Genomic DNA, 93,920 nt, shown 5'->3' with positions numbered 1-93,920 from the left:
CCTCGGTCCAGCGGGTCACCGACATCATGGCCGAGATTGCCGCCGCTTCGCAGGAGCAGTCCGCCGGCATCGAACAGGTCAACCAGACCATCACCCAGATGGACGAGACCACCCAGCAGAACGCGGCGGTGGTGGAAGAGGTGGCGGCCACGGCTGGCGATCTGCGGCAGCAGGCGCAGGGGCTGGAACAGGCGGTGTCGGTGTTCCGCCTGGCCGGCTCCGCCGATGAAGAGGTACGCCGTTGGGTTACCGAGGCCGGCCGGCGCGTACTCGCGCCCTGATTGGCTGCGACGCTTCCCGCGTTTGCCGCATCCCGGGAAAGGTGGGTCGGACAGAAGGTCCGGCCCGCCTCTTTCTTCGCCCCTGTTTCAACCCTCCGCGCGCACGCGGCATCGAAACAGGACGTCGCCCGCCGGATGCGGAGCGCAAAAAAGGACCGGAAGCGCATGAAAACCCTGCCGTTGCTGTTCGCCGCCCTGATGAACCTGTGGCAGATATCGACCGGTTCATTGCAGTTGCCGGCCACCGGCGGCGGTGGCGACAGGCCGGCCAGTGCCGCGGCTCCGGCGCAGGCGCCGGCCGGGCTCGACGACTACCTGCGGACGAAAATGCAGAACCGGCGCATCCCCGGCATGCAGGTGGCGGTGATCCGCGACGGTCGCATCGTTTTTTCCCGCAGCTACGGCAAGGCCAACCTGCAGGACGACGTGGCGGTGACGCCGGACACGGTGTTCTCGATCAACTCGGCCACCAAGACCTTCACCGGCGTGGCGATCCTGCAACTGGCGCAGGCCGGCAAGCTGTCGCTGGACGATCCGGTGCCGCGCCACCTGGCGGATCTGCCGCGCGAGTGGCAGGCGATCACGGTGCGGCAACTGCTCAACCACACGTCCGGCCTGCCCGACATCCTGGTGCCGCCGCGCGCGCAGGGTACCGGCTCGCTGGTGGGCGAAGGCGGCGAGGAATCGGCCTGGGAGACGGTACGCACACTGCCGATGGCATTCCCCACCGGCAGCGCCTATCGCTACAACCAGACCAACTATGTCCTGCTGGGCCGGATCATCGATTCGCTGGGCGGTGTTCCGTTCACCCGCTTCATCGCCGAACGCCAGTTCGCGCCGGCCGGCATGCGCCACGCCGGCTTCGGCGACTCGCGCGACGTCACGCCGCGTCGCGCGCAGCCCTACCGTTATCCGGGCGGCGCCACCTCGCCGGCCGCCGGCGCGTTGCAGCATGCGTTCGACGAGTTCCCGGCCATGCTGCGCACCGGTGCCGGCATCAACGCCAGCGCCGAGGACGTCGCGCATTGGCTGATCGCCCTGCAGGACGGCCGCCTGCTCGACCGCGAACACCTGCGTGAGCTGTGGGCGCCGGGCCGGTTCAACGATGGCCGGCTCACGTCGTGGGCATCGGGCTGGCCGCTGATCGACCGCGAGGACCATCCGGCGGTGGCGGGCATCGGTGGCCGCCGGTCGGCGTTCTTCGTCTATCCGCGGGATGGGCTGTCGGTGGTGGTGCTGACCAATCTGGCCGGGGCCAACCCGGAGGAATTCATCGACGAGATCGCCGGGTTCTACCTGCCGGATTTCAGCGTGGCCAACGGCGGCGGACTGCCGCGCAACGTCAAGGCGCTGCGGCGTGGCCTGATCGCGCGCGGCTGGGACCAGGGCGTCTCCATCGTCGCCGGGCTCAAGCGGCAGGATCCGGACTTCGAACTGCGCGAGGACGATCTCAATGCCTGGGGCTACCGGCTGGTGACCGACGGTCAGCGCAGGGAAGGCATCGAGGTGCTGAAACTCAACACCGTGCTGTACCCGAAAAGCGGCAACACCTTCGATTCGCTGGCCGAGGCCTATGCGATCACCGGCGATCGCGAGGCGGCGATCCGCAACTACCGCCTTTCGCTGGAACGCGATCCGGCCAACCGCAACGCGGTGGAGCAACTGCGCGCGCTGGGCGCGCCGCCGCCGGCCGGGACGCGCGCCACGCACTGAATCCGCTTGCCCGGCGGTGCGGACTGATATCCAATCGGTCCCTTGACCACGGGGAGCGATGCAGATGCGCGAAGGTGCTGCCGGCCGGATGGGCCGGCGTGGTTTCCTGGTGGCCGCTTCGGCCTGCGCGGCGATGGCGGCACTGCGATCGCCTCCGCTGCGCGCGGCGGACGCGGCCCGTTACGACCATCCGTGGATTCCCTCCGATGCCTTCCTCGCCGATCTGCCCGAATGGATGCGCGCGTTCGGCGTGCCCGGCGTGGGCATCGCGGTGGTCGAGGAGGGCGAGTTGGTCTGGCACCGCGCGTTCGGCGTGGCCGATGTGGACAGCGGCACCGCGGTGGACGCGGACAGCGTGTTCGAATGCGCCTCGCTGAGCAAACCGGTATTTGCCTACGTGGCGCTGCAATTGGTCGATGCGGGCGTGCTGCAACTCGACCGGACCCTGGCGCATTACCATCGCCCCGACTACCTGGCCAAGGATGATTCGCGCCTGGATCGGATCACCGTGCGCGACGTCCTGCGCCACAGCAGCGGCCTGCCGAACTGGCGCGAACATCCGGATCGCGAACCGTTGCGCACGCTGGCCGAACCCGGCAAGGGCGTGAACTATTCGGGCGAGGCCTTCTTCTGGCTGCAACGGGTGGCCGAGACGGTGACCGGCGAAAGCCTGGACCGGCTGGCGCGGCGCCACCTGTTCGAACCGGCCGGCATGCGCGACAGCACCTATACCTGGAACGCGCATGCGGCGCGGCACTCGGTGATGGGCCAGCCAGCGCCTGGCGCGACACCGGTCGTGCAGACCTTCCGTAGCCAATGGTCGCTGCTGCAACCCATCGCCGAAGCGCAGGGCAAGCCGTTGCCCGAATGGGTCTGGGACGATGCGGTGCGCGCGTTGCCGCGGGCGCAGGCCGCCGCGCCCACGGGCATGTTCATCTGGCCCGGCGATCTGCTCGCCAACGCCGCCGCCAGCCTGCGTGGGCCGGTGCAGGACTATGCGCGTTTCATCGCCCATGTGATGCGTCCGGATGCGGGCCCGCCGCGTGCAATCACTGAAACCACGCGGCAGGCGATGCTGGCGCCGCAGATGCCGCTGCGCGCCGGCTGGCTGGACAAGGGACTGGGCTGGAATCTGGAACGCATCGACGGCGATGCCCGTTGGTTCTTCCACGGCGGCGCCAACGCGGGTCGCTACAAGACCTTCACCGTCGGAGATCCGCAGCGACGGCGCGGACTGGTGGTGATGACGAATGGCGGCGGCGGCACGGGCGTCTACCAGCGCATCGTGCGCGCGGCCACCGGGCGGGACATGCTCGCCTTCGATCTGTGATCGCCGGAGCGATGCGCCGGAACCGCGCCGGATCATCGCTTTGACGCGGTTCCGTCATCCAGGCCGCGTACTCTGCCGCCCGCTCAGGGGGCAGTCTCACGATGAAATCACGCGGTTACCGAATCCTTCCCGTTCTGTTGGCGCTCGGCGCCTGCCAGCCCACGCCGCCCGTGGCCGCGCCCGATGCCCAGGCATCGGCGATCGTGCCCACGGCCGCGCAGCCGGCGGTGTCGCCGGACGGCGTCATCGACAACAGCGAACTGCAGCGCCTGGCCAGCCAGGCGCTACAGGCGAACCGCCTGTACGCGCCGGCCGGCGACAACGCGGTGGAGTTCTACCTGGCGGCGCGCGTGCGGCGTCCCGATGACGCCGCCATCCTTGCCGCGCTGACCGAAATCCAGCCGTACCTGCTGATCGCCACCGAACAGGCGTTGGAGCGTCGCGACGGCGCCGAGGCCGCGCGCCTGTTCGAACTGTTGCGCCGGCTGGATCCGCAGGCGCCGGCCTTGCCGCGTCTGCAGGCCGGCTTGACGGCGCTGCCGGCGGCGCCGGAACCCGCGCAGGCCACCGCGGACACGCAAGCGCGCCTCCCGCCGCAGGACGTCTCGCCGCAGGCCGGCCGATCGCAGGGCCCTGCGCCGACCTCCGCGCCCGTCGCGTCCGCACCGGCGCAGGTGCCTCGCCCGACCGCATCGGAAACCCCCAACGCCGCGATGGCTTCGCCGCCGCCGGCGCCGGCGCTTCCCCCGCCGGAGCCCGCGCGCGCGGTGGTGGCGAGCCCGGTAGCCGCGCCCGCGCGCATGGCCACAACCTCCTCCTCGCCGCGCCTGCTGCAGGACGCGCAGCCGCGTTATCCGTTGCCGGCACTGCGCAATCGCGTGGAGGGCGAGGTGGAACTGGCGTTCGTGATCCGTCCCGACGGCAGCGTCGGCGACGTGCGCCTGACCGCGGCACGGCCGCAGGGCGTGTTCGACGCGGCCGCCGTCGCGGTGGCCTCGCGCTGGCGTTTCGAGGCGACAGGACGCACGCAGTCGTGGCAGCGCACCGTGCGGTTCCGCCTGCCGCCGCAGTAACCGGCGCTGGCACCCGTCGTTCGCTGCGGCGACAATGACGGCATGAACGACACCACCACCGAACTGCTGGAAACCGTCGAACAGGAAACCGGCGCCGCGCCGGCCTGGTCCGTGCTGTGGCTGCATGGCCTGGGCGCCGATGGCCATGATTTCGCGCCGCTCGTGCCGGAACTGGTACGCCCGGGTTGGCCCGCGCTGCGCTTCGTGTTCCCGCACGCGCCGGTGCGCGCGGTGACCATCAACAACGGCGTGCGCATGCGCGCCTGGTACGACATCGTCGGCATGGACTTCGCCACCCGTGCCGAGGCCGATGGCATCGAAGCCTCGATCGTCCAGGTCGAGGCCCTGATCGCGCGCGAACTGGCCCGTGGCATCGCCCCGGAACGCCTGCTGCTGGCCGGCTTCTCGCAAGGTGGCGCGATCGCCCTGTCGGCCGCGCTGCGCCGCGGCCAGCCGCTGGCCGGCGTGATCGCCCTGTCCACCTACCTGCCCGGCATCGACCAGGCCCACCGCCATCTCGACGCGGCCGCGACGTGCCAACCGGTATTCATGGCGCACGGCATCGGCGACCCGGTAATCCCGCTCATCCATGCCGAACGCAGCGCGCAGGCCCTGCAGGCCATGGGATTCGCCGTGGACTGGCACCGCTATCCGATGGCCCACCAGGTCTGCGCCGAGGAAATCCGCGATCTCGGTGACTGGATGTCGCGCGTTTTCGCGTTGTAGGGAGAAATCCGCGAGAAATCGCGATTCTTCGCCATGGATGACGTCCGCAACGACGGGGGCTACCATCGGCGAGGACGTCCCTGGCGTTCGAACGTGAGGAAGCCCGTGCCGTGAAGGTGGTCATTGCCGACGACGAACCGCTGGCCCGCGAGCGCCTGCGCGCACTGCTGGCCGAACAGCCCGGCGTGGAAGTGGTGGCCGAGGCCGAGAACGGCGTGGGCGCCTTGCAGGCCTGCGCCGAGCACAAGCCGGACGTGGTGCTGCTGGACATCGCCATGCCCGGTGTCGACGGACTGGAAACCGCGCGCCATCTGGCTGCCTTCGATCCGCGCCCGGCGGTGGTGTTCTGCACCGCCTACGACGCGCATGCGCTATCCGCCTTCGAGGCCGCGGCAATCGATTACCTGATGAAGCCGATCCGGGCCGAACGTCTGGCGGCGGCGCTGGAGCGCGCGCGCATGTTCATCGCCGGCCGCGCCAACGGCGGCGGCGCGCAGGATCCCGGTCCGGCGCGCCAGGTCCGTACCCATCTGTGCGCGCGGATGCGCGGCAGCCTGCGGCTGATTCCGATCGAGGAAGTGCATTACCTCCAGGCCGAGGAGAAGTACGTGGTGGTCCACCACGCCCGCGGCGAGGATCTGATCGAGGAATCGCTGAAGTCGCTGGAAGAGGAATTCAACGGCCGCTTCGTGCGCATCCACCGCAACTGCCTGGTGGCGCGGCACGAACTGGTCGAACTCAAGCGCGCCGGCGACGGCCATGTCCAGGCCATCCTGCGCCACGGCAAGGCCCCGCTGGAAGTCAGCCGCCGCTGCGTGGCCGGCCTGCGCGAGACGGTCAAGCATCTCTGACGCCGCCTTCGGGGCGCCGGTTGCCCGATGGACCGTGCCCACCGGCGCGGTGTGCGGGATAATGCGCCGATGAAACTCCGCATCGCCACCCGCAAGAGCCCGCTCGCCCTCTGGCAGAGCGAACACGTCGCCGAACGCCTGCGCGCCGCCCATCCGGACCTGGAAGTGGAACTGGTGCCGATGAGCACCCGTGGCGACGAGGTGCTGGATCGCTCGCTGGCGGCGATCGGCGGCAAGGGCCTGTTCCTCAAGGAACTGGAACTGGCGATGCTGCGCGGCGAAGCCGATTGCGCGGTGCATTCGCTCAAGGACGTGCCGATGGAACTGGAGCCGCCGTTCGCGCTGGCCGCGATCCTGGCGCGCGCCGATGCCGCCGACGCCTTCGTTTCCAACCGCTATGCGGATCTGGACGCGTTGCCGCAGGGCGCGATCGTGGGCACGTCCTCGCTGCGCCGGCAGGCGCAGCTGCGCGCGCGCCGGCCGGATCTGCAACTGCGGGACCTGCGCGGCAACGTCAACACCCGCCTGGCGAAACTGGATGCGGGCGAGTACGACGCGATCGTGCTGGCCTGCGCCGGCCTGCAGCGGCTGGGCTTCGACGCGCGCATCCGCGCGCGCCTGCTGCCGCCGGCGTGGTTGCCGGCACCGGCACAGGGCGCGGTCGCGGTGGAATGCCGCGACGACGACGCGGCGACGATGGCACTGTTCGCCGCGCTGGACGATGCCGATACCCGTTGTTGCGTGGAAGCCGAGCGGGCGATGAACCGCGCGTTGCATGGCAGTTGCCATGTGCCGGTGGCGGCCTTCGCGGCCCTCTCGGCCGACGGCGCCGAACTGCATCTGCATGGCCTGGTGGGATCGGCGGTGGATGGCCGCGCGGTGCGTGCCGACGGCACCGGCGCGTCGCGGTTTCCGGAAGAACTGGGCAAGGCGGTTGCCGCGCGGTTGCTGGCGGATGGCGCCGGCGATCTGCTGGATGCTGCGCTGGCCTGAAAAGCAAATCCCCCTCAGTCCCCCTTTTGCAAGCGCTCCTCAACAGCCGAATGGCTGGTCAAGGGGGAGGTAAAAGCCGTTAGCCCCCTTGGAAAAAGGGGGCGGGCGCCCGCGCCAGCGGGTGACGGGGGATTTGCCTGCTGGAGTGGGGAAGGCAAGTTCACCCGCTCGCCTTTTTTGCTTCTCAGCAGCCGGATGGCGGGGCGAGAAGAGATACAAAGGCGGCTACCGATCGTACCGATAGACCTGGCATGGAAAAAGCAGGCCCCGTCGACACCGCGATTGGCGAAGCAGGGTATCCGGACAGCGGAGCAAGCTCCGCTCTACTTGAACTTGTAGACCACGTTCATGGTGGTCAGGGTGTCGGTGCGCTTGAGGTTCTCGGCGGCGTCGCTGTTGTGGCGTGCCTGCCAGCCGGCCTTCAGTGCCAGGTGCGAGTTCATCGTCACCGACAGGCCGAGATCGTTCTGGGCGAAGGTGTTGTACTCGCCGGATTCCACCAGCAGCTTGTTGACCAGTTCGGTGTTCTCGCTCAGCGAAACCCGCAGGTCCACCAGGCCGCGGCCGATCATGCTGGATTCGTTGCGCTCTTCCAGGGTGTCGTAGGCGCGGCGGAAACCCGGGCCGACCTGCAGATCCAGTTGCGCGCGATCGTTGTCGACCACGCGATTGCCGTAGCTGACGCTGACCGAGGTCTGCCGGCTGAAGGTGCCGAAATCATCTTCCTCATGGCGCAGCGAAGTATTGACCGTGCCGCGCGAATCGGTGCGATAGGCGCCGTTGCCGGTGAGCGTGTAGCGGTTGGCGGTGGTGCGGCGATCGCGCTTGATCGTCCCGTCGGGCTGGGTCGACTTGTATTCGGAACTGGCGCGCAGGCCGGACAGGCTGCCGCTGTACTTCCAGGCGCCGCCATCGGCGTAGTTCAGATCCAGGCGCGCATTGAGGCTTTCGGTGGTGCTGTTGCCGTGGGCCGAGGCGAATCCGAGTTCGCCGCCGCCGCTCCATGGGGAACTGGGTTGCAGCGGCTCGGCCGGCGCTTCGGCCATCGGGCGCGGCGGCGGCACCGGCAGCGGCGGTCCCTTGTGGCTGACCGCGAGGGATTCCTTCTGGGTCACCGCGCCACCGGCCTTGGCTTTCGCGCCGGTGGCCTGGGTGCTCGTCTTCAGGTTGTTGACCTGCGGGTCGCTTTCCTGCGCATGCGCAAGCGGCGCGCCGGCCAGGCACAGCAGGGAAAGGGACAGGGCAAGCAGGTTGGGACGGGGCATGAAAGGCCTCGGCGGGCGGGGGACGCGATTCCGGCGTCGTCGCCATGTGAACGTTGAAAACGGTTACAGGATAACAATCCGAACATCCAGCCTCAAGGCAAGTGATTGTTTGGATTCAGATTCGTGACCGATTCTGCCATGCTTTCATTCACATTTGTGGCGTCTGGACGCCCCCGGATCAGGTGCGTTTCACGTTTTCGCACACCGATGTGACGGAGAAGGTTCAGCGCATGCATCGGAATGTGTATTCATCCAGTTCCCAGCCCAGCCGCTCGCGCCCCTGGTCGCTGAGGTCGGTCATCAGGCTGTCCACGTTGTGGCGGATGCGCCGGCAGGGATCGGTGTCGTAGCCGGGGCCGGCGAACAACTCGCCAATGAACTTCACTACCTGCTCCGGGCTGACCGAACGGCTCATCACGAATCGCCCGGGCCGCTCGCCGCCGGGCAGCCGAGCCCGGCGTTGCCGTAGCGGGTCGCTGCCGAAATCCGGCATCGGGTCGCCCACTCGTGCCCAGGCGACGCCCTGTGCCAGGAGATCGGCCGCGCCGCCGGTACCGGTATCCGTATTGGCGGGCAGGGGAATGATGGTGTCGTCGGTCCGGCTCGCGGCCGGACGGGATGGGAGATGGTGAGCGGCCGCCGGAAGCGGGGATCTGGGGGTATCGGATGTTGCCGGTGGGGCGGAGAAGGGAACCGGCGCCGCGATCGGCGATTCACGCGGCCAGAAACGGAGCCGCAGGCGGGACTCGCCATCCGTCATCGCCGCCGGAGCCGGCAGGCGCCAGAGCAGACCGATCACCAACGCGTGCAATGCGACCACGACGAATACGGCGATGCCGTTGTGCTTGAAGCGGTCTGACAACCCTGTCGCTCCCCTTTCCTGACCTTGGAGTGTGGCCGTGCGCGGGTTAAACGGGAGTTAGACGTGGGGGTGTTTCGTTCGATGTGACTTTCGGACCTTTCCGGTCCCCGCACCGCCGCGACAACATGCCGGCGACACGACCTGTCCCGGAAGCGCAGGTATCCGCCATGCCCAGGAAAATCCTCATCGGTCTGTTGCTGGTGGCGCTGGCCTGCGCCATCGCCGGCTCCGGCTACGCGTTCGGCAAGTACCTGGCGCAGCGCGATCACGCGGCCGGCGTATCGGCCGCGACCGTCTAGGGCGACTCGATGGTGATGGTGGGATCGTTGAAGCGCGAATACGCCAGGGTCATCGTGTAGGGACCGCCGTTGGCGGTCTCGCCGCTGTGCTGGAGCTGCAGCGGACGTCCCTCGCGATCGATCCAGTACAGGAACTCGCCGGGCTCGGGTTGGGTATGCCGCACGCGATAACGGCGCGCGCGCTGGCCGGCGAGATCCTCCTCGCCCAGGAACTCGGCCGACAGGCCGCTGCGGTTCTCGCGGATCTTCATCGGATCGCGCCATTGGCTGACGGTGCCTTCGGGAATCGGCACCTTGGTCTGCTGGCCGTGCATTTCCATGTACATGGTGTCGCCGATGATCACCTGGGTACCGACCGGCATGATCATGCGGTAGCGGTCCGGTGCGACGAAGTCCATTTCGTTCTGCATCGGCTGGCTGCCCTCCACGGTCATCACCGCGTGGAAGCTGCGCGCCGCCAGGAATTTCTCCATCGACGCGGTGACCTCGCCCAGCGCATCCACGGCCGGCGCCGCGGGCGCCGGGGCGCGCGCGGCGTCGGGTCCGGGGGCGGGCGTTCCGGTCGCGGCCGGTTCCGGTTGCCGCGAGCACGCCGCGGCCAGGGCCAGGGCAGCCGCCGCCAGCAGCAAGGGAAGGAATCGGGATGGTCGGGGAGGCGACACGCGGCTGGGGAACATGGTGGAACTCCGGGTGTGGGAACGGCGGCCGCTTGGGTCCGTGCGTTGGGGGAGTCCGGGCGGCGCGTTCACGCCCCGGGCCCCAGGCACCGCACGGGCCCAAGCGGCCGGGACCCTATCGATGCCAACGCGAACCGGGCGTCGAAAACGGCCACGGCTCGGCCATAATCATGGCATGGACAAGATCGAACGCATCACCGCCCTGCATCGCATCCTGAAGGCCTCGCGCTATCCGGTCACGGTCAAGCGCCTGCAGGAGGAACTCGGTTGTTCGCGCGCCACCGTCTATCGCGATCTGGCCTACCTGCGTGACGCGTTGATGGCGCCCATCGAGGGCGACGGCGAAGCCGGTTTCCGGTACGACGCGGCCGAAGGCGAGCGGTTCGAACTGCCCGGCCTGTGGCTGAGCTCGGAAGAACTGTATGCCCTGCTGGCGGCCCAGCAGCTGCTGGTGCGCACCGGCGGCGGCGTGCTATCCGGCGCGCTGGCGCCGTTGCAGAAGCGCATCGAGGGGCTGCTCGCCGATCACGCGGGCGTGTCCCAGTGGCCGGTGGATCGGGTGCGGGTGATTCCGCATCGCGGACGCCGGCTGGACGAGGCCAGCTTCCGCACCGTCGCCTCGGCCGTGCTGGAGCGCAAGCAGCTCGCGTTCGAGTATCGCGCCCGCTCCACCGACGAGCGCACCCGCCGCACCGTGTCACCGCAGCGCATCACCCACTACCGCGACAACTGGTACCTGGATGCCTGGGACCACGAGCGCAGGGCGCTGCGCAGCTTCGCGGTGGATCGCATCGGCGGCGCGCGCCTGCTGGAAGAGGCGGCGCAGGATCTGGCCAACGACGACCTCAACCAGCACCTGGCGTCCAGCTACGGCATCTTTTCCGGTGAACCGAAGGGATGGGCAACGATCCTGTTCAGCCCCAAGGCCGCGCGTTGGGTCGCCGACGAGCAGTGGCATTCAAAGCAGCAGGGGCGCCACCTTCCCGACGGCCGCTACGAGTTGAAGGTGCCCTACAGCGTTTCCCGCGAATTGCTGATGGACATCCTGCATTACGGCGCGGACGCGGAAATCATCGAACCGTCGGTGCTGCGCGAGCAGGCCAAGTCCCTGCTGGAACTGGCGCTGTCGAATTACGGGAAGCGTTGAGCGGTAGTGTTTCGGTCAGCGGAGCAAGCTCCGCTCTACGGGTACGCTGTATCCCTTATGGGGAGAGAGTGCCCCTTTGACCAGCCACTTCGGCTGTTGAGGAGCGCTTGCTCTTGGCGCTAAAAGCAAATCCCCCTCGGTCCCCCTTTTACAAAGGGGGAGGCAAAGCGCAGCTTGATTCCCGAATCCCGAATCCCGAATCCCGAATCCCGAATCCCGAATCCCGAATCAGGGATTCTTCGGTTCTGCAAACCCCGGTTTGCCCACCTGCGAAGGCAGCTGCGGCTCGCGGACCAACTGGCGTGCGTTGACGCCGTGGTCGCGCATCTTGCGGATGAGCTGCTGGTAGAGCGCGTCGTCCATGTCGGGGGAGCGCGAGAAGATCCAGCCGAGGTCGCGCTCGGGATAGCTGATCAGCGCCCAGGAGTAGTCGGGCGCGACTTCCAGGATGCGGAACTTGGCGGGTACCACGCCGACGAACCACAGGGTCCAGTCGCGGTTGCCGCTGCCACCTTTCACCGACGCGCGCGCTTCGCGAACTTGTTCAGGTTCATCGAAGCCTTCGCGGTGGAGATAGCGCACGCCGATGCGGTCGCCTTCGCGGGCGGTGTACTCGTACCGGCCGGTTACGTGGCCGCGTTCGGCGAAATAGGGAATGTGCGCGGTCACGTACCAGGTGCCCATGAACCGCGGCAGGTCGATGTCCGTCGCCTGCACCGGTGCCTCCAGGCCCATCGATCGGGTCTCGCTCTGGCTGGCACAGGCGGTCACCGCGGCAATCAGGGCGCACGTCAGGACGGCGCGAAGACGGCACAGCGATGGGGACATGCGGGACTCCTGGGTGATGGATCGTCACAACCCGCCGCCGGAACGGTGGGCAGGGCGAATATCGCATATCGGCATGAAGGCGAGAATCTCTGAACGGATACATCGCGTCGCAATCCGTGAGAAGGCGGCGCGGCAGGCTGGAGCCCTGTCCATCGGAGCCCTGCCATGCGCGACTTTGCCCACTCGATTTCCGCCGACGTCCGTCCCTCCCGCGCGCCGGACCCGCAGCTCGAAAGGTTGTTGCGCCGCGTGGTTGCGATCGGCCTGGCGCTGGTGCTGCTGTTCCCGCTGGCCCGCGGGCAGATTCCCTGGCTGGGATGGGCGCCGCTGTGGCTGGTCGGCATGCCGCTGGCGGCCTGGTGGGCGCTGCACCGCTTCCGCCTGCCGCAATGGCCGATGCGCCGCGACGCGGCCGGACGCCGGCGGAACCGTCCGCAGGCCCGGCGCCGGGCGCGGATGCCGCGTACCGCCGGGTTGCGGGCGGCCTGAGCCGTCCGTGGGCCTGACGCGCACTGACGTTCGACAGGGGAGGGCGGCCACGGACTTGTGCTAGCGTGAAGGAATTGTCTTCGCAATCCGGAGTTTCCTTCATGTCCAAGCTTGTCCATGCCTGCCTGGCGGCAGGCCTCGCCGCCGCTGCCGTCAGTGGCCACGCCCAGGAGCAGAACAACGTGGCCAACGACCCCTACGCATGGCTGGAAGAGGTGGAAGGCCAGAAACAGCTGGACTGGGTGCGGGCGCAGAACGCGAAGGCCGAGGCTGAAATCGCTTCCACGCCGGAGTTCAAGCAACTGGAAGCCAGCATCCTGGCCATCCTGGATTCGGACGCCAAGATTCCGGGCGTGCAGAAGATTGGCCCGTACTACTACAACTTCTGGAAGGACAAGCAGCACGAGCGCGGCCTGTGGCGCCGTACCACCCTGGAGGAGTACCGCAAGCCGCAGCCGCAGTGGGAAACCGTGCTGGACCTGGACGCGCTGAACAAGGCCGAGGGCAAGAACTGGGTCTGGCACGGCGCCGACTGTCGCAAGCCCGACTACACCCGCTGCCTCATTGCGCTCTCGCGCGGCGGCGCCGACGCCGACGAGACCCGCGAATTCGACCTGAACACCAAGACCTTCCTCAAGGACGGCTTCTACCGTCCGGAAGCCAAGGGCGGCCTGGGCTGGAAGGATGCCGACACCGTCTATGTCTTCACCGATTTCGGCGACGGCAGCATGACCACCTCCGGCTATCCGCGCATCGTCAAGGAATGGAAGCGCGGCACCCCGCTGTCGGCCGCCACCGTCGTCTACGAAGGCAAGCCGGACGACATGTACATCGCCGCCTTCCATGACGACACCCCGGGCTTCCAGCGCGACTTCGTCAGCCGCACACTGGCCTTCTACAACGACGAACTGTTCCTGCGCGGCGCCGACGGCAAGCTGGTCAAGATCGACGTGCCCAATTCGGTCAGCAAGGGCGCCTTCCGCGAATGGCTGACCCTGGAACTGCGCGAACCGTGGACCGTCGGTGGCAAGACCTACAAGGCCGGCTCGCTGCTGGTCGCCAAGCTCGACGACTTCATGGCCGGCAAGCGCGAGTTCGACGTGCTGTTCGAGCCGACCGACCGCACCTCGCTGGCCAGCTTCACCTTCACCCGCCACCACCTGGTGCTCAACGTCCTGGAGGACGTCAAGAACAAGCTCAGCGTGCTGACTCCCGGCGAAGGCGGCTGGAAGAAGAGCGAATTCGTCGGCGCACCCGCGTTCGGCACCCTCGGCGTCAGCGCGGTCGATTCGGATGAAAGCGACGCGGTCTGGCTGACCGCCACCGACTACCTGACCCCGACCACCCTGTCGCTGGCCGACATCGGCAAGCAGCCGGAACAGCTGAAGACGATGCCGACCTTCTTCGATGCCTCGAAGGACGTCATCGAGCAGCATTTCGCCACCTCCAAGGACGGCACCAAGGTGCCCTACTTCGTGGTGCGTCCGAAGGACCTGAAGCTGGACGGCAACACCCCGACCCTGCTGTACGGCTACGGCGGCTTCGAGGTCTCGCTGACCCCGGCCTACTCCGGCGCGGTCGGCAAGGGCTGGCTGGAGAAGGGGGGCGTGTACGTGGTCGCCAACATCCGCGGCGGCGGCGAGTACGGTCCGCGCTGGCACCAGGCCGCGCTGAAGGCCAACCGCCACAAGGCCTACGAGGACTTCGCCGCGGTCGCGCAGGATCTGGTCGCGCGCAAGATCACCACCGCCAGCCGCCTGGGCACCCAGGGCGGCAGCAACGGCGGCCTGTTGATGGGCAACATGCTGACCCAGTACCCGGAACTGTTCGGCGCGATCGTCGTGCAGGTGCCGCTGCTGGACATGAAGCGCTACAGCCACCTGCTGGCCGGCGCGTCGTGGATGGCCGAGTACGGCAATCCCGACACCGCCGACTGGGACTACATCAAGACCTTCTCGCCGTACCACCTGTTCGATCCGGCCAAGACCTATCCGGCGACCCTGTTCACCACCTCCACCCGCGATGACCGCGTCCACCCCGGCCACGCGCGCAAGATGATGGCCAAGATGCTGGAAGCCAACAAGGACGTGCGCTACTACGAGAACATCGAAGGTGGCCACGGTGGCGCGGCCAACAATGCCCAGGCCGCGCACATGAGTGCGCTGGCCTACACCTTCCTGTGGCAGCAACTGGCCAAGTAACCGCAAGCGCGTGAATGCCTTCCCCGTTCGCAGGGAAGGCGAACAGCTCCCTTCCCCCGCGAGCGGGGGAAGGTGCCCGAAGGGCGGATGGGGGCAAGCCCGGAAACCGCGCCACAGGCGCCCGCCAGCCCCAGCCCTCCCACCATTGCATCCCGCCGGAACGGACCCCATCCATGAAACCGACTTCCTTCCTGTTCGCGACCGTACTGATGACCGCTCCCTTCGCTTCCGCCGCCGCCGACCTCACGCCGCCCGATGCCGCCAGGAAGCCGCACGTGGTCAAGGCGCCGTTCGGCGCCGAGCGCAATGACGAGTACTACTGGCTGCGCGACGACGATCGCAAGAACCCGGAAATGCTGGCCTACCTCAAGGCCGAGAACGCCTACGCCGACGCGCTGATGGCGCCGCTCAAGCCGTTGCAGGACGCCATCTACAAGGAGATCGTCGGCCGCATCAAGCAGGATGACAGCAGCGTGCCCTACCGCGAGCGCGGCTACTGGTACTACACCCGTTTCGAGACCGGCAAGGACTATCCCGTCCATGCCCGTCGCAAGGGCAACATGGAAGCGGCCGAGGAAGTGCTGCTGGACGTCAACGCGCTGGCCGAAGGCAAGGGTTACTACAGCGTGGGCGACTACGAGGTCACCCAGGACAACGGCATCCTCGCCTACGCCGAGGATGCGGTCGGCCGCCGCCAGTACGTCATCAGGTTCAAGAACCTGGCCACCGGCGAGTTGTACCCGGATCAAATCACCGGCGTCTCGCCCAACCTGGTCTGGGCCGACGACAACAAGACGCTGTTCTATGTCGAGAACGACCCGGAGACCCTGCTGACCGTGCGGGTGAAGAAGCACGTGCTCGGCACGCCGGCCTCGCAGGACGTGCTGGTCTACGAGGAGAAGGACGACAGTTTCTACATGGGCATCGGCCGTACCCGCGACGACAAGTTCATCTGCATCGGCGTGGAAAGCACGGTGTCCTCCGAATCGCGCTGCGCGCCGGCCGCCAACCCGGCCGAGTTCACCGTGCTGGCGCCGCGCGAGCGCGACGTCGAGTACAGCGCCGACCACCTGGATGGCCGCTGGGTCATCCGCACCAACTGGAAGGCGCAGAACTTCAAGATCATGACCGCGCCCGACGGCGCCACTTCCCGCGAGCAGTGGAAGGAGTGGGTGCCGCACAGCGACAAGGTCTACATCGAGGGCTTCGAACTGTTCGACGGCTTCACCGCCATCAGCGAGCGTTCCGAGGGTCTGGAGCGGATCCGCCTGCTGCGTGCCGACGGCAAGGAGGAGTACGTGAAGGCCGACGAGCCGGCTTATTCGATGGGCCTGGACGTCAACTCCGAACACGACACCGACTGGCTGCGCTACAGCTACACGTCGATGACCACGCCGGCCACGACCTATGAGTTGAACACGAAGACCGGCGAGCGCCGCCAGCTCAAGCAGCAGCCGGTGATCGGCTACGACGCGTCCAAATACACCACCGAACGCGTATGGGTCGAGGCCCGCGACGGCACCAAGGTGCCGGTGTCGCTGGTGTACAGGAACGGCTTCAGGAAGGACGGCACCGCCGCCCTGCTGCAGTACGGGTACGGCAGCTATGGCGCCTCGATGGATCCGGGTTTCAGCGGCCCGGTGGTCAGCCTGCTGGATCGCGGCATGGTGTATGCCATCGCCCACATCCGCGGTGGCCAGGAAATGGGCCGCGCGTGGTACGACAACGGCAAGCTGCTGCACAAGAAAAACACCTTCAACGACTTCGTCGACGTCACCGACGCGCTGGTCAAGCAGGGCTACGCGGCCAAGGATCGCGTCGCCGCGATGGGCGGCAGCGCCGGTGGCCTGCTGATGGGCGCGATCACCAACCTGGCGCCGGACAAGTACCGCGCGATCGTCTCGCAGGTGCCGTTCGTGGACGTGGTGACGACCATGCTGGATCCGACCATCCCGCTGACCACCAATGAGTACGACGAGTGGGGCAATCCGGAGAAGAAGGAGTTCTACGACTACATCGTCACCTACTCGCCGTACGACAACCTCAAGTCGCATGCGTATCCGGCGATCTTCGTCGGCACCGGCCTGTGGGACTCGCAGGTGCAGTACTGGGAACCGGCCAAGTACGTTGCCCGCCTGCGCGACGTCAACACCGGCAAGCTGCCCGTGCTGTTCCGCACCAACATGGAAGCCGGCCACGGCGGCAAGTCCGGCCGCTTCCGCCGCTACCAGGAAATGTCGGAGTACTACGCGTTCGTGCTGGATCAGCTGGGTGCCGATACGACGGCCAAGTAATCCGCCTGCACGTCATCGCGGTGCTTGTAGAAGAGCCGGGCCATGCCCGGCTCTTTTTTTGCACCTGGCTCATGGAGTGATTTTCCTTATCGAGCGCCCCCATCCCGGCCTTCCCCCGTAAACGGGGGAAGGGGCTTTCCTGACGTACTTGTTTTCCTGTCAACGGAAACAGTGCTGCCCCCTCCCCCGCGAGCGGGGGAGGGCTGGGGCGGGGGCAGGCCGGCGCCATGACAGCGGCCGAACGGCACCAGGTATCGAACGTTGATGCGCCTGCCCGGTTCACAAGGATGATGTGATACGGCGCCGCATGCGTCACTCGGTGGCTGACGCGGTCCGCCCACATGCGGTAAAAGGTGCCGGTGAACGATGACACGCCGCCGCCGGCTTCCTCGCGACGCTTCCGCTGGGCGTGGTGGCTGCTGGCCTACGCCAGCCTGGGCACGGGCATCCTGGGCATCTTCGTGCCGGGCTTGCCAACCACCGTCTTCATCCTGATCGCGGCCTATGCGGCGTCGCGTGGGTCGGATCGCCTGCACCACTACCTGCTGTCGCACCCCCGCTTCGGGCCGATGATCCGCGACTGGCAGGCCCACGGCGCGGTGTCGCGCCGGGCCAAGTGGGCGGCGACCTGGACGATGCTGGCCTCCGCGCTGATCCTGCTGGCGGTGATGCTGATCGCCGGATCCCACCGGCTGTGGATGGTGTTGCTGCCGATTGGCTGCATGGCGGCGGTGGGGACCTGGCTGTGGCGCCGCCCGGAACCGCCGCGCTGACGCCATTCCGATTCATCCCCGGCTGGCTATACTGCGCCGCATGAACCGATCGCTCCGTCTGCTGTCCGCCGCCATCGCCATGGCGCTCCTCGCCGCCTGCGGCGCCAAGGGTCCGCTGTTCCTGCCGGAGAAGCCGGCGCCGGAGACCGAGATCCCGGCCGAAGCGCCGGTCGAACCGGCTGCCGAAGGCACCGAAACCGCGCCGGCCGATTCGACGGATTCGACCGACACGGCGACGCCGCCCGCCGAACCCACCGCGGAGCCGGCCAACCCGCCCAGCACGCCATGAGCGCACGGCCTCCGGCCTCGGCGATGATTTCCTTCACCAAGATGCACGGCGCGGGCAACGACTTCGTCGTGCTCGATCTGCGCGGCGACATCCCGCCTCCGGGGCCCGAACTGGCCGCGCGCCTGGCCGACCGCCACTTCGGCGTCGGCTGCGACCAGATCCTGACCATCGAGCCGCCACGCAGCGCCGATGCGGTGGCGTCCTACCGGATCTGGAATTCGGACGGCTCCACCTCGCAGCAGTGTGGCAACGGCGCGCGCTGCGTGGCGGCCTGGCTGGTGCGCGACGGCGTCGCCAGCGGCGAGCGCTTCCGGGTCGACAGTCCGCTGACCACGCACGACGTGGAACACCTGGGCGGCGATCGTTATGCCATCGCCATGGGGGTGCCGCAGGTCGTGCCGGCGCGGATTCCGCTGGCCGGTTTCGAGCAGGCGCAGGACGAATACGACGTGCGGGTGGACGAGGACCTGCGGCTGAGTTTTGGCGCGGTGTCGATGGGCAATCCGCATGCGGTCGTCGAGGTGCCCTCGGTGGCCGACGCGCCGGTGCTGAAGGTCGGCCCTGCCTTGCAGCAGTCGACGTGGTTTCCGGAGTCGGTCAACGTCGGTTTCGCCGAGGTGGTCGCGCGTGACCGCATCCGCCTGCGCGTCTACGAGCGCGGCGTCGGCGAGACCCTGGCCTGCGGCAGCGGCGCCTGCGCCGCGGCGGTGGTGCTGATGAAGCGTGGTCGCATCGATCGCGCCGCGACGGTATCGCTGCCGGGCGGCGATCTGCACATCCAATGGCCGGCGGACGATGCCGAAGTGGTGATGTCCGGCCCGACCGCATTCGTATTCGAAGGGGAATGGAACGCATGAACGAGAACGAGAAGCTGGGTGCCCACGAAATCGCCGCCTGGCTGCGCCGCCACCCCACCTTCCTGAAGCAGTTCCCGGACCTGGCGCTGAGCATGGTGGTGCCGCGCGACGATGGTCGCACCGCTTCGCTGGCCAGCTACCAGCTGGAAGTGCTGCGCGACAAGAACCGCGAGTTGTCCAAGCGCCTGAACGATCTGTTCGCCAACGCGCAGGAAAACGAGCGGCTGGCGGTGCGCACGCACCAGCTGACCCTGTCGTTGCTCAAGCAGAACAGCGCCGCAGACACCCTGCGCGCGATGGCCGCCTCGCTGGCCGAGGACTTCAACGGCGACCGCGTCAGCATCGTGCTGCTCAAGCCGGTGGCTGGCCTGGAAGAGGCGGAATGGTTGCAGGTGATTGCCGAAGGCAACGCCATCCTGGCGCCGTTCCGCGATTGCCTGAAGGACGGCGAGCCGATCTGTGGCCGCCTGCAGCCGGAAAAGAACGTCGTGCTATACGCCGCCCGCGCCGAGGAAGTGCAGTCTTCCGCCCTGCTGCCCTTGCCGGGCGTGGGCCTGGTGGCGGTCGGCAGCCTGGACGGCAACCGTTTCTACCCGGGCATGGGCACGCTGTTCCTGCGCATGATGGGCGAGGCGCTGACCACGGCACTGAAGCGATTCGAGGGCTGAGGACCAAGGCGTCCCGGCGCCTCGTCCAACTCTCCGATCCGTCATTCCGGCGTATGCTGGAATCCATTGCGCGGGACGCTGGCGCGGCAGTCGATGAGCAGGAACCGTCAACACAAGTCGGATATCGAGCCCGCACCGGCTACTCGCCAGGGCGAAGCCGGTCTTGACGAACCGGTCGGTGTCGTCGAGGAATTCCTTGCCCACCTGCAGGTCGAGCGGCGCATGTCCGCGCATACGCTGGATGCCTATCGCCGCGACCTGACCGCGCTCGCGGGGTGGTCCACGGAGCAGGGCGCCGACGTGATCGGCCTGCACACCGAGCAACTGCGCAGCTTCGTCGCCAGCGAGCACCGGCGCGGGTTGTCGCCCAAGAGCCTGCAACGCCGACTGTCGGCCTGCCGCAGCTTCTATCAATGGCTGTTGAAGCACGGGCGCATCGCCGCCAGCCCGGCCGCCGCACTGCGCGCACCCAAGGCGCCGCGCAAGCTGCCGCAGGTGCTGGACGCCGACGAGGCGACGCGACTGGTGGAAGTGCCGACCGACGTGCCGCTGGGCCTGCGCGATCGCGCGTTGCTGGAACTGTTCTATTCCTCCGGCCTGCGCCTGAGCGAGCTGTGCGCGCTGCGCTGGCGCGATCTGGATCTGGCTTCCGGCTTCGTCACCGTGCTCGGCAAGGGCAGCAAGGAGCGCAAGGTGCCGGTCGGCTCGCACGCGCGCAACGCGCTGGAGGCGTGGCGCGCCGAACAGGGCGGCACCAGCGAGGCGCATGTGTTTCCCGGTCGCGGCGGCGGCCCGATTTCCCAGCGCGCCGTGCAGATCCGGCTCAAGCAGCTGGCGCAGCGCCAGGGCCTGTTCAAGCACGTGCACCCGCACATGCTGCGGCACAGTTTCGCCAGCCATATCCTGGAATCCTCCGGCGACCTGCGCGGCGTGCAGGAACTGCTCGGCCACGCCGACATCGCCACCACCCAGATCTACACGCATCTGGATTTCCAGCATCTGGCGAAGGTGTATGACGCGGCGCATCCGAGGGCGAAGCGGAAGCGGTGAGCTTGGCCTCCCCCTTGACCAGCCTTTGGGCTGTTGAAAGCGAAAAAGGGGGACTGAGGGGGAGTTGCTTTTGGCGCGAAGAGCAAATCCCCCGTCACCCGCTACGCGGGCGCCCGCCCCCTTTTTCAAAGGGGGCTGTTCCTTTTCACAAGCTGCTTTGCCTCCTTTTGTCAAAGGGGCTATTCCCTCCCACAAACCGCTTTTTCCTCCCCCTTTGAAAAAGGGGGACTGAGGGGGATTTGCTTTTGGCGCGAAGAGCAAATCCCACGTCACCCGCTGACGCGGGCGCCCGCCCCCTTTTTCAAAGGGGGTTATCCATTACGAGTTTCGCTTGCGGGAGATCTAGTTCACCCATCCACCATGAACAGGAATTACTGGCGTACGAACCGCCGTATTCGTTAGATTTATTGTTGATGCAAAATCAGGTGGATGCACTTTGGGGTGCGTGTCCAGATGCTGTCGGAAGACCATTGGTAGGAGAGTTGGTGTTGACTGAGATAAGACGATGAACCGAAGCCGTTCACTCAGTGGATGCCGGTTGGCCATTCCCGCAGCTTCGATTGCCCGCGTATGACAGGAGCGTTCGTTCCATGAAAACAGCACTTTTGCTGGCATCGACTATCTTCGGAACCGTCGCCATGAGCTCGCCACTACTTGACTCCCTTGCGATGCAGCTCCGGCAACTGCGCGCACTGCCCATGGCTGCGCCGAGCAAGACGATGTGCCCGGCCAAGATCGGATAGGGGATGCCTTGGGCAAACCTGATTTTGTTGATGCTTCGACGGGGAAATGGGTCTATTTCTTTACCAGTCCGATACCGCTGGGCCAGCGTGGGGGAGGTTTTCCCGCGCTGGTTTTCATATTCGGATCGGACCGGGCAGTGTTGCGTGTTTCCTGTCACTACTCGCGCTAGAGGCTGGGTCTGACGATTCAGGATGCCGAGGGATTCGATTCAGGGCAGATTAGTCCGAGCAGAACCCTGCGCAATTGGAGGCAAATCCCTCCCCAAAAGTCACGCTTGATCCGCCCCCGGGCGTCCCCACCTCAGGGAGAACCCCCCGGAGGCCTCCATGGACCCAAGCCAGAATCCCAACGTGTTCCACGCCACCACCATCATCTCGGTCCGCCGCGACGGTCATGTCGCCGTGGCCGGTGACGGGCAGGTGACGCTGGGGCATACCGTCATGAAAGGCAATGCGCGCAAGGTGCGCCGGCTGGGCCGCGATGGCCAGGTGCTGGCCGGCTTCGCGGGTGCCGCCGCCGACGCCTTCACCCTGTTCGAACTGTTCGAGGCCAAGCTCGAGAAGCACGGCCAGTTGCAGCGTGCCGCCGTCGAGCTGGCCAAGGATTGGCGCACCGAGCGGCGCCTCGGCAAGCTCGAAGCATTGCTGGCGGTGGCCGACAAGGAAACCTCGCTGATCATCAGTGGCACCGGCGATGTCATCGAGCCGGAGGACGGCATCATCGCGATTGGTTCGGGCGGTTCCTACGCGTTGTCCGCCGCGCGCGCGCTGCTGGCGCACACCCAGCTCGATGCGAAGTCGATCGCGGTCGAGGCGCTGAACATCGCGGGCGATATCTGTATCTATACCAATCGCAACGTGGTGGTTGAAGAGCTCTAGTTCCAGGATTGGGGATTCGGGATTGGGGATTCGCGGAAGCGGGTCCGGATCCTGGTCCTCCCGTCCTCTTTCATTCCCTGTTTCCCACGAATCACGAATCCCCCATGGCCAATCTCGAATCTTCCACCATGACCCCGCGCGAGATCGTGCAGGAGCTGGACCGGCATATCGTCGGCCAGCATTCGGCCAAGCGTGCGGTCGCCATCGCGCTGCGCAACCGCTGGCGCCGCATGCAGCTGCCCGAGGCGCTGCGCAATGAAGTGATGCCCAAGAACATCCTGCTGATCGGCCCCACCGGCGTCGGCAAGACCGAAATCGCGCGCCGGCTGGCGACGCTGGCGAACGCGCCGTTCGTCAAGGTCGAAGCGACCCGTTTCACCGAGGTCGGCTATGTCGGCAAGGATGTCGAGCAGATCGTGCGCGATCTGGCCGACACCGCGGTCAAGATGTATCGCGAGCAGGCCAAGGTGCGCGTGCGCACCCAGGCCGAGGAGCGCGCCGAGGATCGCATCCTGGACGCGCTGCTGCCGCGCCGCAGCGTCGGCGTCGGCTTCGATCCGGAAGCCGCGCGCAACGAGCCGTCGGCGCAGGACAACGACACCCGCATCAAGTTCCGCAAGATGCTGCGCAACGGCGAGCTGGACGACCGCGAGATCGAGCTGGAGCTGGCCGCCAATGTCGGCGTGGACATCATGACCCCGCCGGGCATGGAAGAGATGGGCCAGCAGCTGCGCCAGATGTTCTCCAACCTGGGCGGCGCCAAGACCCACAAGCGCACCGTGACCATCAAGGCCGCGCGTCCGCAGCTGATTGAGGACGAGGCCGCCAAGCTGGTCAACGAGGACGATATCCGCACCGCGGCCATCGAAGCCTGCGAGCAGAACGGCATCGTCTTCATCGACGAGATCGACAAGGTCGCCAAGCGCGGTGACAACATCGGTGGCGGCGACGTCAGCCGCGAAGGCGTGCAGCGCGATCTGCTGCCGCTGGTGGAAGGCTCCAACGTCAGCACCAAGTACGGCACGGTCAAGACCGACCACATCCTGTTCATCGCCTCCGGCGCGTTCCACCTGGCCAAGCCCAGCGATCTGATTCCGGAGCTGCAGGGGCGTTTCCCGATCCGGGTGGAGCTGTCGGCGCTGTCCAAGCAGGATTTCATCCGCATCCTGACCGAGCCCAAGGCGGCGCTGACCAAGCAGTACGTCGAGCTGATGAAGACCGAGGGCGTGGCGCTGGACTTCAGCGACGACGCCGTCGATCGCCTTGCCGAGATCGCCGCGCAGGTCAACGAGCGCCAGGAAAACATCGGCGCGCGCCGCCTGCACACCGTGCTGGAACGCCTGCTCGATACCCTGAGCTACGAAGCCCCCGACCGCGACGGCCAGGCCGTGTCCATCGACCGCGCCTACGTCGACTCGCACCTGGGCGAACTGGTGCAGGATCCGGATCTGAGCCGGTACATCCTGTAACTACGTGAATCGCCGTCGTTCGCGGCGGCCTGGCGATTTTCGGAACGGGCGGTGCGGATGCGCCGCCCGTTTTCGTTCGTGGAACCCGGAACCTGGGGACGAACCCGTCAGCCGGCCGTCCGCGCCGCCTCGTCGATCAATCCGGCCACCGCCGCGGCCTGCGAGGCCAGCGAGGCGTGGCTGGCATCCAGCGCCAGCAGCGCGCGCGGATTCATCCGTTCGGCCATGTGCTTCTGGTTGTCGGGATGGATCATGCGGTCCTGGGTCGAGAGCTGATACCAACTGGGTTTTTTCTTCCAGGCCGGTGCGGTGACGGTGTCGCCGAAGGTACTCGCCAACGGTGCTTTCTGCGCTATCGCCATGACCAGTGCGTCGTCGGCATCCAGATCCTGGCAGAAGCTCTCGTGGAATTTGTCGTACCGGATCCACAGATAGCCGTCGCTGTCGGGTGCGAGGTTGGCAATCGCGGCAGGTGGATGCGCCTGGCTGATGCCGCCCGGGCTTTCGCCCGCATCCGGGGCGAACGCGGCGATGTAGACCAGGCCGGCGACGTTGGGCTGGTCGCCAGCCTCGGTGATAACCGCGCCGCCGTAGGAATGCCCGACCAGCAGCACGGGGCCGGGCTGCTGGGCGACCATCTTGCGGGTGCGTTCGGCGTCGTCGGCCAGCGAGGTGAGCGGGAGTTCGACCGCGCGGATGCGGTCGTGCCCCTTGCGCGAGAGTTCCAGGATGACGTTCCGCCAGTGCGCCGCGCCGCCCCAGAAACCATGGACCAGGACGAGGGTGGGTGTGCTCATGAGCCGACTCCCTTGATTGAGTGGTGTTGCCCGATGACACCGTGGCCCGGCCATGGCCGGGACGAACTGGACTATGGCAGGCCGATCGTTCAGTCCGGGTCTGCATCCGGTGTCGCCCCGATGACGCTGCGGCAATGCCGGGTGGCCGCCCGGGGACGGCCGGGCCGCGGGCGGCCCTCAATCCTCGCCGATGTCCTCGTTCCACACCTCGGGGTTGGCGCGGATGTAGTCGCCCAGCAGGGCGATGCATTCCTCGCTGTGCAGGTCGATGACGTTGACGCCGCTTTCGCGCAGCCAGTCGATGCCGCCGCGGAAGTTCACCGATTCGCCGACCACCACCGTGCCGATGTTGAACTGGCGCACCAGCCCGCTGCAGTACCAGCACGGCGCCAGCGTGGTGACCATGATGGTGTCGCGGTAACGGCGCTGGCGCCCGGCCTTGCGGAAGGCGTCGGTCTCGCCGTGCACGGACGGATCGTTTTCCTGGATGCGGCGGTTGTGGCCGCAGCCGAGCAGGCGGCCGTCGTCGTGGTACAGCGCCGCGCCGATCGGGATGCCGCCTTCGGCCAGGCCCTGGCGGGCTTCGGTGATGGCGGTCTCAAGCAATGCGCGATAGTCGATGGACATGGACGATTCCGGGTGGCGGGCAGGGCGTGATACTGCCATGCTCGGAGGCCGGAACGGGCGTGGGGTCCCGCTTCGGTCTGGCTGCGGCCGGGGCACCTGGCGACAAGGGGAGAAGCCATGAAACACCATAGTCGACGGTCGCGCTGGCAGACCGCGTGGTCCGCCTGCATCGTCGCGCTGGGCATTGCGCTGGGCGCGGCCCATGTGCAAGCGCAGGCCGCGGGCGCCACCATCGTCCAAGGCCGCCTGGCGCTGCACTGGGGCGATCCCGCGCCCGTGCCGCGCCAGCAGAAAGCGCCCCCCGCGCGGCTGCGTGCGGTGTTGCTGGCCGATGATGGCCGCCGCATCCCGCTCGATCCTGCCCAAGCCAAACGCGCGGCGGTGGACCTGTATGCACTGGCCAATCGCCGGGTCGCGGTTTCGTTGCCGGCGCAGGCGCGGGGTATCTCCGCCCGGGAACGCTTCGTGGATGCGATCGTGCCCGCGGATCGGCTGGCCCAGGCGGCGCCCGTACGGGGCGGCAAGCAGGTTGCCGCCGCGGCCGCGGTGATGGGCAACACCCGCTGGGTGACCCTGATGTGCAAGTTCTCCGACATCGCCACCGAGCAGAAGGACCGGGCGTTCTTCACCAGCCAGTATGGCAATGCGATCGGGCAGCTCGGCCACTACTGGAGCGAAGTCTCCTATGGCCAGATCAACCTGGCGGGCAGTTCGGCCTATGGCTGGTTCAGCCTGCCCAATCCGCGATCCAGCTATGTGACCACGGTCGAGGGGAAGGACGAGGCGGATCTGGATCGCCTGTTCCAGGATTGCGTCGCCGCCGCGGACGCGCAGGTGGATTTCGCGGGCACGCAGGGCATCAACATGATGTTCAACGGCGATTTGGATGGCTATGCCTGGGGTGGCGGCGCGTGCGCGGTGATGGACGGCGCGCGCCGATGCCCGCGCGCCACCTGGAATCCACCGTGGTCGTTCGCCAATCTCGCGCCGCTGGCGCACGAGATGGGGCATGGCTACGGGCTGCCGCATTCGGACAACTCGGATGGCGACGACGATACCTACGACAATCCGTGGGACGTGATGAGCGATGGTTGGCGCAACGCGGTCGCCGATCCGGTCTACGGCACGAGGCCCAAGCACATCAACATGATCCAGCGGGACCGCCTGGGCTGGGTGGCGGGCGCGCGCAAATGGGTGGTTCCCGCCACGCTTACGGGCAGCTGGCGGTTCGAGCTGGAGTATGCGGCCCTGGCCGATGGCACCGGTCGCCAGTTGGTGGTGCTGGATACGCCGGAGCAGGCCGATCCCGCGCTCACGGTTTCGTACACGCTGGAGGCGCGCAGCCGGTCGGGCAATTACGAGGCGGCGCTGGCCGGCAGTGCGGTGATCGTGCATCGCGTGCGCGGCGGCACCGCCTACAGCGAAGACGCCGACACGCCGCCGGCGAACGTGGCCAACAACGAGGGAACGATGTTCAAGGTGGGCGAGACGTGGTCCGCGCCGAATGGTGGCTACCGGCTGCGCGTGGACGGCGCCACCGCGCGGGGATTCCTGGTCACGCTGACCGCGGGCGGGCAGGTCACCGGCGGGCCGTTGCCCGCGCGGGTGGGCACGCCGCCGGCCAGTGCGCCCGCGCCTGCGGTCGCCGGCCCGGGTCGGATCGGCGCGCGTCCGCCGCTGCTTCGTCGCAAGCCCTTCCGCGATCCTCGCCGGATCCGCTGATGTACGCGCCGCTCAGCGGTCCGCGGCGGCGGTGTCCACGCTGACCACCACCGACATGCCCGGACGCAGTCGTGCCGCGGCGGCCTGGCCGGAATCGATCGCGATCTTCACCGGAATGCGCTGGGCGATCTTCACGTAATTGCCGGTGGCGTTGTCAGGCGGCAGCACGCTGAATTCGGAACCGGTGGCGGGCGAGATCTCCAGCACGCGCCCGCGCAGGCGTTCCCCGCCGAGCGCATCGACGGTGAAGCTGGCCGGCTGGCCCAGCCGCACCCGCGCCATCTGGGTTTCCTTGAAATTGGCGATCACCCACATCGTGTCCGGCACCAGCGCCATCAGCTGGGTGCCGTTGGTGACGTAAGCGCCCTGGCGCACCGTCACCTGGCCGAGCTGGCCGTCGCGCGGGGCGTGGATGCGGGTGTTGTCGAAATTGATCTGCGCCAGTTGCACCGCCGCGCGCGCGCTGGCGACCGCCGCTTCCAGCACCGCGAGGTTGACGTCGACGCTGCGCACGCCCTGGCGTGCGACCTCCAGCCCGGCGCGGGACTGGCTGAGGTTGGCTTCGGCCTGGGCGTTGGCGGCGAAGGCCGTATCGCGGTCCTGCTCGGAAAGCAGATGCTCGTGGGCGAGCTGATCCGCGCGCCGCAGCGCCGAACGGGTGCGTCGTTCCTGCGCCGCGTTGCTGGCGATCACCGCGCGGCTCTGGGCGACGTTGGCCTCGGCGCTGCGGTGCTGCTGGGTCCAGTTGGCGAGATTGGCCTCGGCGGACTGCAACTGCGCGCGTGCCTGGTCCAGCTGTTGCCGGTAGATCCGATCATCGATCGCCACCAGCAGCGCGCCCTTGCGCACATGCTGGAAATCCTGCACCGGCACGTCGGTGACGTAGCCGCTGACCTGCGGGCTGATCAGGGTCGTCTGTCCACGCACCATCGCGTTCTCGGTGGTCTGGAGCGCGCTGGTGAAGGGCGGCAGTTGCCAGGCGTAGAGCACCACGCCCACGCCCAGCAGGGCCAGCAGTGCGAATCCGGTCAGGCCCAGCAGGCGGCGCCGGCGGCGTGCGGCCTGGCGGGCGGCCGGTTCGGCATCGGGAGGAGGATTGGCGGCTGTGTTCATGCTTGCGTCGGCCGTGGAGAAGGGGAAGGCGAAGGCGGTGCGGGCGTGGGGGGCGGCGGATTCAGTCGTCGCCACCACAGATCCGCGTAGATCCAGAGCAGGGTGAAGATGGCCAGCCAGGCCACCACCAGGAAGACATCGTTGTAGGCCAGCACGTTGGCCTCGCGGGTCACGGTCGCGCCCATCGCGCGCATGCCCTGCGCGTTGCGCAGGACCGGATCGCCGAGCGTGTGCGCATAGCCGGCCGCCGTTCCCTGCACGCGGGCGGCCACCTGCGGATCCAGCAGGGTGATGTGCTCGGCGAGCTGGCTGGCATGGAATTTCTCGCGCACCACCTGGAACGTGCCCAGCAGCGCGGAGCCGAGCAGGCCGCCCATGTTCTGGGTCATGCCGAACAGCACCACGAAGCTGATCAGGTTGCCGGGCTGGGACAGGATCGCGCCGATGCCGCTGATCATCGCCGGGCCGATGAAGAAGGTGCTGCCGAACGCCAGCAGGAACTGGCTGAAATACATCTGTTCGGGACGGGTCAGGTTGCTGGAATGCGCGTCCATGAACGCGCCGGTGGCGATCAGCAGCACCGCGAACATCAGGTGCTGGCCGGTGTGCTGCGGGCGGATGGTCAGCGCGCTGACGGCGACGCCGGCCACGCAGCCGACCAGCACCCACGCGTACATCGTGTGCAGCTCGTCGTTGTTCAGGCCCAGGTTCTGCATGAACCCCACCGCGCCGATGCTCTGCTCGGACAGTACGATGCGGATCAGCACGATGGACAGCGCCAGCCGCATCATCGTGCCGCTGGCCAGCCAGCGGGTGTTGATGAGCGGATTCTTCCGGTAATGCTCGATCGCCACCGAACTGATCAGCAGCACGATCGCCATCGCCAGGGTCAGCCCCAGCCACGGATTCTCGGTCCACCACAGATAGCGGCCCAGCGACAGCACCGCGGCCAGGCAGGCGGCGCCGCCGGCGAACAGGGAGAAGGTCAGGAAATCCAGCTTCTCGAACACCTTCGTGCGATCGCTGGGCGGCAGCTTGAGCACCAGCACGCAGGCCAGCGCCACGATCGCCAGGCCCAATTCGAACAGATACAGGCCGCGCCATTCGCCATACTGCAGCAGCTCGGTGGAGAAGATGCGCGCCAGCGGCAGCGCCAGCTGGCTCATGCCCAGCCCGATCACCACCGCCTTGAGCCGCATCCGCGCCGGAAACGCCTGGATCATGTAGTACAGGCCCAGCGTGCTCAGCGCCGCGCCGACCAGCCCGTGCGCGGCGCGCACCGCGATGGCCGAACCGAGATCGTTGACGAACAGGTGGGCGAACGCGATCAGCGCGTACAGCACCAGGAAGATCTCGGTGAACAGCCGCAGGCCGTACTGCTGGCGGAACTTGACCAGCAGCAGATTGGCCGAGACGTTGGTCATCACGTAGGCCGCCGGCAGCCACGCCATCTCCCAGGCATAGGCGCCCAGGGTGCCTTGCAGGTTCAGCAGGTTGGCGGTGACCAGGGCGTTGCTCAGGCCGCCGGTGAGCGCGACCACCACGCCGACGATGGCGAACTGGATGCGCCGGCGGACCGGGTGCAGCGGGGTGGAGGGCGACCCGGGGAACGTGGGGCGCTCGTGCGGCAGCCATTCGCGGGGGGTATAGCGGCTGCTCACGGGCGGGTCGGCATCCTCTGGAAGACGAATGGCGTTGTCACCACGGTATTGTCCCACGGCCGCGCCGGCAAGATCCCCCCGGACGGTGCGATAATCCGTCCCATGAGCGAATCCCCCTACCAATCAGGCACCACCCATTTCGGTTTCCGCGACGTCGACGCCCGGGACAAGCAGAAACTGGTCGGCGAGGTGTTCACCTCGGTCGCCGGCAAGTACGACCTGATGAACGACCTGATGAGCCTGGGCATCCATCGGATCTGGAAGCGCTATTTCGTCGGCACCTGCCAGGTCAAGCGCGGCGATCGCGTGCTGGATCTGGCCGGCGGCACCGGCGACATCGCCGCGCTGCTGAAGGATCGTGTGGGCGAGACCGGCGAGATCGTGCTGGGCGACATCAACGCCGGCATGCTGTCGGTCGGCCGCGATCGCATGACCGATCGCGGGCTGGTGTCGGGCATGGACTACGTGCAATGCAACGCCGAGGCGCTGCCGTTCCCCGACCGCAGTTTCGATCTGGTCACGATCGCCTTCGGCCTGCGCAATGTCACCGACAAGGATGCCGCGCTGCGCGAGATGCATCGGGTACTGAAGGTCGGCGGCCAGGCGCGGGTGCTGGAATTCTCGGAAGTGACCGCCGAGTGGTTCAAGCCGGTCTACGACTTCCATTCGTTCAAGGTGCTGCCGAAGCTGGGCCAGCTGTTCGCCCGCGACGCCGGCAGTTACCAGTACCTGGCCGAGAGCATCCGCAAGCATCCGCCGCAGGAACAGCTGAAGGCGATGATGGACGAAGCCGGCTTCGCCCGCGCCAGCTACAAGAACCTCAGCGCCGGCATCGTCGCGGTGCATACGGGTTATCGCGTTTAAGCGGTTTCTCCCTCATGGAAGGGAGAGCAGGTTCTGCGCCAAGAGCAAATCCCCCGTCACCCGCTGGCGCGGGTGCCCGCCCCCTTTTTAAAAGGGGGCTATCACGTCGTCACGTGCTTGCAGCGACTGGCTTTTCCTCCCCCTTGACCAGCCATTCGGCTGTTGAGAAGCGCTTGAAAAAGGGGGACCGAGGGGGATTTGCTTCTGGAGCCATCCCCAAGCTGCGCCGCATCAAGGCATCCGCCGCGCGGGCGGGTAAACTTGCCGCTTCCCTGTCGCAGGAATCCCTGATGCGCGCCGTACTGTTGACCCTGTCCTGCGCCGCCGTGCTGGCGGCCGGCTGCTCCCAAGAATCCGCCCCCGCTCCCGAAGCTCCCGCCGCCAAGCCCGCGCCGACCGCCGTGAAGACCGAACGCAGCCACGACGAAAGCTCCTACGCCGAGCCGACCAAGGTCGTCATCAAGGATCTGGCGCTGGATCTGGCGGTCGATTTCGACCAGAAGCAACTCGGCGGCACTGCCAGCTACACCCTGGAATGGAAGGACAAGGCGGCCAAGCAGCTGGTCCTGGACACACGCGACCTGAGCATCGAGAAGGTCGAAGGCCAGGACGCCGCCGGCGCCTGGGCGCCGCTGCAGTTCAACCTGGCGCAGGCCGACAAGATCTTCGGCAGCAAGTTGACCATCGAGGCGCCGGCGCAGAACGCGCACGTGCGCATCGCCTACAAGACCTCGCCGCAGGCGTCGGGCCTGCAGTGGCTGGCGCCGTCGATGACCGAAGGCAAGCAGTTGCCCTTCATGTTCAGCCAGTCGCAGGCCATCCACGCGCGCAGCTGGGTGCCGCTGCAGGACACCCCGAGCGTGCGCTTCACCTACAGCGCGCACGTGACCTCGCGTCCGGACGTGATGGTGTTGATGAGCGCGGACAACGATCCGGCCGCGTCGCGCGATGGCGATTACAGCTTCAAGATGCCGCAGCCGATTCCGTCCTACCTGCTGGCCATCGCGGCCGGTGATCTGGTGTTCAAGCCGATCTCCAACCGCAGCGGCGTGTGGGCCGAACCGTCGATGGTCGAGAAGGCGACCAAGGAGTTCGAGGACACCGAGAAGATGATCGGCGTGGCCGAATCGCTGTACGGCCCGTACCGCTGGGAACGCTACGACATGCTGGTGCTGCCGCCGTCGTTTCCGTTCGGCGGCATGGAGAACCCGCGCCTGACCTTCGCCACCCCGACCGTGATCGTCGGCGACAAGTCGCTGGTCTCGCTGATCGCGCATGAGCTGGCGCACAGCTGGTCCGGCAACCTGGTGACCAACGCCAGCTGGAAGGACATCTGGCTCAACGAAGGCTTCACCACCTACGTGCAGGACCGCATCACCGAGGCGCTGTACGGCAAGGAACTGGCCGAGATGGAGCGACAGATCGACCAGACCGAACTGCTGGACGAGGTGAAGAACATGTCGCCGGCCGATCAGGCGCTGGCGCTGCCGCCGCTGACCGACCGCGATCCGGATGACTCGCTGAGCCAGGTCGCCTACGTCAAGGGCGCCTGGTTCCTGAAGTTCCTGGAAGAGCGTTTCGGCCGCGCCACCTTCGATCCGTTCCTACGTGGCTGGTTCGACGACCACGCCTTCCAGAGCGCGACCACCGACCAGTTCGTCGAGTACCTGAAAAAGAACCTGCTGCCGAAGAACCCGAACGCGGTGACCGAGGCCGAACTGAACGCCTGGCTCAACGAGCCCGGCATTCCCAAGTTCGCCGCCAAGGCGCAGTCGCGCGGTTTCTCCAATACCGACACCGCGCGCATCGCCTGGCTGGGCAGCGGCCAGTTGCCGAACCCGCAGGTGACCTCGGGCTGGGTGACCCAGCAGTGGGTGAGCTTCATCAACGGCATGGGCGAGAAGCTGACCGTCGAACAGCTGGCGCAGCTGGACAAGGCCTACCACTTCACCGGCACCCAGAATGGCGAGATCGCCATGCGCTGGTATCCGCTGACCGTGCGCAGCGGCTACCTGGATGCGCGCCCGGAGCTGGGCAAGTTCATCGAGCGCGTCGGTCGCCGCAAGCTGATCATGCCGATCTACGAGGAACTGGTGAAAACCCCGGACGGCCTGGCCTTCGCGGAGGAGAGCTTCGCCCGCGCCAAGCCGGGCTACCACCCGATCACCACCGCGTCGGTCGAGGCCCTGCTGGCCAAGGCCAAGGCGGGCGAAAGCAAGTAAGCGATGCGTCGCCCACGCATCTCCTGGAAAACGGTCGCCGTCACGGCGGCCGTTTTCGTTTGCGCGCTGCTGATCTGGGTATGGCGCGATCCGATGGTGCTGGTGCGCGGCGAGCTGGCGCGGCAGCGCTGGATGGCGGGATTGAGCCTGCATCACGCCGAGGTGGCCGGGCATCGCTGGGCCTATGCCGAACGTGGAGCGAAGGATCCGGCCGCGCCGACGCTGGTGATGATCCACGGCTTCACCGGCAGCAAGGAAAACTGGTATCCGCTGGCCGAGCGCCTGGTGGGGCAGTACCGGGTGGTGATTCCGGATCTGCCCGGTTGGGGCGCGAGCGAACGCAAGGCGGGCGAGGACTACGGTTTCGACGCGCAGAACCGGCGGCTGGCCGAGTTCATCGCCCGGGTCGCGCGCCGACCCGGCAGTCCGCTGGTGTTGCTCGGGCATTCGATGGGCGGCGGCATCGTCGCCCTGACCGCGGCGGATCGTCCGGATCTGGTGGACCGGGTCGCGCTGATCGATGCGGCCGGGGTGCGCTTCCGCGACAACGTGTTCGGCGAGCAGGTGCTGGCCGGACACAATCCGTTCGCGGTGCATGACGAGGCTTCGCTCAAGCGCTACCTCGATACGGTGTTCCACCGCGAGGAAGCCAAACCGTCGATTCCCTGGCCGGCCTCGCGCGGCCTGATCGACTGGCGCCGAGCGCAGGCGCCGTTCGAGCAGGCGGTGCTGGATCGCATCGGCCGCGGGTCGGAAGCCTTCCTGCCCGGACAGGCCGCCGCGCACATCCGCCAGCCCACGCTGCTGTTGTGGTGCGCGCAGGATCGGGTGATCGATCCGAGCGCGCTGGAGCTTTACGCCGAACGCATCCCGCAAGCGGTTAAAGTGCGGCTGTCCGACTGCGGCCACATGTCGATCATGGAACGTCCCGACGACGTCGCCGCCGCGGTCGATTACCTGATACGCAACGGAGTCCCCCGATGAAACGCACCCTGATCGTCCCGGCCATGCTGGCCAGCGTCCTGGCCCTGTCCGCCTGCGGTGACCGCGAGGCCGAGCAGCGCGCCGCCGCACAGGCCCAGGCCGCCGCCAACGAGGAGGCGGCCACCCAGCTGGCCGGCAAGTTCGATGCGGCACAGGCCTCGCGCGACTGGGAAATGGCGCGCATCCATGGCGTGGCCCTGCTGGATCAGTATCCGGACACCCAGGCGGCCACGCGCATCAAGCCGCTGCTGGAAGAGGTGAAGGCCAAGGCCGAGGGCGCGCGCGAGGAGCGCCGCCTGCAGGCATTGTGGGACTACGCCCAGATCGCCACCGATGGCGGCACCCAGCGCACCGCCGCCATCCACAGCAAGGATCCGGTCGACGTGGACGGCAGTGGCGCCAAGCCGGTGCAGCTGATCTTCCGCGATCATCCCAAGTGGAAGCGCAGCAGCTACCTGGTCCTGCAGGCCAGCGACTTCCGCTGCCCGGGCGGCTGCAAGGTCAAGGTGACCGCCGATGGCGCGCCGGCCCGGGCGATGGATGCCTGGCGCCCGGATACCGACGAGGCGATAGCCATGTTCATCACCGACCAGAACGCGCTGTGGAAACTGGCGGGCAAGACCAGGATGCTGGAAATCGAGTTCCCGGTGAAAGCCGGCGGCAGCCGCAAGGCGGTGTTCGAGACCGGCGGCCTGGACGGCAGCCAGATGCCGGGTTGGGAGTGATCCCGCGCGTGCCGCGGTCCGTCTCGTACCCGGGAACCTAGGATTCCGACGCCGGCAATGGCGCCTGTTCCATCCGGTTGCGGCCGTTGAACTTGGCCTGGTACAGCGCGCGATCGGCGCGCTTGAGCAGGGTTTCCAGCGAGGCGCCGTCGGCCAGCGGCGGCTGCATCGCCAGGCCGATGCTGATGGTGATGTCCAGGCGGCGGCCGTCTTCCAGCGCGAACGGTTGCGCGGACACGCGCAGCAGTTGATCGGCCAGCCGCAGCGCGTCGCGCTCGCCGATGCCCGGTGCCAGGATGGCGAATTCCTCGCCGCCGAAACGGCCCAGCAGGTCGCCTTCGCGCAGCAGTCCGCGCGCGCGTTCGGCGAAGGCGACCAGCACGGTGTCGCCGGCGGCATGGCCGTGGCGATCGTTGATCGCCTTGAAGTGATCCAGATCCACCATCAGCACGGCGAGACCGCCACCCTGCGTGCGGGCGCGTTCCAGCGCGGCCTCGCCGCGGCGCTCGAAGGCGCTGCGGCTGAGCGTCTGGGTCAGCGCGTCGTGGTTGGCGGCATGGTTGAGCGCGTTGAGCAGCCGGTTGCGTGCGGCATGGGCGCCGGCCACGGTCAGCGGCGCCACCGCGACCAGCGCCATGCCGATGCGCATCGAGACAATCGCGGCCATGTCGTCCTGCACGTGCAGGTCGATCCAGCCGTTGGCGATGCCCACCAGGGTCCAGATGCACAGCAGGGCGGTGGCGGTCGCGGTGGTGAACAGCCGGTAGCTCAGTGCGCACCACAGCAGCGCCGGCACTGGGAAGGCAATCGCGCCAGGACCGCCAATCGCCACGCCCAGCAGCACCGTCAGCAGCAGGGACAACGCGGGCAGGCGGTGGCCGGGCATGTTCAGGAAGCGCGCCAGCGGTTCGCGCCAGGCGTGGCGCAGCTGTCGCGGGGAGGGCAGCAGCAGGATCACCGGCACCAGCGCCACGTAACTGACCAGTTCGGCCGAGAACCAGATGCCGATGGCCTGGACCAGGTCGGCGCCGATCAGCGAGCGAGCGATCAGGCAGCCTGAAAGCGCGGCGGCGAAGGCCGCCCCGGCGCAGACCATCAGCACCCGCAACATCGACTGCGCGCGCTGCAGGCCCAGATCCTCGCGCCGGAACCGGTGGAACAGCAGGCAGCCGACCGCCACGCCGGCCAGGTTGGCGCCGGTCAGGCGCAGGGTGGCGGACAGATCGCTGCCGGTAAGCAGGTCCGCGCCCAGGTAACCGGCCGCCGCGGCGAGCCAGCCCAGCGGGGTCGCCAGCGCGGGCCGGCGCGCGAACACGCCCAGCAGCAAGGCGTTGGTGGGCCAGAACGAGGCCAGCTGGTGCTCGGGACGGCTGAGGATGCCGAGCCAGGAGGCGACCAGCACCAGCAGGCCGATGCCGACGGCGGCCGCGAACTGGCGGAAAACGAGGGAAAAACGGGACGGCGGAACCGCCGGAGTGGTGTCCTGGGAGTTCCCCTTGCGGGGATGTCCTGCGTGCGTACCTGTCATTGCCGCCTTGCGCGGACGGTCGTGTTACCCGCCCTTCGCCATCACCTTACGCCGGAATGGTGACGGATTTCATCCCGCCGCCGCGGACCAGGTCCGGGATGCATCCCGGCCGCGCCGGAATCAGAGCGAGTAGCCGAATTGCTGCTTGAACTGCTCGTTGAACTCGTCGAAGTCGAAGCGCTGGTTCTGGGTGCCGGGGTGCTCGACCTTGAGCGCGCCCATCAGGTTGCCCATGCGGCCGATGGTCAGCCAGTCGTAGCCCTTCTCGATGCCGAAGATCAGGCCGGCGCGGAAGGCGTCGCCGCAGCCGGTCGGGTCGGTGACCCGGCGCTCGTGGGCCGGCGGGATGTCGTAGGTCTTGTCGGGGGTGTGGATCTGCGAGCCGTGCGGGCCACGGGTGGTGATGTAGGCCTTGACCCGCTTGACGATGTCGGTTTCGCTCCAGCCGGTGCGTTCCTGCAGCAGGTTGGATTCGTAGTCGTTGACGGTCACGTAGTCGGCCAGTTCGATGAACTGGCGCAGTTCCTCGCCGTTGAACAGCGGCATGGCCTGGCCGGGATCGAAGATGAAGGGAATGCCGGCCCCGGCGAACTCGGCGGCGTTCTGCAGCATGCCCTCGCGCCCGTCCGGGCTGACGATGCCGAAGGTCACCCCGGGCACGTCCTTCACGTGGTTCTCGTAGCTGCGCATCATCGCGCCCGGATGGAACGCGGTGATCTGGTTGTTGTCGTGGTCGGTGGTGATGAAGGCCTGCGGGGTGAACAGTTCCTCGATCACCTTGACCTGGCTCAGGTTGATGGCCTGCTCCTGGAACCACTCCCGGTACGGGCCGAAGTCCTGGCCCACCGTGGCCATCGGGATCGGGTCGCCGCCCAGCAGCTTGAGGTTGTAGGCGATGTTGCCGGCGCAGCCGCCGAACTCGCGGCGCATGCGCGGGACCAGGAAGGACACATTCAGGATGTGCACCTTGTCCGGCAGGATGTGGTTCTTGAACTGGTCCGGGAACACCATGATGGTGTCGTAGGCGAGGGAACCACAAATCAGTGCGGACATCGGCAAGGCTCGGCGGGTGGACGGCGGCCGGCCATGCCTGGCCGGTCGAAAAAAACGGGACGGCCACCCCGGTTCGGGCGGGCCGGTGCGAAGGTTACCGGCTGAGGGCGCGCGGGGCCAGTCTTGATCCGCCCCCGGCGAACCGTACGTGGAGGCCGCCGGCGGTATCCATCCGCATCGGTCGAACCGTCGCCATGCGCGTTTTTCCCCGCATTTTCACGAGATTTTTCCTTGCCCGCGCACAGGCGGGTTGCTAGGCTAGCCGACTTCGTTTCGTGCCCAAAAAATCGCCAGCCCCGCTGCGCGATCCGCCACCAGCAGGACCCACTCCCCGATGTTCAAAAAGCTCCGCGGCATGTTCTCCAACGACCTGTCCATCGACCTGGGCACGGCCAATACCCTCATCTACGTACGCGGACAGGGCATCGTGCTGAACGAACCATCGGTGGTGGCGGTCCGCCAGGACCGGGCGATCGGCGGCTCCCGCTCGGTCGCCGCGGTGGGCGCGGAGGCCAAGCAGATGCTGGGCCGCACCCCCGGCCACATCACCACCATCCGGCCGATGAAGGACGGCGTGATCGCCGACTTCACCTACACCGAGGCGATGCTCAAGTACTTCATCAAGAAGGTGCACAAGTCGCGCGTGCTGCGTCCCAGCCCGCGGGTGCTGGTGTGCGTGCCGGCCGGTTCCACCCAGGTCGAGCGCCGCGCCATCAAGGAGTCGGCCGAGGAGGCCGGCGCCCGTGACGTCTACCTGATCGAGGAACCCATGGCCGCCGCCATCGGTGCCGGCATGCCGGTCACCGAGGCCCGCGGCTCGATGGTCATCGACATCGGCGGCGGCACCACCGAGGTGGCCGTGATCTCGCTGAACGGCATCGTCTACTCGCAGTCGGTCCGCATCGGCGGCGACCGCTTCGACGAATTCATCACCAACTACGTCCGCCGCAACCACGGCATGCTGATCGGCGAAGCCACCGCCGAGCGGATCAAGCTGGAAATCGGCTGCGCCTACCCGCAACCGGAACTGCAGGAAATGGAAATCTCCGGCCGCAACCTCGCCGAGGGCGTGCCGAAGATGATCAAGATCAACTCCAACGAGGTGCTGGAAGCCCTGCACGAGCCGCTGTCGGGCATCGTCAGCGCGGTCAAGCTGGCGCTGGAGCAGACCCCGCCGGAGCTGTGCGCCGACGTCGCCGAGCGCGGCATCGTGCTGACCGGCGGCGGCGCCCTGCTGCGCGATCTGGATCGCCTGATCTCCGAGGAAACCGGCCTGCACGTGCAGGTCGCCGACGATCCGCTGACCTGCGTGGCGCGCGGCGGCGGCCGCGCCCTGGAGCTGGTCGACATGCACGGCAACGAGTTCTTCGCGCCGGAATGATGCTGGGGATGCGGAATCGGGGGCGGGGAATGGGTGTCTGTTCTTTCCGTGGTTCCGGTTCGCGCGTCCACCCGCCGTTTTCGCGACGGGGATCTGAAACACCCGCAACGACTCCCGACCCGGAATGCCGCCCGCGCGCATTCCGGTTTTCCCGATTCCCCCCATCCGATTCCCGGCCCTGATGCCTGCCTACGCCGGTCCTCCCGTCGCCTCCCGCCCCGGAGAAGTCGCCAGCACCCTGCGCCTGCTGGGCTATCTGGCGCTGGCGATCGCCCTGATCGTGCTGGATCACCGCGGCGGCTGGCTGTCGCAGGCGCGTGCGCAGGTCAGCGTGGTGACCCAGCCGCTGTGGTGGCTGGCGGGCCTGCCCGGGCGGGTCGGCACGCGGGTCAAGGACGATGCGGTGACCCGCACCCGGCTGATGGAGGAAAACCGCCAGCTGCGCAATGAGCTGCTGGTGGCCAATGCCCGCCTGACCCGGCTCAGCACGGCGGCGGCCGACAACATGCAGCTGCGCGCGTTGCTGGGCGTGGCCGAGAGTCGTGGCCTGGACGTGCAGCTGGCACCGATCCTCGACATCGATCTGGATCCCACCCGCCAGCGCCTTGTGCTGGATGCCGGCAGCGGCGACGGCGTGCGCATCGGCCAGCCGGTCATCGACGCCGGCGGCCTGATGGGACAGATCACGCAGGTGACCCCGGCGCATGCGATCGTCCTGCTGCTGACCGATCCCGATCACGCGGTGCCGGTGGTGGTCGCCAGCAGCGGCGTGCGCCTGATCGCCTACGGGCGCGGCCGCCGCGATCTGCTGGAACTGGCCGATATCCCGCTCAACAGCGGGGTCAAGGTGGGTGACGTGGTGGTCACGTCCGGCCTGGGCGGGCGGTTCCCCGCCGGCTTCCCGGTCGGGACCATCGCCGCCCTGAGGCCGGACGACAGCCATGCCTTCCTGGTCGGCGACGTGCGCCCGGCCGCGCAACTGGATCGCGGCCGCGACGTCCTGCTGCTGCGCTCGGCGCCGCCGCTGCGCCTGCCGTTGCCGGCCACGCGTCCGGCCAACGCACCGGTCGATCCGGACAGCGTGCCGGTCACGCCGGCCGTGAACGGCGTGACGCCGGCAACGGGCGGCGCCGCCAACGCGGCCGGTGCCGCGACACCCGGCTCCGTCGGCACGGCAACGACCACCCCTTCACCCGCCGGTACATCGGCCAATCCGCCGCGCACCAGCGCCGCGCCCTCCCCGCAGATGCCGCCGCCGTCGGCCAGTCAGGCCACTCCGGCCACGGAGCCTGCCCGATGAGCCGTATCCGCAGCGGCTGGATCCTGCCGCTCAGTTTCATCGTCGCCCTGTTGCTGGGCCTGCTGCCCTTGCCGGAGATGCTGCAGCCGCTGCGTCCCTACTGGCTGGCGCTGGTGCTGGCCTACTGGGTGATCGAAACACCCGAGCGCGCCGGCCTGGGACTGGCGATGGGCGTGGGCGTGGTCGCCGACGTGATGTTCGGCAGCCTGCTGGGCGAACAGGCGCTGCGGCTGGTGATCATGGCCTTCATCCTGCAGCGGTTCCGCCTGCAGCTGCGGTTCTTCCCGGTATCCCAGCAGGCGCTCGCCATCGGCGGCCTGCTCATCAACGACCGTATCGTCGACGCGGCCATCCACTGGCTGCTCGGTGAACCCCGGTTGCCCTGGAATTACTGGTGGGCGCCGTTGCTGGGCATGCTGCTGTGGCCGTTGATCTACGTGTTGCTGGACATGCTGCGCCAGGGCCGGCGCAACTGATCCGGCCATGATCAGCCGCCGCGCTGCCAAGAATCCGCACGCCGAGGCCGAGCAGTTCCGGCGTCGCGCAATGCTGGGCTTCGCGGTGGTCGCGCTGGCGCTGTTCGGCCTGGGCGGCTGGTACTTCAAGCTGCAGGTGCTGGATCACGACGAGTACGCCACGCGTTCGGAAGCCAACCGGATCAAGCCGCGCCCGGTGGTGCCGGGACGTGGCGCCATCTACGACCGCAATGGCGTGCTGCTGGCGGAGAACGTGCCGGCGTTCCGCCTGGACGTCACCCCGGACAAGGTCGGCGATCCGGCCCGCCTGATCGCCGAACTGGGTCGGGTCATCGCGCTGGCGCCGGAAGACATCGAACGCTTCGAGGCCACCCGCAAGAGCACGCGCGGGTTCCGCCCGATCACCCTCAAGCTGCGCGTCAGCGAAGAGGAAATGGCCCGCTTCGCGGTGGATCGCTGGCGCTTCCCCGGCGTGGAGCTGGTGCCGTACCTGACCCGGCGCTATCCCTACGGCGACCTGTTCGCGCACATCATCGGCTACGTCGGCCGCATCGACGAGAAGGATCTGGAAGTCCTCGGCGAGGGCAACGCCGCGCTCACCCACATCGGCAAGACCGGCCTGGAGCGCTATTACGACGAGGCGCTGCGCGGCAAGGTCGGCTACGAGAAGGTCGAGACCAACGTCGAAGGCCGCGCGCTGCGGGTGGTCGGCCGGGTGCCGGCGGTGGCGGGCACGGACCTGCGCCTGAGCGTGGACCTGAAACTTCAACAGGCGCTGGTCGCCGCGTTCGGCGAACACGAAGGTTCGGCGATCGCGATGGATCCGCGCACCGGCGAGATCCTGGCGATGGTCAGCCTGCCCAGCTACGACCCCAACCTGTTCGTCAACGGCATCTCCAGCAAGGATTTCAAGGCGCTCAACGAGAATCCCTCGCGCCCGCAGTTCAACCGCCTGGTGCTGGGCGGCGTGGCGCCCGGTTCGACGCTGAAGCCGCTGATCGCACTGGCCGGCCTGGACAGCGGCCTGCGCCGGCCCGAGGACAAGGTGTTGTCCACCGGCATGTTCTACCTGCCCGGCACCAGCCGTGGCTGGGGTGACGCGCATCGCGGCGGCCACGGCTGGACCGATCTGCGCAAGTCGATCGCGCAGTCGGTGAACACCTACTACTACCGGCTGGCGCTGGATCTGGGCATCGAACGCTTCGACGATTACATGACCCGCTATGGCTTCGGCCATCCGACCGGCATCGACCTGACCGGCGAGATCAGCGGCATCCTGCCGTCGCCCGCCTACAAGGCCAAGAGTCGCAAGGAGCGCTGGTATCCCGGCGACACCGTCAACATCGCCATCGGCCAGGGCGACTGGAAGGTCACCCCGCTGCAACTGGTGCGGGCGATCTCCGCGATCGCCGACGGCAACCTGCGCCAGCCGCACCTGGTGCGCGATCAGCGCACCGGCTTCGACGCCGCGTGGACGCCGCTGCCGGTGGCCACGCCGCTGCCGATCAGCCCGAGCCCGGCCAATGTGCAGGTCGTACGCGAAGGCATGATGGCGACCATGCAGCCGGGCGGCACCGGCGCCTCGATGGCGCGTGGCGCGCCCTACCTGATGGCGGGCAAGACCGGCACCGCGCAGGTGATCAGCCGGCGCGGCACCGCCGCGGTCAATCCCAAGAGCCTGCCCATGCACCTGCGCCATCGCTCGCTGTTCGTGGGCTTCGCTCCGGCCGATGCGCCGGCCATCGCGATCGCGGTGGCGGTGGAAGGCGGCGGCTACGGCGGCACCACCGCCGCGCCGATCGCGCGCAAGATCCTGGACGCCTTCATGCTGGGCAAGATGCCGGAGGGGGTCGATGATCCGGAAGCGGCGAGCAGCGATCCCGAAGCACTGCCGGTGACGGCCGCACCAGGCACCCCACCACCCGCCACGACGAATGCGCCCGCGGCCACGCCCGCCGCGCCATCGCCGGCCGGTCCCACGCTGCCGGGACGCGCGCCATGATCGAAATGCTGCGCTGGGCCATCGATCTGCTGCGCTACCTGTTGCGCACCCTGGACTGGCCGCTGCTGGGCGCGCTCGGCGCGCTGATGGCGATCGGACTGGCGGTGCTGTACAGCGCCGGTGGGGAGGACCTGGGGTCGCGCCTGTTGCTGGCGCAGGGCGCGCGCTTCGCGGTCGGGCTGGTGGCGATGTGGGCTTTGTCGCGGGTATCGCCGGTGCGCCTGCGCGGCTGGACGCCCGGCGTGTTCATCGCCTCGCTGCTGCCGCTGCTGCTGGTGCTGTTCATCGGCACCGGCAAGCATGGCCGCCACTGGATCGACCTGAAGGTGTTCTACCTGCAGCCGTCCGAGCTGCTGAAGATCACCCTGCCGATGATGATGGCCTGGTACCTGCATCGCGAGCCGCTGCCGCCGCGCATCAGGACGGTGATCGTCGCCGGCATCCTGATCGCCATTCCCACCAGCCTGATCCTGCTGCAACCGGACTTCGGCACCGGCATGCTGGTCGCGGCCAGCGGCGTGTTCGCGCTGCTGCTGGCCGGCCTGCCGTGGTGGTGGGTGGGCGTGGGCGTGGGCAGCGTGGCCGCCGCCGCGCCGGTGGCGTGGTTCTGGTTCCTGCGCCCCTACCAGAAGGATCGCATCCTGACCTTCCTCAATCCGGAGAACGATCCGCTCGGCACGGGCTGGAACATCATCCAGTCCAAGATCGCCATCGGCGGTGGCGGGCTGTCGGGCAAGGGCTGGGGGCAGGGCTCGCAATCGCACCTGAACTACCTGCCCGAACACACCACCGACTTCATCTTCGCGGTGCTGTCCGAGGAGTTCGGCTGGATCGGCGTGGCGGTGGTGCTGGCGCTGTACCTGTTCGTGATCGGGCGCTGCCTGTGGATCGCCATCGAGGCACGCGACACCTATTCGCGCCTGCTGGCCGGCTCGCTGGGCCTGGCCTTCTTCGTCTACGTGATCGTCAACGGCGGCATGATCTCCGGCCTGCTGCCGGTGGTCGGCGTGCCGATGCCGCTGCTGAGCTACGGCGGCACCTCCGCGGTCTCGCTGCTGGCCGGCCTCGGCCTGGTGATGGCGGTACGCGCGCACCGGCCGGTGCATGGGTATTGATCGGGCCGGGATTGGGGATTCGGGATTGGGGATTTGCAAAAGCAGAAGCAGAGCTTTCGCTGTTCACGAATCCCGTATCCCGAATCCCGAATCCCGGCCCCTAAAACATTCACTATTCCTCACGTTGAGCATGCTACCCTCGCGCCGATGATTCGACGCGCCCTTGTCTGCCTGATCACTTTCGGCCTGGTTGCCTGCGCGACTCCGCCGAAGAACCCGCCGACCGCCGCGCCCGCGGCGAGCGGAGCCCAGTCACCCGCTCCGAAAACTTCGGCCAATCCGGCCGAAACCTCGGTGGAGCGCGTGGCCGACGTGCCGATCCTCGTGGAGGATTTCGCCACCGCGCGCGCCAACTTCGTGCGCGATACCGCGGCGCGCTACGGCATCGACCCGCAGTACATCGATTCGGTGCTGGCGCAGGCGGTGTTCCGCGACGACGTGATCGCGCTGATGTCGCGACCCGCCGAGCGGGTCAAGCCGTGGAGCGAGTACCGGCCCAACTTCATCACCGCCTCGCGCATCAGCGGCGGGCAGGCATTCCTCGCGAAGCATCGCGACGCGCTGGCGCGCGAGGAAAAGGCCTACGGTGTACCGGCCGAGATCGTCGTCGCCATCATCGGCGTCGAGACCAGCTACGGCGGCTACACCGGCAAGCACCGCGTGCTGGACGCGCTGTACACGCTGGCGTTCCGCTATCCGCGCAGCGGCAATCCCGCGCGCGCCGCCTACGAGCAGCGCCGCGAGCTGTTCTTCCGCGACGAGCTGGCGCAGCTGTTCGCGCTCGGCCGCGAGGAGAAGCTGGACATCACCACGCTTATCGGCAGCTACGCCGGCGCGATGGGCATGGGCCAGTTCATGCCGTCCAGTTACCGCGAGTTCGCGGTGGACGGCAACGGCGACGGCCGCCGGGATCTGTTCAACAGCGTCGATGACGTGTTCGCCTCGGTCGCCAATTACTTCCGCAAGAAGGGCGGCGAGCGCGGCGGCTGGGTGCCGGGCGGTCCGGTGGTGGCGCGCGCCGAACTGCAGGCCGGCTATCCCGAGTTCAACCCGGACACCTGGACCCCCGACTACACCCTGGCCGATCTGGCCCAGCGCGGTTACCGTCCGCTGGAGCCGGTCGCCGCCGACGCCACCGCCACCCTGGTGTCGCTGGAAGGCAGCGCCGGCAAGCAGTATTGGCTGGGCTTCCAGAACTACTACGCGATTACCCGCTACAACAACTCCAAGATGTACGCGATGGCCGTGTACCAGCTGTCCCAGGCCATCGCCGGCAGGGAGATTCCGCCCGCATGAAATGGCTTCTGCCCGCGCTGCTCACCCTCAGCCTGGCGGCCTGCAGCACGGCGCCGAAGAAACCGGTCCCCCCGCCACTGTCCGGCAAGGGCAAGCCGGGGTCATCGACCGCGCACCAGGGTCGCGGCCCCGCCAGTGGCAAGGACTGCTCGTTCTATGCGCCGGCGCAGGAAGATCCGTCCACGCGCGGCAACTACACCGCCGGTGGCCTGTACAAGCCCGGCGTCTCCGACACCACCCCCGACCACCTGCCGGATCTGGACTGCATCGCCGAGCCGATGGTGACCGCCGAGGCGCGCTCGCCGATCGGCAACCGCTCGCCGTACACCGTGCTGGGAAAGAAGTACCAGGTGCTGGACAAGGTCGATGGCTACGTCGAGCAGGGCACCGCTTCGTATTACGGCAACAAGTTCCATGGTCGCCGTACCTCCAACCAGGAGGTGTACGACATGTATGCCTTCACCGCCGCCCACAAGACCCTGCCGCTGCCCAGCTTCGCGCGGGTCACCAATCTGGACAACGGCCAGTCGGTGGTGGTGCGGGTGAACGATCGCGGGCCCTTCCATGACGGGCGCGTGATCGATCTGAGCTACGCCGCCGCCTACAAGCTGGGCATCACCCAGCGCGGTACCGGCCGGGTGGAAGTGCGCGCGCTGACACCGGGCAAGGACGGGCGTGGCTATGCCGCCGCGCCCTCCGCATCCACGCCCGCCGTCCCGGCCAGCAGCGGCATGGATGCGCTGGTCGAGAAGCTGCCGGCGTCGAATCCGGCGGCTCAGGCCGCCGCCGCAACGGCTACCGCGGCCAACGCGGCGGTCGTCGCCACGGTGGATAGACGCGGCAGCCGGCGCTACCAGGTCATTCCGGACACGAAGAATCCGGCCAGCGCCGACCGCTTCGATGCGTGGATGCAGGCCAATGGCGTGCGCGTGGCCACCGGCAAGCCGGCTGCACCGGCACCCACCGGGACGCAGGCCACCGCCGTCTCCACGACGATCGCGTCGCCCGCGCCCTCCCGTGCGGTCGCGCCGACATCGACGGCGGTGACATCGGCAGGCGCGTCGTCGATTGCGCCTGGCGTGATCCCGCGCGCGCTGGGCGCGCCGCTGCAGTTGCAGGTGGGCAGCTTCGCCAGCCGCGAGAATGCCGACCGGGCGCTGGCCCGGCTGGTCGCGGCGGGCATCGCCGGTGCCAGCCTGAGCGATGTGCAGAGCAACGGACGGGTGCTGTGGCGACTGCGGGTCGGCGCGACCGACCCGGCCGGCGCCGATGAACTGGCCGGCCGCATCGCCAAACTGGGCTTCGGACGCCCGCAACTGGTCCGCGACTGAACCGCGCTGCGGTTTTTTCGCCTGTTTTTCGGCCTTGGTGGATTCCCAGCCGCCAATGCCTGCCTAAAATGTCGTTTTCGTCGAACGGGCCCCGCGCCCAGTCAGGAGTTCGCAGCAGATGAAGTTCCGTTTCGCCCTGGCCGCCCTGGCCACCGCCGCCTTCGGCGCGGCGATCGCGCAGACCCCGGCACCGCAGCCGGCGCCGGTCGCCCCGCCCGCCGAATCCGTCGCCATCCCGCCGCCGCCCAAGCCGGTCGGCACCGCATGGGTGCTGATGGACTACATCACCGGCCAGGTGCTGGCGGGCGAGAACTACGACCAGCGCGTCGAGCCGGCCAGCATCACCAAGGTGATGACCTCCTACGTGCTGGCGGCCGAGCAGAAGAACGGCAAGATCCGTCCGGAAGACCAGGTGATGATGAGCGAGCGCGCCTGGCGCGAGGGCGGCGCCGGCACCGACGGCAGCTACAGCGGTTTCGCGGTCAACAAGACCGCGCCGCTGCTGGACATGGAAAAGGGCATGGCCGTGCAGTCGGGCAACGATGCCGCCATCGCGCTGGCCGAACACGCCGCCGGCAGCCAGGAAGCCTTCGCGTCGCTGATGAACAACTATGCCGCCAAGATCGGCATGAAGGGCTCGCGCTTCGCCAACGCCCATGGCCTGTCCGCGCCGGAGCACTATTCCACCGCCTACGATCTGGCCCTGCTGGGCCGCGCGCTGATCCGCGACTATCCGGAAACCTACGCGTTCAACAAGATCAAGGAATTCACCGTCGGCACCATCACCCAGCCCAACCGCAACCTGCTGTTGTGGCGCGACGGCAGCGTGGACGGCATCAAGACCGGCCACCATTCCGGTGCCGGCTACTGCCTGATGAGCTCGGCCAAGCGGGGTGACCAGCGCCTGATCGCGGTGGTGATGGGTTCGACCTCCGAGAAGCAGCGCGCCGACGACAGCCTGGCGCTGCTCAACTGGGGCTTCCGCTTCTATGAAACCCACCGCCTGTACGAGCCGGGCAAGGTCATCGCCAGCCAGCGCGTATGGAAGGGCCAGGCCAAGGAAGTGCAGCTGGGCGTGGCCCAGCCGATGCTGGTCAGCGTGCCGCGTGGCCGCTACGCCGATCTGAAGCCGAGCATGAACGTGCCCAAGACCCTGGTCGCGCCGATCACGAAGGGCCAGGCCATCGGCGACGTGAAGGTCACCCTGGACGGCAAGGTCGTCGCCCAGGCCCCGCTGGTGGCGGTCAACGCCGTCGAGGAAGCCGGCTTCTTCAAGCGCCTGTGGGACGCCTTCTGGATGTGGTGGGAGTCGGACTGATTTCCACATCCAACACGCAATGATGACGAAGCCGGCGCAAGCCGGCTTCGTCGTTTTCGCATCCTCGATCCCGATCAAGGGTCATCGAGGGCTCGCAACGCGCGCGCGCGACCGATGCTTCCTGGCGTTCCGGCCGGGCGTGGCGAGCGCACCCGCCGACGCCGCCTTCAGGATCCGCCGGAACGTCGGGCATTCCATGTGGCTGGGCGCGCGACAGGCGGCGGCGTGGCGCAGGCCGTCGCGCATGGCGCCGAGCTGGCGGATGGTGCGGTCCAGCTCGGCGCTCTTGTCCAGCAGCATCCGCCGATCGATGCGCGGCTGCCCGTCGGGCGCGAACATCGCCGCGATCTCGTCCAGCGAAAAACCGGCGGCCCGGCCCAGCGCGATCAGCGCGAGCCGGTCCAGGACGCGGGCGTCGAACACGCGCCGCAGCCCATGACGACCGATGGCGCGGATCAGGCCTTTTTCCTCGTAGTACCGTAAGGTCGAAGCGGGTACGCCGGTGCGTTCGGCCACCTGGCCGATATCCAGTTCCTGCATGGGCTTGACTTCAAGTCGACTTGAAGTCGCACAGTGCCCTTCCTCCTCCCCCGGCGCAAGCGGGCGCAGAAAACCATGGATACGAAGACGATCGCCGATGAGCAGGCCAGGCTCTGGAATGGCGCCGGCGGCCAGGCCTGGGTGGACCAGCAGGCGCTGCTGGACGCGATGCTGGAACCGTTCATTCCCATCCTGCGGGAGGCATTGAACGAGCCTGCCGCGCGGGTGCTGGACATTGGCTGCGGCACCGGTGCCACCACCCTGGCAATGGCGCGGGTGCTGGCGGGGCAGGGCGAGTGCATCGGTGTCGACATTTCCGCGCCGATGCTGGCGCTGGCCCGCGAGCGTGCGCAGCGCGAAGACCTGCGCGTGCGGTTCGTCCAGGCCGACGCGCAGACACACCCGTTTCCAGCGGAACACTTCGATCGGATCATCTCGCGCTTCGGCGTGATGTTCTTCGCCGATCCGGTACGGGCGTTCGCCAACCTTCACCGATCGGCAAGGCCGGATGCACGATTGTGTTTCATCGCCTGGCGCAGCGCCGCGGACAATCCGTTCATGACCACGGCGGAACGTGCCGCCGCACCGTGGCTTGCCTTGCCCGAGCGGCGTGCGGATGGTCCCGGCCAGTTCGCGTTCGCCGACCCGCATCGCGTCCATCGACTGCTCGAGGAAGCCGGCTGGCGCGACATCGAGATCCGTCCGGTCGATCCGATCTGCTCGCTGCCCGAATCCCGGTTGGTTTCCTACATCACCCGGCTGGGGCCGGTGGGACAGGCATTGCAGGAGGCGGATGCCGAAACCCGGACGCAGGTCGTCGGCGCCATGCGTGCCGCGTTCGAATCCTACGTGCGGGGATCCGAAGTCCGCTTCACCGCCGCCTGCTGGTGGATCGATGCGCGCCGAGGGAGTGCAGCGCGATGATGCCGCCGTCGGAATTCGTCGTGAATGCGATTGTGCTTGGCCTGGGCGCCACCGCGCTGATGGATGCCTGGATCTGGCTGCGCCAGCGCTGGTTGGGCGTGCCGGGACTGAACTACACACTGGTTGGACGCTGGGTGGCGTGGTTGCCGCGTGGCCGTTTTCTTCACGATCCCATCGCGGCCACTCCACCGGTGCATGGCGAGCGGGTGATTGGCATCGCGGCGCATGTGCTGACCGGGATTGTCTTCGCCGCGATTCTGCTGGTGTTCGGAGGCGAAGCGTGGCTTCGCGCGCCAACGCTTCCGCTATCCCTGATGGTCGGCATCGGTTCCGTGGTTGCGCCGTTTCTGCTGATGCAGCCCGGCATGGGGCTGGGCATCGCCGCCCGCCGCGCGCCGCATCCCGGCCGCACACGCCTGCACAGCCTGGTGACGCACGCGATGTTCGGCGTCGGCCTGTATCTGAGCGGACAGATCCTGTCGTGGATGGCATGACCGCATCAACGCGAATCGCCGGCGCGAGGGTGCGTTGCGCAGCAACAGCACTGGCGTGAAGGATGACGTCTTCCGCGTCGCCACGAGCATGCGGACAGGCAAGCGGACTCAACCTGTATTCCGCGACGGGCGGAAAGGCCGGAATACTTCCGGCACATGCACGCGTCCGGCATCGCCTCGAGCATGCGGGCCGGACGTCCATCCGGTGGAGGCAGCAGATGAACCCGTGTCGTTTCGTTCTCCCATGGTGTGCCCGGCGCGTGCTTCCGGGTGTATCGGGACTGGTGCTGCTGGCGGCCTGGGTTGCCGGCGCCGGCGCGGTCGAACCCCGCCTTCGCGTCGATGGCGCCAGCGTGGAATCGTTCGAACCGCCAGCCACGGTGCGGGTGCCGGCTTCCGCCGAATACCTCGGCAACCGGCGCTGGGTGCTGTACGGCTATGCCGATTGCGATCTGCATGTATACGCGCAGAAGGACGCCAAGGGCATGGTGCAGCGGCTGTACTGGATACAGTCGGAAGCCTACATTCCCAGCCGGCCCGAACTGACCCATGCCGGCGATTACGCCAAGTCCCGCGCACTGAAGATGGGTGGACTGGATTTCCATCTCGACACCTGGGGTCGCGCGCTGAGCGACGAGGCGCCCGCCGACTCGGATCTGGAACAGGTCGAACAGTTGGTCGCCGCCGCGAAGCTCAGGTTGCCGCAGCACATGGCGTTCGTCCGTCTGGTGCATTTGCCGGACGCGGCGCAGCGCAAGGAACTGATGCTCATCTATGCCGAGCGCGCCGACACCGACGCCGCGCCCGACGACAGCGTGGTTGCGCGCATGCAGCAGGCCATCGGTCTGGAAAGCCGGCCAGGGCCCTAGCGCCTGGAGCGGATGACGCGGCATGGCGGGAGTCACCGTGACCAACGGCCATTGATCCGGTACCTGTCCCCTCCGTAGCGTGGTCCGCATTCCCCACGGAGCAACGGAACATGCGCTTGGCATTGATGGCGGTGATGGTGTGCGCGGTGCTGGGCGCGACCACATCGCAAGGATGGGCGGCGGACGCGAAGGCCGGCGATCCGGTTGTCGATATCGACGATGTCGAGCGCTTCTACCGGCTCTACGACAGCGTCCAGGGACACCCGAGCGCCGAACAATTGCAGCGCGATTACCTGGATGCTGGATCCGAGGGACTACACCACTTCGCCAAGGCCCGCCGCATCACCGGCGAGGCGATCGCCGCGAACCTGGCGAAGAATCCGCAGGCCTACATCGATGCCAAGCGCTGCATGGAAGTGCTGCCGGACACCCGGAACCGGCTCAGGGCTTCCTTGCGGAAACTGGTGGAACTGTATCCGGAAGCGCGCCTGCCCACGGTCACGATAGCGGTGGGACGCGGCAAGCCGGTCGGCACCGCCAGCGCCGACACTGGCGTGCAGATCGGACTGGAAGCGCTGTGCGCGACCGACTGGCTCAATCCCGACCTGGAGGACCGCTTCGTCCACGTGATCGCGCACGAATATGTGCACGTCCAGCAGGTGCCGGCGTTCGTCGAAACCGAGCAGGCCACGGTGCTGGAGAGCGCGCTGATGGAAGGTGCCGCCGAATTCGTCGGCGAGCTGATCTCCGGCGAGGTCGCGTACCTGCATCTGAAACAGAACACGAAGGGGCAGGAGCTGGCCATCGAAACCAAGTTCCAGACCGACATGGACAAGCGCGATCTGTCCGACTGGATCTACAACAGCAAACCGGGAAACCCGGGCGATCTCGGTTATTGGGTCGGCTACCGGATCGTGAAGTCGTATTACCAGAACGCCAGCGACAAGCGGCAGGCGCTGCGTGACATCATCGGTTTGCAGGATGCACGGGCGTTCCTCGCACGCAGCGGCTGGCGGCCGGGCATTGAGCTGCGCTAGCGGCGCGACAGATGCGGCTTGCCCACGCCCATCACGCCCCAGCCGGTGCCATGGTCGTAGGTGGAATTGCGCGCCGGATGGATGAAGTGATCGCCGAAGCAGAGCTTGCGCAGGATGGCGTCGGGCCGCAGGTGCCAGCTGGCCCAGCCCAGCGGTGAATCGCCATTCCGGTCGCGGGCATCGATGCGTGCGCCCGCGGCCAGCAGCAGATCGATGGCGCGCTCGCTGCCGAATGCGGCGGCGCGATGCAGCGGCGTTTCCCCCTGGGTGCGGGCATCGCGCATGAAGCTGCCGGTTTCGATGCCCGGCAGGGTGGCGCAATCGGGATCTGCACCGGCGGCCAGCAGCATGTCAACGATGGCGTCGTAGGCGGGGCGATTGGCCTTGCACAGGGCCAGATGCAGCGGCGATTCGCCGGTGTCGGGCAGGACATGGCCGGGGTTGGCGCCCTGTTCGATCAGGAACTGGCACAGCGGCCAGTGGCCGTGGAAGACCGCATCGCCCAGACCGAGATTGTCGCCGAGCGATGCGAGGGTTTCACCATGGGCAAGCAGGAAGCGGATGGCGCTGACGTCGCCGTAGTACGCGCACCACTGGATGAGCCGAACACCATTTCCATCCGCGTCGGTGGCGGCATGGCCGTCGTCGACATGCTCGAACACCAGATCGGTGCGGCCATCGCGGATGCGGTCGAGGCGATCGCTGTTCATGGGAAGGCACTCCACCAGGTTCCGATCCGGTGGGTCGATTCTGCCATCGGAACCGGAACCCCTCGTTCGCCGTTCGTCCGACGCATGCCGGACGCTGGCGGGGTCATGACAAGGAGCGTGTACCGGAGCGCGCCGCGGCGAGGAACAGCGCCGCCGACACCAGCCACAGGCCGGTGAACACCACCGTCGCCGGCCACGGATGATCCATGCCGGAGAACTGGGCAACCAGGCCGATCGTGGCCTGGGCGATGGCGATGGCGGTGAGCGCGGCGGCCATGCCGCCCGGACGGAAGCGTGCGATGAACGCACCGGCCACGCCGATCGCCAGCACGCCGGCATACCAGAGATTGTAGGAATTGGTTTCGCTGCCGACGAACCCGACCGCCAGGTTCACCCACACCAGCAGGAACGCGGTGCCGACCGCGAGCAACGCGCCCGCCCGGTACCGCCAGTTGCCGCCCTTGCGCATCGCCACGTCGCAGGCGCCGCAGGCGACGGCGAGCATGCCGCCGAAGACGACGAAATCCGACAGCGTCCAGTTCACCTCGTCGGTGAACTGCATGGCGATCAGCGGCAACGACAGCAGGCAGGCGGCGGCGCCCCACATCAACAGGCGCCAGCCGGCGAAATGCGGTTCACGGGGATGTCGCGCGTCTGTGGTCATGAGCTTGTCTCCCTTCCGAGGTGGCCCAGCGTGCCGGCCAGGCATGAAAAAAGCAGGGCGGCTGTGTGAAGTGGAGATGAAAACAACGTCGATGCCATGCGTTTCAGATAGCAGGTAGCGCGAAGCCCCCAGGTCCAGGTCATGTCACGCCGGCTTGGCGGTTGGCGACGCTGACCTGGTTCATGTGGTGTGCCGGCGCTGGCGCCTGCGCCGCCGCCAGTATCGCCACAGGGCGACCACGCCCCCCAGCAACGCGAGCGCGGCGGTCGCCAGCACCGTCATGCGGACCGCTACACCATGCTGGAACACCACTTCCTCGCCCTCGCCATCCAGCGTGTAGGCGATGACGTAGTCGCCCATCGGGCCCAGGCCTTCCCGCCCGCCCGCCGCGATCACCAGGTACTGCCGCCCTTTCACCGCGTAGATCGATGGCGTGGCCTGTCCGCCGGCCGGCAGCTTGGCGTCCCACAGGATCTCGCCCGTCCTGCTGTCGAGGGCGCGAAAGCGCGCATCGGCGGAGGCGCCGATGAAGGTCAGGCCGCTGGCGGTGGTGACCGCGCCGCCGAGCACCGGCATGCCGACGTTCAACGGCAGCCACGGCAGTTCCTCCTCCAGCGTTCCGAGCGGACGCTCCCACAGCACCTTGCGCGCGCGCAGGTCCACCGCGACCACGCGTCCCCACGGCGGCTTGACGCACGGCGTTCCCTTGGCCGAGGCCAGCACACCGCGGCGCATGCCGTAGCGCGTGCCGTCCATGCTGTTGAACTCCTGCTCCGGATAGGCGTCGTCCTTGTCCCAGTCGAAGTCGGGCCGCGGGATCAGCGCCACCTGCATCGGCAGATCCGACACCGGCAGGATGGCGATCTGGCGCTGCGCGTCGATCGCGATGCCGCCCCAGTTCACCCCGCCTGCCCAGCCGGGCAGGGCGATGGTGCCGCGCACGCTGGGCGGGGTGAAGATGCCTTCCGAACGCAGCCGCGCGATCTGTTGCGCGCAGTCGCGGCGCTCGCCGGGCGTAGGGCCCCAGGCATCGTCCGGCGTCAGCGGCGCGTGGCGCGCCAGGCGCAACGACGGCTCGGGCATCGGCTGGGTCGGCCAGGCCTGCTCGCCGGGCACATCCGAGGCGGGCACTGGCACTTCGCTGATCGGGAACACCGGTTCGCCGGTGCGCCGATCGAAGGCGAACAGGAAACCGGTCTTGGTCGCCTGCAACACCGCATCGCGCGGACCCTGCGCGGTCTGCACGGTGGCCAGGGCCGGTTGCGAGGCCAGGTCGTAGTCCCACAGATCGTGGTGCACCAGCTGCTGCGCCCACACGCGCCGGCCGCTGCGCAGATCCAGCGCCACCAGCGAATTGGCATCGCGGTTTTCGCCCAGGCGTTCTCCGCCGTGGTAGTCCGGGCTGGCCGAACCGGTCGGCACGTAGACCAGCTCCAGCGCCGGATCCACTGACAGCGGCGCCCAGGCGTTGGCTGCACCCACGGTGCGCGCCTGTTCTGGCTGCCAGCCGCGCGCGGCGGCCTCGGCGGGATCGCGCGGCACAGGATCCCAGCGCCACAGTTCGCGGCCGCTGCGTACGTCGTAGCCGCGCACCACGCCTTCCTCCAGCGCATGCGCGCGGTTGTCGCCGACCGAGCTGCCGACCACCAGCACGCCGTTGGCGATCACCGGCGGCGAGGTCACCGCGTAGTTGCGCCATTCGCTGTCGGGTTCGTCGTGCAGGGTGATGCCGGTGCGCAGATCGATCGTGCCCTGCACGCCGAATCCGGCACAGGGCTGGCCGTTGGCGGCATCCAGCGCGATCAGGCGCGCATCCAGGGTGCCGAACATGATGCGCTCGCGGCAGGCCGCGCCGGCGGCGGCTTCCGGATCGCGCCAGTAGCTCACCCCGCGCGAGGCCGGATCGCTGTAGCGTTTGTTGCGTGCGACCTTCGCGTTGAACGACCACAGCTCGCGACCACTGGCCGCGTCCAGCGCGAAGGCGATGCCGGTGCCGGTGTTGAGGTACATGCGACCGTCCACCACCAGCGGATTGGCTTCGAACCGCCGTCGCTCCGGATCCGGCAGGCCCGTGCCCAGTTCGCCGGTGCGGAACGACCAGGCGATACGCAGCCGGCCGACGTTGGCCGGGGTGATCTGGGTGAGCGGTGAATGCTGGCCGCCGCCGGGGCCGCCACCGTAGCTGGACCAGTTGTCCGCATCCGCCGCCCGGGTGCCCGCGCCTGCCAATGCCAGGACCACGCCACCCGCCCATCCGTACCACGCCTTGCCCACCATAGGTCTTCGCTCCCGTGTCATTGCGGGCGGAGTGTGCGCGCAACGGCGCGGGGCGGGAGAGGGAAGGGATGGATCGCGGGCCGCGGGGACGAATGGCGGGAGGCCGGGGCCGAGCCGCGCCGTCATGTCGTCCGCCAGGCGCCGATCAGCGCCGGGGACCGCAATCGGGACGCCGCTCAGGCGTACGCCACCCAGCCGCGAAAGGTGAATCCGACGTGGAACAGCTCGATGCCGGTGAAGCCGGCGTCGGCCAGGATCGCTTCGTCCTCGGCGGGTGCAAGCAGATGCAGGTGCCGATCGATGGCGTCACGCCCGGCCGTCGCCTGCGCCGGTTCGATGCCGGACGCCACCGCGAAGGCGGCGTAGCGCGACAGCCAGCGTGCGCGTTGCTCCCCGTCCTGCGGAAAGCTGGCATGGGCCACCACGAACGGCGCACCCGGCCGCAGCCTGCGCCGGACCTCGCGCAGGGTGCGCAGGCGCTCCCCGGCGGACAGGAAATGCAGGGTCAGCAGGCAGGCGCCCGCGTCGAAGGGACCGTCGGGCGCGTCGTCGATGGTGCCGGGCACCCATTGCGTGCGCGCCGCCAGCGGTCCCAGCGTTTGCGCGGCCAGATCCAGCATGGCCCGCGCCGGATCCACGCCGGTGAAGGTCCAGCCCGGATGGGCCTGGGCGAACGCCTTCAGTTCCAGCCCGCCACCTGCGCCGAGCACCAACACCCGCGCATCGGCCGGCGCCCGTTCGGCCAGCAGGATCGTGGCCATGCGTTGCAGACCGACGAATCCGGGCACCAGCCGCGGCGGTCCCTCGGCGTAGCGCGCCACGGCGGCGGCGTCGGAAAACGCGGAGGTGGGGTCGGTCATGCGGGACGCTCTTCGGAGTGGCGTGGTGGTGACTGGAACATCAGCCTTCGCCCCGCGCCAGCGCGTCCGGCTCGGGCTCAACGACGATGGCCGGCGCTTGCGGCTGATCGCCGTCGGCGCTCACCCGTCCCACCCACCACACCGCCAGCAACGACAGCGCCACCGCCACCCAGCCCGCGGTGCCGTAGCCGCCGATGGGGCCGGCGGGCGTTGACGAGGACAGCATCAATCCGCCCAGGTAGGCGCCGCAGCCGGTGCCCAGCGCCTGCACCGCGCTGTTGGCGCTGAGGAACGCGCCGCGCTCGGCCGGCGCTGGCACCGTGGTCAACAGCGCCTGCATCGGAATCATGCGGCCGGACATCAGCACCATGAAGAACGGGAAGAACGCCAGCATCGCGATGAAGCCGATGTGGGGCAGATGGGTCACGAACAGCATCGGCGCCAGCGACAGCAGCACCGCGACCCGGAACACCCGATGCTTGCCGTGCCGATCCGCCAGCTTGCCGATAGCGCGCGAGGTGAAGAACGTCGCCGCGCCGCCGACCATGTACAACCACGACAACTGATCCGGAGCGATGCCGTGGTTGGCGACCAGAACCGGCGACATGAAGGGAATCACCAGCATCGAGGCGACCATCAGCAGCAGCGTCAGCACGAACGCATTGAGGTAGCGCGCCTGGGTGAACAAGCCGAACAGGTTCGGAAACGCCTGCTTCCACGGAACCGCCTGCCGCGCCAGGTGTTGATCCAGCGGCGGCAGCACGCGCGATCCGGCGAACCAGATCACCACCGACAGGCCGACCAGCAGCCAGAACGGGGCAGCCCAGCTGTAATGCGCGCCCAGCAACACGCCGGCCGGTACGCCCAGCACCGAGGCCAGCGAGAACGCCATCATCACCGTGCCGGTGGCCGCACCGCGGCGCGGACCGGGAATCACGTCGGCGATGATCGCCATCACGATCGAGCCGAGCACGCCGCCACTGATGCCGGCCAGCGCGCGCGAGGCCAGCAGCAGCGCGTAGCTGTCCGCCATCGCGCAGGCCAGGTTGGACAACGCGAACAGCGCGTACACGACCAGCATCAGCTTGCGCCGGTCGAAACGATCGATATAGGTGGCGGCCAGCAGGCCGGACAGGCCGGCACACCAGGAATAGGCCGACACCGCGGCCGCGAACGCGGCGGGAGTGATATGGAAGGCCTGCATGATCTGCGGACCCAGCGGCATCATCACCATGAAATCCATGATGAGGGTGAACTGGGTCAGCATCAGCAGCCAGAGCAGGCGACGCTCGCGGGGAGCGCTCAACGAATACATGCAACGTCCTTGCGGTCTGACGACCGGAGCAAATGGGGGAATGGAATCAGTCTTCCAGGTTTTCGTGCACGCCCTGCGCGCCGCGTTTCCAGTAGGCGGCGGCGCGGATGCGTGATTTTTCGACGCCGCGTTCATCCACCAGGTAGCGGCGCACCGCACGGATGTCGGCGGATTCGCCGGCGGCCCACACATGGCCATCGCCTTCGGGCAACGCCAGTGTGCGCAGTGCCTGCAGCAGGAGCGGCTCGGTGGTGTCCGCGCCGTCGCGATGGCACCAGTGTACCGACAGTTCGGCATCGGTCCGCAGATCCGGCCGTGCCGAGGCGTTGGCGATCTCCAGCACGGCGATCGCGCGCGTGCCGGCCGGCAGTTCGCCCAGGCGGCGGGCGATGGCCGGCAACGCGGTGTCGTCGCCGATCAGCAGATGCCAGTCGAAGCCGGTGCCGATCACCAGCGAACCGCGTGGTCCGCCGACGCCCAGCCAGTCGCCCGGCTGCGCGCGCGATGCCCAGTCAGTGGCCGGACCGGCTTCGTGCAGGGCGAACTCCAGTTCCAGTTCGCAGGCGTCGTTGTCGTAATGGCGCGGGGTGAAATCGCGCATCACCGGGCGTGGCCTGTCGTCGCGGAACTCCACGCCGTTCGGACCGAGTTTGGGGAGTTCGGGACGCGCTTCGCCCGGCGCGGGGAAGAACAGCTTGACGTGATCGTCGAATGACGCGGAAACGAAATCGCGCAACGAATCGCCGGTGAGGGTGACGCGGCGCAGATGCGGGGTGACGTCGTGCACGCGCGCCACCTGCAACAGGCGCAGTTTCAGCGGATGGCGGACGCGCACGACCGCCTTGTCGGCAACTTCGGACATGGAAACCTCGTGGGGGAGAGGTGAAACATTTCCGCCGCCCGAAGGCGGCGGAAGGGAACATCGGTCATTGGCCTTCGCCGTCCTCGATCTCGCGGGTGGCGCGCTCGAGGATGGCGGCGATGCGGCGCTGCTCGGCGGCCGATACGCCATCGCGGCGCACCAGCGCGTGCTTCAGGGCGTGCCGCGCGCGGATCAGTTCGGGCACCCAGCCACCTTCATCGACATCGGCCTGCGGTTCACCGGCGAACGCGCGCCGCACCGAATCCATCTTGCGCGCGATATGCGACAGCTTGGCGAGCATCAATTCGACCCGATCGCGGTTCGCCTCCAGATACTCGCGTCCAGGCGCCGCGAGCGCGTAGCGCTTGCGGTTGCCCTCGGCTTCCACGTCCACGTAGCCCAGCTCTTCCAGATAGGTGAGGGCGGGGTACACCATGCCCGGACTGGGGCTGTAGAACCCGTTCGAGCGCGCCTGCAGGGCCTTGATCAGCTCATAGCCGTGGCTGGGCTGGTCCTCCAGCAGGGCCAGCAGCAGCAGTTGCAGATCGTCGGAACTGAATTTGCGGCCCCGGGTCAGGCCATCCTCGCCAAAGCCGCCGAATCCGCCCGGAAAACCGGGGCCCGGCCCGTGACGATGACCGCCGCGGCCGCCGTGGCGCCGGCCGACGGCCTGCCAGAACGCATGCAGGGAAAAGCCTTCGGAGAAGGGGAAATCGCCGCCGCAGTCTTCGCCGCGGCGCGCGTGTCGGGGGTGATGACGACGCATCGGACACTCCTCGGTGTCATAAGATGCATCGTAAGATATATATCGTAAGAGCGTTAGTCAAGCCTGGACCGCGTGGAGCGTTTCCTGGATTTCGGCGCCCTTGGGTTATGGTGGCCGCCGCTCGTGGATCGGATAGCGGGCATTCACTGGAACATCCGATGGCGACATCCGAAGACGCGATGGGGAAAACAACGACAGGCTCCGGCCAGGATCCGGAACTCCTGCGCCGCCTGCTGCGCGCCCGGGACCGGATGGATGCCGCCTCGCACGAGGACTGGCCGGTGGCACGGCTGGCGCGGGTGAGCCATGTGTCCGAGGCGCATTTCGCACGCTCGTTCAAGGAGGCGTTCGGCGTGCCTCCGCATCGCTACCTGCTGACCCGGCGCATCGAGCGGGCCAAGACCCTGCTGCGCGATACCGAACTGCCCATCCTCGACATCGCGCTGCGGACCGGCTGGAACAGCCTGGGCACCTTCGGCCGCACCTTCCGCGACATCACCGGCGAAAGTCCGGGTGCGTTGCGCGGCCGCGAAGGCGCCGCCCGCCGCTCGGCGCAGGCGATGCCGGCCTGCTATGCCAGCGCCGCGCACCGTCCCGATCTCACCATCGCAGTTTCGGAGAAGCGGCGGCGGGAGGCCGGTGCTACAAAGGCGGCCCCAGAGAAACCGGAGGTCACATGAGTCAGGGTGTTGGAATGGTTGGGCTGTACGTCCGCGATCAGGACGAGGCGCTGGAGTTCTACGTCGACAAGCTGGGTTTCCGCGTGCACACCGACGTGCGCAACGGCGACTATCGCTGGCTGACCGTGCAGCATCCGGATCAGCCGTCGTTCCAGCTGGGACTGTTCAAGCCGCAGGAGCCGGTGCTCGACGCCGCCACCGCGCAGACCGCGCGCGCGATTGTCGCCAAGGGCGGGATGCCGCCGCTCATCCTCGACGTCGATGACTGCCGCGCGGCCTACGAACGCATGAGCGGGCGCGGGGTGGAGTTCACCCAGCCGCCGGAAGAACGCTACGGCAATGTCGACGCCAATTTCCGCGATCCCTCCGGCAATGGCTGGAAGATGATCGAGTCACGTCGCGGCAAGCACTGAATCCACGTTGGTCCCGCACGCGGCCGGATGACCGCGCGCGGGCGCAGCACCGTCCGGCAACGTGCAAGCCCGCCCGAGGCGTCTCGGGCCAAGCGCAGAGGAAATCCCGATGAACAAGTGGATCCGTCAGTTCCACCGCTGGCTGTCGATCATCTTCACCCTGACCGTGCTCGCCAACCTTGTCGCGTTGGCGATGCAGAAGCAATCCACCTGGGTGGGATTGATGGCGCTGTTTCCGCTGATCCTGTTGATGATCACCGGACTCTACCTGTTCGCCTTGCCCTACCTGGCGAAGTCGCGTGCCACCCCGCAGGCGGGAAGCTGAGGCACGGTGTCATTGCGCAAGCGCCAGCAGCACGATGCCCGTGGCGGCCAGCATCAGGCTCCACAGGCAACGCAGGGTCGCGGCGCGCCAATGACGCAGGTACCTGCCCCATCCGTGGCAGACGCCCCGCGCCAGAGCGCCGGTCACCAGCAGCATGGCGGTCATGTGCAGCGCCACCGCCGCCAGCAATGCCGCGGATGAGTAACCGGAGGCGGTGAAATCGCGCCACGGGCCGGCGGACAGGCACAGCGGCACCAGCGCCGGCACCAGGACCATGCCCAAACCGTGCGCGGTCGCCATCAAGCCGGACCACAGCGCCAATCCGACCGCGCCGAGGCGGTTCGCGGTGGGCGTGGGTGGCGCACGTCGGCGCCACAGGTGATGGCAGGCCAGGACGAGCAGGGCGGCTCCGGCGATGCGCGTGGCGACCGCCGCCTCCACGCGCAGGCCAATCGCGAAGGCGGTGGCGATCAGCACGATCGCCGTGGCATGTCCGACACCGATTGGCCACAACGCATGCCAGGCGTGTTCGCCACGGCCGGCATGGATCGCGCCTGCCGCGGCGAACATCCAGCCATTGGCCGGATGCAGCCCGTGCAGGGCACCGAGTCCGGCGATCGCCAGCCAGGGCCAGATCGTGTCCATGCCGCCGCGCCGGCCTTCGTGCTCAGCCGTGGCAACCGCAGGCGCTCTTGCCGTCCGCCTGTTCGTAGAGATCGTGGTGGCGCACCCAGGACATGGTGTCTTCCAGGCCGGCTTCGTCGCGGCCCTTCGGGGTGAGGTCGAGCAGCGGGTATGTCCCCATCATCACTTCCACGCCACGACCGAAGCGCGAGTAGGTGTGGAAGACGGTGCCGGCGTCGTCGCGATGGAACACGCTGATGCCGGGGGCCTCGGAATGCGGGAAATACTGGTGGGCGTAGTTGTAGTCGACCGCGCCGGTGGCCATGTCCTCGGGGGTGAAGCTGACCCCGAAGTCGTAGTTGAAATCGGAACCGAACGAGGACACCCACGGGAACTGCCAGCCCATGCGCGCGCGGAAGCGCTGGATGTCGGCCAGCGGCGCGCGCGAGATCACCAGCAGGGTGGTGTCGCGCTGGGCCAGGTGCGCGCGCGCGCCATCATGGTGATCGGCCATGTAGGAACAACTGCGGCAGCCCTGGTCGCGGCCGGGCGTGAACATGAAGTGCTGGACCAGCAACTGGTGGCGGCCGTCGAACAACTGGTCCAGCCGGCGCGGCCCGTCGACGGTATCGAATACATAGTCCTTCTCGACCTTTACCCAGGGCAGGGCGCGGCGTTCCTCGGCGATGCGATCGCCCAGGCGGGTCAGCTCCTTCTCGCGTGCGAGCAACGGCATGCGTTCCTTCAGCCATTGTTCGCGGCTGACGATGCGGGGGGAGGCGGCGGGGATTCGGGTAGTGAGGTTCATGATCTGCTCCTGGGGTGTGGGTAGAGCCATCGGGGGAGGAACGGTTGGTGTGGTGCGGGATTGAGCGGATCGCGTGATGGCGCCGGTGATCCCTTTCGAAGAGAGCGGATCCGCCGGAGGTGATCGGGGGATTTGCTTTTCGCGTCAGGAGCCAATCCCCCTCGGTCCCCCTTTTTCAAAGGGGGAGGTGGAACGGCGGGGAACTACCCCCTTCGAAGAAGGGGGTGGGCACCGGAGGTGACCGGGGGATTTGCTTTTCGCGCCAGGAGCGAATCCTCCTCGGTCCCCCTTTTTCAAAGGGGGAGGTGGAACGGCGGGGAACTACCCCCTTCGAAGAAGGGGGTGGGCACCGGAGGTGACCGGGGGATTTGCTTTTCGCGCCAGGAGCGAATCCTCCTCGGTCCCCCTTTTTCAAAGGGGGAGGTGGAACGGCGGGGAACTACCCCCTTCGAAGAAGGGGGTGGGCACCGGAGGTGACCGGGGGATTTGCTTTTCGCGCCAGGAGCGAATCCCCCTCAGTCCCCCTTTTTCAAAGGGGGAGGCAAAAAGCGTGAAAGGGCAAGTGCGGTGCTTGGTTCAGTGGCCCGCGCCGGGCATCACGCGGCGTGTCGTGGCCTGCGCACCGCGCGGACCTTGCCGCTGCCGCCGCCACCGGCGTAGAACAAATCCGCGCCATCGGACTCCAGCCCGCTCACGTTGGTGCCGGCCGGCATCTGCAAACGTTCCAGCACCTCGCCACTGTCGGGATCGATGCGGCGGATCTCGCTCTCGTCGCCTTCCCAGGTGCCATGCCAGAGTTCGCCGTCCACCCAGGTGACGCCGGTGACGAAGCGGTTGGATTCGATGGTGCGCTGGATGGCGCCGGTGGCCGGATCGATGCGATGAATCCGGCGATCGCGGTAACGGCCGACCCACAGGCTGCCTTCGGCCCAGGCCAGTCCGGTGTTCCCGCCCACGGCGGGAGCCGGAATCGTCGCCACGACCTCGCCGCTGGCCGGATCGATCTTCTCGATGCGCGAATCGGTGATCTGGTACAGGTACTTGCCGTCAAAGGCGGTGCCGGCGTCGCAGGGACGCTCCAGCTTGCGAACCGCGGCGCCGCTGTCCGGATCGATGGCCACCAGGCGCTCGTTGGTGGCGGCCCAGATGCGGGTGCCGTCGTAGGTCACGCCATGCACGCCTTCGAGATGATCGAGCGGGTATTCGCGGACGATTTCGGCGGCCTTGGCCGGGGTGGCGGAACGGGAGGAAGTGCGGGTCATGGCCTGGCTCCTGCGTGGTGCGCCGGTTGCGGCGCGATGGAGACACTCTAGCCAGCGGGCAGGGTAGCGGGGAGTAACAAGATCGTCGTGAATCCGGTCAGCGGCGGCGCCACCCAGCGCCGGGCGCGGGCACGCCCGACCGCGCGCGCGCGGCCACCGGCCTCGAGCTCGGCGAGCGCGCGCTGCACGGTGCGCTGGCTGGTATCCAGCGCCAGTGCCAATGCCGAAGTGGACCAGGCCGCGCCATCGGCAAGCAGCGCCAGCAGTTCGGCCTGTTCGCTTTCCAGCGGCGGCACCAGCAGCGCCACTTCGCGTGCGTCGTGCGGAATCAGCGCAAAGCCGCGCGCGGTGGCTTCGATGCGCGCCAGTGGTGCCGCCAACGCGCGCAGGCGGCCGAGTTCCACCCGCAGGCGGGCGCGGTGGGTCTCGTCCGGATCGCGTGTGCGGAACGCCTGTTCGATCAGGTGCTCGCGGCTGGCGTCACCCGGCCAGGCTTCGGCCAGCACGCGCGCCAATGCGAACAGCACCGGCCGTCGCGCCAGCGGATACCAGGCGCCATCCCGACGCAGTCCGCGCCGGCAGGCATCGATCACCAATGCGCCGGAAGCGAGCAGGGTTTCCACCTCGTCCAGTCGCAGCGACTGTTCGCCTTCGGTGTGCCGGCGCCGCGCCGCGGGGCGGGCCAACAGCGAACGCGCGTCGGCCACTTCCGCACGCAGGGCGGGAATGCCGGCGTGGAGAGCGGCTTCGTCGGCACGCTCCAGTGCGGCGCGTGCCGCGCCGGTACGCAATCCGCGCAGGGCCAGTTCGGCGCGCACCAACTGCGCGATCGCGGCCAGCGCCGGCGACAGCCGGCCGCGCGCCAGCACCGCCAGGGTGGCGGCGGCGGCGTCCAGGCGCCCGAGCAGCAACTGCCTGCGGGCCAGCACCAGGCGGCCCTGGCTGGCGTTGACGTGGTCGGCCTGCGCTTCCAGGACGGCGACGGCGTTCTCCAGCGCACGCGGGGTGGCGTCCAGATCCCGCATCGCCAGCGCGACTTCGGCTTCTGCGACCACGCATCGCGCGCGCGACAGCGGTTCGCGCGCACCGAAACCGCGTGCGGCCCGGCGCAGCAGTTCGCGCGCGCGCGGATGCTCGCCCAGTTGCGCCATCGCGATGCCGCGCAGCGCCAGCGCCGGCGGATCCTCGCGCAGGGCCACGCCCTTGAGCGCGCCCAGGGCATCGCCGGTGGCGAGGGCGCGTGCGGCGGCGGTGATCAGGGCGTCCATCGCGACAGGCTAACCGGTCACGATGGCCGGAGCGAACAAGGACGGCGAATGCCGGCCCATCCGCGCACGCAGCCGCGGGATGTGGCGGGCGGAACCGCGCGCTCAGCCCTCGGCGCGGTATTCCTTCTCTTCGATGAAGGTCGAGCCGGCCTGCTGGTTGATGGCGTTCTTCAGGCCTACGCGATGACCGTTGTGCTGGGCGACCGCGCGCGCCAACTGGATGAAGACGTCATCGAACACCTGCGCGGCTTCCTTTTCGCGCAGCGCGTCCTGCACGTCCCACATGAGTTCGTTGGCCTGCTTCAGCTGCACCTTCAGCTCGGCCATGGTCGGATGGCGCTCGGCGATCGGCGCCCACAACGGCAGAAGATCCTGCAGTTCGGCGAGCACGTTGCGGCGCTTGCCCTCGTCGGTGATGCGCTCGGACTTGATCTCCAGGATGGTGATCTTGTCCGCCAGTTCACCGATCGACACCGGTACCCGAATCGAATCCACGTCCGTTCCTGCGTTGGGAATTTGCGCGGATGATAGCGGATCGTCCCCGTCGGACGGGGGCGGTCAGTCCGCCACCCGCACGACCAGCTTGCCGAAGTTGTGGCCCTGCAGCAGGCCGGCGAACGCGGCCGGCGCCTGTTCCAGCCCATCCACGACGTCCTCGCGCAGACGGATGTCGCCGTTGGCGAGCCAGTCCCGCATGTCGCGGCGGAACGCCTCGAACCGATCCGCGTAGTGGTCCAGGATGATGAAGCCCTGCATGCGCACGCGCTTCTGCAGGATCGTCGCCAGCAGTTGCGGCCGCTGATCCACCGCGCCGGCGGCGTCGCGATCGTTGTAGTGGGCGATGAAGCCGCATACCGGCAGGCGCGCGTGCAGGTTGAGCAGCGGCAGCACCGCGTCCAGCACTTCGCCGCCGACGTTCTCGAAGTACACGTCGATGCCGTCGGGACAGGCGGCGGCAAGATGTTCGGCCAGGTTTCCCTCGCGCCGATCCAGGCAGGCGTCGAAACCCAGTGCCTCCACCGCGAAGCGGCACTTGTCCGCGCCGCCGGCGATGCCGACCACGCGCGCGCCTTTCAGCTTGGCGAGCTGGCCGACCACGGCGCCGACCGCGCCGGTCGCCGCGGCCACCACCACCGTCTCGCCCGCGCGTGGCTGGCCGATGTCGAGCAGTCCGACGTAGGCGGTGAAACCGGGCATGCCCAACCCGCCCAGGGCGAGCGACGGCTGGGGCAGGCCATCCAGCGAGGCCAGATCGGATCCGTCCGACAGCGCGTAGTCCTGCCAGCCGGCGTTGGCGAGCACGATCTGGCCTTCGCGGAAACCGGGATGGCGCGAGCTCTCGACCCGGCTGACGGTGCCGCCGACGATCACCTCGCCCAGCGCCAGCGGCGGCGCATAGCCCGGGCCGATCTCGTCCATCAGGTTGCGCATGTACGGATCCAGCGACAGGTGCAGCGTGCGCAACAGCACCTGTCCTTCGCCGGGCACGGGCACCGGCTCGCGGAGCAGACGGAAGTTGGTCGCCGCCGGCAGGCCGCGCGGACGCGCGGCCAGGGTGATGCGGCGGTTGAGCGGCGTTTCGGCGGAATCGGCGGGCAGGGACATGCGGGAGGCTCAGTGGAAACCGGGACGGGAAGGCAGTGCTTCGTCCGCCAAGTTGGCCGGACGCGGGCCGTGGCGCAGGGTCAGCAGGGTGCCGAGCGTCATCATGACGACCGCGAACAGCGGACCGCCGATCGCGCCGACATGATCCACCAGCAGGCCACCGCCGATCGCGCCGGTGGCGATGGCGATCTGGAACGCGGCCACCAGCAGGCCGCCCGCGCCTTCGGCCTGATCCGGCGCGGCGCGGATGATCCAGATCTGGAAGCCGACCGGGAACGCGCCGAACGCGAAGCCCCATAGCGCGATGGCGACCGCGGTGACGATCATCGAGTGGCCGGCCAGCAGCAGGCCGATCGCCAGCAGCGCAATCAGGGTGCCGCCGAACACGATCGCGGTGCGCTCGCTGCGTCCGGCCAGGTAGCCGCCGGCGAAGTTGCCGAAGAAACCACCGATGCCGTAGGCCAGCAGGATCGCCGAGATCGCGCCCACCGACAGGTGGGTGACGTTCTCCATCAGCGGACGCAGATAGGTGAAGCCGGCGAAGTGGCCCGAGATCACCAGCAGCACCGCCAGCAGCGCCATGCGTACGCCCGGCCGGCCCAGCAACTGGCCGAGCACGCGCAGATCCGGGTTGGCCGTCGGCGGCAGCGAGGGCAGGGTGAAGATCTGTGCCAGCAGCGTGATCACGCTGACCACGCCGGCGGCGACGAACGCGCTGCGCCAGCCCCACAGTTCGCCCATCCACGCGCCCACCGGCGCGGCGCAGACGGTGGCGACCGAAACGCCGGTGAGGATGAACGACATCGCGCGCGGGAATTTCGATTCCGGCACCAGTCGCATCGCCAGCGCGGCGGCCATCGACCAGAATCCGCCCAGCGCCACGCCCAGCATCACCCGCGCCGTGAGCAACGGCCACAGGCTGTCGGCGACGACGGCCAGCGCGTTGGACAGCACCAGCAGCGTCGTCAGCGCCAGCATCACGTGCTTGCGGTCGATGCGGCGGGTGAGCAGCGGAATCGACGGCGCGGCGATGGCGCCGATCAGGGCGGTGGCGGTGACGGTCTGCCCGGCCGCGCCTTCGCTGATGGACAGATCGGAGGCCAGCGCGGTGAGCAGGCTGGCCGGCAGGAATTCGGCGGTGACCAGGCCGAACACGCCCAGCGCCAGCGCGCCCACGGCGGCCCAGCGGGCGGGGACGTCGTCGCCGGCGATGGTTGGGGAAGCGGTGTCGGCAAGCGGGGAACCGGGGTCATCCAGCAGGCCGTCGGCGGTGCAGTCGGAACAGGAGGAGGAAGACACGGGGGAGGGAATCCGGGGGAGCGGACGGGCAGATTAGGCGTATGATGCTGGCGTTTCCATGCCGGAAAGGCCGATATGCTTGCTCATTCGTCCAGGATTTCGAACCCCGCCACCTCGCGTGGCGAGGCCGAGGCGCCCGCCGGCGGACGCGACATGCTCACCCGGGTCCTGCTCGACCTGCGCCTGGACGGCGTCGAATACGGCCGCTGCGTGATGCAGGCGCCGTGGGCGATCGCCTTTCCGGCCAGCCGCGAGGCGCGCTTCCACTTTGTCGCCCGGGGCGGCTGCTGGCTGAAGCTGCCGGACGCGGACTGGGTGCGCCTGAACGCGGGCGACGCGGTGCTGCTGCCGCGTGGCGGTTTCCACGTGCTGGCCAGCGCGCCGGACGTGCCGACGATGGACATCGACGCGCTGGCGCGGGTGCCGGTGTCGGAGAACATCTACCTGGTCAAGACAGAGCACGACGGCGATGCCGATCCGGAAGCCAGCACCGTGATGTTCTGCGGCAGCCTGCGCTTCAACCTGGATCCGTTGCATCCGCTGCTGGCGATGATGCCGGACATGATGCGTGCCGGCGAACTGGCGCAGCGCGATCCGACCGTGCCGGCGATGCTGGAGGCGATGGAGCGAGAAGTCGCGCTGGATCGCATCGGCGCGTGCGGCATCCTGGCGCGGCTCGCCGACGTGCTGGCCGCCAGCATCATCCGCGCGTGGGTGGAGTGCGGATGCAGCGATTCCTCCGGCTGGATCGCCGCCGTGCACTGCCCGTCGATCGGCAAGGTCGTCGCGGCTATCCACGCCGAACCCGAACGCGACTGGACGGTGCCGGAGCTGGCCGGCCTGATGGGCGCGTCGCGATCCCGCTTCGCCGAGGCGTTCACCCGCACGCTCGGCGAGACACCGGCGCGCTATGTCGCGCGGATCAAGATGTTCCAGGCGCGGCGCTGGATCGCGCAGGACGGCATGCGGGTGGCGGTGGCGGCCAATCGCCTGGGCTACGACTCCGAAGCCTCCTTCAGCAGGGCGTTCAAGCGCATCATCGGCCAGTCGCCCGGCGCGCTGCGCAGCGAGCACCTGCACGCGCGACCGCGCGCGGCGTTCGAGGCGCGCGCACCGCGCTGATCGTCGCGCGGTGCGGCGTGGTGCCGGTCAATGCTTGCGGACCTCATCGAGCCGGATCTCATCAAGGATCCGGCGCACCGCCCCGGCGACCACGGCCGGATTCTCGTACGGGATGACATGGCCGGTGTTTTCCGCGACCACCAGGAAGCCGTGCGTGGACAGGGTCGCCAGATCTTCCTGCCACTCGCGCCACTGGAGATCCTCCGCGTTCGGCGGCGTCTCGGTCTTGCCGCGCCGGATGACCGCCAGCGGCAGATCGCCGAGAGTGCCGTAGCCATGCGCCTGCCGCATCGCGGCGGGCACGCGATCGAGCGCTTCGTATTCCTGCTTGACCGTGGCCAGCACGCGCGGCAGGAACGCCACCACGATGTCGGGCTCGACGTCGGCCGGCAGCGGCACGACCGGACCGTCGCCCTGCGCCTTCTTCAACCCGGCATCGATTTCCGCCGCCAGGCCCGTGCGGAATTGCGCCGCGCCCGGAGTGAACAGATACGGCTCGGGACTGGCATCCACCAGCACCAGGCCGGCGACCTCGTCCGGATATTCCCGCGCGTACAGCCGCGCCAGCAGTCCGCCGACGGAATGGCCGACGATCACCAATGGCGTCCGCAATTTCTTCGCGGCGATCAGTGCGTGCAGATCCGCCACCATGTCCTGTTGCGTACGGGCGCCGGGAACCGGATCGCTCCAGCCCAGTCCCGCGCGGTCATAGGTGCAGGCGCGGGCGAACGGCGCGATGGCGTCCTGCGCCTTGGAGAAGCCCGAATGCGCGGTGTACTGCGACAGCCCGGCCTCGAACAGCACGGTGGGAGCAGCCGCGTCACCCTTGCAGTCCAGGTGCAGGCGGCGTCCGCCGATATCCACGAGTTCGCCCGGCGCGGGTGGCGGAACGAACGCGGGTGGAGACGGAGCGGATTCATCCGCGAAAACGAGGTTGGCCAGGCCCAGGTTGGCCGGAATCAGGGCGAGCGAAAGCAGACACGCGCGAAGCAAGGCGGGACTCCTTGGCAAGGGAAGCGGGAAGGCCGGCGGCGCCGGCCGGTGGTGTCAGCCGGAAAGATCCGGCAGACGGATGCGGGTGCGGCCGCGCTGCAGGCGGATCCCCAGGTCCACCAGCATGATGACGACGATCAGCGCCAGGATGCCGCGCGCACCCTGATCGGTCGGCGTGGCCTGGAACATGCGGCCGGCGGTGACCCACCAGAGCAGCAGTGCGATGAAGGCCGCGCTGGACACGATCTCCAGCTTGCGCATGAGCGGCGACCAGCGTCCCTGCACCAGTACGCAGGCCAGGATCGCGAAACTGGCCGCCCACAACGGCAGCACCGGCCAGGCGCGGATCCGCAGGAAATCCGGATCCAGCGCCAGCACCCGCGGCAACGCGCCGGGCAGATGCGGTACCAGCCAGGGCAGCGATACCACCACGGCCACGCCGATCACGAACCACGCCAGGCCGAAGGCGAGCGCGCCGCGGTTGACGCGTTCGGGATCGACCGCTCGCGGTCGCCAGCGCGGCTTGAACCAGCCGCGCTGGCGCAGCCACGCGGCGAGCAGGGTGAACATGATCATGAAGCCCGGCCACCAGAACGCGCCCAGGCCCGGACCCAGCCACCAGCCGGCCAGCGGCAGGCGGCCGTCGAACACGTGCGGCAGGCTGATCGCCCACTGGATGGCGAGGCCGATGATCGCGATCAGCGCGAACTTGCCGGTCTCCTGCGGAGGAATGGCGACCAGGCCCGGCGGGCGGTAGCGCGTGGCCACCTCGGCCGGCGTACCGAATTCGCGCAGCAGCGCCAGCACCATCGCATCGTCGGCGGGCCGGCCTTCGCCATCGGCGCGTTCGGCCAGCATCTCGGCGAGCAGGCCACGCAGTTCCAGCCCGATTTCGTTGCGCTCGCGTGCGGGCAGGCGGCGCATCACATCGATCACGTAGGCATCGATCACGTCGTTCACGTTCATTTCCCGTCCCCTTGCAGCAGTCCACCCATGGTCCCGACCAGCGAATCCCAATAGGCCTTCAATTCGGCGAGCATCGCCTCGCCCGCGTCGTTCAAGCGGTAATAGCGGCGTGGCGGGCCGTCCTCGATCCGCCACTCCGAGGCCAGCACCCCCTGGCCTTCCAGACGCCGCAGCAGCGGATACAGCGTGCCTTCCTCGATCGGCATGCCACGCTGGGCCAGCGCCTGCCGCAGCGAATAGCCGTACTGGAACTCGCGCAGCTGCGACAGCACCGCCAGCACCAGCACGCCGCGCCGCAGCTCCAGTTCCAGCTTGGATCCCGGGTTGTCGCGCGCTTCCACCATGTTCCACCCCGTAAAGTTTGGCGAACAGTACTTTGTGTTGCACAGTATGTAAATCCCGGGAAGCAACTTGCCGACGGACGGCGGCAGGACGCCCGGTGGCGGACGCCGAACGTACGAAAACGGACATGATGGCGTGCCAAGGGGGAAAGAATCTTCCACTGAATCAATCAGTTGAGCGCGCATCGCGATTGGCACGCGGCATGCTCTTCAAAGGGGCATGGACATCGCCCGCCCCCAGACCCGCTCCGCATCCCGCCGCCGCCTGCTGCTTGTCGGCGGCCCGATTCTGTTCCTGGCGGCGGTCGCCGCCGTCGCCGTGCTTGGCGTGGGCCAGGCCGCACCCAAGGTCGAACGCGGCAGCCTGTGGATCGGCGACGCCGAGCGCGGCGACATGGTGCGCGAGATCCGCGCCACCGGCACGCTGGTGCCACGCGACATCCGCTGGATTACCGCCGGTGCCGTCGCCACGCTGGAGCAGGTGCTGGTGCAGCCTGGCAGCCGGGTGGGCGCGGACACGGCGATCCTGCGCATGGTCAATCCGGAGCTGACTGCCAACCTGGAAAAGGCCGAAGCGGCGCTGGCGGGCGCCGAGGCCGAAGTCGCCTCGGTGCGCACGTCGCTGGCCTCGCAGTTGCTGGACCAGCAGGCGCAGCAGGCGCAGGCGGAGTCGGAATGGCGCATCGCCGAGGTCAAGGCGCAGGCCTACGAGCGTGCGCATGCCGCCGGGGTGATGTCGAAGATCGATCTGCGCCAGGCGCAGATCACCGAGACCACCCAGCAGGGACGCGCGGAAATCGAAGCCCGGCGCGTGTCCGCGTTCCGCCAGAACATGGCCGCGCAACTGCGTGCGGCGCAGGCGCGGCGCGACGAAGCCGCCAGCACGCTGGCGATCGCGCGCCAGCAGGTCGCGGCGCTGGACGTGCGTGCCGGCAGCGATGGCATCCTCCAGCAGATCGACGTCGAACCGGGCCAGCAGGTCCCCGTCGGCGCCAAGCTCGCACGGGTGGCGCGTCCGGATGATCTGATCGCGCGGTTGCAGGTGCCCGAAGTGCTGGCCAAGGACCTGTCGCTGGACCTGGCGGTGAGCGTGGACACCCGCAATGGCGTGGTCGAGGGTCGGCTCACCCGCATCGATCCGGCGGTACGCAACGGCAGCGTGACCATCGATGTGGATCTGGGACGCAAGCTGCCGCCCGGCGCGCGCCCGGATCTGTCGGTCGACGGGCGCATCCGCCTGGGCGTGCTGCGCGACGTGATCAGCATTCCGCGCCCGGCGCTGGCCGTGCCTGGCAGTCCCGGCACCCTGTTCGTGCTGGACGGCGATGGCGAGGCCCGCCAGACCGCGGTGCGCTTCGGCGCCGCCTCCAGCGATCGCATCGAAATCCGCAACGGTCTTCGCCCCGGCGACCGCGCCGTGCTTTCCGACACCAGCCAGTGGGCGCAGTACCCGCGACTGCGTTTACGCTGACCTTTCCCAGGAGCCCCGATGAATATCGCCGTCCCACCTGCTTCCGCCATCCCCGCATCGCTGCTGCGCCTGCAGCACCTGGGCAAGGTTTTCCATACCGACGAGGTCGAAACCCACGCCCTGTCCGACATCGCGCTGGACATCGCCCAGGGCGATTTCGTCGCCATCACCGGTCCTTCCGGTTGCGGCAAGTCCACGTTGCTGTCGATCCTGGGCCTGCTGGATGCGCCCAGCCGCGGCGAGTACTGGCTCAACGGGCGCAATGTCGCCGACCTGGATGCGCGTGGCCGCGCGCGCATCCGCAATGGCGAGATCGGCTTCATCTTCCAGGCGTTCAACCTGATCGCGGATCTGACCGTGGAAGAGAACGTCGCCCTGCCGCTGACCTATCGCGACGGCTTCGGCCGCGCCGACATCACCCGGCGGGTGCGCGAAGTGCTGGAACTGGTCGGCATGAACCACCGCACCCGCCACTATCCGGGGCAGCTGTCCGGCGGCCAGCAGCAGCGCGTGGCGGTGGCGCGCGCGCTGGTGGGGAACCCGTCGATCCTGCTGGCCGACGAACCCACCGGCAACCTCGACAGCCGCAACGGCGAGGCGGTGATGCAGTTGCTGGAACAACTGCACGAAAACGGCACCACGCTGTGCATGGTGACCCACGATCCCGCGTTCGCGCGACGCGCGACGCGCATCGTGCACATGCTCGACGGCCGCATTGTCGACGAGGACACCTTCGAGCGGCTGCGTCATGAGCGCGACATGGCGTTGCCGGGACTGGAGGCGGTGTCGTGAGCGCGGCGATCCTGTGGAACGAGGCGCGCCAGTCCTGGCGCGGCCTGCTGCGCCGGCCCGGCTACCTGCTACTGGCGGTGCTGACCCTGGCGCTGGGCGTGGCGACGACCACGGCGGTGTTCTCGCTGCTGGACCAGGCGCTGCTGAAGCCGCTGCCGTTTCCGCAGCCGGATCGGCTGGTCACGCTCGGCCAGTACTTCGACGGCGAGCGCAACTCGGCCGCGCCCGGTTACTACGCACCGGTGCGGCGCATGCGCAGCTTCGCCTCGACCGGCATGCTGCGGAGCTGGGCGATCAACACCAATATCGCGCGCGGCGACGAGGGGCGTGTGGTCGGCTCCCTGCTCGTGGATCGCGGCTTCCTGGACACGCTGGGCCTGCCGATGGCGCTGGGCCGCAACTTCAATGCCGAGGAGGACCGGGTGAACGGCCCGCAGGCGGTCATCCTTAGCCATGCGTTCTGGACGCAATACTACGGCGCCGATCCCGCCGCGATCGGCCAGACCCTGCAGGTGGAAGGCCGCGCCGCGCAGGTGGTCGGGGTGTTGCCGGCCGCGTTCCGCTGGCCGGTGCAGTTCGACATCCTGCTGTCGATGCAGCCGGACCTGGCCAGCACCAATCTGTCCACCAATGAGCAGATCATCGCCCGGATCAAGCCCGGCATCAGCGTGGCCGAAGCCTCGGCGGAAACCGGCGCCGTGCTCGGCGCGCTGCTTCGCCAGAACCCGCGGATGACCGAGGAATGGCAACGCCACCTGCTCGAATTTCCGCCCAACGCGCTGCCGCTGAAGGGCAGCGTGTTCGCCTCGCGCACCGGCAATACCCTGTGGCTGTTCTTCGGCGCGGGCGCGTGCGTGCTGCTGATCGCCGCGATCAACCTGGCCAGCCTGATGCTGCTGCGCGCGCTGGGCCGCAGCCATGACAGTGCGGTGCGTCTGGCGCTCGGCGCGCCACTGGCCCGGTTGGGCCTGCCGGCGCTGGCCGAGGGGCTGTTGATTGGTCTTGGCGGCGCGCTGGTCGGCATCGCGTTGGCCTGGCTGGGCCTGCGCCTGATGGCCGGCTGGGTGCCACCGGAATGGATCCGCGGCGAAGCGGCCGCCTTGACCGGCACCAGCGTGGGCTTCGCACTGCTGGCCGGCGCGGCCACCGCGTTGCTGGCGTCCGTGCTGGGACTGCTGCGCGTGCGCGGCTTGCAACTTACCCGCGAACTGGTCGGCGGCGGGCGCGCGGGCTGGAGCCGCGGCGCCGGCCGGCTAGGCCGCGGACTGGTGATCGCGCAGGTGGTGGTGGCGGTGGTGCTGCTGATCGGCGCCGCCCTGTTCACCCGCACCCTGCAACGATTGTCCGAGGTGCCGATGGGGTTCGAGAGCCGCGCGGTGACCATCTTCAGCCTGGCGCCGATCCGGGAACGCCACGCCGAAGTCGGCTCGATGGTCGAGCAGACCGATCGCATCGTCGAACGGCTGCGGCGGTTGCCCGGGATCGCCCATGTCGGGGCGGGCAGCAACCCGCCCACGGCCACCCAGTTGAACTGGAGCTACGTGCTGCCGGACGGACGCTCGATCAGCGCGCAGTACCGCTTCATGACGCCGGATTTCTTCAATGTGTTCGGCATGCCGGTGCTCGCCGGCCGCGGGATTGGCGAACAGGACACCGCCGGCGCCGAGCGCATCTGTGTAGTCAGCGCCGCGTTCGCGCGCCAGTACCTGGGTGATGCGCCGCTGGGAAAAATTGTCGCCATCGAGGACGACGGCGAGGATCGGCGCGTGCCGATGCGGGTGGTCGGGGTGGTGGGCGACGTGCGCCAGTTCGGCCCGGCCGAGCCGGCGCCCCCGATCGTCTACACCCCGCTGGCGCAGCTGCCCCCGAGCGCATGGCGGATCATCCGCGGATTCGGCGGCCTCACCTATGCGCTGCAGTCGCGCGCCGGCAACACCGCCGGAAGCGCCGAACGCGCGTTGCGAGAGGCGATCGCCGAGGTCGCGCCGCAGCAGCCGATCTCCGATCTGGATGCGATGGACGCGGTGGTCGCGTCCACCACCAGCGAGCAGAAGCTCAACCTGCTGCTGGTGGGCCTGTTCGCCGGCCTGGCGCTGCTGCTGGCGGCGGTGGGCCTGTACGCGGTGATGGCGACCGCGGTGGCCGCGCGCCGGCACGAATTCGGCGTGCGCGCCGCGCTCGGCGCCGATCCGCGCCGGCTGCTGCGGCAGGTGCTGCGCGAGGCCGGTCTGCAGATCGCCATCGGGCTGCTGGCGGGACTGGGCATCGCGATGGCGATGTCGCGGTTCCTGCAGCGCTACCTGTTCGAGGTGCAGGTGGCGGACCCGCTGGCGATCGGTGCGGTGGTGGTGGCGCTGGCGCTGGCCGGCCTGCTGGCGGCGCTTTCGCCGGCGTTGCGGGCGGCGCGGGTGCCGCCGATGCAGGCGCTGCGCAATGAGTAGCGCCCGCGCTCCGGCGCGGACGCTAGACTGGCGGTGATGAGCACCGTGCCGACTTCCCGTCCGTCCCCCAGCGCCCGCATCCTGGTCGTCGACGATCAGCCCGACGTGCGCGAGGCGCTGCGCATGCTGCTCAAGAGCGCCGGCTACGGCATGGTCGGCGCGGAGTCGCCGGAGATCGCGCTGGGCTGCCTGCGCGGCGACGAATTCGCCGCCGTGCTGGTGGACATGAACTACCGCCGCGACACCACCTCCGGCGAGGAGGGCCTGGCGCTGGTGGAGCAGATCGCCGCGCAGTGCCCCGGCCTGCCGGTGGTGGCGATGACCGCCTGGGGCAGCATCGAACTGGCGGTGACGGCGATGCAGCGCGGCGCGGTCGATTTCATCGAGAAGCCGTGGCAGAACGCGCGCGTGCTGAACGTGCTGGAAAGCCGCATCGCGCTGGATCGCAGCCGCCGCAGCGAGCAGCGGCTGGGACAGGCGCAGGCGCTGCTGCTGCAGGAGGCCGGCGACGACTTCATCGCCGAATCGCCGGTGATGCGCCGCCTGCTGGAGGATCTGGCGCGGATCGCCGAGAGCGACGCCAACCTGCTCTTGCTGGGCGAGAACGGCACCGGCAAGAGCCTGCTGGCCGGTTTCGTGCATCGCGGCTCGCGGCGCGCGGCGCGGGCCTTCGTCAAGGTCAACATCGGCGGCATCGCGCCGACCCTGTTCGAGGCCGAACTGTTCGGCCACGTGCGCGGCGCCTACACCGACGCGCGCCAGGATCGCGCCGGCCGGTTCGAACTGGCCGACGGCGGCACCCTGTTCCTGGACGAGATCGGCAACCTGCCGCTGGACCAGCAGCCCAAGCTGCTGCGCGCGATCGAGGAAGGGGAATTCGAACGCCTGGGCTCCTCGCAGACGCGGCGGGTGGACGTGCGCGTGATCGCCGCGACCAACGCGGATCTGGAAAGCGAAGTGGCGGCCGGCCGCTTCCGCCAGGATCTGCTGTACCGGATCAACACGTTCCAGGTGCGGGTGCCGGCGCTGCGCGAGCGCGGCGAGGACATCCTGCCGCTGGCGCGCCATTACCTGTCCGCCGCCTGCACCCGCTACCGCCGCCCGGTGCCGCGCATCGGGCGCGACGCCGAACGCGCGCTGCTCACCTACCCGTGGCCGGGCAATGTGCGCGAACTGTCGCATGTGATGGAACGCGCGGCGCTGCTGGCCGACGAAGGCGTGCTGGACGCCGCCGCGCTGCGCCTGCCCGGCGCGGCGGAGCCGCGGCTGTCCGAACGCATGACCCTGGAGGAAGCCGAAGCGCTGCTGCTGCGGCGCGCGCTGGCCGATCAGGGCGGCAACCTGCAACGTGCCGCCGACCAATTGGGCATCACCCGCCAGAGCCTGTACCGGCGGCTGGAGAAACACGGCCTGCGTGGCGATGAGAACGCCTGAGCGCGGACGCGCGGCGTGGCTGGTCGCGCCGTCGATGCTGGCGCTGGCGGCCGTGCTCGCGCTGGGCACGCCGGCGCCGCGCGAGGCCGCCCTGTTGCTGATCTGCGTGCTGGCGCTGACCGCGATCATCTGGCGATTGCAGCGATACGCGGATGGACGCCGCCTGCGCACCCTCGACGGCCTGCTGGAATCGTTGCGCGAAGGCGACTACAGCGTGCGCGGCGCGGCTTCCGGTGGCGGCGGGCAGATTCAGGTGATGGGCCGTTTCAACGCGCTGGCGCAGCGCCTGCAGGACGAGCAGCGCGACTCCCATGAGAGCCTGCAACTGCTCAGCAAGACCCTGGCCGCGCTGGACGGCGCGGTGTTCGCGTTCGAGCAGGGTGACCGCCTGCGCCTGATCAATCCCGCCGGTGAACGCCTGCTGGGCCGTCCGGCCGCGGAACTGCTGGGACAACGCGCGGACGCGCTGGGGCTGGCGCCGTTGTTCGATATTCCGAATGGCCGCATCCACCCGCATGCCTTTCCCACCCAGCAGGGGCGCTGGCAGATCGGGCACGCGTCGCTGCGCAGCCGCAGCCAGGCCGGCCGCCTGCTCGTCCTGCAACCGATGGAACGCGCGCTGCGCGACGAGGAAGCGCAGGCGTTCCGCCGCCTGCTGCGCGTGCTCAGCCACGAAATCAACAACTCGATGGCGCCGATCGCCTCCATGGCCGATACCCTGGCGCGCATGTTGCCGCCGGAAGGCGCGACGCTCGACCCCGAGGCGCGCACGGACCTTGCCCGTGGCCTGGACCTGATTGAACAGCGCAGCCTGGCATTGCAGCGTTTCCTCGGCGGCTATGCGCGATTGGCCAAGCTGCCCGAACCGCAACCGGCCAGCGTGCCGTTGGCGCCGCTGTGCGAGCGCGTGCGCCGGCTGGTCGACGAACGCATCCAGGTCGAGGTCGCACCGCAACTGCGGGTCGTCGCCGATGCCGATCAGCTGGAGCAGGTGCTGATCAACCTGCTGCGCAACGCGGTCGAAGCCGGCGGCAGCGCGCCGGTCGAGTTGTGCGCATGGGCGGAAAACGGACAGGCGCGCGTGCAGGTCAGGGATCGCGGCGAGGGGCTGCCGTCCAGCGACAGCCTGTTCGTGCCGTTCTTCACCACCAAGAGCGGCGGCTCCGGCATCGGCCTGGTGCTGTCACGCCAGATCCTGGAAGCGCAGCAGGGCAGCCTGGAGCTGTTGTCGCGCGCACCGGAGACGGGCACGGTGGCGGAACTGCGGTTGCCGTTGGCACAAGACGGCTGACGTCTTCCCGCTAGGGCCGCGGCAGTCCCGCCGCCAGCCATGCCGCGCCCAGGCACATCGCCAGCACCCACAGCGCGGATCGCCGCACCCGCGCGGCGATCAGCAGGCCCAGCGCGACGATGCCCACGTCGACGGGCGTGCCCACCGCGTTCTTCCACAACGGGTCGTACAGCGCCGCCGCCAACAGGCCCACGACCGCCGCGTTGATGCCGGCCACCATCCGCGCCAGCCGCGGACGCGAGGCAATCCGCGTCCAGCCAGGCAGCAGCGCGATCAGCAGCAGGAAACCCGGCAGGAAAATGCACAGCAGCGCCACCGTGGCGGCCAACGGACGGGCGACGCCGGCATCCACACCGGCGCCAAGAAAAGCCGCCAGCGAAAACATCGGTCCGGGCATCGCCTGCGCGGCGCCGTAGCCGGCGAGGAACTGGTCCGCGCTCAACCATCCCGGCGCCACCAGCTTGGCTTCCAGCAATGGCAGCACCACGTGGCCGCCGCCGAACACCAGCGCGCCGGACTGGTAGCTGGCCGCCGCCAGTGCATCCAGTGTCGGTGCCTCGCCACGCGGCCAGAACGCCCATGGTAACCCCGCCGCGAACAGGACCAGCGCGATCGGCGCCAGCCAGCGCGGCACGAGCGGAGCCGGGCTGCTGCCCGCCGGCGCCGGCGGGCAGCACCACGCGCCTGCGATCGCGCCGAGGCCGATGCCCGCCAGCTGCCAGATCGGATTGCGGGCCAGCAACACCAGCACGGCGATCGCGGTCGCCAGCGCGATGCGGCGCGGGTCCGGGGTGAGCGTGCGCGCCATCCCCCACAGACCGTGCGCGACCACCACCACCGCGACCAGCTTGAGGCCATGCACCAGTACCAGCCCGAGGGGCGTCGTGGTCGCGCGCGGCGCATGCAGCGCCAGCCAGTACATCAACAGCGCCGAGGGCAGGGTGAAGCCGAGGAACGCCGCCAGCGCCCCGCGCCAGCCGCCGCGCAGCCAGCCCAGCGCGAAGCCGAGCTGACTGCTCGCCGGGCCCGGAAGAAACTGGCACAGGCCCACCAGACCGGCAAACGCGTCTTCGTCCAGCCAGCGCCGCCGCTGCACGAATTCGGCGCGGAAGTAGCCCAGATGCGCCAGCGGCCCACCGAACGAAGTCAGCCCCAGCCGCAGGAACACCAGGAAGATCGCGATCGCGCCCGAGGGCGGCGCATGGGAACCGGTGGGCGATGGATGGCTCAAGGACATTCCTTCAGGACGGCGCGGCGCATGGAGATCGGACAGGCCACCATGATCCAACATCGCCGCGATGACCCGATGATGGCAATTCCCCAAACGCGTGTAGGAGCGACGTAAGTCGCGACCGCTTCCCGGGGGGGCACTGAACGTCACGGTCGCGACTTACGTCGCTCCTACGGGGAAGGAACGCCTTGATTGAAAGATGGATCACTTGCCAGCCATCGCCTTTGTCCGCTCCACTCAAGCCAACCTGCCATTGTGGGAGCGACGTCAGTCGCGAGCTTTTCCGCAGATGCCACGAGTCCCGTTTTCGCAACCAGCGTCGTTCCCGCAAGCGTGCGCGATCACGGTTGTAGGAGCGACGTAAGTCGCGACCGCTTCCCGGGGGGGCACTGAACGTCACGGTCGCGACTTACGTCGCTCCTACGGGGAAGGAACGCCTTGATTGCAAGATGGATCACTTGCCAGCCATTGCCTTGTCCGCTCCACTCAAGCCAACCTGCCATTGTGGGAGCGACGTCAGTCGCGAGCTTTTCCGCAGATGCCACGAGTCTCGCTTTCGCAACCAGCGTCGTTCCTGCAAGCGGGCGCGATCACGGTTGTAGGAGCGACGTCAGTCGCGACCGCTTCCCGGGCGGCATTGAACCCCACGGTCGCGACTAACGTCGCTCCTACAAGGAAGTGTCGGGCGTGCCGGTCAATGCGCGGACGCTTCCATCCACCATGCCGGCGACCAGCTGTAGTCGTACAGCGGGCGCGCCTCGCGCGGCTGGTAGCCGGCCTGTTCGAACTCCCGCTGCCAGTCCACAACCGGCTGTTCCCAGTTCGAGGGCGCGACGCCACGGCGCAACTGGCCAGCCAGCATCGGCGCGAGGAAGCCATGTGCGATCAGCGCCGAATCCTCGCCATACTGCGCCAGGCAACGTTCGTAGCGGCCGGCGACCGAATGGAAGTACGCGGGCGTGCCGTGCGCCAGCGCGGGTACGTCGAATTCCACCACCACCAGCGTGTCCACGCGCGGCCGCAACGCGCGCAGCGCGTCCACCCGTTCGGGGGGCGGCAGCGATTGCAGCGCGAAACTGGACTGCGCCAGATCCCAATGGTCGCCCTGCGACAGCCCCTGTACGAAGGCCTGCAAGGTGACGCCGTGCAGCTGCAGCCGTCCTTGCGCGTGGGCGCCGGCGAACTGTTCGGCGAACAGCGCCGCCAGCGCATCGCGCAGGCCGTCCTGCGGTTCTATCACGTCGATGCGGTCAGGCAGCCGCGCGCCGGCACGCAGCGCCGGCAATAGCGCCATGCCATCACCGGCGCCGATATCGAGCAGCCGATGCACCACTGGCCGCGCATGGCGTTCGGCCATCGCCTGGCTGACCGCCGCGTACAACGGCACGTTGTCGCCACCCCGGATGAAGGCCTGGAACGCGGCGTGCGCCGCGTAGGCGTGGTCCGGGCCTTCGCCGGCCAGATGCCGCAGCAGCGCGGCGGCCATGCGCGATCCCCGCGCGTCCGCTTGCCGAAGCAAGGGCAGGGCGGTGGCGGGACGCTCATCGGCGATGGCGGCAAAGGCATCGGCCAGTCGCGTGACGGCTTCGCCATCGACATCGGACTTCAGCGCGCCGGAGAGGTCGTGGCGTGGTTCGGCGGGGTTCGACATGCGTGCGGAGAAGGCGGAAGACCACGCGATTATGCCGAGCCGCGCGTGGTTGGTCAGTCTTCCTCCAACGCCAGGAAACGCTGCGCGAGATGGTCGATCAAGTGGCGCACCGACGGTACCAGCCCACGCCGCGACGGGAATACCGCGTGGATGATGCCCTGCTTGGGCTGCCAGTCCGGCAGCAATCGGATCAGGCGTCCGTCGGCGAGTTCGTCGCACATCACCATGGTCGGCAGCAGCATGATGCCGACCCCGGCGACCGCCGCCATGCGAATCGCGGTCATGTCGTCGGTGACCAGGCGGGGTTCGTGATGGACGGTGGCGAGGGTGCCTTCGCGATCGCTGAATTGCCAACTGTGATCGCGGTGGAACGGCCCGAGATCCAGGGTGGGATACCGCGCCAGGTCCGCCGGCGTGGCCGGTATCGGGCTGTTCTCGAAAAGACGCGGATTGGCGGCCACGTTCCAGCAGCGCTGCGCCAGCACGCGGATCACCAGATCGCTGTCCTCCAGCGGCGGCGGGCGCACGCGGATCGCCACGTCCACGCCTTCACCGACCACATCGACGCGACGGTTGGTCGCGTCCAGCAACACCGTGATCTTGGGATTCTCCGCCATGAAGTCGGCCAGCATCGTCCCGACCCGCGCATGCAGCAACGCCACCGGACAGGCGACCCGCACCACGCCGCGCGGTTCGGAGCGGGTGAGTTCGATCGCCTCCTGCGCGGCCTCGGCCTCCACGATCATCGCCTTGCAGTGGCGGTAGTAGTCCTGGCCAATCTCGGTCACCGAAAAACGGCGGGTGGAGCGCTGGATCAGGCGCACGCCGAGGCGCTCCTCCAGCAGCGCGATGCGCCGGCTGAGCTTGGACTTGGGCACGCCGAGTGCGCGCCCGGCGGGGGCGAACCCGCCGTGGTCCACCACCTGGGCGAAGTAGAACAGGTCGTTGAGGTCGGTCGGAACCATGCCAGTCATCGTTCACCTGGTAGGACTCTGAGGATAAATCCCGCCGACTACCGGGTCCATCGTTCCGGGACTAACGTGGCGCCCATCGCAAATCAAGCCCGGTCCGCCCGGGCGGGAGCCCACCATGAAGAAAGTCCTCGGCGTCTACGGCGCCCCGCGTCCCCACTGGGTCGGGGACGGTTTTCCAGCCCGTTCGCTGTTCTCCTACCAGGCCCACGGCAGCCACCTGAGCCCGTTCCTGCTGCTGGACTATGCCGGCCCGTACCGGTTCGAACCGACCGAGCATTGGCGCGGCGTCGGCCAGCATCCGCATCGCGGTTTCGAGACGGTGACCATTGTCTACGAGGGCGAACTGGAGCACCGCGATTCCTCCGGCGCCGGCGGCCGGATCGGTCCGGGCGACGTGCAGTGGATGACCGCCGCTTCCGGGATCCTCCACGAGGAATACCACTCGCCGGATTTCGCCCGCACTGGCGGCACCCTGGACATGGTGCAGCTGTGGGTGAACCTGCCGGCCGGCGCCAAGATGTCCGCGCCGGGTTACCAGACCCTGCTGGATCGCGACATTCCGTCGATTGCGCTGCCGGAAGACGCGGGGCGGTTGCGGGTGATCGCCGGACGCCATGGCGATCACCATGGCCCGGCGCGCACTTTCACGCCGATGGATGTGTGGGATGTACGCCTGCAGCAGGGCCACGGCACCACCTTTGAAGTCGCCGAGGGGCGCACGCTCGCGCTGGTCGTCCTGAAGGGCGCGTTGCGCGTGAACGGCAAGCAGGCCGCGTACGACGCCCAACTGGTCGTGCTGGATCGCGATGGCGCCGACGTTTTTGTCGAGGCCGAGGCCGATACGACCTTCCTGCTGCTCAGCGGCGAACCCATCGAAGAACCGATCGTCGGCTATGGCCCGTTCGTGATGAACACCCAGGACGAGATCGTCCAGGCCATCGAAGACTTCAACCGTGGCCGTTTCGGCCGGATCGCGCAGTAGTCCCGAGGGGCGCCCGCAGCGCGGGCGCCTTTTCCTTCCCGCGGGCGGCGACGCCCGTCCTCCCCCAACCGGAGTGTTTCCCATGAGCCTTCCCGCCAACTTCAACGGCAGCAAGCCGATTCTCGATCCCGCCAATGCCGCGATGCTGCTGATCGACCACCAGAGCGGCTTGTTCCAGACCATCGGCGACATGCCGTTCACCCGCGTGCGGGCGCACGCCACCGCGCTGGCGCGGATGGCCACCCTGGCCGGTCTGCCGGTGATCACCACCGCCTCGGTGCCGCAGGGCCCGAACGGCCCGCTGATTCCGGAAATCCATGCCGCCGCGCCGCACGCGCAGTACGTGGCCCGTCGTGGCGAGATCAACGCCTGGGACAACCCCGACTTCGTCGCGGCGGTGAAGGCGACCGGTCGCAAGCAGCTGATCATCGCCGGCACCATCACCAGCGTGTGCATGGCGTTCCCGTCGATCGCCGCGGTGGCAGACGGTTATCAGGTTTTCGCCGTGATCGACGCTTCCGGCACCTATTCGAAGATGGCCGAGGAAATCACCCTCGCGCGCGTGGTCCAGGCCGGCGTGGTACCGATGGACACCGCCGCGGTCGCCTCCGAACTGCAGAAGACCTGGCACCGCGACGACGCGCAGCAATGGGCCGAGATCTATACCCAGATCTTTCCGAACTACCAGTTGCTGATCGAAAGCTACATGAAGGCCCAGGACGTGCAGAAGAACCACGAAGCCCTGGATTCGCAGCGCGCCTGAGCGCCTGCGACCCGGCCGATCCGGCGATGGCCGGTTCCGCGCTTCCGCATCGCGATGCCGTCCTCCTCCCCGCGGCGTCGCGGTGCATCCCCCGGCGGTGCCGGACCCTCCACAGGAGCCACCAGCCGGTGCAGGTAAATTCCATCGCTTCGATGGATCGCCAGTTGCTGGTCAACAACATCGTCGGTGCGTCCCCGGCATCCAATTCTCCTACGATCGCAGCGAGTAAGCGGTTCCGGGGTGGGCGGGACGGGCGGGTGGCCCGTTCCGCTCATTCACGGTCCAGGCCCTCGACGTAGGCCTTGAGCACGTGCAGGGTGCCAGCCCAGTAGAACGTGGTGTGGTGGAAGATGGCATCCGTGGGAAATCCGTGCGCGGCCAGGGTCAGGCGGGTGCCGCCGTTTTCTTCCGCCAGATCGAAATGCAGGTGCGTCTGGTTGGCCGGTTCGTCCGCCAGTCCCGACAGCGAGCTGAGATAGCGATAGCCCAGCGCGTGCGGTGGATCGAAAGCCAGCACCACGCCGCGATTCTCGAACGGCACGTGATGGAAGCCCCGGATGGTGATGGGAGCGCCGATCCGCCAGTTCGTCGCCACCGAAATCCGTAGTTCGGGTTCGCCCATCCAGCGCGGCAGGTGCGCGGGGTCGGTGAGCGCGAGCCAGACCCGCGCATTGGAGGCGTTGACGTAGACGTGATCGGTCCATTCACCGGGCACCGCGTCGTCGGACCGTGCCGTGTCATCCATGTGCGAGGCTCGCGGCAATCAGCGCCACCGACACGATCGCCAGCCCGATGCCCAGCCAGTTGATCCGGCTGAGCCTTTCGCCGAAGGCGAACGTGCCGACCAGCGTGCCCAGCACGACCACGCCCAGGTTCATCGTCGCGAAAACCACCGCCGGATGGCCGGGCAATGCCTGGTGGGCCTTGATGTAGAACAGGATGTTGGCGAAGTTGCAGGCACCGACCAGCAGGCCGGCGAGCAGCGCGCCGGCTTCCATCCGCGCCTGTCCGCGCAGCACGCGCGCGCCGTGCACCGCGATCATCAGCAACAGCGCACCGGCAAAGGCCACCGCGAGCGAAGCGGCGAACGGGGTTCCGGCCATCGCGATGCGCTTGAGCAGGATGTCGACCGCGGCGTAGCCCAGCAACACGGTCAGCGGCAGCAGCCAGCGCGCCCGCGCCACGGCGGTGCCGCCATCATCGCCCGCGCGGGGGCGCGAGACGATGCCGGCGATCGCGATCAGGCCCAGCAACAGCCCGGCCAGCTTGCCGGCATCGGCGGTTTCGCCGAAGAACAGGAAGGCCGCACCCAGCGAGACCACCAGCGACAGCCGCTGGGCCACGTCGGTGCGGGCGATGCCAGCCGCGCGCACCGACGCGGCCATCGCGAGGAAGATGCCCGGCAGCAGGATCACCAGCAATCCCAGCGCCAGCCAGGGCGTGCCCGGCTCCCGCAGGCGGGCTAGAGGCGGGTCCAGGGTGGCCAGGCACAGCGCCAACGCCGCCACGTAGTTGCCCAGGATCACCGGCACCATGCCCAGTCCGCGCCGTTGGGCCAGTTTCAGCAGCACCCCGACCAGTACGCTGAACAGGACGCTGATGATCAAGAAGGACATGCGCGGGCCGATAGGGAGGGGCGGCGATTATCTCCCGGTGGCCGGGCGTGCGCCGGATTCGCGTTTCAGGACCATGATCCCGGTACCAATGGGTCATGGAAGAAGGTCTGCATTCGCTTATCATCGCGGCTTCCGCGGGCTGCCATTCGGATGGTTGCGGCGGAACTCAGGGGAGGGGCCCGACGGCCCCGCAATGTTTCAACCAAACAGGGATTGATTTTTCATGTTGAAGATTTCTTTGAAGCAGGCCGCGCTGGCGGCCTCCATGCTGCTGATCGCCGTGCCCGCCTTCGCCGCCAAGAGCGCCCAGGACACGCGCAAGGAAAAAGTCGCGCAGATTCCGACCTGCACCAAGCCGCTGGGCACCATCTCGGTGATCGAGCCGGAAGACGTGGTGAACTGGTGGACCGGCCAGCAGCTGCCGGCGCCGTCGCGCCTGATCAAGGTCTTCGTCAACAAGTCGCGCTGCTTCACCCTGGTGGATCGCGGCGTCGGCCTGAATGCCGCGATGAGCGAGCGCGCGCTCGCCGCCGACGGTGAGCTGCGCAACCGCTCCAACATCGGCAAGGGCCAGATCAAGGCGGCCGACTACGTGCTGGTGCCCGACCTGATCTCGCAGAACTCCAACGCCAGCGGCAACGCCATCACCGGCCTGCTGGGCGGCCTGATCGGCGGCACCGCCGGTGCCGTGGTCGGCGGCCTGAACTTCAAGAGCAAGACCGCCGACGTGGTCCTGACCCTGACCGACGTGCGTTCGTCCGAGCAGGTCGCGATGGCCGAAGGCAACGCCAAGAAGACCGACATGGGTTGGGGCGCCGGCGGCGGCCTGTTCGGCGGCAGCGGCGTGGGCGCGGCCGGCGTGGGCGGTTACGCCAACACCGAGATCGGCCAGGTCATCACCCTGGCCTACCTGCAGGCCTACACCGATCTGGTCACCCAACTGGGTGGCGTGGCCGAGAACGCTTCGGCCGCCAGCGCCCAGCAGGCGGTCGAAATGACCAAGCCGGGCCGCCTGTTCGCCAACGCCAAGGGCACCGGCAAGGCCGTGCGCGATCTGGAGCCGGGCATGATGCTGTACCCCACCGGCACCAAGGAAGGCGTGATGTGGGAAGTCGAGGACGAACTCGGCAACAAGGGCTGGGTCTCCTCCACCCTGGTGCAGCTGGCCCGCTGAGGCCCGCGCCGCACCTGACGCACCGGAGGCCGCGGGAAACCGCGGCCTTCGCGTTTTCCGGGGCCGGCGGGGCCCGCGCTTGGTTTTCACCCGGACCGGCCCAATAATTCCCGCCATGGAAATCAAGTCCGACAACCCCGAACACGGCTTCCAGTTCCCCGGCACCTTCGAACTGAGCGCCATGGGCACCGCCAACGCGGGCCTGGAAACCGAACTCCCGAAACTGCTGACCCAGGCCGGCGTGGAAGTGATCCACGAGGACATCACCTGGAAGCACTCCGCCAACGGCAAGTACGTGTCCGTGCGCATCGCCTTCCAGGCCGCCAGCCGCGAACAGTTCGACGCCGCGCACGAAGCCCTGCGTTCGCATCCGGAAGTGAAGTGGACGCTGTGAGCCGTCCGTGCGTGGTGCGTGAACTGGGACGCCAGCCCTACGAGCCGGTGTGGCGGGCGATGCAGCGCTTCACCGACGCGCGCGACGAACAGACTCCCGACGAGCTGTGGCTGGTCGAGCACGATCCGGTATTCACCCTGGGCCAGGCCGGCAAGCCGGAGCACGTGCTGGCGCCCGGCGACATCCCGGTGGTGCAGGTGGATCGCGGCGGCCAGGTGACCTATCACGGTCCGGGCCAGATCGTGGCCTATCCGCTGTTCGACCTGCCACGGATGAAGGTCGGCGTACGCGATTACGTCTGCAAGATCGAGCAGGCGATGATCGACACCGCCGGAGAATGGAACATCCACGCCGAACGCAAGTCCGGCGCGCCTGGGGTGTACGTGGCAGGCGCCAAGATCGGCGCCCTCGGCATCCGCGTGCGCCACGGCCGCACCTTCCACGGCCTGGCCTTCAACGTCGCCATGGACCTGTCGCCCTGGCACCGCATCAATCCCTGCGGCTACGAAGGCCTGCAGGTCGCGACCCTGTCCGATCTCGGCGGCCCCTCGGGGCTGGAGCAGGTCAAGCCCGTCCTGCTGGAAAAACTGGCCGCGCAGTTCGGCCTGGACCTGCAACCCGAAACCACCCTGCCGGATCTCTCGCTGGCCGCCTGACAAAGCGAAGGCTCCCTGTAGGAGCGACGTCAGTCGCGACCGCTAACCGTGCCTTCCCGCTTCTTCCCATGACGCGCATGCCCTTGGGGGAAAGCACGGGTTTGCTTGCGCATCAGTTTTCCGGTCGCGACTGACGTCGCTCCTGCAAACAAAGCCGGGACGGCATGCCACAATCCGGCGATATGGATGACAACGCCCCGGTTTCCGACACCGATCTCGAAGCGCTGATCGAACGCGGCCTGGCCCGCCTGCGCGAATCCTCGCCCGCCTCGGCCGAACTGCTGGCCGATGCCGTCCGCGCCGCGCGCGTCGGCAGGGTGATCCTGGCCAGCGACTTCGCCCTGGAAACCCTGCGCCGCCAGCCGGATCGGCTGGAAGCCCTGTTGCGCGACGATGGCGCCGCGCCGACCCCCGCGCCGATCCTGGCCGCCGATGAATCCGGACGCTGGCAGGAACAACTGCGGCGCTACCGCGCCGCCGAATCGACCCGCCTGATCTGGCGCGACGTGCTGGGCCTGGACGACGTCGACGCCATCCTCGCCGGCAGCACGCGGCTGGCGGAGAACTGCCTGCGCATCGGCCTGGAAGCGCTGGAAGCCGAATTCGCCCAGCGCCATGGTGTCGTGCGTGCCGCCGATGGCAGCGTGCAGCGGCTGGTGGTGTTCGGTCTCGGCAAGCTGGGCGGCGGCGAGCTGAATTTTTCCTCCGACGTGGATCTGGTCTACGCGTTCCCGCACAACGGCGAATCCGACGGCGCGCGTTCGCTGGCGGCGGAAGACTACTTCGCCCGGCTCGGCCAGCGCCTGGCCAAGCTGCTGGACGAACCCACGGTCGATGGTTTCTGCCATCGGGTGGATTTGCGCCTGCGCCCGTTCGGCAATGCCGGACGGGTGGCGCTGTCGTTCGCCGGCATGGACCAGTATTTCCAGCGCGAGGGTCGCGACTGGGAACGCTACGCCTGGCTGAAGGCGCGCGCGGTGGCCGGCGACATCGAAGCCGGCGAGCGCTGGCTGGAGAGCCTGCGCCCGTTCGTCTACCGCCGATATCTGGACTACACCGCGCTGGACGGCCTGCGCGAGATGAAGGCCGCGATCGCCGCGGAAGTGGCGCGCCGCGAACTGGCCGACGACATCAAGCGTGGTCCCGGCGGCATCCGCGAAATCGAATTCCTGGTGCAGGCGCTGCAACTGATCCGCGGCGGCCGCGAACCGTCGCTGCGCGAGCGCCGGCTGATGCCGGCGTTGCGCGCGCTGGTCGCGACGCGCCAGGTGGTCGAAGGCGATGGCGCCGCGCTGGGCCAGGCGTACCGCTACCTGCGCCGGCTGGAAAACCGCCTGCAGATGCTGCGCGACGCGCAGACCCATGCCTTGCCGGACAACCCGCTGGATCGCGAGCGCATCGCACGCGGGCTCGATTATCCGGACTGGCCGACGCTGCTGCTGGTACTGCAACGCCAGCGCGATCGGGTGGCGCAGGAATTCGCCGAGCTGCTGGCGCCGCGCCGCGGCCAGGCCGAGCCCGGCGTGCTGGAACACTACTGGCGCGCGTTGCCGGAGGGCGGCGACGAATCCGCGCTGGCCGACGCCGGCTTCGCCGACGCCGCCACTGCCGACGGAGCGCTGCGTGATTTCGCCCGGTTCTCCGGCGTACGCGCGCTGTCGGACGGATCGCGCGCGCGACTGGATCGGGTGGTGCCCGCGCTGCTCGGCGCGGCGGCACGCTCGGCGCAGCCGGATGCCGCGCTCAAGCGCGTGCTCGCGCTGCTGCAGGCGATCCTGCGTCGCGCCAGCTATCTGGCGCTGCTGGACGAACAACCCAGCGCGCTGGCGCGGCTGGTCGACGTGCTGGCACGCAGCGCGCTGCTGGCCGAACGGCTGGCGCTGTATCCGCTGCTGCTGGACGAACTGCTCGACGCGCGCGTATCCGGCCCGCTGCCGGACAAGCAGAGCCTGCAGGCCGAATGCAACCGCGCGCTCGATGGCGGCGATGCCGAGTCGACCCTGCGCGAATTGAACGAACGCCGGCTCGCGCTGAGCTTCCGCATCGCCATGGCCGCGCTGGATCGCCGCCAACCCGCCCGCGAAAGCACCCGCCAGCTGGCCTGGCTGGCCGATGACGTCGTGCGCGTGGTGCTGCGCACCGCCGAGGAGGAGGTCGCCGCCGCGCACGGGCGCGTGCCGCAGGGACGCTTCGCGGTGATCGGCTACGGCAGCCTGGGGGGCGAGGAGCTGGGCTTCGGCTCGGATCTGGATCTGGTGTTCCTGTACGACGCGCCCGCCGACGCGCAGTCCGATGGCGCGCGTCCCCTGGAAGCCGGACGCTGGTACGCGCGGCTGGCACAGAAGATCGTGGCGCTGCTCGGCGCGGAGACCGGTGCGGGGCGGCTCTACGACGTGGATGTGCGCCTGCGCCCGGATGGTGCCAAGGGCCTGTTGGTATCGTCACTGGCCAGTTACCGCGAATACCAGCGCGAGCGTGCCTGGACCTGGGAACACCAGGCGCTGGTGCGCGCGCGCGGTGTCGCCGGTGACGAGGTGCTGCAGCAGGATTTCGAGGACATCCGCGACACCACCTTGTCGCGGATGCGCGATACCGCGCAGTTGCGCGATGACGTGGTGAAGATGCGCCAGCGCATGCGCGCGGAACTGGATCGCAGCGACGCCGCGCGTTTCGATCTCAAGCAGGGCGAGGGCGGCCTGGTCGACCTGGAGTTCCTGCTGCAGTACCGCGTACTGCGTGAATCGGGCGCCGCACCTGCGCTGTTGACGCCGCGCAACACCGCCTCGCTGATCGCCGCGCTGCTGGCAACCGGCCGCATCGACGAACCGACCGCGCAGGCACTGACCCAGGCGCATACCGTGTTCCTCGCCGAAGGCCTGGCCTGCACGCTGGACCGGCGCCCGCGGTTGGTGCCGGAGACCGCCGCCATCGCCACCGCCCGCGCCGCCGTGCGCCACGTGCTGGCGGCCCACGATCTCGATTTCGGCGGGTAACCCTGTGGTGTTGTGCAGGAGCGACGTCAGTCGCGACCGTAGTCTCCGTACCGCCGGTATCTCCGGTCGCGACTGAGGTCGCTCCTACAAAAACAGCTCATTCCCCCGCATAAAACCCCGACCGTTCCAGGAACGCCTCCACCTTCGCGCCATCGCGATAGTCGAGCTCGATGATCTCGGCCAGCGCGCGTGACTGGTCGGGTGCGCGCTGGTAGTAATCGCGCATGATCGCGTAGCCGATGTAGTAGCCCAGATCGCCCGTGCCGTAGGCATTGCCCGGGCCGTTGTAGAGCCAGCCGCTCCAGTCCGTGGCGCGCATCTGCGCTCTGAAATCACGCTTGAGCGTGGCTTCGTTGCGTGGTCCGTAACGCATGTACGGCTGCGCGGGTACCTGGCCGGTAATGCGCTCCGCGACGAAGTCCGCCGCGCCTTCGTACATCGCTTGCGCCAGCAGGTTGGCGCCGGGTCCCTTCTGTTGGGTGTGCACGTACTCGTGCACGTTGAGCAGCACCAGCTGCGTGCCCGGCTCGCTGCGGAAATAGACGCCCAGCGCCCTGGACATGCGCTCCGGCAGTTCGGACACATCGGTCCGCGGATCGCCGCCGGCGATTTCCGCGCCAATCAGCACCTTGTCACCGAGCGTGGTGCCGCTGGAGCGCAGGCAGCCGATGGCGAAATAGATCCGGGCCGGCCGCAATGCCGGATACAGCTCGCGGAAGCGGGCGATAGCGGGCGCGAACTCGCCGCCGCGCGCCGCCAGCGCCAACGATCCGGCGCGCACCGAGCCCCAGAACTTCGGATAGCGCCGGATCGCGTCCAGATAGCAATCCGCGTTGTAGCCCTTGGCCTGCATGAACGCCTTCAGGCCCGCGCTGCCGGGATCGAGGAACTCCCGTTGCAGGATCCGACGCCGGTCCGCATCGTCCGTTGTGGCGACGATGCGGTCGTACGCGGTCCAGAAGCGATCGACGTCGGCCGATTCGACTCCGCCGGCACCGCCATCGCTCCGCCCCAGCCCGGGCAGGGCCAGCATCATCAGGCCCAGCAGCAGGGCGCCCAGGGCGTGTACGTAGCGCATGCCTTCACCCTCGTCGCCGGAAAACAGGAACCGGTTGGATGCGTCGGGCGGGCAGGGCGTTTAAAGCGGCCGCCGACGGCAATCCTGGCCATCGGTGGAGGCACTCAACTGAAATCGGCCAGATGGTTGATGCGAGCACCGGCGAAGCCGAACTCCGAACGTCCCTTCAACGCCAGTTCGGTACCGGCGGCGGGGCCGCCGGGGACGTCCTGGGCGAGGGTGCCTCGATAGTCGATCTCCACGATCGTCCGCTCGGGATCGAAACGCCATGATGTCACCCGCTGTTCGCGGACGGAGAACAACCGCCGCGATTGCTCGGCGAGCGCGCGAAAGGCGTCGCGCCCGTCGGTGGTGGTGGTGAGCACGCCGCCGGCATGGTTCTCGAAGCGCACGTCGTCGGACAGCAGCGCGACCATGCCGTCGATATCGAAGGCGTTGTAGGCGGCGATGTAGCGTTCGACCAGGGCCTGCTTGTCGGCATCGTTCATGGGAACACCGCGTGGGGGAGGAAGGCCCACTTTATCCGCCACCGCCGTGATCGCGCTGTTTCCTTGATGTGGGCCGTTTCCCGTCAGCCGACGGAACCGCCCAGCCGTTCCCGCAGCAGGCCGGCCACGCGCGCGGTTTCGCGCAAGGGCTCGACCGCGAACGGCGCCAGCTTCCCGTCCATGGCGCGGATCCGGCCGCTGGCCAGCAGCGCGTCGAGGAACCGGCGCGGCCGTCCGCTCACGCGCGGCGGATCGAACACGAATACCGGCACGCGGGTGGCGCAGGCTTCGGAGATCATGTTGACCGAATCCGGCGAGCACACGATGCGGTCGGCCCAGGCCAGCAGCCCCGGATAGGGGTTGGGACCGTCGGCGTCGTCGATCCAGGTCAGTCCCGGCGTTTCGACGAAGCGGTGGCGCAGCGCGTCGCGGACCTGCGCGTCGGTGCGCCGCGAAGCGGTGATCAGCAGGCTGCCGCCATCGCGGGCGAGCATCGCCTCCAGCCGGCCGGCCAGCACTTCGAAGGCATTGCGGTCGAAGCGGGCATGCGCACTGCTGCCGCCCAGCAATACGGCGGTGCGCGGTCCCGGCAGATCCGCGAACGCGGCAAATCCGCTGCGCGCCTGCGCCAGCCAGGCGTCGTCGATGGGGTTCAGGCCGCCCTGCACGGTGAGGACGTTGGCGCCGGCCAGGCCGTCATGCGCGGGCGCGATCACCCAGTCCCACAGCGACGGGTCCAGCCGCGGATCCAGGATCTGCACGACCCGGCTGCCGGCCGCGCGCAGCATTCGGGTCGCGAGCGCGGCCTGCCGGCCGCAGCCGATGGCCAGCCGCGGGGGGGCGGCCAGCGCGGCCCGGAACGCGGACCCGAACGCACCCGTGTCCCCGGGCAGCCGCCGGGGCGCCCACCAGCGCCAGGGCGCGCTCGTCCGCAGGACCAGTGCCTCGTGCGGTGCCGCCTCCAACGCGCCGGCCAGGGCCGACGCCTGGCGGACGTTGCCCGCATGGCCGTCAGTGAGGGTCCAGAGGCGGTCGGAAAGCAGGGTGGGGCGGTCTGTTTGTTCCACCTGTCAAAACAATCCGTTCCGGAGCAGCCGGATGATCGCCAAAGTCGGGACACTCTACACTGGCCGGGTTGTGATTCGCGCGGTCGGGCGAATCCGACGTGCCCGATCCCGCCTCCTTTCGGATGAACCTTTTCCCCGGGTCTTCCGCCGGCCGTCGGTCATGTCGCCCGCCTCGACCCCGCCTTGACGAAGCCTGACGTATTCGACTGACCACCACCCCCGGAGATTCCACCATGCGCAAGACCCTGTTGATTGCCGCCCTGTTCGCGTTCGCCGGTTCCGCGTTCGCCGCCCCGGTCACCTACAAGATCGACCCCAACCACACCGACGTGATCGCGCAGTGGAGCCACTTCGGCTTCTCCAACCCGAGCGCGCACTTCGGCAAGGCCGACGGCACCATCGTCTATGACGCCGAGAACGTGTCCGCGTCGAAGGTCGAGGTGACCCTGCCGCTGTCGGGCCTGAACAGCTTCGTCGCCGATTTCGACGAGCACCTGCGCAGCGCCGATTTCTTCGACGCCGCCAAGTTCCCGGCCGCCACCTTCAAGAGCACCAAGGTGGAAGCCGCCGGCGAAGGCAAGCTCAAGGTCACCGGCAACCTGACCATCAAGGACATCACCAAGCCGGTGGTGCTGGACGTGACCCTGAACAAGGCCGGCGAGCACGCCATGGCCAAGCGCGCGGCGATCGGCTTCGACGCCACCACCACCGTCAGCCGCACCGAATTCGGCGTGGGCAAGTACGCGCCGGCGGTCAGCGATGAAGTGAAGCTGCGCATCACCACCGAAGCGATGGTGCCGAAGGAGTAAGTCTCCCCGGGGCCGGTGCCCCTCCCTCCCCCGACCGGCCCACCCGCGCCGTCCGGTTTCCGCCGGGCGGCGTTTCTTTTTTTCGCCGGCCTTGTCCGCGGCGCGCGCACGGGCCCGGTTTCCCCACCGGTGGTAAACTTCCCCGGTTCCCCCGAATCGCATCGCCGCCATGAGCCAGACCGCCACCGCGCCCGCCAACGCCGAGAAGCGCTACACCGTGCATCGCGCCGACCTGCCGTTGAGCTGCCCGCTGCCGTCGATGGCGCTGTGGAACTCGCATCCACGCGTGTACCTGCCGATCGAGGATGCGCCGGGCGGC

General features: G+C 68.4%; 88 protein-coding genes and 1 pseudogene (1 of these 89 cut by a window edge). 53 read left to right on the top strand and 36 right to left on the bottom strand.

Annotated features, from left to right (window positions below; genetic code table 11):
- From IB228_RS08485 to hemC, 7 genes and pseudogenes are all read left to right on the top strand, one after another.
- Positions 1-281 (top strand): annotated as a pseudogene (locus tag IB228_RS08485) (hypothetical protein); the annotation flags it as partial.
- A 165-nt stretch (positions 282-446) separates the two neighbouring features.
- Entirely contained in the window at positions 447-1,994 is a 1,548-nt protein-coding gene (locus tag IB228_RS08480) for a serine hydrolase domain-containing protein (RefSeq protein ID WP_225562326.1), read from the top strand.
- 64 nt (positions 1,995-2,058) lie between these two features.
- Positions 2,059-3,324, top strand: coding sequence for a serine hydrolase domain-containing protein (locus tag IB228_RS08475; RefSeq protein ID WP_192198086.1), 1,266 nt, complete (start codon positions 2,059-2,061; stop codon positions 3,322-3,324).
- Between the two features lie 101 nt (positions 3,325-3,425).
- Positions 3,426-4,397 (top strand): energy transducer TonB, encoded by a 972-nt coding sequence (locus tag IB228_RS08470; protein WP_192198085.1) that lies wholly within the window; start codon positions 3,426-3,428, stop codon positions 4,395-4,397.
- Positions 4,398-4,439: 42 nt separating this feature from the next.
- Positions 4,440-5,123 carry an alpha/beta hydrolase gene (locus tag IB228_RS08465; RefSeq protein ID WP_192198084.1) on the top strand — a complete coding sequence of 228 codons (684 nt, stop codon included), beginning with the start codon at positions 4,440-4,442 and terminating at the stop codon, positions 5,121-5,123.
- Positions 5,124-5,233: 110 nt separating this feature from the next.
- Positions 5,234-5,974 (top strand): LytTR family DNA-binding domain-containing protein, encoded by a 741-nt coding sequence (locus tag IB228_RS08460; protein WP_183639410.1) that lies wholly within the window; start codon positions 5,234-5,236, stop codon positions 5,972-5,974.
- Positions 5,975-6,043: 69 nt separating this feature from the next.
- Positions 6,044-6,967 carry a hydroxymethylbilane synthase gene (gene hemC / locus IB228_RS08455; RefSeq protein ID WP_183639409.1) on the top strand — a complete coding sequence of 308 codons (924 nt, stop codon included), beginning with the start codon at positions 6,044-6,046 and terminating at the stop codon, positions 6,965-6,967.
- Positions 6,968-7,290: 323 nt separating this feature from the next.
- On the opposite strand, the gene IB228_RS08450 is transcribed toward hemC, so the two are convergent.
- Positions 7,291-8,232, bottom strand: a complete 942-nt coding sequence (locus IB228_RS08450; RefSeq protein WP_225562325.1) for a DUF481 domain-containing protein — start codon at positions 8,230-8,232, stop codon at positions 7,291-7,293.
- Between the two features lie 223 nt (positions 8,233-8,455).
- Positions 8,456-9,094 carry a hypothetical protein gene (locus IB228_RS08445; RefSeq protein ID WP_192198083.1) on the bottom strand — a complete coding sequence of 213 codons (639 nt, stop codon included), beginning with the start codon at positions 9,092-9,094 and terminating at the stop codon, positions 8,456-8,458.
- Positions 9,095-9,261: 167 nt separating this feature from the next.
- On the opposite strand from IB228_RS08445, the gene IB228_RS19925 reads away from it, so the two are divergent.
- The gene (locus IB228_RS19925; RefSeq protein WP_255431418.1) at positions 9,262-9,393 is read left to right on the top strand and encodes a hypothetical protein; all 132 of its coding nucleotides are present in this window, start codon (positions 9,262-9,264) and stop codon (positions 9,391-9,393) included.
- Here IB228_RS19925 and IB228_RS08440 read toward each other — a convergent pair.
- Complete coding sequence (locus IB228_RS08440; RefSeq protein ID WP_192198082.1) at positions 9,390-10,070, bottom strand: hypothetical protein; 681 nt, start codon at positions 10,068-10,070, stop codon at positions 9,390-9,392. The two genes, IB228_RS19925 and IB228_RS08440, sit on opposite strands and share 4 nt — an antisense overlap.
- Before the next feature lie 175 nt (positions 10,071-10,245).
- On the opposite strand from IB228_RS08440, the gene IB228_RS08435 reads away from it, so the two are divergent.
- Complete coding sequence (locus IB228_RS08435) at positions 10,246-11,217, top strand: YafY family protein (RefSeq protein ID WP_183639406.1); 972 nt, start codon at positions 10,246-10,248, stop codon at positions 11,215-11,217.
- A gap of 228 nt (positions 11,218-11,445) precedes the next feature.
- Here the strand turns inward: IB228_RS08435 and IB228_RS08430 are convergent, their stop codons facing one another.
- Positions 11,446-12,045: a lipocalin family protein gene (locus tag IB228_RS08430; protein ID WP_225562324.1), complete on the bottom strand. Its 600-nt coding sequence runs from the start codon at positions 12,043-12,045 to the stop codon at positions 11,446-11,448.
- A gap of 165 nt (positions 12,046-12,210) precedes the next feature.
- Here IB228_RS08430 and IB228_RS08425 point away from each other — a divergent pair, with 165 nt between their 5' ends.
- The 10 genes from IB228_RS08425 to hslU all read left to right on the top strand — a co-directional run bounded on the left by IB228_RS08425 (position 12,211) and on the right by hslU (position 23,757).
- Positions 12,211-12,534, top strand: a complete 324-nt coding sequence (locus tag IB228_RS08425; protein ID WP_192198081.1) for a hypothetical protein — start codon at positions 12,211-12,213, stop codon at positions 12,532-12,534.
- A gap of 101 nt (positions 12,535-12,635) precedes the next feature.
- The gene (locus IB228_RS08420) at positions 12,636-14,735 is read left to right on the top strand and encodes a prolyl oligopeptidase family serine peptidase (RefSeq protein ID WP_192198080.1); all 2,100 of its coding nucleotides are present in this window, start codon (positions 12,636-12,638) and stop codon (positions 14,733-14,735) included.
- A 209-nt stretch (positions 14,736-14,944) separates the two neighbouring features.
- On the top strand, positions 14,945-17,029 hold the full coding sequence (locus IB228_RS08415; RefSeq protein ID WP_192198103.1) for a S9 family peptidase: 2,085 nt from the start codon (positions 14,945-14,947) through the stop codon (positions 17,027-17,029).
- Positions 17,030-17,388: 359 nt separating this feature from the next.
- Complete coding sequence (locus tag IB228_RS08410) at positions 17,389-17,802, top strand: YbaN family protein (protein WP_192198079.1); 414 nt, start codon at positions 17,389-17,391, stop codon at positions 17,800-17,802.
- A 40-nt stretch (positions 17,803-17,842) separates the two neighbouring features.
- The gene (locus IB228_RS08405) at positions 17,843-18,091 is read left to right on the top strand and encodes a lipoprotein (protein ID WP_183639401.1); all 249 of its coding nucleotides are present in this window, start codon (positions 17,843-17,845) and stop codon (positions 18,089-18,091) included.
- 23 nt (positions 18,092-18,114) lie between these two features.
- Complete coding sequence (gene dapF, locus IB228_RS08400; protein WP_225562360.1) at positions 18,115-18,948, top strand: diaminopimelate epimerase; 834 nt, start codon at positions 18,115-18,117, stop codon at positions 18,946-18,948.
- Positions 18,936-19,616, top strand: a complete 681-nt coding sequence (locus tag IB228_RS08395; protein WP_183639399.1) for a DUF484 family protein — start codon at positions 18,936-18,938, stop codon at positions 19,614-19,616. Before dapF ends, IB228_RS08395 begins: the two co-directional genes overlap by 13 nt.
- Before the next feature lie 93 nt (positions 19,617-19,709).
- Positions 19,710-20,666, top strand: coding sequence for a tyrosine recombinase XerC (gene xerC, locus IB228_RS08390; RefSeq protein ID WP_192198077.1), 957 nt, complete (start codon positions 19,710-19,712; stop codon positions 20,664-20,666).
- Positions 20,667-21,736: 1,070 nt separating this feature from the next.
- Positions 21,737-22,288: an ATP-dependent protease subunit HslV gene (gene hslV, locus IB228_RS08385; protein ID WP_141455391.1), complete on the top strand. Its 552-nt coding sequence runs from the start codon at positions 21,737-21,739 to the stop codon at positions 22,286-22,288.
- 104 nt (positions 22,289-22,392) lie between these two features.
- Positions 22,393-23,757 (top strand): ATP-dependent protease ATPase subunit HslU, encoded by a 1,365-nt coding sequence (gene hslU / locus IB228_RS08380; protein ID WP_183639397.1) that lies wholly within the window; start codon positions 22,393-22,395, stop codon positions 23,755-23,757.
- A gap of 107 nt (positions 23,758-23,864) precedes the next feature.
- Here hslU and IB228_RS08375 read toward each other — a convergent pair whose 3' ends face one another.
- Both IB228_RS08375 and IB228_RS08370 read right to left on the bottom strand, forming a co-directional pair.
- Entirely contained in the window at positions 23,865-24,554 is a 690-nt protein-coding gene (locus IB228_RS08375) for an alpha/beta hydrolase (RefSeq protein WP_183639396.1), read from the bottom strand.
- Positions 24,555-24,731: 177 nt separating this feature from the next.
- Positions 24,732-25,181, bottom strand: coding sequence for a nucleoside deaminase (locus tag IB228_RS08370; RefSeq protein WP_192198076.1), 450 nt, complete (start codon positions 25,179-25,181; stop codon positions 24,732-24,734).
- Positions 25,182-25,298: 117 nt separating this feature from the next.
- On the opposite strand from IB228_RS08370, the gene IB228_RS08365 reads away from it, so the two are divergent.
- The gene (locus IB228_RS08365) at positions 25,299-26,903 is read left to right on the top strand and encodes a hypothetical protein (RefSeq protein ID WP_192198075.1); all 1,605 of its coding nucleotides are present in this window, start codon (positions 25,299-25,301) and stop codon (positions 26,901-26,903) included.
- Positions 26,904-26,915: 12 nt separating this feature from the next.
- Here the strand turns inward: IB228_RS08365 and IB228_RS08360 are convergent, their stop codons facing one another.
- On the bottom strand, positions 26,916-28,016 hold the full coding sequence (locus IB228_RS08360) for an HlyD family secretion protein (RefSeq protein ID WP_192198074.1): 1,101 nt from the start codon (positions 28,014-28,016) through the stop codon (positions 26,916-26,918).
- Positions 28,013-29,677: an MFS transporter gene (locus tag IB228_RS08355; protein ID WP_192198073.1), complete on the bottom strand. Its 1,665-nt coding sequence runs from the start codon at positions 29,675-29,677 to the stop codon at positions 28,013-28,015. The genes IB228_RS08360 and IB228_RS08355 overlap by 4 nt, the downstream gene beginning before the upstream one ends.
- Positions 29,678-29,779: 102 nt before the next feature.
- Here IB228_RS08355 and ubiE point away from each other — a divergent pair, with 102 nt between their 5' ends.
- From ubiE to IB228_RS08335, 4 genes are all read left to right on the top strand, one after another.
- Positions 29,780-30,541, top strand: coding sequence for a bifunctional demethylmenaquinone methyltransferase/2-methoxy-6-polyprenyl-1,4-benzoquinol methylase UbiE (gene ubiE, locus IB228_RS08350; RefSeq protein ID WP_192198072.1), 762 nt, complete (start codon positions 29,780-29,782; stop codon positions 30,539-30,541).
- A 290-nt stretch (positions 30,542-30,831) separates the two neighbouring features.
- A complete protein-coding gene (locus IB228_RS08345; RefSeq protein WP_192198071.1) occupies positions 30,832-32,763 on the top strand; it encodes a M1 family metallopeptidase in 1,932 nt (643 codons plus the stop codon).
- A 3-nt stretch (positions 32,764-32,766) separates the two neighbouring features.
- A complete protein-coding gene (locus IB228_RS08340; protein ID WP_192198070.1) occupies positions 32,767-33,747 on the top strand; it encodes an alpha/beta hydrolase in 981 nt (326 codons plus the stop codon).
- Positions 33,744-34,472, top strand: coding sequence for a hypothetical protein (locus tag IB228_RS08335; RefSeq protein WP_192198069.1), 729 nt, complete (start codon positions 33,744-33,746; stop codon positions 34,470-34,472). The genes IB228_RS08340 and IB228_RS08335 overlap by 4 nt, the downstream gene beginning before the upstream one ends.
- A gap of 37 nt (positions 34,473-34,509) precedes the next feature.
- Here the strand turns inward: IB228_RS08335 and IB228_RS08330 are convergent, their stop codons facing one another.
- Together IB228_RS08330 and IB228_RS08325 are read right to left on the bottom strand one after the other, a co-directional pair.
- Complete coding sequence (locus tag IB228_RS08330; protein ID WP_192198068.1) at positions 34,510-36,000, bottom strand: sensor domain-containing diguanylate cyclase; 1,491 nt, start codon at positions 35,998-36,000, stop codon at positions 34,510-34,512.
- 120 nt (positions 36,001-36,120) lie between these two features.
- The gene (locus IB228_RS08325; protein ID WP_141455403.1) at positions 36,121-37,053 is read right to left on the bottom strand and encodes a carbohydrate kinase family protein; all 933 of its coding nucleotides are present in this window, start codon (positions 37,051-37,053) and stop codon (positions 36,121-36,123) included.
- Between the two features lie 334 nt (positions 37,054-37,387).
- Between IB228_RS08325 and IB228_RS08320 the strand changes: the two genes are divergently transcribed.
- From IB228_RS08320 to IB228_RS08285, 8 genes are all read left to right on the top strand, one after another.
- Positions 37,388-38,434, top strand: a complete 1,047-nt coding sequence (locus tag IB228_RS08320; protein ID WP_141455404.1) for a rod shape-determining protein — start codon at positions 37,388-37,390, stop codon at positions 38,432-38,434.
- Positions 38,435-38,615: 181 nt separating this feature from the next.
- Positions 38,616-39,734 (top strand): rod shape-determining protein MreC, encoded by a 1,119-nt coding sequence (mreC, locus tag IB228_RS08315; RefSeq protein WP_192198067.1) that lies wholly within the window; start codon positions 38,616-38,618, stop codon positions 39,732-39,734.
- A complete protein-coding gene (gene mreD / locus IB228_RS08310; RefSeq protein ID WP_192198066.1) occupies positions 39,731-40,210 on the top strand; it encodes a rod shape-determining protein MreD in 480 nt (159 codons plus the stop codon). Before mreC ends, mreD begins: the two co-directional genes overlap by 4 nt.
- Positions 40,211-40,217: 7 nt before the next feature.
- Complete coding sequence (gene mrdA, locus IB228_RS08305) at positions 40,218-42,212, top strand: penicillin-binding protein 2 (RefSeq protein WP_192198065.1); 1,995 nt, start codon at positions 40,218-40,220, stop codon at positions 42,210-42,212.
- The gene (rodA, locus tag IB228_RS08300; RefSeq protein WP_192198064.1) at positions 42,209-43,327 is read left to right on the top strand and encodes a rod shape-determining protein RodA; all 1,119 of its coding nucleotides are present in this window, start codon (positions 42,209-42,211) and stop codon (positions 43,325-43,327) included. Before mrdA ends, rodA begins: the two co-directional genes overlap by 4 nt.
- Before the next feature lie 147 nt (positions 43,328-43,474).
- Positions 43,475-44,623, top strand: a complete 1,149-nt coding sequence (mltB, locus tag IB228_RS08295; protein ID WP_192198063.1) for a lytic murein transglycosylase B — start codon at positions 43,475-43,477, stop codon at positions 44,621-44,623.
- Positions 44,620-45,954 (top strand): septal ring lytic transglycosylase RlpA family protein, encoded by a 1,335-nt coding sequence (locus tag IB228_RS08290; RefSeq protein ID WP_192198062.1) that lies wholly within the window; start codon positions 44,620-44,622, stop codon positions 45,952-45,954. The genes mltB and IB228_RS08290 overlap by 4 nt, the downstream gene beginning before the upstream one ends.
- Before the next feature lie 118 nt (positions 45,955-46,072).
- A complete protein-coding gene (locus IB228_RS08285; protein WP_183639380.1) occupies positions 46,073-47,272 on the top strand; it encodes a D-alanyl-D-alanine carboxypeptidase family protein in 1,200 nt (399 codons plus the stop codon).
- Between the two features lie 81 nt (positions 47,273-47,353).
- Here IB228_RS08285 and IB228_RS08280 read toward each other — a convergent pair whose 3' ends face one another.
- Positions 47,354-47,812, bottom strand: a complete 459-nt coding sequence (locus tag IB228_RS08280; RefSeq protein ID WP_192198061.1) for a helix-turn-helix domain-containing protein — start codon at positions 47,810-47,812, stop codon at positions 47,354-47,356.
- Positions 47,813-47,887: 75 nt separating this feature from the next.
- Between IB228_RS08280 and IB228_RS08275 the strand changes: the two genes are divergently transcribed.
- The 4 genes from IB228_RS08275 to IB228_RS08260 all read left to right on the top strand — a co-directional run bounded on the left by IB228_RS08275 (position 47,888) and on the right by IB228_RS08260 (position 51,136).
- Positions 47,888-48,736: a class I SAM-dependent methyltransferase gene (locus tag IB228_RS08275; protein ID WP_192198060.1), complete on the top strand. Its 849-nt coding sequence runs from the start codon at positions 47,888-47,890 to the stop codon at positions 48,734-48,736.
- Positions 48,733-49,230, top strand: coding sequence for a DUF2938 domain-containing protein (locus IB228_RS08270; RefSeq protein ID WP_225562323.1), 498 nt, complete (start codon positions 48,733-48,735; stop codon positions 49,228-49,230). The genes IB228_RS08275 and IB228_RS08270 overlap by 4 nt, the downstream gene beginning before the upstream one ends.
- A gap of 260 nt (positions 49,231-49,490) precedes the next feature.
- Complete coding sequence (locus tag IB228_RS08265) at positions 49,491-50,099, top strand: hypothetical protein (RefSeq protein ID WP_192198059.1); 609 nt, start codon at positions 49,491-49,493, stop codon at positions 50,097-50,099.
- 110 nt (positions 50,100-50,209) lie between these two features.
- Positions 50,210-51,136, top strand: coding sequence for a DUF2268 domain-containing putative Zn-dependent protease (locus tag IB228_RS08260; RefSeq protein ID WP_192198058.1), 927 nt, complete (start codon positions 50,210-50,212; stop codon positions 51,134-51,136).
- Here the strand turns inward: IB228_RS08260 and IB228_RS08255 are convergent.
- The 7 genes from IB228_RS08255 to IB228_RS08225 all read right to left on the bottom strand — a co-directional run bounded on the left by IB228_RS08255 (position 51,133) and on the right by IB228_RS08225 (position 58,590).
- The gene (locus IB228_RS08255; RefSeq protein WP_192198057.1) at positions 51,133-51,846 is read right to left on the bottom strand and encodes an ankyrin repeat domain-containing protein; all 714 of its coding nucleotides are present in this window, start codon (positions 51,844-51,846) and stop codon (positions 51,133-51,135) included. The genes IB228_RS08260 and IB228_RS08255 overlap by 4 nt on opposite strands.
- 103 nt (positions 51,847-51,949) lie before the next feature.
- A complete protein-coding gene (locus IB228_RS08250; protein WP_192198056.1) occupies positions 51,950-52,510 on the bottom strand; it encodes a hypothetical protein in 561 nt (186 codons plus the stop codon).
- 180 nt (positions 52,511-52,690) lie between these two features.
- On the bottom strand, positions 52,691-54,784 hold the full coding sequence (locus tag IB228_RS08245) for a pyrroloquinoline quinone-dependent dehydrogenase (protein WP_343227063.1): 2,094 nt from the start codon (positions 54,782-54,784) through the stop codon (positions 52,691-52,693).
- 179 nt (positions 54,785-54,963) lie between these two features.
- Positions 54,964-55,647: a class I SAM-dependent methyltransferase gene (locus IB228_RS08240; protein ID WP_192198054.1), complete on the bottom strand. Its 684-nt coding sequence runs from the start codon at positions 55,645-55,647 to the stop codon at positions 54,964-54,966.
- 40 nt (positions 55,648-55,687) lie between these two features.
- Positions 55,688-56,962 carry an MFS transporter gene (locus tag IB228_RS08235; protein ID WP_192198053.1) on the bottom strand — a complete coding sequence of 425 codons (1,275 nt, stop codon included), beginning with the start codon at positions 56,960-56,962 and terminating at the stop codon, positions 55,688-55,690.
- Between the two features lie 46 nt (positions 56,963-57,008).
- Complete coding sequence (locus tag IB228_RS08230; RefSeq protein ID WP_192198052.1) at positions 57,009-57,824, bottom strand: siderophore-interacting protein; 816 nt, start codon at positions 57,822-57,824, stop codon at positions 57,009-57,011.
- A 64-nt stretch (positions 57,825-57,888) separates the two neighbouring features.
- Positions 57,889-58,590, bottom strand: a complete 702-nt coding sequence (locus tag IB228_RS08225; protein WP_192198051.1) for a PadR family transcriptional regulator — start codon at positions 58,588-58,590, stop codon at positions 57,889-57,891.
- Between the two features lie 158 nt (positions 58,591-58,748).
- Between IB228_RS08225 and IB228_RS08220 the strand changes: the two genes are divergently transcribed.
- The 3 genes from IB228_RS08220 to IB228_RS08210 all read left to right on the top strand — a co-directional run bounded on the left by IB228_RS08220 (position 58,749) and on the right by IB228_RS08210 (position 60,008).
- Positions 58,749-59,270, top strand: coding sequence for a helix-turn-helix transcriptional regulator (locus IB228_RS08220; protein ID WP_343227062.1), 522 nt, complete (start codon positions 58,749-58,751; stop codon positions 59,268-59,270).
- Positions 59,267-59,683, top strand: coding sequence for a VOC family protein (locus tag IB228_RS08215; RefSeq protein ID WP_192198050.1), 417 nt, complete (start codon positions 59,267-59,269; stop codon positions 59,681-59,683). The genes IB228_RS08220 and IB228_RS08215 overlap by 4 nt, the downstream gene beginning before the upstream one ends.
- 109 nt (positions 59,684-59,792) lie before the next feature.
- Positions 59,793-60,008: a hypothetical protein gene (locus IB228_RS08210; RefSeq protein ID WP_225562322.1), complete on the top strand. Its 216-nt coding sequence runs from the start codon at positions 59,793-59,795 to the stop codon at positions 60,006-60,008.
- Between the two features lie 9 nt (positions 60,009-60,017).
- On the opposite strand, the gene IB228_RS08205 is transcribed toward IB228_RS08210, so the two are convergent.
- The 7 genes from IB228_RS08205 to IB228_RS08175 all read right to left on the bottom strand — a co-directional run bounded on the left by IB228_RS08205 (position 60,018) and on the right by IB228_RS08175 (position 66,874).
- Positions 60,018-60,653 (bottom strand): hypothetical protein, encoded by a 636-nt coding sequence (locus IB228_RS08205; protein ID WP_192198049.1) that lies wholly within the window; start codon positions 60,651-60,653, stop codon positions 60,018-60,020.
- Positions 60,654-60,675: 22 nt separating this feature from the next.
- Positions 60,676-61,440 (bottom strand): thioredoxin family protein, encoded by a 765-nt coding sequence (locus IB228_RS08200; RefSeq protein ID WP_192198048.1) that lies wholly within the window; start codon positions 61,438-61,440, stop codon positions 60,676-60,678.
- A gap of 596 nt (positions 61,441-62,036) precedes the next feature.
- Entirely contained in the window at positions 62,037-62,702 is a 666-nt protein-coding gene (locus IB228_RS08195) for a hypothetical protein (protein ID WP_183639366.1), read from the bottom strand.
- Positions 62,703-62,749: 47 nt separating this feature from the next.
- A complete protein-coding gene (locus IB228_RS08190) occupies positions 62,750-63,970 on the bottom strand; it encodes a helix-turn-helix domain-containing protein (RefSeq protein ID WP_192198047.1) in 1,221 nt (406 codons plus the stop codon).
- 102 nt (positions 63,971-64,072) lie between these two features.
- Positions 64,073-64,465, bottom strand: coding sequence for a DUF6165 family protein (locus IB228_RS08185; protein WP_192198046.1), 393 nt, complete (start codon positions 64,463-64,465; stop codon positions 64,073-64,075).
- 63 nt (positions 64,466-64,528) lie between these two features.
- Positions 64,529-65,575 carry an NADP-dependent oxidoreductase gene (locus IB228_RS08180; RefSeq protein WP_192198045.1) on the bottom strand — a complete coding sequence of 349 codons (1,047 nt, stop codon included), beginning with the start codon at positions 65,573-65,575 and terminating at the stop codon, positions 64,529-64,531.
- Positions 65,576-65,584: 9 nt separating this feature from the next.
- Positions 65,585-66,874, bottom strand: coding sequence for an MFS transporter (locus IB228_RS08175; RefSeq protein ID WP_343227061.1), 1,290 nt, complete (start codon positions 66,872-66,874; stop codon positions 65,585-65,587).
- 75 nt (positions 66,875-66,949) lie between these two features.
- Between IB228_RS08175 and IB228_RS08170 the strand changes: the two genes are divergently transcribed.
- Positions 66,950-67,996: an AraC family transcriptional regulator gene (locus IB228_RS08170; protein WP_192198044.1), complete on the top strand. Its 1,047-nt coding sequence runs from the start codon at positions 66,950-66,952 to the stop codon at positions 67,994-67,996.
- Positions 67,997-68,023: 27 nt separating this feature from the next.
- On the opposite strand, the gene IB228_RS08165 is transcribed toward IB228_RS08170, so the two are convergent.
- The 3 genes from IB228_RS08165 to IB228_RS08155 are packed head-to-tail and all read right to left on the bottom strand — an operon-like array spanning position 68,024 to position 70,299.
- Positions 68,024-68,989 carry an alpha/beta hydrolase gene (locus tag IB228_RS08165; protein ID WP_183639361.1) on the bottom strand — a complete coding sequence of 322 codons (966 nt, stop codon included), beginning with the start codon at positions 68,987-68,989 and terminating at the stop codon, positions 68,024-68,026.
- Positions 68,990-69,043: 54 nt separating this feature from the next.
- Positions 69,044-69,955: a hypothetical protein gene (locus tag IB228_RS08160; protein WP_183639360.1), complete on the bottom strand. Its 912-nt coding sequence runs from the start codon at positions 69,953-69,955 to the stop codon at positions 69,044-69,046.
- Positions 69,952-70,299 (bottom strand): PadR family transcriptional regulator, encoded by a 348-nt coding sequence (locus tag IB228_RS08155; RefSeq protein WP_141455437.1) that lies wholly within the window; start codon positions 70,297-70,299, stop codon positions 69,952-69,954. Before IB228_RS08155 ends, IB228_RS08160 begins: the two co-directional genes overlap by 4 nt.
- Before the next feature lie 217 nt (positions 70,300-70,516).
- Between IB228_RS08155 and IB228_RS08150 the strand changes: the two genes are divergently transcribed.
- The 5 genes from IB228_RS08150 (at position 70,517) to IB228_RS19780 (ending at position 77,725) form a co-directional block, all read left to right on the top strand.
- The gene (locus tag IB228_RS08150) at positions 70,517-71,767 is read left to right on the top strand and encodes an efflux RND transporter periplasmic adaptor subunit (RefSeq protein WP_192198043.1); all 1,251 of its coding nucleotides are present in this window, start codon (positions 70,517-70,519) and stop codon (positions 71,765-71,767) included.
- Between the two features lie 18 nt (positions 71,768-71,785).
- Positions 71,786-72,559: an ABC transporter ATP-binding protein gene (locus IB228_RS08145; RefSeq protein WP_192198042.1), complete on the top strand. Its 774-nt coding sequence runs from the start codon at positions 71,786-71,788 to the stop codon at positions 72,557-72,559.
- Positions 72,556-75,000, top strand: coding sequence for an ADOP family duplicated permease (locus tag IB228_RS08140; protein ID WP_192198041.1), 2,445 nt, complete (start codon positions 72,556-72,558; stop codon positions 74,998-75,000). The genes IB228_RS08145 and IB228_RS08140 overlap by 4 nt, the downstream gene beginning before the upstream one ends.
- Positions 75,001-75,036: 36 nt before the next feature.
- On the top strand, positions 75,037-76,434 hold the full coding sequence (locus IB228_RS08135; protein WP_192198040.1) for a sigma-54 dependent transcriptional regulator: 1,398 nt from the start codon (positions 75,037-75,039) through the stop codon (positions 76,432-76,434).
- Between the two features lie 811 nt (positions 76,435-77,245).
- Positions 77,246-77,725, top strand: a complete 480-nt coding sequence (locus IB228_RS19780; RefSeq protein WP_203323654.1) for an ATP-binding protein — start codon at positions 77,246-77,248, stop codon at positions 77,723-77,725.
- A 10-nt stretch (positions 77,726-77,735) separates the two neighbouring features.
- Here IB228_RS19780 and chrA read toward each other — a convergent pair whose 3' ends face one another.
- From chrA to IB228_RS08115, 3 genes are all read right to left on the bottom strand, one after another.
- The gene (chrA, locus tag IB228_RS08125) at positions 77,736-78,962 is read right to left on the bottom strand and encodes a chromate efflux transporter (RefSeq protein WP_183639354.1); all 1,227 of its coding nucleotides are present in this window, start codon (positions 78,960-78,962) and stop codon (positions 77,736-77,738) included.
- Positions 78,963-79,650: 688 nt separating this feature from the next.
- Positions 79,651-80,607: a hypothetical protein gene (locus tag IB228_RS08120; protein ID WP_192198039.1), complete on the bottom strand. Its 957-nt coding sequence runs from the start codon at positions 80,605-80,607 to the stop codon at positions 79,651-79,653.
- Positions 80,608-80,660: 53 nt separating this feature from the next.
- Entirely contained in the window at positions 80,661-81,572 is a 912-nt protein-coding gene (locus IB228_RS08115) for a LysR family transcriptional regulator (RefSeq protein ID WP_183639352.1), read from the bottom strand.
- A gap of 124 nt (positions 81,573-81,696) precedes the next feature.
- Between IB228_RS08115 and IB228_RS08110 the strand changes: the two genes are divergently transcribed.
- Positions 81,697-82,563 carry a pirin family protein gene (locus IB228_RS08110; protein WP_192198038.1) on the top strand — a complete coding sequence of 289 codons (867 nt, stop codon included), beginning with the start codon at positions 81,697-81,699 and terminating at the stop codon, positions 82,561-82,563.
- Positions 82,564-82,645: 82 nt separating this feature from the next.
- Positions 82,646-83,326: a hydrolase gene (locus IB228_RS08105; protein ID WP_183639350.1), complete on the top strand. Its 681-nt coding sequence runs from the start codon at positions 82,646-82,648 to the stop codon at positions 83,324-83,326.
- 271 nt (positions 83,327-83,597) lie between these two features.
- Here the strand turns inward: IB228_RS08105 and IB228_RS08095 are convergent, their stop codons facing one another.
- Both IB228_RS08095 and IB228_RS08090 read right to left on the bottom strand, forming a co-directional pair.
- Positions 83,598-84,071 carry an SRPBCC domain-containing protein gene (locus IB228_RS08095; protein ID WP_192198037.1) on the bottom strand — a complete coding sequence of 158 codons (474 nt, stop codon included), beginning with the start codon at positions 84,069-84,071 and terminating at the stop codon, positions 83,598-83,600.
- On the bottom strand, positions 84,064-84,942 hold the full coding sequence (locus tag IB228_RS08090; protein WP_192198036.1) for an EamA/RhaT family transporter: 879 nt from the start codon (positions 84,940-84,942) through the stop codon (positions 84,064-84,066). The genes IB228_RS08095 and IB228_RS08090 overlap by 8 nt, the downstream gene beginning before the upstream one ends.
- Positions 84,943-85,207: 265 nt before the next feature.
- Here IB228_RS08090 and IB228_RS08085 point away from each other — a divergent pair, with 265 nt between their 5' ends.
- The 4 genes from IB228_RS08085 (at position 85,208) to glnE (ending at position 90,159) form a co-directional block, all read left to right on the top strand.
- Entirely contained in the window at positions 85,208-86,116 is a 909-nt protein-coding gene (locus IB228_RS08085) for a CsgG/HfaB family protein (RefSeq protein WP_225562353.1), read from the top strand.
- Positions 86,117-86,231: 115 nt separating this feature from the next.
- The gene (locus IB228_RS08080) at positions 86,232-86,510 is read left to right on the top strand and encodes a DUF493 family protein (protein WP_183639346.1); all 279 of its coding nucleotides are present in this window, start codon (positions 86,232-86,234) and stop codon (positions 86,508-86,510) included.
- Positions 86,498-87,166: a lipoyl(octanoyl) transferase LipB gene (gene lipB / locus IB228_RS08075; RefSeq protein ID WP_328805223.1), complete on the top strand. Its 669-nt coding sequence runs from the start codon at positions 86,498-86,500 to the stop codon at positions 87,164-87,166. Before IB228_RS08080 ends, lipB begins: the two co-directional genes overlap by 13 nt.
- Before the next feature lie 182 nt (positions 87,167-87,348).
- A complete protein-coding gene (gene glnE / locus IB228_RS08070; RefSeq protein ID WP_225562321.1) occupies positions 87,349-90,159 on the top strand; it encodes a bifunctional [glutamate--ammonia ligase]-adenylyl-L-tyrosine phosphorylase/[glutamate--ammonia-ligase] adenylyltransferase in 2,811 nt (936 codons plus the stop codon).
- Positions 90,160-90,256: 97 nt separating this feature from the next.
- Here glnE and IB228_RS08065 read toward each other — a convergent pair whose 3' ends face one another.
- The 3 genes from IB228_RS08065 to IB228_RS08055 all read right to left on the bottom strand — a co-directional run bounded on the left by IB228_RS08065 (position 90,257) and on the right by IB228_RS08055 (position 92,792).
- The gene (locus tag IB228_RS08065; RefSeq protein ID WP_192198034.1) at positions 90,257-91,237 is read right to left on the bottom strand and encodes a hypothetical protein; all 981 of its coding nucleotides are present in this window, start codon (positions 91,235-91,237) and stop codon (positions 90,257-90,259) included.
- Positions 91,238-91,341: 104 nt separating this feature from the next.
- Positions 91,342-91,725: a nuclear transport factor 2 family protein gene (locus IB228_RS08060; protein ID WP_192198033.1), complete on the bottom strand. Its 384-nt coding sequence runs from the start codon at positions 91,723-91,725 to the stop codon at positions 91,342-91,344.
- An 83-nt stretch (positions 91,726-91,808) separates the two neighbouring features.
- Positions 91,809-92,792, bottom strand: coding sequence for a mitochondrial fission ELM1 family protein (locus IB228_RS08055; RefSeq protein ID WP_343227060.1), 984 nt, complete (start codon positions 92,790-92,792; stop codon positions 91,809-91,811).
- A 233-nt stretch (positions 92,793-93,025) separates the two neighbouring features.
- On the opposite strand from IB228_RS08055, the gene IB228_RS08050 reads away from it, so the two are divergent.
- A complete protein-coding gene (locus tag IB228_RS08050; RefSeq protein WP_141455456.1) occupies positions 93,026-93,601 on the top strand; it encodes a YceI family protein in 576 nt (191 codons plus the stop codon).
- 169 nt (positions 93,602-93,770) lie between these two features.
- Positions 93,771-93,920: the 5' portion of a zinc-finger domain-containing protein gene (locus IB228_RS08045; RefSeq protein ID WP_141455457.1), read on the top strand. 48 nt of this gene lie beyond the right edge of the window; only the first 150 of its 198 coding nucleotides appear in the window; the start codon lies at positions 93,771-93,773; its stop codon lies off the right edge, out of view.

This window comes from Pseudoxanthomonas sp. PXM04 (assembly GCF_014851695.1).
Classification (GTDB): Bacteria; Pseudomonadota; Gammaproteobacteria; order Xanthomonadales; family Xanthomonadaceae; genus Pseudoxanthomonas_A; species Pseudoxanthomonas_A beigongshangi.
Note: the sequence above shows the minus strand (reverse complement) of the source record. Positions and strands in the feature narration are given on the sequence as shown.

Coding starts and splice junctions, on each gene's coding strand:
- IB228_RS08480 (WP_225562326.1), top strand. CDS start 447: ATGAAAACCCTGCCGTTGCTGTTCGCCGCCCTGATGAACCTGTGGCAG.
- IB228_RS08475 (WP_192198086.1), top strand. CDS start 2,059: ATGCGCGAAGGTGCTGCCGGCCGGATGGGCCGGCGTGGTTTCCTGGTG.
- IB228_RS08470 (WP_192198085.1), top strand. CDS start 3,426: ATGAAATCACGCGGTTACCGAATCCTTCCCGTTCTGTTGGCGCTCGGC.
- IB228_RS08465 (WP_192198084.1), top strand. CDS start 4,440: ATGAACGACACCACCACCGAACTGCTGGAAACCGTCGAACAGGAAACC.
- hemC (WP_183639409.1), top strand. CDS start 6,044: ATGAAACTCCGCATCGCCACCCGCAAGAGCCCGCTCGCCCTCTGGCAG.
- IB228_RS08450 (WP_225562325.1), bottom strand. CDS start 8,232: ATGCCCCGTCCCAACCTGCTTGCCCTGTCCCTTTCCCTGCTGTGCCTG.
- IB228_RS19925 (WP_255431418.1), top strand. CDS start 9,262: ATGCCCAGGAAAATCCTCATCGGTCTGTTGCTGGTGGCGCTGGCCTGC.
- IB228_RS08440 (WP_192198082.1), bottom strand. CDS start 10,070: ATGTTCCCCAGCCGCGTGTCGCCTCCCCGACCATCCCGATTCCTTCCC.
- IB228_RS08435 (WP_183639406.1), top strand. CDS start 10,246: ATGGACAAGATCGAACGCATCACCGCCCTGCATCGCATCCTGAAGGCC.
- IB228_RS08430 (WP_225562324.1), bottom strand. CDS start 12,045: ATGTCCCCATCGCTGTGCCGTCTTCGCGCCGTCCTGACGTGCGCCCTG.
- IB228_RS08425 (WP_192198081.1), top strand. CDS start 12,211: ATGCGCGACTTTGCCCACTCGATTTCCGCCGACGTCCGTCCCTCCCGC.
- IB228_RS08420 (WP_192198080.1), top strand. CDS start 12,636: ATGTCCAAGCTTGTCCATGCCTGCCTGGCGGCAGGCCTCGCCGCCGCT.
- IB228_RS08415 (WP_192198103.1), top strand. CDS start 14,945: ATGACCGCTCCCTTCGCTTCCGCCGCCGCCGACCTCACGCCGCCCGAT.
- IB228_RS08405 (WP_183639401.1), top strand. CDS start 17,843: ATGAACCGATCGCTCCGTCTGCTGTCCGCCGCCATCGCCATGGCGCTC.
- dapF (WP_225562360.1), top strand. CDS start 18,115: ATGATTTCCTTCACCAAGATGCACGGCGCGGGCAACGACTTCGTCGTG.
- IB228_RS08395 (WP_183639399.1), top strand. CDS start 18,936: ATGGAACGCATGAACGAGAACGAGAAGCTGGGTGCCCACGAAATCGCC.
- xerC (WP_192198077.1), top strand. CDS start 19,710: ATGAGCAGGAACCGTCAACACAAGTCGGATATCGAGCCCGCACCGGCT.
- hslV (WP_141455391.1), top strand. CDS start 21,737: ATGGACCCAAGCCAGAATCCCAACGTGTTCCACGCCACCACCATCATC.
- hslU (WP_183639397.1), top strand. CDS start 22,393: ATGGCCAATCTCGAATCTTCCACCATGACCCCGCGCGAGATCGTGCAG.
- IB228_RS08375 (WP_183639396.1), bottom strand. CDS start 24,554: ATGAGCACACCCACCCTCGTCCTGGTCCATGGTTTCTGGGGCGGCGCG.
- IB228_RS08370 (WP_192198076.1), bottom strand. CDS start 25,181: ATGTCCATCGACTATCGCGCATTGCTTGAGACCGCCATCACCGAAGCC.
- IB228_RS08365 (WP_192198075.1), top strand. CDS start 25,299: ATGAAACACCATAGTCGACGGTCGCGCTGGCAGACCGCGTGGTCCGCC.
- IB228_RS08360 (WP_192198074.1), bottom strand. CDS start 28,016: ATGAACACAGCCGCCAATCCTCCTCCCGATGCCGAACCGGCCGCCCGC.
- ubiE (WP_192198072.1), top strand. CDS start 29,780: ATGAGCGAATCCCCCTACCAATCAGGCACCACCCATTTCGGTTTCCGC.
- IB228_RS08345 (WP_192198071.1), top strand. CDS start 30,832: ATGCGCGCCGTACTGTTGACCCTGTCCTGCGCCGCCGTGCTGGCGGCC.
- IB228_RS08340 (WP_192198070.1), top strand. CDS start 32,767: ATGCGTCGCCCACGCATCTCCTGGAAAACGGTCGCCGTCACGGCGGCC.
- IB228_RS08335 (WP_192198069.1), top strand. CDS start 33,744: ATGAAACGCACCCTGATCGTCCCGGCCATGCTGGCCAGCGTCCTGGCC.
- IB228_RS08330 (WP_192198068.1), bottom strand. CDS start 36,000: ATGACAGGTACGCACGCAGGACATCCCCGCAAGGGGAACTCCCAGGAC.
- IB228_RS08325 (WP_141455403.1), bottom strand. CDS start 37,053: ATGTCCGCACTGATTTGTGGTTCCCTCGCCTACGACACCATCATGGTG.
- IB228_RS08320 (WP_141455404.1), top strand. CDS start 37,388: ATGTTCAAAAAGCTCCGCGGCATGTTCTCCAACGACCTGTCCATCGAC.
- mreC (WP_192198067.1), top strand. CDS start 38,616: ATGCCTGCCTACGCCGGTCCTCCCGTCGCCTCCCGCCCCGGAGAAGTC.
- mreD (WP_192198066.1), top strand. CDS start 39,731: ATGAGCCGTATCCGCAGCGGCTGGATCCTGCCGCTCAGTTTCATCGTC.
- mrdA (WP_192198065.1), top strand. CDS start 40,218: ATGATCAGCCGCCGCGCTGCCAAGAATCCGCACGCCGAGGCCGAGCAG.
- rodA (WP_192198064.1), top strand. CDS start 42,209: ATGATCGAAATGCTGCGCTGGGCCATCGATCTGCTGCGCTACCTGTTG.
- mltB (WP_192198063.1), top strand. CDS start 43,475: ATGATTCGACGCGCCCTTGTCTGCCTGATCACTTTCGGCCTGGTTGCC.
- IB228_RS08290 (WP_192198062.1), top strand. CDS start 44,620: ATGAAATGGCTTCTGCCCGCGCTGCTCACCCTCAGCCTGGCGGCCTGC.
- IB228_RS08285 (WP_183639380.1), top strand. CDS start 46,073: ATGAAGTTCCGTTTCGCCCTGGCCGCCCTGGCCACCGCCGCCTTCGGC.
- IB228_RS08280 (WP_192198061.1), bottom strand. CDS start 47,812: ATGCAGGAACTGGATATCGGCCAGGTGGCCGAACGCACCGGCGTACCC.
- IB228_RS08275 (WP_192198060.1), top strand. CDS start 47,888: ATGGATACGAAGACGATCGCCGATGAGCAGGCCAGGCTCTGGAATGGC.
- IB228_RS08270 (WP_225562323.1), top strand. CDS start 48,733: ATGATGCCGCCGTCGGAATTCGTCGTGAATGCGATTGTGCTTGGCCTG.
- IB228_RS08260 (WP_192198058.1), top strand. CDS start 50,210: ATGCGCTTGGCATTGATGGCGGTGATGGTGTGCGCGGTGCTGGGCGCG.
- IB228_RS08255 (WP_192198057.1), bottom strand. CDS start 51,846: ATGAACAGCGATCGCCTCGACCGCATCCGCGATGGCCGCACCGATCTG.
- IB228_RS08250 (WP_192198056.1), bottom strand. CDS start 52,510: ATGACCACAGACGCGCGACATCCCCGTGAACCGCATTTCGCCGGCTGG.
- IB228_RS08240 (WP_192198054.1), bottom strand. CDS start 55,647: ATGACCGACCCCACCTCCGCGTTTTCCGACGCCGCCGCCGTGGCGCGC.
- IB228_RS08235 (WP_192198053.1), bottom strand. CDS start 56,962: ATGTATTCGTTGAGCGCTCCCCGCGAGCGTCGCCTGCTCTGGCTGCTG.
- IB228_RS08230 (WP_192198052.1), bottom strand. CDS start 57,824: ATGTCCGAAGTTGCCGACAAGGCGGTCGTGCGCGTCCGCCATCCGCTG.
- IB228_RS08225 (WP_192198051.1), bottom strand. CDS start 58,590: ATGCGTCGTCATCACCCCCGACACGCGCGCCGCGGCGAAGACTGCGGC.
- IB228_RS08220 (WP_343227062.1), top strand. CDS start 58,749: ATGGCGACATCCGAAGACGCGATGGGGAAAACAACGACAGGCTCCGGC.
- IB228_RS08215 (WP_192198050.1), top strand. CDS start 59,267: ATGAGTCAGGGTGTTGGAATGGTTGGGCTGTACGTCCGCGATCAGGAC.
- IB228_RS08210 (WP_225562322.1), top strand. CDS start 59,793: ATGAACAAGTGGATCCGTCAGTTCCACCGCTGGCTGTCGATCATCTTC.
- IB228_RS08205 (WP_192198049.1), bottom strand. CDS start 60,653: ATGGACACGATCTGGCCCTGGCTGGCGATCGCCGGACTCGGTGCCCTG.
- IB228_RS08200 (WP_192198048.1), bottom strand. CDS start 61,440: ATGAACCTCACTACCCGAATCCCCGCCGCCTCCCCCCGCATCGTCAGC.
- IB228_RS08195 (WP_183639366.1), bottom strand. CDS start 62,702: ATGACCCGCACTTCCTCCCGTTCCGCCACCCCGGCCAAGGCCGCCGAA.
- IB228_RS08190 (WP_192198047.1), bottom strand. CDS start 63,970: ATGGACGCCCTGATCACCGCCGCCGCACGCGCCCTCGCCACCGGCGAT.
- IB228_RS08180 (WP_192198045.1), bottom strand. CDS start 65,575: ATGTCCCTGCCCGCCGATTCCGCCGAAACGCCGCTCAACCGCCGCATC.
- IB228_RS08170 (WP_192198044.1), top strand. CDS start 66,950: ATGCTTGCTCATTCGTCCAGGATTTCGAACCCCGCCACCTCGCGTGGC.
- IB228_RS08160 (WP_183639360.1), bottom strand. CDS start 69,955: ATGAACGTGAACGACGTGATCGATGCCTACGTGATCGATGTGATGCGC.
- IB228_RS08155 (WP_141455437.1), bottom strand. CDS start 70,299: ATGGTGGAAGCGCGCGACAACCCGGGATCCAAGCTGGAACTGGAGCTG.
- IB228_RS08150 (WP_192198043.1), top strand. CDS start 70,517: ATGGACATCGCCCGCCCCCAGACCCGCTCCGCATCCCGCCGCCGCCTG.
- IB228_RS08145 (WP_192198042.1), top strand. CDS start 71,786: ATGAATATCGCCGTCCCACCTGCTTCCGCCATCCCCGCATCGCTGCTG.
- IB228_RS08135 (WP_192198040.1), top strand. CDS start 75,037: ATGAGCACCGTGCCGACTTCCCGTCCGTCCCCCAGCGCCCGCATCCTG.
- chrA (WP_183639354.1), bottom strand. CDS start 78,962: ATGTCCTTGAGCCATCCATCGCCCACCGGTTCCCATGCGCCGCCCTCG.
- IB228_RS08120 (WP_192198039.1), bottom strand. CDS start 80,607: ATGTCGAACCCCGCCGAACCACGCCACGACCTCTCCGGCGCGCTGAAG.
- IB228_RS08115 (WP_183639352.1), bottom strand. CDS start 81,572: ATGGTTCCGACCGACCTCAACGACCTGTTCTACTTCGCCCAGGTGGTG.
- IB228_RS08110 (WP_192198038.1), top strand. CDS start 81,697: ATGAAGAAAGTCCTCGGCGTCTACGGCGCCCCGCGTCCCCACTGGGTC.
- IB228_RS08105 (WP_183639350.1), top strand. CDS start 82,646: ATGAGCCTTCCCGCCAACTTCAACGGCAGCAAGCCGATTCTCGATCCC.
- IB228_RS08095 (WP_192198037.1), bottom strand. CDS start 84,071: ATGGATGACACGGCACGGTCCGACGACGCGGTGCCCGGTGAATGGACC.
- IB228_RS08090 (WP_192198036.1), bottom strand. CDS start 84,942: ATGTCCTTCTTGATCATCAGCGTCCTGTTCAGCGTACTGGTCGGGGTG.
- IB228_RS08085 (WP_225562353.1), top strand. CDS start 85,208: ATGCTGCTGATCGCCGTGCCCGCCTTCGCCGCCAAGAGCGCCCAGGAC.
- IB228_RS08080 (WP_183639346.1), top strand. CDS start 86,232: ATGGAAATCAAGTCCGACAACCCCGAACACGGCTTCCAGTTCCCCGGC.
- glnE (WP_225562321.1), top strand. CDS start 87,349: ATGGATGACAACGCCCCGGTTTCCGACACCGATCTCGAAGCGCTGATC.
- IB228_RS08065 (WP_192198034.1), bottom strand. CDS start 91,237: ATGCGCTACGTACACGCCCTGGGCGCCCTGCTGCTGGGCCTGATGATG.
- IB228_RS08060 (WP_192198033.1), bottom strand. CDS start 91,725: ATGAACGATGCCGACAAGCAGGCCCTGGTCGAACGCTACATCGCCGCC.
- IB228_RS08050 (WP_141455456.1), top strand. CDS start 93,026: ATGCGCAAGACCCTGTTGATTGCCGCCCTGTTCGCGTTCGCCGGTTCC.